Genomic DNA, 114,061 nt, shown 5'->3' with positions numbered 1-114,061 from the left:
ACGTAGGCGAACAGCGAGATCAGCACGATCAACCCGAGGAACGTCATGACCTTCCGGGGCCCGGTGCCGGTGGACTGCTGCGGCGCGGCCTCGCCCGGGCTCGTCCCGGGTTCGACCGGCGGCGGCACGTCGTCGATGGTCCGCGCGGTCTGGGCGTCCACCGCCGGGGCTCGCCGCGCCAGCATGCTGCCCCCCTCCCACGCCAGCAGGATGACGATGACGATGCCGCAGGCCAGCGGAAAGATCTTGGATTCGAACGCCCGATCGGCCGCGATCGTCGCCCCGAGGTAGAGCCCCCCCAGCGCCAGCATCGCCCCAACCAGGACGATCGGGCCATACCTGCTCGATCCCACCATCGCCTTCACCCCTTTCGTTCGTCGTGCTCTCGCGCACGGCGGCCCATCCGTGCCCCGGGTGGCTGTCCACGGCCACCCGGGCCCACCGGCCGACTGGTCCCGCTGGCGGGATCAGCCGGTCAGGACGTCCTCGTTCTCCTGCGCGGCCTCCACTGCCTCGATCACGCTGTCGCGGAACTCGTCGGCCGGCACGTAGCTGATGGCGGCGTCCGTTCGCTCGACGTACTCCTGCACCGCGGAACTGTCGACGGCCTCCTCCAGCAGGCGCTGCAGCTCCTCGACGATCGCCGGGTCCGTCTCCGGGTGCACGGCGAAGCCCGCCGAGATCGGGTCCAGGTAGAGGTCGTGCCCGAGCTCCTCCAGCGTCGGGACGTCCGGCAGGCCTTCGAGACGCTCGGGGGCGGCCACGGCCAGGACGTTCATGTCCTCCCCGAAGCTCAGCGCTGCCGCCTCCCCGCCCATCCAGAAGTCGCCGTCGCCGGCCGCCAGACCCGCGAACGCCTGCGGCACTCCCTCGAAACCCAACGAGTCGAACTCGGCGTCGGCCAGGTCGGTGATCTGCTTGGCGGTGACCAGGTAGTTGCTCGCCGGGCCGCTCACCACGATCAGCTGGCCCTGCTGCCGCCCGTGCTCGAGCAGCTCGTCGAAGGTCTCGATACCGGACGAGGCAGCCACACCGACCACGTTCCACTGCTCGCGGAAGCCACCGACGTACTGCATCTCGGTCAGGTCGTAGGGCGCGTCCTGCGCGACCTGGCCGAAAGCGTGGATCGAGGGGAACACCAGGCCGAGAGTGTGCCCGTCCGGCGCCGCGGACATCGCCTCGATCAGGCCGAGGGTCCCGCCGCCGCCAGCGATGTTCTCCGGGACCACCGAGACGTCGACCAGTTCGTTCATCGGCTCGAGCACCGCACGGGCGTCGCCGTCGGTGCCCCCACCGGCCCCGAAGGGGATGACCGCACGGATGTCTTCCGTCGGGAAGTTCGAGGCGTCCCCGCCCCCACCACCGCTGTCACCACCGCTGCAGGCCGCGGTCAGCATCGCCACGGAGACCAGACAAGTCACGGTGGTAAGACGTCTCGGTCCGCGGGAAAGGGCCCACTTGGAAAGCATGCGTCGATTCCTTTCACAGGCGCTGGAAGTTGCAGGAACGCACGACGAATGCCGCGCTCAAGCTCGGTGGGCCAAATTTCCAGGTCCCACCTCGGAACAGAGGCACGGAGCGCCGAACAGGCCATCCGCGTACGAACTTGTTTGGTCGCGGTGTAACGTAGGTCTCGTACGGATCTGTGTCAAGGCTCACGTCCGCGTCCTCCGCACAAGCCGACCAAGCCGCCGGATGGCACCACTGGAACGGCGCTCGGGCGAGGCCGTGGCGCACCGGCCGACGACCCACGTGCGGACCCACCCGCACACGGAGACGGCGTCACAGCCATTACCGTCTGGCCGTGCGCGCCGGGGATCCCCACCACGAGACACCACCCGAGGACGGGAACACCACGGTGGGCCAGATGCTCAGGCGGCTGCACCAGCGGCAGTCCCGGGTCCTGGACCTGGGGCAAATCTACGGACTGACCCGCCCTCAGTTCTCCGTGCTCGGCGCCGTGGTGGGCGTGCCGGGCATCGACCAGCGCAGCGTCACGGCAGCGACCTTCGTGGATAAGTCGACCGTGGCCGACATCGTCAACCGACTGGCCGAGAAGCAGCTGGTCGTAGTTTCCCGGAAGCCGGAGGACCTGCGCCGCGACGAGCTACGGCCGACGCCAGCAGCGATCGCCCTCGTGTACGAGGCCACGCCGCTAATTCTCGAGGGCAACGAGCGTGTCCTGAGCCCCATCCCGATGGAGCGGCGGGAGGAGTTTCTGCAGCTCCTGCGGGCCACCGCCCACGCAGGACGGAGCGAGGTGCCGAGGAATTACGTCAACCCCAGTCCCGACGGCGTCCGCCCGCCGATGAACGTCCACTGGGGGCTGGGCCGACTTCTGCGCGGCTCCCTCCAGCGCCACGGCAGACTCTGGTCGCAGCACGTCTCCGCTGTAACGCACGTCCAGTGGCTGGCACTGAGCGCACTCCACCGGAGCGGCGACATCCACCAGCGCACGCTGGGCGAGCTGATCAGCCTGGACAAGGCGAGCCTGACCGACATGCTCGACCGACTGTCGCGCCAGCGCCTGATCGGGAGGTTTCGCGACCCGGCGGATGGCCGGCGCCGGGTCCTCCGCCTGACCTACGAGGGTCACGACCTGCTCCGCGAGGTGGCCGACTCGGTGAGAGAGGTCGAGGCCGTGTACCTGGAACCACTCGACGCCGCTCGACGGACGACGTTCACCCAGGGCCTGAGCCGCCTGGTCGCGGCCGACGATGGCAAGCCCGAGCACTGGCCCGATCCACGGGCCGTAGTCGGCGAGCCCGCCTAGCCCACCGGGGCGTCCGAGACACCTCCGCTCGATCGGCCGACGGCTTCGTTCCATCCGAGCTTGACACCGCCCTTCACGAGATCTACGTTACAGCCGCAGGCAGAAAGTTCGTAGGCGGAATAGCTGTCTCTCACCGGAGAGCGCGCGTGCCGGACATGATCGGCCTGCACCAGGAATACTTCCCGCGCGATTTCCCGAGACCACTCCAGAATCGCGCTGAAAGGAATCCGCTGCCCGGCCCACCAAGGGTCGGGTGCCGCAGATCACCATTCTCGCGGCCAGCGGGAGGAGCGTGACCGCTTCTCGCCGATGCCAGCACCTGAGTCCACCGTGTGCCGCTGCCCGCCCCGATGGCAGCCACCAGACGACCTCCCTGCGAGAGGAACCCGGTATGTCGACCGAGAGTCTCGAGAACAAGATCCAGCGCGTCGGGAACCCGGTGCGGATGCTGCGGGAATCCCCCGCCAAGCGATTCAAGTTCCCGTACCCGGCCGAGCACACGAACTGGCAGGACGAGCAGGAGGCCATCCACAAGACGGCCGTGCTCTTCGACCAGTCGCACCACATGACCGATGTGTACTTCCGCGGACCGGACGTCAAGCGCCTCTTGTCGGACACCGGAACGAACAGCTTCGCCACGTACGGACGGAACCGAGCGAAGCACTTCGTCACCTGCAACGAAGACGGCCACATGATCGGCACGGCGGTCCTGTTCGGCCTCGAGGAGGACCAGGCCAACCTGGTGGGCCCCGCTGCCGCGGCGAACTGGGTCCAGTACCAGGCCGAGATCGGCGGCTATGACGTCGAGGTCGTCCGGGACGAGCGAACGGCCGACGACAACCCCCAGCGTCTCACTTTCCGCTACGAGATCGAGGGACCCACCGCCCGGCAGATCCTGGAGAAGGCGCACGGCGGTCCGATCGAGCAGGTCCCGTTCTTCCGCATGACCGAGTTCACCGTCGGTGGGGTGCCAGTCCGGGCGCTGTCGCACACCATGGCGGGCGTGCCCGGCGCCGAGACCATGGGCATGGAGATCTGGGGTCCGGCGGCGGAGGGGAAGCGGTTCTTGGACGCCCTGTTGAGCGCCGGTGAGGAGTTCGGTCTCGTCCGCGGTGGGGCCCTCGCGTACTACACCGGCAGCATCGAGTCGGGATACCAGGCTCAGCCGACCGCAGCGGTCTACACGGGCGAGCGGTTGAAGGCCTACCGCGAGTGGCTCCCGGGCAACGGGTACGAGGGCACGCTCTCCGTCGGGGGCAGCTTCCGGTCCGAGGACATCGAGGACTATTACGTGACCCCGTACGACTTCGGCTACGGACACCTGGTGAGGTTCGACCACGACTTCATCGGCCGAAGCGCACTCGAGCAGGTCGCCGACCAGCCGCACAAGAAGAAGGTGTGGCTCCGCTGGCACGACGAGGACGTCGCCCGCGTGTACGCCAGCAGCCTGTTCGGCGGGGAGAACCGGGCGAAGTACCTCGACACCCCCTTGGCGCGGTACGCCCGGGTCCAGACCGATTCCGTCGTGATCGACGGCCGCCTCGTGGGCATCTCCAACATGTGCGGCTACACCGTCAACGCGGGCGCGTGGCTGTCCGTGGCCATGGTCGACGAGGCGGACGCCCAGGATGGGACCGCGGTGAGCATCATCTGGGGCGAGGAGAACGGCGGGACCGCCAAGCAGGCCGTCGAGCGTCACGTGCAGACCTCGATCCGCGCCACGGTGAGCACTCGCCCGCCCGTCGCCCACTGAGCATCGACAGCGACGCCTCCCCCGGCGACCGCTGGCGCCGCCGTCAGGCGCCCGCGGTCGCCGGGGGCACCTTCACAACTGAGAGCGGGGAGTGGCCGTGACGGAGCAGAGGGAGGTTCCCCTCCCACCCGAGGTGCGGCGGGCCCTCGACCACGAGTGGCGGTTGCTGATCGGCGGGATGTTGCGCCCCGCCGCGTCCGGGGCGACGTTCCGCCGGACCAGTCCCGTCACCGAAACCGTGATCGCTGAGGTCCCCGACGCCACGGTGGGCGACGCCGCCGCCGCTGTCGAGGCCGCCAGCGCCGCCCGCCGGGAGTGGCGCCTCACCCCGGCCTTGGAGCGGGCGGCGCTGGTCCGCCGGCTCGCCGACCTCGTCGAGGCCAACGCCGAGGAACTCGCACTGCTGGATTGCATCGACGCCGGCTCACCCATCACCAACTCCCGGGGCGACGTCGCCGCAGCCGTAGCGGCGCTGCGACTCGTCGCCGGGCAGGCGCTCGAGCTCAAGGGCGAGAGCATCCCGGCGACCAACGCACTGCACGTCACCGTGCGAGAGCCGGTCGGCGTGGTCGTTCGGATCGTGCCGTTCAACCACCCGCTGATGTTCGCGTGCAAAGTGGGAACGTCGCTGGTGGCGGGCAACCCCACCATCCTCAAGCCGCCGGAGGCGGCGCCGCTGTCGGCCTTGCGCCTGGCGGAGCTCGCGGTCGACGTCTTCCCCCCGGGGGTCCTGTCCGTCGTGGCCGGGGACGGGCCGGCGGTGCCCGAAGCTCTCGTGCGGCACCCACTTGTCCGGCGGATCGGTTTCATCGGCTCGGAACCGACCGGCCGGGCCATCCAGCGCGCCGCCGCCGAGACCAGCGTCAAGGACGTGTCGCTCGAGCTGGGCGGCAAGAACCCGATGGTCGTCTTCGCCGACGCCAATCTCGACGCCGCTGCCGCGGGCGCTGTGAACGGCATGAATCTGCTGTGGTCCGGTCAATCCTGCACGTCGAACTCACGGCTGCTCGTACAGCGCGAAGTGCACGACGACCTGGTGGTTCGGGTCGTGCGATTGATCGAGTCACGGCGCATCGGCAACCCCCTGGACGACGGCTGCCAGCAGGGACCGATGATCAACCGTCGCCAGTACGAGCGGGCGCTGAAGTACATCGACATCGCCGTCGCGGACGGCGCCCGGGTCGTGACCGGTGGAGGCCGGCCCGACGTGCCCGGCCTCACGCGGGGCCTCTACGTCGCGCCGACCGTCCTCACCGGGGTGACACCGGAAATGCGGATTGCCCAGGAGGAGGTGTTCGGGCCCGTCCTGGCGGTTGTCCCGTTCGACACCGAGGACGAGGCGATCGAGATCGCCAATGGCGTCCCGCTCGGGCTGACCGCCAGTGTCTGGACCTCGGACGTCAGTCGGGCGCATCGGGTCGTGCGGGAACTCGAAGCCGGCTTCACCTGGATCAACGGCTCCTCCCGCCACTTCGCCAACGTGCCCTACGGCGGCGTAAAGGGGTCCGGGATCGGCCGCGAGGAAGGCCTCGACGAACTGCTCAGCTACACCGAGCAAAAGACGATCAACGTGATGTTTTAGGTCAGAGCGCCACCAGGTCGCCCAGGGTTGCGGTACGCCGCCGGAGCACCGGGGACCGACTCCGGCACTCGGACGGCGAGAACGTTCGTCCGCCGAGCGCGCGAGGAGCTCAGCGCGGGCGCGGGCTCGGCTGCTCCGTCACCGGGGCACCGGCAGCCGCTTCTGGTCGGTGAGGCACCTCACCGTCTCTGCAGCCCAGCTTCTGCGATGTCAGCTGGCCGGGACGCCGAACTCGACTGGTGTGCGTAGAAGGTGAAGTCGTACAGATCCTCCCGCGGCGCCTGATCTCGCTGTACAGCTCGGGCCGGCGATTCCGGAGCATGCCCGGGATCGAGGAGTATGGCTTCGGGAACACCATCTCCTGCGTGTGCTCCCGAAGCCAGTCAACCGGTCGAGGTCGACGTCCGCCAGGAGCGCGCCGACGACCTCAGACTCCGCAACATTGGCTTGCCTGCACTCGTCACGGTGAGCCAGTTGTCGTAGATGGACATCCCCCGGGACTGCCCCGACTTCGGTCGACTCGTTGGTCAGCCCCTTGTTTCGTGGAGCCCGATTGTTGGATCTTCGTGCCACCTGACCCCTGAGGAGGGGCTGTGGAACGACGTGGGTATCCGCCGGAGTTCCGGCGCAAGGTTTTGGATCTGGTGGCTTCTGAGCGCAAGGTCTCCGTGGTGGCCTTCGACCTGGAGATCAGCGAGCAGACGATCTACTCCTGGCTCCGGCAGGACCGGATGGGGCTGCCCAGGGTTCGGTTGACTCCCTACCTGTGAAGCTGCGGGTCGCACGGCTCCTGATCACCGATGGTCAGCTCCCGCTTGGACACAGCGGAGAGCCCCGTAGTCGTAGGAGTCGCCGGGCGAGCCGACGAAGGCGACCGCGGCGGCTTCGGAGGTCGCGTTAGTTCGGGGCGCCCCCACCACGCTGACGCTCAGGGCTCACCAGCTCAGGCACCGGGGATCAGGCGTGTGCGGAAGTACCGTGTCCCCCCTCGGACACAACCTCACCCCGGTGTTCCTGCAGCTCAGGGACCCGGGGTGTTTCGCTGTCAGGGCCTCGGCTTTGCCGCGCGATACTTCATGCCGAAGTCAGCCCTGCAACAGCGCGGCGAAGCGATCCGTGACCTCGCGGCCCGTGCCGGGTGCACTGGACGCGGGCGTGGGTCGTCCCTCGAAAGCTTGATGCCTTCGAGCGGAAGTTACGTCCGTTGTCAGGTGCACCGGCAGCGGGACCCGACCGCGACAGCCCCGGGTTAAGGTCCGTACGTGCACGAGTCGCGGACGACCACTTGCCTTGCGCCGGCCTGAGATGGACGCCCCCGGCACCATGAGGGCCGTCGGAGCCATGCGCTTCGGCGGCCCCGGCGTGCTCGAGGTGCTGCGCGTTCCCACGCCGCACGCCGGCCCCGGGGAGATTCGCGTCAAGGTCGCCTACGCGGCCCTCAACCCTGCCGACACCGCGATCCGCGACGGCGCATCCGGCGGCGCCACACTTCTGGCCGGCAGGAGGCCTCCCTACATCCCCGGCATGGACCTGGCCGGCGTCGTCGACGAGGTCGGGCCAGCGGTCGAAGGTTTCACGGTGGGTGACCGAGTGATGGCGGTCGTCTTGGCGAGTCGTCCGGCCGGAGGCGCCTACGCCGAGTACGTCGTCGTACCGGCCGCCTCGGCCGCGGTGGTACCCGACAATGTCGGCTTGGCCGAGGCCTCGACGGTCACCATGAACGGCCTGACGGCACTGCGTGCTCTCGACCTGCTCGGACCTGCACCAGAGATCGTGGTGACTGGGGCCGCCGGTGTGCTCGGCTCCTACACCCTCCAGCTAGCGGTGCGCCAGGGAGTACGGGTGGTCGCGATCGCCTCACCGCGAGACTTCGACTTCCTCGACGAGCTGGGCGCCCACGTCCTGATCCCGCGCGGTGACGGCATCGCGACGCGCCTGCCCAACGTCCTGGGTGGTACTGCCAAGGCGGTCGTCGACGCCGCCTGTCTGCACGACGAGCTGGTCCCCGCGATCGCCGTCGGCGGCGCGGTGGCTGCGGTCCGCCCCTGGCCGGGCCGGATTCCTGAGGGCATGACCGTGCACGAGGTCCGCGTCTCGGACTACAGCAAGCGGGGTGACCTGGTCGGTCTACTGGCCCGCGAGGTCTCCGCAGGCACGCTGACACCCCGCGTGGTCGACGTCGTGCCCGCAGCCAGGGCCGCCGAGGCCCACGTGTGCCTCGAACGCGGAGGACTTCGTGGTCGCATAGTCCTGGAGTTCTGAGCCGGGTGCCGCCGACTGAAGCGCCCGACTCGGGGTGTCGCTGCCCTGGTCATGCACGTGATCGTCCCGGACCCCGACGGCGACCGAGCAGCGCCGCAGCGAGGTCGATCCCGCGGTGGGTCCGTTGTGCCCCCGACACCCCGCGTAGCGGTGCTGGGATGTCCCGGAGCACGCGAGCGACCGAGGACACCCTCGGCGGGACTGGCTCTGCGCGGTGAACGCAGCCTCCCTGAGACCTGCACTGACGGCCTTCTTCTACCGACTTCTCCAGCAGGCCGTCGACACCGACCCGCACCCGCTCAAGGAGCTCATCGGCGGCTGACCAGCACAACTGCACTCAGCAGAGATGCTGGTCATCCGATCGAGACGCCGGGAGCGTGATGACCTCCGCCTGCCTGCACGGCAGGCCGCCACGGCCGCGCCTGCGGTGACCGCCGCCCTCGCCGGTCTCGGACGTCGGCGGCCCGGTAGCCGGAGGGCGCTGAGCTCCCCGGGTCCGGCGCACGTGAGCCGGGCGCTCCACGACCACTGCGGGCCGCACCGGACGAGCGTCGTACGGGCGGCCACCCCCCGCGCACCCCGTTGCAGGCTCATCCGCTTCTCCTCGGCCTGCCCGAGCGGGCCCCACCAGGTGCCACGGGACATCCGCAGCGGGTCGTGGACCACCTGCTGCAGGGGCGCCCCCATGGCTCCGGCCGTGGGGCCCCCAACAGAGAGGGCCCCACGGTCCCAGTTCAGCCCAGCAGCTCGGCGACTGATCGCTCGACGGTGGGTGTGGGGGCGATCCGGGCCGGGAACGGCCACGGGTTGTCGATCCACTCGCCCCGCGCCTCCGGCTCGACGACCGGGAGGACGATCCGCGACGGCGCGTCCGGGCCGGAGTGGACCGTGTGGTCGGCGGCAGCGAACCCGCTCTCCTCGACGGTGGTCAGATCGACGTACGACTGCGGGTGCCGCTCGTACGCGGGGTACTTGCCCGCCGTCACGACCACCCGGAGCCGCTCGCCCGCGGGCAGCTGGACGCTCATCGGGCGCATCCCGACCACGTACTCCTCCACCCGCCCGGGCTCGACCGGCTGCGGCGCCGAGCGGGACCCGCGGTACCTCGCCCGCGCAACGCCCTCGTTGACCAGCCGGGATGAGCCCTTCTCGTCGACGGCGTGCAGTTCCACGACCCAGTCCGCGTCCGTTGCGGTGGTCGCGATGTGGAGCACCGCCTCCGGCGAACCGGTGAACTCGACCTCCCGGTCGAACGGCTCACTCGTGTAGACCAAGACGTCGTCGCCGGTGTGCAGCTCCGACAGGTCCGCCATGCCCACGTTCTGCAGCAGGCCGCCCGTGTACGGCTCTTCCGGGTCGTAGTGGAACGTGCGGGTCCCGGCCTCGCCGGCCCCCGGCACGAGCCCTCCGTCAGCGCCGAGCGCAAAGACGCCGGGTGACACGCCAGGAGGAGGCCACTCCGCCTCGGCCCGCCAGCGATCGGCCCCGAGGACGTAGATGATGACGCGGTGGTCCGGGCGTGACGGCTCCTCACCCCGCAGCCAGCGCCCCAGCCATTCGATCACGAGGCCGATGTAGTCGATCGCACCATCAGGGAATCGACGCCCGCCGACCTCGTTGCTCGAGAGGCCGCCGTGGCTGAACGGACCGAGGACGAGCCGCTGTCCCTCGCGCACGTGCTGGTCGTGCCCGTGCTCGCTGACCAGGCCGTACTGCCGGGCGCTGTTCCTCGTGAAGACGTCGAACCAGCCGCCGACGTGCAACAGCGGCACGCGCACCCGCGCCGCCTCCTCCACGCCGAACCGGCTCTCGGCGAAGAACCCCGGATCGTCCCGGTGCAGCAGCGCATCCCCCCAGACCTGCGGGAAGAGGCGCAAGAACGGCTGATCGAGGAGCGGGATGCTCGCGCTGATCGCCGGGAGCCCCGACAAGTACTCGTTGCGTTCTGCCTCGGCCCGCTCCCGCTGGTCGGCGGGCAGCTTCGCGATCAGGTCGTCGCTGACCATGGGCAGCACCGCCCAGGTGCCGCTGAACGGACTCAGCACGCCGTCGACGAACGTACGGTCGGTGAACTCGTCGCTCGACGGCTGGGTGGGGACGGCGGCACGCAGGGACGGCGGCGCAGCGGTGGCGGCTCCGAGCACGGTCTGGCCCAGGTAGGAGATCCCGAAGGCCCCCACCTCGCCAGAACACCACGGCTGAGCGGCGACCCACTCCACGGTGTCGTACCCGTCCTGGTGCTCGCCGATGCCGTCGTCGTGCAGCAGGTGGTAATCGCCCTCCGAATCGAATCGGCCCCGCTTGTCCTGGACCACGACGACGAACCCAGCGGCAGCGATCCGCGGGTAATCGGTCATCGCGAACTCCCGGGTGGACCGTCCGTAGGCAGTGCGCACCAGCACCGCGGGCAGCGGCCCGGCATCGGCCGGCCGGAAGACGTCCGCTGCGAGCCGGGCACCGTCGCGCATGGGGACCATCACTCCGCGGTGAACGTGGACTTCGTTGTCGCTCACTGGCTACCTCTCGTGGCTGGTGGATCGGGGCGAGGGTGGGACCGGGTCGTCGGACGCACCGGCAGGCGGAGGTCCTCGCTGCATCTGCCGGGTCGACGGTGACAGCTCTCCCGGGCCTGGCCTGGTACGCAGTCGCCGACGTGCCAGCCAGCCACGGGTGCCGGCCGAGGCACCGAACGGCCTCCTCCCCCACTGGCAGTTTCACCGTCGACCACATCCGCAGCTGGACAGACGCGCTGGGACGGCCGCCGCACGCAGCCTCTGACGGCCCGGGCGCCTCCCCGTTGCGAGGCACGCTACCGACGTCCGGAGTGGAACTCGTCTCAAAAGTGAGACGGCAGGAGCGCGTGCTGTCCGTAGCGTTGCTCCCATCACCGCGGCGTGGCCTGGATCACAGGCCCCGGAGACGACGGAGACGGTCGTTCCATCCCGGCCGGGGATGGGTCGGGACCCACTGCGGTCGAGGAGCAACGGACCATACGGAAGGTGCATCAACCGTGATAAGCATCGGTATCAACCTGGGTTTCGGGGTGCTCGACCCCGAGCTGACCGACCAGCAGATGTACGCAGGAGAGATGGACCTGGCGGTCCAGGCGGAGGCCCTGGGCTACGACGTCGTGTGGATCGTCGAGCACCACTTCGAGGACTACTCGGTCTGCCCGGACAACCTGCTCGTGCTGGCACACCTGGCGGGTCGCACGTCCACCATCAAACTCGGCACGGCCGCGGTCATCGTGCCGTGGAACAACCCGCTGCGGGTGGCGGAGAAGGCCCTCATGGTCGACACCCTCTCCGAGGGACGACTGCTGCTGGGCCTGGGCCGCGGTCTGTCCCGCAAGGAGTACGAGCCCTTCCGGATCACCCTCGACGAGACACGGGACCGTTTCGACGAGGCGGCGCCGATGATCTTCGAGGCTCTGGAGACCGGGGTCATGGAGGGTGACGGCCCTTACTACCCCCAGCCACGCGCGGAGTTGCGGCCCCGGGCCCGCAGCTCCTTCCTCGACCGTCGGTACGTCGTCGCCGGCTCACCGGACTCGGTGGTCATGGCGGCCAAACTGCGAGCCGCCATGATGGCCTTCATCGTGCGGCCGGTGCCCGACCTCATGGAAACCTTCACCAGGTACCGCGAGCTCTACCAGGAGTTCCACGGTGAGACTGCCCCGCCCATCGCCCTCAGCGTGAACATGTACTGCCATGAGGACCCGGAGGTGGCGCGGGAGCGGCACTTCCAGTACGTCAACCGGTTCTTCATGGCGAACGTCGAGCACTACGAGATGGCCGGTAAGCACTTCGACGGGCTGAAGGGTCACGAGCGGTACGCCGCCGGCGCGGCGCGCTTCCGGGAGATCGGTCTGGAGAAGGCAGCCAACGACTACGCCGCGACCGCCCTCTGGGGCACCCCGGAGCAGATCCTCCGGCAGATCGAGGGGATCCACGACATCCTGGGCGACTTCGAGCTCTCGCTGTCCCCGTCGTTCGGCGGGATGCCGTACGACCAGGCGCAGGCCAGCCTGGAACTGTTCGCCCGCGAGGTGCTGCCCAAGGCCCGCAACCTCGACGCCACGCCGGTCGGCGTTCCGGCCTGACCGGTGCGGCGGGGAGGACGCACGGAAGCGCCGTCCCGCCGCATCGCCTCCACGTCACCTGTCCCGAGGCTGCGGTACCTCCCCAGCCACCCTTCCGGGAGGTTCGTGCCATGCCCCGTCGGCCCGGCGATCGACGGGGCATGGCCCGAACAGCGCACTGATCCATCCAGAGGAGAGCCATGGACCCCGTTCCGGTACCGCGGACCGCCGTTGAGTGGGACCGGGTCCGGGAGGCCAAGGAGGACGTGCTGGGCCGGGACCCGTTCAAGGTGTCCCCCGCTGACCACCCGCACGTCCGCCCGGAGGTCGTCTCCTCCTGGCGTCGCTCGATGATCGCCGGAGTCGATCCCGGGTCGACCGGCTTCCCGGTGGACCCGGAGTTCCGGTCCAGCACGCGCCTCGCCGCCGTGGCCCAGCCGATCATGAACCGGCTCAAGGACCAGATCTCGGACCTGAACTCGATCGGGTTCCTCACCGATCGGGCCTGCCGGCTGCTGACGGCCGTCGTCGGCGACTTCCCCGGAGACGGCCGGATCCACCAGTTGATGCCCCACCTGGGGGCATGCGTGGCGGAGGAGATCATCGGAACGACGGGGCTCGGCTGTGCCCACGAGCTGCAGCGGCCCGTCGTCATCTCCGGCAGCGAGCACTTCCGCACCGACGCGGAGATGCTGACGACGACCGGAGTCGTGATCCGGGATCCGTTCACCAAGCGGTACGCCGGCACCCTGGGCGTGCACTGCCGCCGTGAGTACGGCTCCGCGGCCATTCTTCCCCTCGTCGTGGAGATCGGCCGGTCGATCGAGACCCAGCTGCTGGCCAGCCGGACCGACGTCGAGCGCGAGTTCTTCGACGCCTTCTCCAGTGCCCAGCGCCGTTTCGGCGGAGCGATCGTCGGGGTGAGCTCGCGCGTGTACGTGGCCAGCAACGGAGCCCGCGACCTGGTCTGCGACGCCGATGAGGAACTCCTGCGGAGCGTTGCGGCGGACTCGGGCGCGGCCGGACGCACGCTGCGACGGCGGCTGCGCAGCGGTGCGACCGTGCGGATCGAGGTCCTTCCGGTGTCCCGGCCCAGGGGCGAGTACGCAGCTGTCCTCGTTCTCGTGCCGGTGGAGAGATCGGACAGCGGCGCCGACGGCAGGCGCGCTCGCGGGTGGACGGGCGATCGCACTGAGACAGCGGCCGACGTCCGGGCTTCCCTGGACCGCGCGCTCTCGGCAGGTCATCCGGTCCTGCTGACCGGCGAGCGAGGATCCGGCAAGCGGCACGAAGCAAGACGGGCGCTGACCTCCGCCACGGGACACGGGACGATCGTCGAGCTCGACGGCACGCTCGCCCACCGGGCTCCGCGCGATTGGGCCGATCAGCTCTGTGCGAGCGTCCGGTCCGGTGCCACCGCGGTGCTGATCAGTCACGTGACCGAGGTGCCGTCCGAGCTGGCGCCGACCGTGGCCGACCTCATCACCCGCGTCCCCGGGCCGGTCATCGGCACCACAGCCCACGAGAGCTGGAGCGACGACGCCGCGCCGCTGCTCCGGGAGACCTTCCCCGTCACGTTGACCGTCCCGCCACTGCGGGAGCGCCGCGACGAGTTCGCGGAGCTGTGCGAGGACCTGCTCACCGGCCTCGGCCGTCCCGACGAGCCGGTCGCCCTCGCTCCGCGAGCGCTCGCCGCGCTGGCCGCCGGCGACTGGCCAGGCAACGTACGCCAGCTCGTCCAGGTGCTGACCAGCGCGAGGATCCGCACCACGAGCCTGACGATCGATCTGCCCGACCTCCCGGCGCAGTACGGCCCCAGCAGGAACCGCAGCCCGCTGGACGAGGTCCACCGGGCCGAACGCGACGTGCTGATGGCGGCCCTGCGCGCGGCCGGAGGGGACCGCAACGCCGTCGCCGAACGTCTGGGCATCTCGCGCGCCACCGTCTACCGCAAGCTCAAGCGTTACCAGCTGCACTGATCCGTCATTGCCGGCGAGCAGCCGGCTCCCGCACGCGCAAGGAGAACCGATGACACGCTCTGTCGACTTCACCGGCACGACCGCCGTCGTGACGGGAGGCGCCTCCGGCATCGGCAAGGGCCTCGCGAAGGCATTCCTGTCAGCGGGGTGCCACGTGGTCATCGCCGACGTCGACCAGGCCGCCCTGACCGCCACCGCGGAGGAGTTGGGCGTGCTCGGCGTGCGGACCGACGTGACCGACCCGGACAGCGTCGGTGCCCTGGCCGACCGGGCCGTGGCCGAGTACGGGGAGGTCCACGTGGTCTGCAACAACGCCGGCGTCGGACCGTTCGCGGCCACCGCAGCGATGACCCAGGACGACTGGCGCTTCGTCCTCGACGTCAACCTCTACGGCGTCATCCACGGGGTGCAGGCCTTCCTGCCGGTGCTGGAGCGCAACTCCGACTGGGGTCATGTGGTGAACACGTCATCGATGTCGGTGATGATCGCGCCGCCGAACGCGGCTGCCTACGTCGCCAGCAAGGCCGCGGTGCTGGGGTTGACCGAGGTCCTGGCCGCCGAGCTGGTGGCGGCCGGCTCACACGTCGGTGCGACGGCGCTCCTCCCGGGAACCGTCCACAGCAACATCAAGAGCAGTCTGCGGACGAAGCCGGGCACCGGGGCCTCCGCCTTGTACGAGATGGACCTCGGCGCCAGCGGTCGTTCGTTCCGGTGGCTGGAGCCGGAGGACGTCGGCGCGATGGTCCTCGACGCCATCCGGGCCGATCAGCTCTACCTGCTGACGCATGAGGAGTTCCTCCCGCAGATCGCCCAGCGGCACGCCCGGATCGAAGCCGGCCTCCCCATGGCGGTCGAGTGAGCAGGGGCCTGTGCGGATCCAGCTGCTGCCGCCGCACCCCATCGCCCGCGAAGGCACCGGCCCAGCGTGCGCCCGTCCACCTGACCACGTACCCGTACGAACCGCTCACGCCGGGAGGCTCCCGATGACCGAGATCGCCGACAGCAACCTGCAGACCGACTTCCGGGAAGTCATGGCCGGCGTCGCCACGCCGGTGTCTGTGGTGACCAGCATGGCCGACGGCCTGCCGCACGGGACGACGGTGAGCGCCTTTGCGTCTCTGTCCATGAGCCCGCCGATGGTGCTGGTGTCCCTGGACAGGGGCTCGGAGCTGCTGGCGCTGATCCGGGAGTGCCGCCGCTTCGGGGTCAACGTGCTGGGCGCCGACCAGTCCTGGCTGGCGCTGGCGTTCGCCCGCAAGGGCGGCACTGGCAAGTTCGAGGGGATCCGGTGGGAGGCCGACCAGGACCTGCCCCGGTTGCCGGGCGCGCCCGGTTGGCTGGCCTGCGAGGCCGGCCAGATCGTCGACGGTGGCGATCACGTCCTCGTCCTCGGCCGGGTGATCGCCGCGGAGACGCTCACCGGCCAGCCGCTGACGTACCACGGTCGGCTCTTCGGGACCCACGCCGCGTTGGACCCGTCGTGATCACCGACCACACGGCCGCCGAGGCCGTCCAGCACGCCGTCGCCACCCTGGCCCAGGGTGGGATGGTGGTTGTAGTCGACGACGCCGACCGGGAGAACGAGGGAGACCTCGTCCTGGCCGCGGAAACGATCACCGCGGAACAGATGGCCTTCCTCGTCCGGCACACCACGGGCATCGTCTGCGTCCCCATGAGCGCCGAGCGCGCCGACGACCTCCGTCTGCCACCGATGGTGAGCGACAACACCGACGCCCACGAGACCGCATTCACGGTCTCGGTGGACCTGGTCGGCACCGGCACGGGGGTCTCGGCATCCGCGCGCACAGCCACCGCGCAGGCGTTGGCCGACCCGGCTCTCCGCCCGGACCAGCTACGGCGCCCCGGCCATGTCTTCCCGCTGCGGGCTCGTACCGGCGGAGTCCTCGTCCGGGGCGGCCACACCGAAGCCACCGTGGACCTCCTCACGATTGCCGGCCTCTCGGGGGTCGGCGTCATCAGTGAGCTGGTCGCCGACGACGGCAGCATGCGGACAGGGGATGACCTCCTGTCGTTCGCGGCTACGCACGACCTGCCCGTCCTCCGCATCGCCGACCTGGTCCGCCACCGCCGCGCGACCGAGCGTCTCGTCGTGCCGATCGCCAGTTCGACCATGCCGACCGAGTTCGGCTGCTTCCGGGCCGTCGCCTACCGCAACAGGCTCGACGCCACGGAGCACCTGGCGCTGGTGATGGGCGACGTCGCCGAGGTCGGTCGCAGCGACGCCGGGGTGCTCGTCCGCGTGCACAGCGAGTGCCTCACCGGCGACATCCTGGGCTCACTGCGATGCGACTGCGGGACCCAGCTCGAGCAGGCCCTCCAGGCGGTGGCCACCGCCGGCTGCGGGGCGGTCGTCTACCTCCGCGGGCACGAGGGACGTGGGATCGGGCTGGGCCACAAGATCCGCGCCTACGCCCTGCAGGAGGAGGGTCTGGACACCGTGGACGCCAACCTGGCCCAGGGACTGCCCGTGGACTCTCGCAGCTACGGGGTGGGCGCACAGATCCTCACCGACCTCGGGATCAGGCGCATCCGGCTCATGACCAACAATCCGGCCAAGTACGGCGGGCTGGAAGGACACGGCGTCGAACTGGTGGAGCGGGTCCCGTTGCCCACCCAACCCACGCCGCACAACGTGCGCTACCTGCGGACCAAGCAGGAGCGCATGGGGCATCAGCTCTGTCCGCCTGCGGCCCCCCGGATCCCCGGGTCCCTGGGTGTGGCGGCGAGTCGGACCGCGACCGACCCGGCGTGACCCGGGCCTTGGCCGTGTTCTCCGCGGTTGACCAGGCTGCACTCGCCCTGGCAGGAGATCAGCGCACCCCGGCGCGCCGCAGCCGTGGGCTCCGACCCGTGGTCGTGCGGGCCGCGTCCGGTCCGGGCGCCGCCCACCGCGACGGATGCCATCAGAAGCCCCGGAGGAGGACGGCGCGACGGGGGCGGCTGGTGCGCCCGGCGAAGGGCCCCGACGGTGCCCGGCAGGAGGCCGTGCCGGCGAGATCGGCCGGCGTGCCCGGACGTCGGATCACCGATGGCTCGTGACAGTCGCCCCGCGCTCGGGCACAGCCTCGAGGCGCCGCCCTTCCGGGCGCACGCTCATGTCCGCCGAGGCCGACGCGGTCTGTGGCGCCGAGTACGGCGCCCGCTCAGCCGAGCGCACCAACGTGCGCAACGGCTACCGGCACCGGGACTTCGACACCCGCGCCGGCACCCTGGACATCGTCATCCCCAAGCTCCGATCCGGCTCGTACTTCCCGGACTGGCTGCTGGAACGCCGCCGCCGGGCCGAGCGGGCGCTGACGACGGTGGTCGCGACCTGCTACCTGCTCGGGGTCTCGACTCGGCGGAAGGAGAAGCTCGTCGAGAGCCTGGGCGTCGGCATCACGTTCGAGGACCTGACCTCATACCGGTCAGAGGCCGAGGTAGGTGCGCAGCTGTGTCTCGATCCTCGCCATGTCTGCGAGTGCCAGCAGGCCGCGCATCCCCTCCAACCGTCCGCGCGCGACCGGGCGCAACGACGTCACGTCGGCGAACGATTCATCGTACCTCGTGAGGCCGGCGTCGGCATCGAGTGGGATGTGCGTCGCGGCGGCCCTTTCGTACCGGTGATCGGGATGACTGCCACGTGACCCAGCCGGCTGTTCATGGGGTTGACGCTCACGACGACGGCCGGATGGCTGCCGAACTCGAAGTCGACGTCCCAGACCTGCCCTCGAAAAGGCTCAGGCGCTGTCATCGGGCGACATGACTCCGAGCGGGAGGGGTGGCGTCGCATCGCCGTAGAAGTCGTCCACTTGGCGCGCCATTCGCTCCTCCGCCGCACGGCGGTGCAGCAGGGCGAGAGCAGCCTTGACGACATCGGTGCGACCCCCGAGTCCGAGGACCTCTGCATCGGCTCGGAGCTGTTCGGCGAGACCGCGCCCAATGCGCGCCTGCCAGACCTCAGAGGCCGTCTCGCTGCGTCCGCCCACCGCTACAACGCCTTCGCCGTCGGACTGCACAGGTTACCCGTGCTGCTGACCGACTGGTTGTCCGAGTGTGTGCGGGTGCCGCCGATCCAGGGGCAGAGTACGCAGCAGACATGTACATACATGTCTGTCGTACAACCGTCGCTGTCAAGGCGCGGTCACTGAGGCGGATCATCTCTGCGCGGCGCGCCGATGCGAGCGACCTGTGCGCCGAGGCCCCTCGCGGCGCGCCGGGCCCTGCGCTCCCCCTACATCCGTCGCCATGGATGGCCGGGGCGCTGAGCGACTGCTGGTGAGGCGTGTGCGGAAGTACCGAGTCGCCCCTCGGACACCGAGTTGGATCCCCACGGCCGTGAGGCCGGTGGGGGTTCTCCCGCTTGTGACGCCGGCACCTCCGCACGCTGCCTGAAGGGCCGCATCGGCGGCTGGCCGCTGCGGACCTCCTGGATCGTCACCTGTGGGCAGCCGGGGCCGAGGCGGGTCAGCGACGCTGGAAGGGATCGATGGCACCTACAACCCCCGCCAACGCCACGTCCGGCTCGGCTATCGCCTGATCGGGATCGCGTGGCCGCAGGCGGGTCGTATCGGGTGGTCGGGGGTCCTCCGCGGGGGGGGAAGCGTCTCCGAATCCGCATACGCCCACGACGTGCCCGCTGCACCCGTCCCCGGCGTACGCGCCGTCCGTGACCGCCGCGCGTCCTACGGGGTGGCCGCGCGTCCTCCGCTGCGGGCCCGCGGACCGCGCCAGTGGCGCAGCAGGGCGAGCACGCGGACGACGAAGATGGCGGCGGCCACCCCCGCGCCGACCGCGGGGCTGTAGGCGGCGAAGGTCGAGGCGATGCCGACGACGAGCGCCCCGACCACCGCCGGCACCGCGTAGAGCTCGGAGTCAGCCCGGAACAACGCTGGCGTCTCGCGGGCGAGGACGTCGCGCAGGACGCCGCCGCCCACGGCGGTCGTGACCCCGAGCAGGGCGGCGGCCACGGGCGCGAGCCCGTGGTCGAGCGCCTTCTCGGTCCCCGCGACGCAGAAGAGCCCCAGTCCGGCCGCGTCGAAGACGAGCAGGTGTCTGCTCAGCCGCCCGAGCCAGGGGTGGGCGACGGACGTGACCCCGGCCGCCGCCAGGGCCACGACCAGGTACTGCCACCTGGTGAACGCCGGAGGGGGCGTGTCGCCGAGCACCAGGTCGCGGATGATCCCGCCGCCCAGCGCGGTGACCACCGCCAGGATCGCGATCCCCACCACGTCGTGGTCGCGGCCGATCGCCATCAGGGCGCCCGAGACCGCGAAGGCGAAGACGCCGATCAGGTCGAGGACCTGCATGCCGTCACCGACCTCCTGGTGGCTGGGTGGCTGGGTGGCTGGGTGGCTGGGTGGCTGGGTGGCTGGGTGGCTGGGTGGCTGGGTGGCTTGGTGGCTGGGTGGCTGGGTGGCTGGGTGGTACCGCCCGCCCGGGACCGCTCCGTCGGGCTGGGTCCCGGAGCGGGCGGCACGGTCGTGGTGCGGCGGCTCAGCCGGCCGTCGCGCGGGCGGCCTGGAGGATCAGGTCGGCGACCGCGCCGGGCCGGGACACGGCGACGGCGTGGGAGGCGTCGACCTCGACGGCCGTGGACTGCGCACGCTGGGCCATGAAGACCTGCGCCTCGGCCGGGACGGCGAGGTCCTGCCGCGTGACCAGGGTCCAGGACGGGATCGTCCGCCAGGCCGCCGCCGTCGCCTTCTCCTCCAGCGCCTCGCTGGTGATGGGCCGCTGCGTCGCGACCATCAGCTCGGCGACCTCCGGCGGGACATCTGCGGCGAACACCTGCCGGAACTTGTCCGGCTGGATGTACAGGTCGGTCACCGTGCCGCCGTTCCCGTCGGGAACGGGAACCGGGTCCAGCGCAGACCCCAGTTCGTTGCCGGGGAACTTCCCGGCCAGCTCACCGGTGCTCTCCCCTTCCTCCAGCAGGAAGCTGCCCACGTACACGAGCGCCCGGACGCCGGGGTGCCCGGCGGCAGCCACGCTCATCACCGAGCCGCCGTAGGAGTGGCCGGCCACCACGATCGGACCGTCCACCTGGTCCAGGATGCTGCGGAGCTGAGCGGCGTCTTCGCGCAGGCCCCGGAGCGGGTTCGCCGCGGCGATGACCGGGAAGCCGTCGCCCCTGAGCTGCTCGATCACCCCGTTCCAGCTCGCGGACTCGGCGAAGGCGCCGTGCACGAGCACCACGGTGGGCTTCTCCTGGGCCGGCCGGCGCTCGTCGGTGTCGATGGTCATCGTCGTTCCTCTCGATCCCAGCGACCGGGACGACCGGACTGGCCGCGTCAGCGCTGATATATCGACCGTAGGAAGCGGCGCCCCCTCCTCGCGTACGTCAGGTGACGGCCCATTCGACTACCCATCGGCCAGGCGAGGGGCTCGGTGTCCGGTCACCACGCTCGCGTTCTCGGCTGTGGTTGCCGAGAGGCCACGGAGCGGCGCAATGTACTGCGTGGCCACTCCCGGGACTGCCCCGAGCCTCGATCGCAGCCTGCTCCGTGACGACGTGTACCGCCGACTCCGCGACGCCATCGAGAACGGCACGTTCGAGCCCGGTGAGCAGCTCAAGGACAAGGAACTCGCCGCATGGCTCGGCGTCAGCCGGACCCCCGTCCGCGAGGCACTGCTGCGTCTGGCGCAGAGCGGGCTCGTCCTGGCCCAGCCCGGCCGCTCGACCATCGTCTGCCCGCTCGACGTCCGGGAGGTCCGGGACGCCCGGGACGTCGTCGCCGCGATGCACCAGGTGGCCGTCCGCGAGGCCGTCCCCGCCCTCACCGAGGCGGACGTGACCACCATGCGCGACGCCAACCGCCGGTTCGCCGCCGCCGTCGAGAGCGGCGACGTCGAGTCGGCCGTGCGGGCCGACGCCGAACTGCACGGCGTGCCCGTGACCATCTGCGGCAACCGCGCGCTGGCCACGGTCCTCGAGCAGTTCACCCCCACGCTGCGCCGGGCGGAGCGGCTCCGGTTCGGTTCCCCCCAGGGTCACGCATCCGTCGCGCAGCACGACGAACTCATCCGGCTCTGCGCCGCCGGCGACGTGGAGGGCGCGGCCGCCGTCGCCTACGGCACCTGGCACAGCCTGCAGACCGATGCGGGGTCGACCGCCGACCCCCCGGACGCGGACGGTTGACTGCCGGGCGGCGGCCATCGCGGTGCGGTGGCCGGTTGGGTCACGGTCCGACGGTGTGGGCCCGCCCAGCGGGAGACCCCTGCACTGGACTCTCTGCGGCGGCTGTCCCGATCGCTGGACACGCTCGGGACGGGCATGGCGGATCGTCCCGAGCGGCAGCGCACCCTGCGAGCAACGGTGGAGTGGAGTTTCGGCATGCTCGGCCAGGCCGAGCGGTCACTGCTCGAGGTCCTGGCCGTGTTCTCCGACGGCTGGACCGTGCGGGCGGCTGCCCACGTCGTCGGCCTCGACGAGAACCGGACACTGGAACCGACCGAGGCCCGCGGCCCGGCCACGGACCGTCACGTCCCCGGCGCGGGAAAGGACACCCGCACGGACAGGCCGCCCTCCGGCGGCGCGGAGAGCTCCAGCGCCCCACCGTGGGCCTCTGCCACCCTGGCCACGATCGCCAGCCCGAGTCCGCTGCCGGGCGGGACGAGGCCGCCCCCGCCGGCCGACGTCCGGCCTTCTCCCCGCACGAAGGGTTCGGTCAGCTTCGCCAGCAGGTGCGGTGGGACCACCGGACCGGTGTTGACCACGCGCAGCTGGGCGCGGCCGTCGGCGGTCGTGCCGGTCGTGACCTGGACGCACCCGCCGGGGCCGGTGTTGTGGCGGATCCCGTTGAGCACCACGTTGGCCACCAGCTGCCGGACCAGGGGCTGGGCCCCGTCGAGATCGCCCTCGCCCAGGTGCGCCTCGATGACGATCCCGGCCTCATCGGCGACCGCCGTCAGCTCCGCGACGACGTCGGCGGTGAGCTCGGCGAGGTCGACGGGGGTACGTGACGGGGTCTGGCCCTGGTCGAGGGCAGCCAGGGCCAGCAGCGCCTCCACCGTCTCGGTACCTCGCCGGTTCGTCTCGTCCAGCCGGCGCAGCAGCCGTTCGACGTCCACGCCGTCAGGGTCGGCGAGCGCGACGTCGAGCATCGCGCGTTCGACTGCATAGGGGGTGCGCAGTTCGTGCGAGGCGTTGGCGGCGAACCGGCGGTGCTCGTCGAGGGAGGCCTGGAGCCGGTCGAGCATGGTGTCGAAGGTGTCGGCGAGCTCCCGGAACTCGTCGTGACTGCCCTGCAGGCCCACCCGGTTCTCCAGCGAGCCGGCCGCGACCTGCCGCGCGACGGTGTGGATCAGGTGCAGGGGTCGGAGCATCCGCCCGGCCAGGAACCAGCCGCCGATCAGACCGACGACCACCAGCACGCCGAGTCCTGCCGCGGCCCGCGGCCACAGAGCGGTCAGCAGGTCGTTCCGGTCCGGGATGAACCCGCCCGCGCCGGTGAGGTTGCCCTCGGGCACGAACCAGATGACCGAGACCAGCACCGCCACCAGAGCCAGTCCGGCGACGAGCAGGAAACCTGCGTAGCTCAGGGTCAGGCGCAGCCGGGCACTCACCGGCGGTCGGCGCCGTTCGTGTCGATTGCGTTCGTCGGCGCCCCCACCCGGTAGCCGCTGCCGGGAACGGTGTGGATGAGCCACGGGTCGCCCAGGCGCTTGCGGAGGGAGGAGATGGTGATCCGGACGGCGTTGGTGAACGGGTCCGCGTTCTCGTCCCACGCCCGCTCCAGCAGCGACTCCGCGCTGACCACACCGCCGCGGGCGGCCATCAGCACCTCCAGCACCGCGAACTGCTTGCGGGTGAGCCCCACGTACCGGCCGTCGCGGTAGACCTCCCGGCGGAAGGGATCGAGGGTCAGGCCGGCGAACTCCACCACCGGGGGCGCGCCGTCGACCGGACGGCGGCCGAGCGCGCGCAGCCGCACCACCAGCTCCCGCATCGCGAAGGGCTTGGTGAGGTAGTCGTCGGCGCCGAGCTCGAAGCCGGCGACCTTCTCCTCCAGCCGGTCGGCCGCGGTCAGCATGAGGATCCGGCAGGGCAGGCCGTCGGCGACGATCCGGCGGGCGACCTCGTCCCCCGACGTGCCCGGCAGATCCCGGTCGAGCACGACGACGTCGTAGCTGTTGACGGCCAGGTTCTCCAGGGCGCTGTCCCCGTCGTGGACCACGTCGGCGGCGATGGCCTCCAGGCGCAGGCCGTCCCGGATGGCATCGGCCAGGTAGGGCTCGTCCTCGGCGATCAGCACCCGCATGCGACGAGGGTAGGGAGCCCGCTGTATCGGCGGGGTATCGGCGCGGGAGGGGGCGGGCCGGGAGAGCACCCGGCGGCGCTCGTGGGCCTCGGCGGCCAGCTGCCGTGCCGCGACGACGCTGGCCGGTTCCCGGGCAGACGTCATGCGGTCAGCCGGCGCTGGGGTCGTCGGCCGGCGCGGGACACTCGCCACCGCGCTCGACGGCCAGCTCGAAGTGCCACATCTCGTTGCCGTAGGTCTGGCACAAGCCGTAGTCCGACCCGTGCTGGGACAGCCAGCTCATCGCGTCCGTGGGACCGATGTCGACCGCATCGCCCGTCACGTGGGATGACTCATCGGGACCGAGCACCCACTCCCGGGCCGCGTCCGGGCTGCCGTACCGGGCCACCGCGGCGTCGAACAGCGCCTGCTGATAGTCGGCGCTGCGCCACCCGCTGGACACGTGGAAGTCCACCCCGTCGGCCGTCGCGTCCCGGGCCGCGTCCTGCACCGCCATGCGCAGCGCGCTGTCCAGGTTGGTGATGGCCGGGACGTCGGCGAACGCCGACAGCTCCTCGCCGTCGGCGACGTGGCCGTTCTCGACGGTCATCGCTTCCCCGTCCGGCACCCTCGGAACCGGTGCTCCGGCGCCCCCCGCCGGTGCGGTCTGCGAGCACCCGGCCAGGCCCGCGATCAGGGCGGGGGTGGTGAGCAGGGCGACGCGCAGTCCGCGCCGCGGACGGCGCCCGGCCCGGCGAGCGACGGCCAGGTGCACGGTGACGAGCACGACGCCCACGGACGCGCCGGCGGTGTTGGCGGCCACGTCGACCAGGTCGGGCACGCGGCCGGGGAGCACCCCCTGCGCCAGCTCGATCAGCACCGACGTCGCGGCGCCGAGCGCAAGCGGCAGCGCCGGACCCGAGCGCCGGAGGACCAGCGCGGCCAGCGCACCCACCGGGACGAAGAGCAGCGTGTTCGCCACCGCCTCGACCGGATGCCGGGGCACGGTGCCCACCCACGGGGCGAGCAGGACCTCGAGCCCGGCCATCACGGTCCGGCGGGCGTCGGCGACGACCTCGGCCGGGCCGAGCGTGATCGCGGCGACGGCGAGCACGACGGCGACCGCAGAGAGCACCGGCAGGCCCGGTCGCCACGGTGCCGACCGGCCGGCGACGGATGCTCGGGCGGCCCGTCTCGTCGCGATGGCAGGTGGTCGGCGGGTGATCCTCATGGTGGAGCTCCTCCCCGCCGGACGGTGCCGGCGCGGACGTGCGAACTGGTGGACGGATCCAGTGCAGTCCGGCGGCGGTTGCCAGGGCGTCTCCGATTGCGCATACGCGCACGACATGCCCGCGCCCAGCTGTCGTGGACGTATCCGTTTCCGCGAACGCACGCGCAACGGGCCGGCCGGTTGGGTCGATGGGGTCGTTACCGCGGCACCCTGCCGCTGACCCAGGAGGACCACCGTGCTCGCTCTCCGTTCCACCCCGTTCCGTCGTCGGACGTCGGCGGCGTTGCTCGCCGCACCGGCGCTGGCCTTGGCGTTGGCCGCCTGCGGCACCACCGCCTCACCGACCGGCTCCCCCACCGCATCGTCGGCATCGGCGGGGGGAGGCAGCGGATCGTCCACCGGCGACGCGTCCGCCGAGCGGGACGCCTACGACCTGGAGCTGGCCCAGTGCCTGCGCAGCCGCGGACTGGACGTGAAGGACCCGGCCCCGGGTGCCGGGATCCAGGAGAGCGGCCCGGAGGTCCAGGCCGCGGCTGCGGACTGCATGGCCGAGATCGGCGAACCACCGACGCGCGACTTCAGCGACGAGGAGTTGCGCGCGATGCACGAGAGCGGGCTCGCGCTGGCCGAGTGCCTGCGCGAACTCGGCCACGACGTGTCCGATCCCGAGGTGGGGGCTCCGCTGGCCCTGGACGGCGTGCCCGACGCCGACTTCGCCGACTGCACGACGCCGGCCGAATGACGCCCCGGCCAGCGGCCTGCCCGACGGGTGAGGCCGCGCAGTCAGCGCCCGGGGAGGTGCAACGGCCGGAGTCGGTCGAGCCCGCCGCGACGGCGCGCTCCGGAGCGGTGGCCGACCCGCCTGGCCCCGCACGTCGGCGGTGGCGGGCGGTCGCGGCGGTCGGGCTGCTGGCCGCCGCGCTCGCCGGCGCCGGCGTCTGGACCCAGCAGGGAGTGCGGGAGGACGCCGCGGCGACGCCCTCCACCCGACCGGCGACCGTCCCGGTGACCGTCGGGACGATGGTGGCCGCGACCGACGTGCGTGGAACCCTGCGCTTCCCGGTCGGGCTGCCTGTCACCTCCCGATCGCCCGGCGTGGTCACGATGCTCCCGGTCGTCGGCACGACGATCGCCGCCGGCGATCCGCTCTACACCGTCGACACCCGGCCGGTCGTCCTCCTCAGCGGGCAGGTACCGGCCTGGCGGACCTTGCGGGCCGGCGTGACCGACGGCGAGGACGTTCGGCAACTGGAGCAGAACCTGGTGGCGTTCGGCCACTTCACCGGCGCACCCGACGCGCGCTTCACCGATGCCACGGCCTCCGCAGTCCGGGCCTGGCAGAAGGCCCTGGGCGTGGAGCGCACCGGCGTCGTCGAGCGGTCGGCGGTGCTCGTCTCCGACCGGCCCGTCCGCGTGGCGGGGCTCACCAGCCGGCTCGGCGCGGAGGTGGCCCCCGGCACGGAGCTGTTCACCACATCGGGCACCGACAAGGTCGTCGATGCCGACCTCGGGCTGGACGACCAGCGCCTCGCCGTCGTCGGCGCCGCGGTCACGGTCGTGCTGCCTGACGGGGCCGAGCTCCCCGCCACCGTGCGCAGCGTGGGTGAGGCCGTGGAGCGGCCCTCGACCGACGGGACGAGCACGAGGATCGTGGTGCCGGTCGCCCTCGACCTGGACGACCAGACCGGCGCGGCGGCCTTCTCCCGGGCGGACGTGCTCGTCCGGTTCACCAGCACCCTCGGCGAGGACGTCCTGACCGTCCCGGTCGAGGCGCTCGTCGCCGTCGACGAGACCACCTTCGGCGTCGAGGTGCCCGGCCGGCGGGCCGGTGACCCGACGACCGTCGTCCCGGTCACCGTCGGCGCATTCGCCTCCGGACGCGTCGAGATCTCCGGCGACGGCATCCGCGAGGGTCTCCACGTCGTGGTGCCCACCCGATGAGCGCCGTCCTCCGCCTCGACGACGTCACCCGGAGCTACGGAACGCCCCCCGCGCGAGCGCTGGCCGGGATCACCCTCGCCGTGGAGGCGGGCGAGTTCGTCGCCGTGGTCGGCCCCAGCGGGTCGGGCAAGTCCACCCTGCTCAACGTCATGGGCACCCTCGATCACCCCACCTCCGGTCGGGTGTTCGTCGACGGCGTCGACATCGGCGGGCTGTCCGACGCCGGCCTCTCGGCCCTGCGGGCCTTCCGGATCGGGTTCGTGTTCCAGCAGTTCCATCTCGCCGAGGGGGTGAGCGCCGTGGACGCCGTCGCGGATGGGCTGCTCTACACCGGCATGCCTCGCCGCGTTCGCCGGGAGCGGGCCCGTGCCGCGCTGGACGGAGTGGGGCTCGGGCACCGACTGGACCACCTGCCCTCCCAACTGTCCGGGGGCGAGCGGCAGCGCGTCGCGATCGCTCGCGCCGTCGTCGGGAGGCCACCGCTGCTGCTGGCCGACGAGCCGACCGGCAACCTCGACTCCCGCTCCGGGGGCAGCATCGTGGAACTGCTGCACGAGCTGCACCGGACCGGGACGACGGTCGTCGTCATCACCCACGACCAGCGACTCGCGGCCCGCCTGCCCCGGCAGGTGTCCGTCGCCGACGGCCGGGTCGTGGCCGACTCCGGGTCCCCGGTCGCCGCCGGTGGCGACGGACGGGGGACCCGGTGACCCCCGCCGACGGGCGCAGGCGACCTGGCTCCCCTGCGTCCCGGCTGCGCGCGGGGGACCTCGTGCACCTGGGCTCGGCAGGCCTTCGTGCCCGTCCGGTGCGCGCCGTGCTCTCCGCGCTCGGCATCGCCATCGGGATCGGCGCCATGGTCGCCGTGGTGGGCTTGTCCGCCTCCAGCCAGGCACGCCTGGACCGGCAACTGGCGGCGCTGGGCACCGATCTGCTCACCGCCGGCGTGGCGGACTCCCCCGGCGGGGTCGAGTTCCCGTCGCTCCCGGCCGACGCGGCAGCCCGGGTCGAGCGGATCGCCGGAGTCACCGCTGCCACGACCACCGCCGACCTCGGCGACGTCGCCGTCTACCGCAGCAAGGCGGTCGACGCCGGGCTGACCGGCGGCCTGACGGTCACCGCCACCGAGCTGGACCTGCTGGACGTCGTCGGGGGGCACGTGCGGACCGGTCGCTGGCTGGACGAGGCCTCGGCCCGCTTCCCCACGACGGTCCTGGGCGCCACGGCAGCGCGGCGGCTGGGGATCACCGAGGTGGGGCGGCAGGTGTGGCTGGGCGGCCGGAACACGACCGTGCTCGGGATCCTCGATCCGGTGCAGCTGGCTCCTGAGCTCGACGTCGCCGCCCTGGTGGGACTGCCGGTCGCGACGTCCGAACTCGGACACACCGGGCCGCCGACCCGGTTGTACGAGCGTTCCACGGACGCAACGGTCGCCGCAGTCGCCCGTCTCATCCCCCCGTCCCTGCAGCCCGCCCGCCCCGGCGCGGTCGCGGTCTCCCGCCCCTCGGACGCCCTCGCCGCGCGCGCTGCCGCCGACGAGGCGTTCACCGGGCTGCTGCTGGGCCTGGGCGCGATCGCGCTCGTCGTGGGCGGGATCGGGGTGGCCAACACGATGATCATCTCGGTCATCGAACGGCGACGGGAGATCGGTCTGCGCCGTGCGCTCGGCGCCACCCGGCGGCACATCGCCGCCCAGTTCCTCAGCGAGGCGTTCCTGTTGTCGGCGCTGGGCGGCGTCGCCGGAGCGGGGATCGGGAGCGCGGTCACCGCGGTGGTGGCCGTGGCCAACGGATGGCTCCCCGTGGTGCCGCCCGGCGTCCCCCTCGTCGGCGTGGCCGTGACCCTGGGCATCGGCGCCGTCGCCGGGCTCTACCCGGCCCTGCGCGCTGCCCGCACCCCACCGACGATGGCACTGTCCGCGTGACCCGGCCTTCGCGTACGTCAGCTGACCGTCGCGTCGACGGTGGTGGTGGCCGGTTCCGGACCGATCGCGGCACGCAGGGCCACCCGCGAGGTGATCCCCAGCTTCGGGAAGATGCGGTGCAGGTGCGTGCCGACCGTCCGGTGCGAGAGGTACAGCCGCGCGCCGATCTCCCGGTTGGTCAGGCCGTCGGCGGCCAGCTGCGCGATCAGCAGCTCCTGCGGGCTCAGCTGCTCGCGCACCTCCGGGGTGCGCGGCCTGCTTCGCTCCCCCGAGGCCCGCAGCTCCTGCCGCGCCCGGTCGCCCCAGGCAGCGGCACCCAGGGCGTCGAAGGTGTCCCGTGCAGCCCGCAGCGGAGCCCGGGACTCCGCCGCCCGCCGGCACCGCCGCAGCCAGGCCCCGTGGGCCAGTTGCAGGCGTGCGCGGGCGAAGGGCCAGGCACCCAGGTCGGCCACCAGGGCCGCCGCGAAGAGCTCCCCTGCCTCGTCGTCGGGGGCCAGGAGCGCCCGGCCGTACCGCAGCCCGTTGAGCAGCATCGGGGACCGCGTCCGCGAGGCGATCGCCTCGAGGTCGGCCACGATCGGCTCGACCTCGGCCCGGTGCCCGCTGTGGACGGCCGCCTCCACCAGGTCACCGACGGCGAAGCTCCGCACCACGGGGTGGTGGGCGGGGTCGGAGGGGTCGGAGAGGCGGACGAGCTGGTCCCAGGCCGCCTGGTGCCGCCCCGAGTTGAGCGCGACCATGCCGCGGGCGAACTGCACAACCGCCAGGACGGCGTTCGAGTCCACCTGCAACCCCAGCCGGGCCGCCTCGGCGAGGCGCTCCTCCACGTCCTCGGCGCCGCGGACCGCGGAGACAACCGACTGGACCACCAGGGCGACGGCCCCCATCAGCGGCTGCGCGGAGTCGGCCGCGAGCCGAGCGGCCTCGTCGGCCGTCGTGGCGGCCAGGTCGAACCGCCCGGCGTTGAGCGCGCTCCATGCCTGCACCGTCAGGCCCCGGCCCAGGAGTCCGAGCCGGCCGTCGGCCCGGACACCCGCCTGCGCCGACGTCAGGAACTCCACGGCCAGCGGGAAGTCACCCACGACGCTCGCCGCGAAGCCGGCGGCCTGGGCCCGCGCCGGGTCGAGCGGACCGTCGGCCACGGCACGCAACCGCTCGAGGAGCACCGCCCCGCGGTCGAACGGCGCCACGTAGCAGAGCACCTCGACCGTGAGCACGTCGTCCGGGTCCAGGGCCCGGTCGACGACCTCCAGGAGGTGGGCGCGCGCCTCCGCGCCGGGGTCGGCCCACCAGCACCGAAGCGACGCGGCCTGGAGGAACCTGAGCGCCTGGTCCGTCCGGCCGTCGGCGGCGGCCGCGGCGGCGACCTCGGTCAGCATCCGGGTGCCCGCGCGGACATCGTGGATACCCTCCGCGAACCCCTCCCGGATCACCGTCATGCGGGCCCGCTCCCGAGCCGGGACGTCGAGGGCCGCGGTCTCGCGCAGGAGGCGGTCGACGACGTCTGGGCGCCCCCACTCGAAGGCCAGCTCGGCCGCCCGCAGGTAGCGCCGCACCCGCTCCGCCGGGTCAGCGGTCAGCCGGGCGGCGCGCTCGAGCGCCGCCTGTGCCGCTGCCACGCCACCTCGGCGCTGGGCGCGGGCAGCGGCGTCCTCAAGCTCGGCGGCGACCGCGTCGTCCGGCGCATCGGCGGCCGCAGCCCGATGCCAGATCTGCCGGTCGGTGCCGCGCAGCGTCCCGGCCAGCGCGATGTGCGCGCGCTGCCGCTCGGCCAGGGTGGCCCGCTGCCGGATCGCATGGCGGACCAGCGGATGACGGAAGGTCAGCTTCCCGCCGTCGGCGGCGACCAGCCCGATCTCGACGGCCGAGGTCAGTGCCTCCGCGGTGACCTCGGCGCCGCGGAGTGCGGACGCCGCGACCAGGGTTTCCCCCAGGTCGCCCTCGTCCTCCAGGGCTGCCACGAGCAGCAGGTCCTGGGTCACGTCGGGCAGCCCGGGGAGCCGCGCCGCGAACGCGTGCTCCAGTCGCGCGGTCAGCGTCACGGGTGCCCAGTCGTCCCCCGTCCCCGCCAGGGGCAGCTCCGCCAGCGCGAGCGGATTCCCCGCGGCCACGGCCAGCAGGCGCCGGCGGTCGGCCGGATCGAGCTGCGGCGCCCGGCGCGCCAGCACGTCCTCGGCGGAGCGACGGTCCAGGCGCTCCAGGTGGTGCTCGCCCAGCGCCGGACCGGAGAGGACGGACGGGAAGCCGTCGCGCTGGGCCGCCACCATCACCACTGCCTCGGACTCCAGCCGCCGGGCCACGAAGCCGAGGACGTCGGAGCTGGGCCGGTCCAGCCACTGCGCGTCGTCGATCACCAGCACCAGGGGCTGGTCCGCGGCACTGTCGCTGATCAACGTCAGGGCCGCCAGACCGATCACGAAGAGCTCCGGTGCAGCGTCGTCGGTCATGCCGAACGCCGCCTTCAGCGCGCGCCGCTGCGGGGCGGGCAACGCGGGAAGGCGACCGAGCAGCGACCGGACCAACTGGTGGAGGCCGGCGAACGGGAGGGTCATCTCCGACTCCACGCCGGTCGTGCGCAGCACCCGCAGCCCACACTCGGCCGCAGCTTCGGACACGTGGTTCAGGAGGGCGGACTTGCCGATCCCGGCCTCGCCACGGACCAGGACGGCGGCGCCGCGGTGCCGGACGCCGTGGAGCAGCCGATCGAGCGCGTCGATCTCCGCGTCCCGGCCGACCAAACCGGCCGCCCTCACGTCCGCGTCCATCAGCGCCCACCACCGTCCGGCTGCTGCACGGATCCGCGATCCCCTCGACGACGGCAAATTAGTGCGCGCGGGACATTCGGGTAAAGGTCGGATCCGAGATTCTCTTGTTCTGATGTGGCGGGGAGCTCGCGCCGCAGGTCCGGTGGGTCACTGCCTCGGCTCGCCCTGCCCGACCGGGTCTCGCCGTCGGACGGCCCGGACACGGGCGGCCCGAGCAAGGCGCTCGTCGCCGTGGCGGAACTGCCGTCGCTCCGCGGCCAGCTGGCGGACGGCGATGAGCGAGGCCGGCTCCCTGCTCTGCGATGTCGTGGACGGGTCGTCCCGCTCCGAGGTCATGTCGGGAACGCTCGCCGCGGGCGGGCCGGCTCTGCATCCGTCAGATGACCGGTCGCCGACCTGCTCACCCGGGACTCGGGACGAGGGCCGTCCCAGCACACGCCTTCGTCGTGGCTGGTCAGGCCGCATGCTGGTCACCGACGGCCGCGTCGGGAGCCGGCGTCCGGACCTCGACGAGGGGACGACCCCCGCTGGCCGCGGAGCGGGCCGCACCGGCCGACCGGGAACCGCACCGAGCCCGGTCACATGACGGATGCAGAGCCGGCCCGCCCGCGTCGAGCATCGTCATCCTCACCTCGTCCGACGGAGCCATCCTGTCCGCGGATCCCGACGGAGACGAAGAGGCCCCGCCATGGGCACGACCCCACCGACGACGGCATCGAGACCTTCCACAGGACTGCGGACGACCGGCGGGGCCACGGCCGCGACCCGGTCCGGCGACGGGCACGGCGTCGACCACCACGCCGACGACCCGAATCGCTCCTGCGCCGCCGGCGACGTCCGGCACGGCCCGCCGAGCGCCGAGGAATGACTGGCGGAGCCCGGTCGTCACGGCGCGATGACGAGTTCGGCGATGCGGTCGCCGTCCATCACGAAGCGGTAGCGAAGGTCGACGACGCCACCGGGGAAGTCGCCTTCCAGGTGCTTGGTGGCGACCCAGTGCGCGTCGCCGGCGCGCTGAGCAGCGACGAGGGTGCTGGTGTACGTGAACTCGGCTCCGGCCTTGGACAGAAAGCCGCGGATCTCCTCGGTCCCGCGGTAGGTCATGCCGTCGTCGACGACCACGGCGCCGGCCGTGAAGGCGCGCAGTGCGGTGTCCGCGTCGCGAGCCTCGTGCGCGGCGAGGTAGCCGCGGATCGTGGCAGGAAGCTGATCGGGCTGGATGCTGGTCGGTTCGGTCATGCACCGACCGTGCGGCCTCCCGGCGCGGAAGGGTCAAGCACTGGACTCTCCCCCGGGGAGAGGGTGCATCGTGGTGGCGTGCTGGCGATCGGTGAGTTCTCCCGACTGACCCACCTGAGCGTGCGGACGCTCCGCCGCTACCACGACGCGGGCCTGCTCGTGCCGGCGACGGTGGACGGCGCGACCGGCTACCGCTGGTACAGCGCGGACCAGATCCCGACCGCCCAGGTCATCCACCGGCTCCGCGAACTCGACGTCCCGCTGGGCGACGTGCAGCGCATCCTGCGTTCCTCCGATCCCCGCGCCCGCGCCGGCCTGGTCGCCGACCACCTGCACCGGCTCGAGTCGGAGCTGGACCGCACCCGGGCCGCGGTGGTCGCGCTCCGCCGCCTGCTCCGGCCGGAACCAGTTCCGCTGGACGTCGAGCTGCGTGCGGTGCCGGCGACGACGGTGGCAGCGGTCGAGGACGACGTGACGCACGAGGCGGTCCTGGCCTGGTACGCCGGCGCCATGGCCGAGCTGGACGCGGTCGTCGAGGAGCCGACCGGCCCGCCGGGAGGGCTGTATGACAACGCGCTGTTCGAGGACGGGCGCGGGCACGTGCTCGTGTACCGGCCGACGTCCGATCCCCCGCACAGCGGCCGGGTGCACCCGGTGACCCTGCCGGCCGCCGAGCTGGCCGTCACCATCCACGCCGGCGAGCACGACGACATCGACGTCACCTACGGCGAACTCGGCACCTGGGTGGTGGGCAACGCACTCGCGGTGGCCGGACCGGTGCGGGAGACCTACCTGGTCGGGCCGCGCGACACAGCCGACCCGTCCGCTTGGCGGACCGAGATCAGCTGGCCGGTCTTCCACGTGGCCCCGAGCTGATGGTTGCCGCAGATCACTGACCCGTCGTCCGAGAGGTCTGCCCATGCCGGGCATCCGAACACCAGACCAGCGGCTCCGCGTCTTCGTGAGCTCCACCCTGGGCGAACTGGCGGCCGAGCGCCGAGCCGTCTCGCGCGCCGTGTCGGCGCTGCGGCTCACCCCCGTCATGTTCGAGGCGGGAGCGCGCCCGCATCTCCCCGGCGAGCTGTACCGGGCATATCTCGCGCAGAGTGACGTCTTTCTCGGGGTGTACTGGCAGCGTTACGGCGAGCTCGTCCCCGGCCTGGACATCTCCGGGCTGGAGGATGAGTTCGAGCTGTCCCGGGGGATGCCACGACTGCTGTACCTGAAGGCACCCGCTCCCGACCGGGACCCGCGCCTGGCACAGCTGGTCCGCCGAATCGGGCGGGAGGCGGCCTACCGCCCGTTCCGGACCCCCGCCGAGCTGGGTCGGCTGGTCCGCGACGACCTCGCCCAGCTGCTGAGCGAGCGGTTCACCGCCGCGGCGGCGCCACCCGCTGCTCCGGTGGTGCCGGCCACTCCGTCAGAACGTGCCGTCCCCCGGTCCGTCCTGACCCCCGCCCCCCTCCCGGTCAGCACGACGTCGCTCGTCGGCCGGCAGCAGGCCGTCGAGGACGTCGCGGACCTGCTCTCACGTCCCGGCCGACGGTGGGTCACCCTCACCGGCCCGGGCGGGATCGGCAAGACCCGCCTGGCGCTGGCCACCGCCGAGCAGCTGCGCGCACGGTTCGACGCCGGCACCGCCTTCGTCCCCCTCGCGGAGCTGACCGATCCCGCCGCCGTCGTGCGGCGGATCGGCTGGGCACTGGGCGCCGACCTCGCCGGTGCCACCTCGCCGGTGCCCGCCCTGGCCGACCTCCTCGGGGGCGACCGGTGGCTGCTCGTCCTCGACAACCTCGAACGCCTGGTCGCGGCCGGCCCGGAACTGGCCGAGCTGCTGACCCGGTGCCCCGGCCTCGCGGTGCTCGCGACCAGCCGGACCGTCCTGGGGATGCAGGCCGAGCAGGCGTACCCGGTTCCTCCGCTGCCGGTCCCGAAGACGGCGGACCTGCCGCACGTGGCGGAGAACCCGGCGGTGCGGCTGTTCCTCGAGCGCGCGCGGGCGGTACGCCCGGACTTCGTGCTGACGGCGGACTGTGCCCCGGCCGTCGTGGAGATCTGCCGGCGTCTGGAGGGCCTGCCGCTGGCCATCGAACTGGCCGCCGCCCGCATGCAGCTCCTCGACCCGGTCACCGTGCTGAGCCGGCTCTCCCGTTCCCTCGACACGCTCGGCACGGGCACGGCCGATCTGCCCAAGCGGCAGCGCACCCTCCGGTCAGCGGTGGAGTGGAGCATCGGCATGCTCGACGATGCCGAGCGGTCGCTGCTCGAGGTGCTGTCGGTCTTCGCCGACGGCTGGAGCCTGGCGGCTGCCGCCCGTGTCGCCGACATCGACGAGGACCGGGCGCTGGACCTGACCGAGAGCCTGGCCCGCCACAGCCTCATCCACGTCGCCGCGAGGCCCACGGGGCCGCGACCCCGGATGCTGCACCCCGTGCGCGCCTTCGTCGCCGAACGGCTGGCGGCGCGGTCCGACGTCGACGTGGTACGTCGCCGCCACGCCGAGCACTACCGCGCGCTCGCCGAGAGCGCCGATCGGCCGATGCGTGGTTTCCGCCAGCGGGCGTGCGCCGAGATCCTCGTCCGGGAGAGCGACAACATCGTGACCGCGGTGCGCTGGCACCTCGCCCACGATCCGGCACCGCTCCCCCACCTGTTCCGGGTGCTGTCGCCGTTCCGGGTCCTCTGGCCGTTCCTGGGCCTCGGGGACATGATCATCGGCGAGGCGCGCGCCTGGGTGGCCGAGCTGCTGTCGACCGAGGACGCCCTGCCTGCAGCCTCGCGAGCGGAGCTGCTGAGCACGGCCCTGGTCTCCGCCCTGGAGGTCGGCGATGCGACGGCCGTGCAGGCGACCGGCGAGCGGCTGGCCGCGCTGCTCGGCGAGGTCGAGGACCCGTACCTGGACGCCGTGTCGCGGCTGCTCCTCTCCTGGGCCGCCGCGCTCGTCCGCGACCTGGAGGGCGCCCGGCAAGGGTTGCGCACTGCCCTCGACCGGCTGCGCAGTCTCGACGAGCCGATGTGGACGGGGTTGGCGCTCGTGACCGCCGGATCCGTGGAGGCCGCCCTCGGCGATCCCGACGTCGCCCTGCGCCACGCCACCGAGGCGCACCACTTGGCGGGACGCTTCGACACTCCCTGGCTGGCTGCCGTCTCGCGGGTGGTCCTGGCCGGGCTCGCGATGGGCCGCGGCGATCTCGACGAGGCCCGCACTCTCCTCGGCGAGGCACTCGACCTGAGCGAGTCCGGGCACAGCACGCACTGCCTCTGCCTGGCACTGGCGGGTGTTTCCGCGTTGTCCCTCGCCGACGGGGACGCCGAGCGGGCAGGGCTGCTCGCCGGTGCGACCGATGGCCTGCGACGTCGCGCAGGGCTCCGGGTGTACGCGTCGATGCGCGGGGACGGCGACCTGGCGGACGCGGTGCGCGCAGCGGCCGGATCTGCGCGGCTCGACGAGCTGTTCGCCGCGGGCAGCCGACTGGCCCTGGAGGAGGTCCTCGATGTCGCCCGTGCCAGCCTGGTTCCGGGCACATGACGATCAGCCAACGGGTTGCAACCGTGTGCGGAAGTCCCGTGTCCCCCCTCGGACACAAGATCCCTAGCTTATGCCAAGGCCGAACGTCAGGGCGCCCGAGGAGCGGAGCGCCCTGCCTCGCTCGGTGCGGTGGTCACCGCTGGGCAGGACGTAGCCGTGTGACAGAGCTGGGAGAGCCCGGGCGGAGTCCGCGCGCTCCCAGGACCGTGCCGGTGTCCGCCAGCACCCAGCGGCGCCCGAGGACGAGGCGGCCCGCTCGCCAGACCTCCACGTCGAGCGGTCGACCGAGCTGCTGCGCGAGCCAGGCGACGGCCCTCGTCGCTGCCTCCTCATCCGTCATGCTGGCGTCGGACACGACGAGCGCCTCCTCGTCGCGCTCGTCGAAGTCGTCCCAGACATGAGAACACCCCCAATAGCCACCCAGGAGCTGCCCGTCCCACCGCACGTAGAGGTAGTCGTTGATGACCGGGACCTCACCGTTGGGGACGTCGGGGACGTCGGGGACGTCGACGGCGAGCAGGGGGCCGATGGGCTCACCCATCCCCCAGGTGTCGACCGGTCGGACGAGCTGTTCGAGCAGAAGAGGGGCGACGCGCATGGCTCGTTCGAGGAACGGCGTCGTCGACTCACCGGGGAACCACTCCTCGCCGTCCCGAAAGGCGCTCATGGCAGCAGTCTGATGGCCGAGACGCAGCTCCAGCGGGAGCAGGTGCGCCATGCCGGCCGCGACTCAATCACCCTGGGCCCGGCCCTGGGGAGCGGAACCCGCCCGGCCGACTGACGTAGGTGATACCGGAGCCCACGACGCGGGCGCCGATCGGAGGACCAGAAACAGCTGCCCCGCGCACCGGCGGCCAGAGGGACTTCCCTCGGCCGCCGGTCCGCCTCGTTGACCGCGCCCCCTGCCGCAGCCTCGACTCAGTCCCGGGGTGCGTAGAACGTCCCCTCGACCTCCGCGATGTCGTCCTGGTTCAAGCGGTCCACCTCCACGATCGTCCGCGGCGGGTAGGGACCCTCCCCCCACAGTTCGACCTGCACCTCGTTCACCAGAGGACGGAATCGGTACATGTCGGTCACGTACACGACGAGACGGGTGGCGTCCTGCAGCGAAGCCCCCTCGGACTCAGCGATGAACTGCATGTTGCGAAATGCCTGCAGAATCCGTTCTCTGTCGCCGACGACGAGCATGTCGGTCTCGGGATCGATCCCGCGCATTCCCGCTACGAAGACGAAATCCCCGGCGCGGGAGCCCAGACCCCATGTACCCGTTGTGTCGATCGCTCCCTCGGGCGCGAGGATCTCCACCCCGTGCGGCGACGGAGAACTGCTCACGGGCTGATCGGCCTCGTCGGGAGACGTCGCGGATGCGCTGGTGCTCCCGCCCACGAGCAGGGTGGCGACTGCGGCGGACAACAATCCGCGTTTCCAGGTGATCGTGGTGGCTGCCATGACTTCAGACCACCACACCTCGGCGGTGCTCGCATTGTCAGCCAACGGTCCGGGTCAAATGGCGGGGACTGCGTTTCAGGTACGTTTCCAGAACAACGCATCTAAATGTCCGAGACGTTTCTGGCGGTGTTCTCTGCCCTGGGAAATGCAGTCATGCCCACGCACCGTGCGCTTCTCCACGGGAGGTCCGCCCACGGAGCCGGGGGTGCGAAGGGGCACTGCCGTGCGCCTGCGCGTTGCGTGGGACGAAGGAGCGACATGCCCCCCCCCCGCTGCCGACCGCCCTCACCGGCGGCCCGGACGTACCGGTCACCAGCTGTGCGACGGCTGCGTTGACCGCTCCAGGTCCTCCGGTACGGACCGCACGTGCACCGCCGGCCGCAGCATCAACCGTCCTCGCACGAGCAGCCACCATGGCCCCCGGCGGCGGTGGGCGCGCAGTGCCCGCCCTCCGCGGGGAGGTCCAGCATCGGGTTGCCGTCGAAGAAGCCGAACGGCTTGAGGTGGAAGCCAACCTTGGTCACCGGCATGACCGGCCAGTCCTCCGGACGGACGACGTGGTGCGCGCCGACCGTGTACCAGAGCACCAGATCGGCGTCGACGAGCGGGCGGTCACCGGCGGTGTAGGCCACCAGCCCGTCCGGGCCGGGGTTCTGCGCCACGTAGTCCCCCGCCGCGAACCGCTCCGCCGGCTCGTACGGGGTGGCCCACAGCTGCCGGGTGGCGAAGCCGCCCCGGTCGGCCTGCTCCGATCCGGCCTGCCACAGCGGTGCGGTGTAGGGACCCGGCTCGATCTTGTAGCTGGGCCGGGCACCGAGGGCGGTCTCGGTGTCCGCGCTGCTGACCAGCCAGGCGCGGCCGGCCAGCGGATCGGGCAGCCGCTGCGCCTCGGACTCGCTGGTGAGCTGCCGCCGCCGGGTGCGCCAGGCGTTCCCGTGGGGGTTGGTCGGCCCTGCGGGCTCGGACACCGAGTCGACCTCGAGGAGGTTGTTCCGCTGTCCGTCGACCTGCATGTCCAGCCGGACGCTGAAGTAGTGCTCGTGATTGGGCGCCATCAGCCCGGGGGCGACCGTTGTCCCGAAGACCGGATCCTCCCCCACCGGCAGCGCACCGGTGGACAGGATGCCGGTGAGCTTGATCTCGAACTCGATGGACCCGTCGAGGTAGAGGTTCCAGTAGAAGCCGTAGTCGTAGTTGCCGACCGTGGCGATCATCGAGACGACGAGCCGGCGATTACGGCGGACCTCGGCGCGGCCGGTGCGGAAGTCGGTGTGCTTCCAGCCGATCGAGGCGTCCTCCTCGTGCATGCAGATGGTCAGGCAGAGGAACTCGGCCACCGGAGCGGGGGGCGTCTCCAGCGCTGCGGCGATCACCCGGGTGCCGGTGGTGAAGCCCTGCGCCTTCAGCATCTCGGGGACGCTGTTCCTTCTGGGGTTTCGCCCGGCACGGCGTCGTCCCGGATCTGGGGACGCTGGGCAAGCCGATGGGCAACGGAGTGCCGATCGCAGGGATGGTCGGTCGCCGGGAGATCGTCCGCCGCTTCGGCGCCGAGGTGCCGTACTTCAACACCTTCGGCGGTAGCTCGGCCCCGGTCGCGGCGGCCCAGGCCGTGCTGGACGTCATCCAGAGCGAGGGCCTCGCCGCGCGGTCGGAGGCCCTCGGGGCGCGGATCCGCCGGCAGGTCACCGAGCTCGCCCGGCGCCACCCCGCCGTCGGGGACGTACGGGGCGCCGGGCTGTTCCTCGGGATCGAGATCGTCTCCGACCGGGACCGGCGCACCGCGGACAGCGCGCTCGCGCTGGACGTGGTCAACACCCTGCGTGACCTGGGTGTGCTCATCTCCGTGGCTGGTCCGAGGAACAACGTCCTCAAGGTGCGGCCGCTGCTGGTCTGGTCCGATGCAGACGCGGACCTCTTCGCGGACCGGCTCGACGAGGCGCTGACGCGCTGCGCGGCCCTCCGGTGACCCGTCTGGCTGCCGTGCTCTGGGACATGGACGGCACGATCGTGGACACCGAGCCGTTCTTCATCGACGCCGTGGCCGACCTGGTCGCCGCCGACGGCGGCACCCTCAGCGAGGCCGACCACTAGGCCCTGGTCGGCGCGAACATGGCCGACTTGGCCGACGTGGCGATCCGCGCCGGGGCCCGGGCCAGCGCACCGACGATCATCGAGGCAGCCCTCGCAGCCGTACACCGGCGGCTGGGCGCCGGTGTTCCCTGGCGGCCGGGGGCACTGGACCTCCTGCGCAGCGTGCGGGCGGCCGGCCTTCCGACGGCGCTGGTCACGATGTCCTTCCCCAGCGTCGCCGACATCGTCGTGGGCAGCATCCCCTTCGATGCCTTCGACGTCGTGGTCGCCGGGGACGACGTCACCCGGGGCAAGCCTGATCCGGAGGCATACCTGAGGGCAGCCGCGCTCCTGAAGGTGGACACCGCGGTCTGCGTGGTCGTCGAGGACTCACCGCCCGGCGTGGCCGCGGGGGTAGCCGCCGGCGCGGTCGTCGTCGCCGTCCCGTTCTACGTCGAGCTCCCCGACAGCGACGCGTACACGACCTGGCGCACTCTGGTGGGCAAGGACGTCTTGGCTCTCCAGGAGGTCACGGAGGCGCGGCGACTCCTCACCGATCCGGGGACTCTCGACCAACTCGAGGTCTGACTCGATGAGTCGACCTCGGCCGTGCGGGCAGCCTGGTAGCCCACCGTTCCGGCTCAGGGCTCTCGGCGCCGTGGTGTGAGCTCATGCGCTGGCAGGTGCGCCACCGATTGGGTCATCGCCTCTTGCCAACCGCGCGGTGCCCCCGTCCGCCACTTGGCTCACGAGCGTCCCGGCTCCGAGGAGAGCGAGGCTGGTGACAGTGCCTGAGGCGGCGAATGGAGGAACCCCAGGCTGGACCCTGGTGGGCCGCAACCTCGTCATGGCTGCTGTGCTGGCCGCTGGCGGCACCACCGCGGTGCCCTGGCACCGCTGGCGCTTTAAGCGAGGGGCCTGGCGAGAGCGCATTGGCCGACCCAACAGCCACGCAGATTCGACAGGGGCGCACCGGGCTCACCCGCACCCTCGAGCTCTCCCGTGCCAGCGCCTCCGAGGAGGCTCCAGCAGGCGACAGTGCTCCCCGACTGCCAGCGTGCCGAGACCGGTCCGGAGTTCGAGCGCATCGAGCTGAACCGCATCGTGGTCATCGCGCTGCGCCACTACCCGCCGGGAGGCCCCGCCCGCTCCAGGCGGAGGGAGCGGGGCCGACGGACCAGCTCAGACCAGCCCCTGCATCTCCCGCGAGATCCGGTCGTGCGTCCGCAGCTGGTCGGACAGGCCGGGCAGGGTCAGCCGGCCCTCCTCGACGAGGACCCGACCACCCACCGTCGTGACCCAGGCCCGGGCCGGACCGCACCGCAGCCACGCCTCGACGGGGTCGCTGTGCGCCCCGGCCAGCGAGACCGGGTCCATGTCCCAGACGACCACGTCGGCCAGGGCACCGACGGTCAGGTGCCCGATCTCATCCTCCCGGCCCAGACAGGCCGCCGAGCCCCGGGTGCCGACGTCGAGGGCGTCGCGGGCGGTCATCGACGGCGGACCGTGCAGGAGTCGCGCAACGAGGAGCGCCGCCCGCGCCTCCATCCACAGCGACGCCGCGTCCGCCGACGCGGACCCGTCGCAGCCAAGGCCGACCGCACCGCCCCAGCCGCGGTACTGCTGCACCTTCGCCGTGGCGCCGCAGTGCAGCATGTTCGAGCTCGGGCAGTGCGCCACGCCGACCCCCGCCCGGGCCAGCCGTTCGGCCTCCGCCTCGCCTGGGAACGCGAAGTGTGCCACCCAGGCGCGGTCGGTTGCCCAGCCGACGTCCTCGAAGTGCTCGACGGGGGTGCGGCCGTATACCTCCCGGCAGAAGTCGATCTCCGACTCCGCCTCGGCCAGGTGGGTGTGCAGCCGGACGTCCAGCCGCTCGGCCATCTCGGCGGTGGCCCGCATCAGGCCGTCGTCGACGCTGAACGGCGAGCACGGCGCCAGGCCCACCCGGATCAGCGCCCCGGGGTCCGGGTCGTGGTGGGCGGCCACCACGCGCTCGCAGTCCTCGAGAATCGCGTCGTTGTCCTGCACGACCGACCGGGGCGGCAGGTAGCCGTCATCCTCCGATCGGCTCATCGACCCGCGGGTCGGCGAGAACCGGAAACCGATCTCCCGGGCGGCGGCGATCTCGGCGTCGACGAGCTTCGGCCGGGGGTGCACGTAGAGGTGGTCGGTGGAGGTGGTGCACCCACCGAGCAGCAACTCGGCCAGGCCGATGTAGGTGGAGGTGTGCACCGCCTCCTCGTCCAGGCGCGCCCACACCGGGTACAGCGTGGTGAGCCAGGTGAACAGGTCACCGTTGACCGCGGGCGCAAACGAGCGGGTCAGGTTCTGGTAGATGTGGTGGTGGGTGTTGATCAGCCCGGGGGTGACCAGCCGCCCCCCGGCGTCGATCACGCGGAGGGCCTCTGGCTCGGGGTCCCGTGAGGAGCCGTAGCCGCTCACCCGGTCGTCCGTGACGGCGAGCCAGCAGCCCCCTCCGGGCACCTCCACTCCCCGGTCGACGTAGACGTGGGAGGCGTTGCGGATCAGCAGATCGACCGACATGGCACGACCGTTCTCCCGGCAGGACCGGGTGACGCGGCGCCCGAGGGGCGCCGTCGGTGTCCCTGTCCCCGGCCCACGGAGGCCGGGATCGTCATCGCCGCAGCGAACGGGAGTGCCCACGGGTGTGGGCGGTTCAGCGGCCGGCGGCCTCCCGGAGGACGCCGGCGCCGGTGGCGGCACCGATCAGCTCCGCCGCGCGCTCCGCGACGGCGATGACCGGCCACTGGGTGTTGCAGGTCGGGATGACCGGGAAGACCGAGGCGTCGGCCACCCACAGCCCGTCGACGCCGCGGACGGCGAGTTCAGGGTCCACGACCGCCTCCTCCCCCGAGCCCATCGCCGCGGTGCCGCAGGAGTGGAAGAACGTCGCCACGCTCCGGCGGATGAACCGCACCTTCCCGACGCGGTCCAGCCGGCCGTCCGGGGCCGCCGGACCCGCGCTGAGCGCGCGGTAGGGGCCGGTCGCGAGCAGGTCCATCACCGTGTCCACCGACTCCACGAGGGCCTCGAGGTCGGCCGGCTCGGCGAGGAAGTTCGGCTGCACCTCCGGGAGCACCTCCGGATCGGCCGACCGCAGCCGGACGTGCCCGCGGCTACGCGAGCGCATGAGCCCCGGGGACACGGCGAACACGTCGCCGGAAAGCTCGTGCTCGGCGCGGACCTCCGCGCTGGCGTGCGGCCCCTGCACGACGAAGGCATGCAGGTCGGGGTGCTCCCCGGCCAGGGAGCTGCGCCAGTTGAGCATGCTGCCGCCGCCGTTGTCCCGGACCGGGCCCAGCGGCCCCCGGGCCCGGAAGTTCATGCCCATGAGCAGCGGGTGGTCCTGGTAGCCCCGGCCGACGGCGGGTAGGGGCACCTCCGGCCGGATGCCGAGCGCGGTCAGGTCGGCCGGGTCGCCGATGCCGGAAAGCATGAGCAGCCGCGGGGTGTCGATCGCGCCCGCGGTGAGGACGACGCCGCTGCGGGCCGCTGTCGTCGCGGGCAGCCCGTCGACGGTGTGCTCGATCCCGACGGCCCGCCCGTCCCGGAGGATGACGCGGCGCACCACACTGCCGGTGAGCACCGTGAGGTTGGGCCGGTCCAGCACCGGCTCCAGGTAGCCGCGCACGGTGCTCCACCGCTGCAGCCGCCCGTCGGGACCCGTGGTGGCGTTGAAGTTCGCCAGCGTCGCGCCCTCGTTGTCCGGGCCGTTCGCGTCCTCGATCACGGGGAGCCCGAGCGCGGCGGCCGCGCCCAGCAGGGCCTCGGCGACGGGGTGCGGCGCCTTCGAGGTCTCCACGCGCATCGGGCCCCCGGCGCCGCGGAGCGCGGACGCGCCGCCCTCCCAGTCCTCGCTGCGCCGGAAGTAGGGCAGCAGGCCCGCCCAGTCCCAGCCGGGAGCGCCGGCCGCGGCCCAGGCGTCGTAGTCCGAGGGGTGCCCCCGGTACCAGAGCATCGCGTTGATGCTGCTGGAGCCGCCGAGCACCCGGCCCCGCGGGATGGCCACCACCCGCCCATCGACCAGGTCGGTGGGCGCGTAGTCGTAGCCCCAGTCGTGCCGACCGCCGAGCAGAGTGGCCCAGCGACCGGCGTCCAGCAGCTCGGCCAGGCCGGCGTGGCTGGGCCCGGCCTCCACCAGCAGCACCGAGACGCCCGCATCGCCGGAGAGCCGGTTGGCCAGCACGCAGCCGGCCGACCCGCCGCCGACGACCACGACGTCGTAGGAGGGCTGCAGCGGTCGGGTGGCGCCCATCAGTTGTGCTCGCTCGGGCCCATGATCGTGATGCCCTCGGACTCCTCGACGTGCCGGACGAAGACGTACTTGTCCTCCAGCCCGTCGGAGTGCTTCCGCTTGATGCCCGGCTGCAGGATCCCGTCGGTCTTGGCCACGACCAGGTAGGGCTCGCGCGCCGCCAGGCCGGCCGCGCAGTGGGCGTCGAAGTCCTCCAGCGTGTCCGCGGTGTGCGCCTGGTCGACGCCCGCCCCGCGCGCGATCGCCGCGAGGTCGACCCGGCCGGACGCCGTGTGCGTCCTCGGCCCGCCGATCGATTGGTACTGCTCGTTGTCCCAGACGACGACGAACAGGTTCTCCGGCCGCTCGTTGCCCAGCGTCGCGAGGATGCCCAGGTTGAACAGCAGGCCGCCGTCGGTGTCCAGGGAGACGACGCGGCGGTGCGGGAGCCCGACGGCCAAGCCGAATGCCTCGGCGCTCACGCAGCCCAGCTGCTGCTGGAAGAGGCTGGCCGCCCGCATGTGCGGCGCGGCGTTGTACCACTCGTCGACCGCACCACCCAGGGACAGGATCACCAGCTCGTCGCGCAGCCGCCGGCCCAACAGTTCCATGCACGCGTACCGGCTCATGCTCATCGGACGGTCTCCCCGCTGAGCACGACCGCCGAGTGGTAGTAGGCGGTGTAGGACCAGGTAAAGGCGTCGGCGACCGCCCGCTCCACCTCGTCGGCGGACCGCACGATGCGGTAGGGCACCCGCAGCGCCTTGAGGACCGGCTCCATGGTGATGCCGTGCGGGACGGCCCACCAGTTGTTCTCCCCGAGGTCGCCGCGGTGGCTCATGATCATGATCACCGGGATGCCGGCGCCCAGCCCCATGCGGGCGAGGTGCTCGACCGACGCGCGCAGCCCGGAGTTCTCCATAACGAGCACCGCGCGCTTGCCGGAGAGGAACACGCCGCCGCAGATGGCGGCGCCCTCCCCCTCGTTGGTCACCTGGATGGTACGGATGTCCAGGTCGGCGTCCAGTGCCGGATACAGCTCCTTGAGCAGCGAATCCGGCAGGTAGCACGCGATGCTGACCCCTGCCTTCTTCAGTCCCCTCAGGACGGCGTCCACCGCTTCCTGTTGCATGTCTCTCCTGTCCTCGCCGGCTCAGGGCCGGAAGCGTGCGCCGGGGTGGGTGGGGGCGAGCCGGCCGTCGGGGCCGCCGGTCAGCCGGCTGCGCAGGGGGCTGCCGGCCGGGCTGTCGGACCACAACCCGCGCTCGCGCAGCAGCGGCAGCACCAGCTCGATGACGTCGGCGTAGGCGCCGGTGCCGCCGAAGGTCGGCTCTAGCAGGAGGCCGTCGACGTCGGTGCCGACGGCGATCCGCCCGATCTCCTCGGCGACGTCCTCGGGGGAGCCGGTGATCTGGAAGCCGCGGTTGGCCTTGACCCGAAAGCCGTCCAGCACGTCGGCCACGGTGGGCACCGGCGCGCCCGGCCGGACGAACCGGTCGATGAGCGTCTGCCCCTGGTCGGAGCGGATGTCGGTCAGCTCCGTGGCGGGGTCCATCCCGGTGAGGTCCACGCCGGTGAAGCCGGCGAAGATCACCGCGGCGTCCTCGAGCATGTACAGCCGCTCCAGCTCCGCCCGGCGGGCGTGGGCCTCCTCGCGGGTGGGTGCGACCGTGATGGTCGCGCCGGTGAGCACCTTGACGTCATCCTTGTCCCGGCCGTGCGCCACCGCCTGCGCCCGGATGTCGGAGACGTGCTCGCTGGCCTTGCCGATCGACTGCCCCTGGATCAGCACGCACTCGGCGTTGCGGGCGGCGAAGGCGCGACCGCGGTCGGAGGTGCCGGCCTGGAACAGCACGGGGCTGCGCTGCACCGACGGCGGGACGGCGAAGACCCCGGCCCCGGAGAACCAGCGCCCCTGCCGGTCGACCGGGTGCAGCTTGCGCGGGTCGACGTACAGGTTGCGCGCGGGGTCGCGGACCAGTGCGTCGTCCTCCCAGACGCCCTCCCAGAACGCCAGGCACAGGTCGATGAACTCGTCCGCGGCGTCGTAGCGGCCGTCGTGCGTGCCGGTGTCCTGCAGGCCGAAGAGCTCGTCGGTGGTCGACTGCGAGCTGCCGGTGACGATGTTCCAGCCGATCCGGCCCGCGGTGTAGTGGTCCAGGCTCGCGAACCGCCGTGCCGTGGCGTAGGGCCGCTCCACCGTCGTCGGCGAGGTGACCACGAAGCCGAGCGACTTCGTCTCCCGAGCCAGCGCGGCGATGAGCAGCATCGGGTCCAGCGCGGGGAACTGGATACCGTGCTCGGCCACCGCGTCGGGCAGCCGGCCGTCGATCGTCGGGTAGCCGTAGGTGTCGGCGAAGAACAGGAAGTCGACGCTGGCGCCGTCCAGCAGCCGGGAGAGCTGCACCCAGTGCTCCACCGAGTCCCAGCGGTCGCCCCTACCCAGGGGATGGGTCCAGGTCGGCATCCCGACGCTCGGGTTCATCATCTCGAACACGCCCAGCGAGAGGGGCTTGGCCACTCAGATCACCGCCACGACGGTCTTGGTCTCCAGGTAGTTCTCCAGGCCCTGCGGCCCGTTCTCGTAGCCCCAGCCGGACTCCTTGTGGCCGCCCTTGGGTAGCTCCGGGCCCAGGAAGGAGTGGCAGTTCACCCAGACCGTCCCGGCCTGCAGCCGGCGGGCGAGCCGGTGCGCGTCGCCCAGCCGCTCGGTCCAGACGCTGGCGGCCAGGCCATAGCGCGAGTCGTTGGCCCAGCGGACCACCTCGTCGAGGTCGTCGAAGCGCGTGACCGTCGCGACCGGGCCGAACACCTCCTCTCGCATGAGGCGGGCGTCCGGCCGCACGCCGGTGAGCACGGTGGGCTCCACGAAAGTGCCCAGCGCCCCGTGCCGGCCACCCCCGGTGACCACCTCCACACCGTCGGCCGCGCCCTCGGTCACGAAGTCGCTGACCCGGTCGGCCTGGGCGCGGCTGACCAGCGGCCCGAGGTCGGTGCCGGGCTCCAGCCCGTGGCCGAGCCGCAGCCCCCTGCCGTAGGCGGCCATGCCGGCGACGACATCGTCGTAGACGTCTCGGTGGGCGTAGACCCGGGCGCTCGCCACGCAGACCTGCCCGCCGTTGTCGAAGATCCCGCGGGAGATCCCCTCGACCGCCGCCCCGAGGTCGGCGTCGGGCAGGACGATCGACGGCGACTTGCCGCCGAGTTCCAGGGTCAGCCGCTTGAGTGTCTGCGCCGCTGTGGTGACCAGTCGCTTGCCCACCTCGGTGGAGCCGGTGAACGCCACCTTGGCCACCAGGGGGTGCTCGACGAGCGCCTGGCCTACCTCCGCGCCGAACCCGGTGAGCACGTTGATCACGCCCGGCGGTAGGCCCGCTTCCAGCAGCAGCTCGCCCAGCCGCAGCGCTGTGAGCGGGGTGTCCTCGGCCGGCTTGAGCACCACGGTGCACCCGGCCGCCAGCGCGGGGGCCAGCTTCATCGCGGCCATCAGCAGCGGCGAGTTCCAGGGGACGATCGCGGCCACCACGCCCACCGGTTCGCGGCGGGTGTAGGCGAGCAGCTCCCGCCCCGGTGGCGTGCGGGCCAGCGACGTAGGGATGGTGTCGCCGAGCACCTTGGTCGGCCAGCCCGCGTAGTAGCGGAACTGGGCGGCCGCGGCGGGGACCTCGGCGAGCCGGGAGGTGCGCCAGGACTTGCCCTGGTCGAGGGTCTCCAGCGCGGCGAGCTCGTCGGCGTTCGCCTCGATCAGGTCGGCCACCCGCCACAGCAGCGCCGCCCGGGTGGCCGGGGTCATCCCGGCCCACTCGGGTGACGTGAAGGCCCGCAGCGCACTGGTCACCGCCGCGTCGGCGTCGGCCGCGCGGGCTCGCGCGACCTCGGCCAGCACCTCCCCCGTCGCCGGGTCGACCGTCTCGAAGGTCTCTCCCGCGACCGCCGGCACCCATTCCCCGTGCACCAGGAGCCGCTTGGGCGACCCGTCCAGGAATCTCGCCGCCCGCCCGTCGCGCAGCGGTAGTGCGCCGATCTGCACGCTCACGACGCCGCCGGGACCACGCCGGTGAACAGCAGCGAGGAGAGGTGGTCCTGGAGCTCGTGGAAGCGGGCGGAGCGCAGCGTCTCCGGGGTGCGCGGCCGCGGGAGGTCCACCTCCACCACCTCGACGACCCGACCGGGCCGGGCGCTCATCACGGCCACCACGTCCGAGAGCAGCACGGCCTCGCCGATGCCGTGGGTGACCATCAACGTGGTCGGCCGGGTCTCGGTCCAGATCCGCTGCAGCTCGAAGTTCAGCCGCTGCCGGGTCATGTCGTCCAGGGCACCGAACGGCTCGTCGAGCAGCAGCACCGACGGTTCGTTGACCAGCGCCCGGGCGATGGCGGCCCGCTGCCGCATGCCGCCGGAGAGCTGTGCCGGCCGGGCGTCCTCGAACCCCCGCAGGCCGACGAGATCGATCAGCTCGTCGATCCGCTCCGGCGGCGTCCGCTCCCCCGCGACGTCCCGCGGGAAGCGGATGTTGCGGGCGACGCTGCGCCATGGGAGCAGCGCCGCCTCCTGGAACGCGATGCCGATCTGGTGGGCCGCCTGAAGCTGCCGCGGGGTGCGTCCGCCGATCGACACCCCGCCCGACGTCGGCTCCTCCAACCCGGCCAGGATGCGAAGCACGGTCGACTTCCCGCAGCCGGACGGGCCGAGCAGCGAGATGAAGCTGCCGGGACCGGTGGTCAGGTCGACCGAGTCCACCGCCAGGACCGCGCCCTTGCCGGTTCGGAACTCCTTGGACAGCCCGGTGATCTCGATGCCGACCGCCGGCGGCGCGACGGCAGCCGTCACAGCAGGTCCTGGACCGTCGTGTCGAAGAGCTCGTCGACGGAGATGTCGACACCCATCTCGGCGATCGTCTCCACGGTGGCCTGCATCTGCTCCTCGCTCATGACGACCGGCTCGTCGCTGCCCTCGGGCAGGACCAGCTCCTTCATCGCCTCGACCTCGAGCAGCTGCTGCTCGGGGTCCAGGCCCTGGTCACCGCCGTACTCGCCGACGGTCAGGTCGACACCCTTCTGCGGGTCCTCGAACAGCGCCGTCCACCCCTGCTGGGTGGCCCGCAGGAAGGCGGCCAGCAGCTCCGGCTGCTCCTCGATGGTCTGCTCGGTCGCGAAGTAGACGTCGGTGAGGACGTCGAAGCCGTGGTCGGCGAAGAGCATGGTGTGCGTCTCGATGCCCTGGACGTTCAGCTGTCCCGGCTCGTTGATGGAGTAGACGACCTGCCCGTCGACCTCGCCGTTGGCGACCGGCGACGGGTCGAACTGCACCGGCACGACGGTGAGGTCCGCCGCGTCGATGTCGTTCAGGGCGAGAAAGAGCTCGAACTGGGTCTGGTTGGCCGCGGCCACCCCGATCCGCTTGCCGAGCATGTCCTCGGGCGTCTCGATCGGCGTGCCCGCCAGGCTCACGATACTGAACGGACTGCGCTTGAAGCCCGCGCCGATGATCTTCAGCGGCGCCCCCTCGGAGACGGCCGCCGCGACGACCTCCGCGCTGGCGTTGCCGACGGTGGCCGTGCCGGCGGTGACCACGGTGTCGGGCGAGACGTTCGGACCACCGGGCAGCCAGTCGAACGCCACGCCCTCGTCCTCGTAGTAGCCCTCCGCGTCCGCGATCCAGTTCGCGCCCCACTCGACCGTGGGCAGCCAGCCGAGCTGGTAGGTCAGGTCCTGCGGTGCGTCCGCCGACGGCGCCTCGCTCTCGGCGGACGAGTTCCCGGCGCAGCCGGAGGCCGCCAGCGCGAGGGCCACGAGGCCGGCGGCCAGCACAGGCAGGCGGCGCCGGCTCGGGGTGGACGGTCGTGCGGGCATGGCTGGTCCTTTCACGGAGGTGCGGGGGACGGGAGGCCGGCGGGGTGGTTCAGCCACCGAGGCGCCGCAGGGAGGCGGACTCGGCGGCCGTGGCCAGCGCATAGAGGAGGAAGGCGACGAGGGTGATGGCGGCGACGCCGGACCACACAAAGCCGAACTGGGCCCCGGCGGCGGCCCGGAGCATGTCCGAGCCCAGCCCCTCGCCGGTGGCCAGCCACTCGGCCAGGAGCGCGCCCAGCAGCGCGGTCGGGGCGGCGACGCGGGCGGCGGCGAAGACCGCCGGGAGGGCCGAGGGCAGCATCACCCGGACGACGGCCTGCCACCTGCTGCCGCCGTTAACGGTCACCAGGTCGCGCCCGGCCGTCGGCGTCCGGTCCATGGCGGTGACCACGGTGATCAGCGTCGGGATGCAGGTCACCAGGCCACCGATGAAGAGGACCACCCCGACACCGCGGCCGAAGAGCAGCACGAACAGCGGCGTGAGGGCGACCAGCGGCACTGCCCGCAGGGCGATCGTGAAGGGCAGCACGACACGCCGGGCGGTGCGGCTGACCGCGATCGACGTCGCGAGCCCCAGGGCCGCGAGCGTGCCGGCCCCGTAGCCCAGCAGCGTGTCCCGGACCGTCACCAGCAGGGACGAGCCCAGCTGTGAGCGGTTGGCCGCGGCGTCGGCCTCGGTGAACAGGTGCGCGGCAACGTCCACCGGCGTCTTCATGAAGTAGGAGCTCAGCCCGCTGAGCACGACCGTCAGGTGCCACAGGACGAGGACCAGCGCCACGCTCAGCACCGCGGAGCCCAGCGCCGCGGACGTGCGCCGGATCGGTCCGCCGCGGCGCACCGCCGGTGCCGGCAGGGCCTGCAGGGCGGTGCCGTGGGTGGCCCACGGCACGAGGAGGCGCTCGGCGAGCACGGTCAGCAGGTAGAACGCGGCGGCCAGCAGCGTCACCGACAGCGCGAGGCCCCAGGTGCGGGTGACGTCGAGGGACTGCTGGCTGTAGACCATGGCGACCCCCAGCCCGGACCGCGCCCCCAGGTACTCGCCGACGACCGCGCCGAGCACCGCTGCCGGCGCGGCGATCCGCAGGCCGGCGAACAGGGACGGCAGGGCGGCGTGCACCCGGACCAGCAGCAGCTGCCGCCAGCCGCCCCCACCGGAGACGGTGACCAGGTCCAGACTCGTCTGCGAGGCGCTGCGCAGGCCCAGCATCATCGCGATCAGGGTGGTGAAGAAGACGCCCTGCGCGGAGATGACGATCTGCGCCAGCGGCTCGGAGAGGACCGCGCCCAGGATCGGGGCCAGCGCCACGATCGGCAGGCAGTACAGCGCGACGAAGACCCGGAACAGCATCGCCTCGACCGGCCGCACGAGGACGAACACCGCGGCGGCGAGGACGGCGACCAGGTTGCCCCACAGCCAGCCCATGGCGGCCTCGAACGCCGTCTGCTGCACGTTCGGCCACGCGAAGGGCAGGTCCCGCACGAAGCGGGCGAGGATCTCGGTCGGTGCAGGCAGGGCGTAGCTGCCGGCCAGCACCGTGCGGGCGGCGAGCTCCCACCCGAGGAGGACCACGACCGGACCGGCGAGCGGCGTCAGCCGTCCGGCCAGGGACGCCGACCGCCTGCGCCAGGTCCGGTCGTTTGTCCGCTGCCCGGTCCACGGCCGTGCGCGGGCGACCGCGGTCGTGACCTGCACCATGGCGTCCTCCTCCCGTCGCCACGGCGGGGCGGCCTGCTGCAGGCCTCCCGGCGGGTGCCGGGCTCGTGACGGGGAAGAATCTCGCCGGGGCCGATGACGGCCCCGTCAGGCGCGCGTTGCGAACGTGTCAACAGCCGTTCCAGGCCGCGTGACGTGCACGACATCCCGCGGTCGCCCCGGTTCTCCGGCCCTAGGGTCGAGCTCCCCGTCCCGAGGAGTCCGATGCCCAGCCGCCTGATCACCGCCGACCACGTCGTCGTCATGGACGACGCCAGGTCGGTGCTCGCCGACGCCGCCGTCCTGGTCGACGGCCGCGCGATCGCCGAGGTGGGCGACGCCGCGGACCTGTCCGCCCGGCACCCGGCGGCCGAGCGGGTCGACCTGCGCGGCCACGTGCTTCTGCCCGGCCTAGTCAACGCCCACCATCACTCCGGCATGCTCCGCGGGACCGCCGAGCACCTGCCGGTCTGGGAGTGGCTGCGCCTGCACATCGACCCCATGCACCGGGTGTTGCGTCCGGCGGAGGCCGAGGCGGCAGCGTGGCTCTGCTACGCCGAGGGCTTGCTGTCGGGCACCACCACGGTGGTCGACATGTGGCGCTACATGGACGGCGCGGCCCGGGCTGCGGCAGAGCTGGGCAACCGGCTGGTCACCGTCAACTACGTCGGCGCGCACCCCGACCACGACTACTTCGACAGCCTCGACGACAACGAGCGGATGCTGCGGGAGTGGTCGGGCGCCGCCGGCGGGCGCATCGTCCCCTGGGTCGGGCTGGAGCACCCCTTCTACGCCGACCGGGCCGGCCAGCAGCGGGCGGCCGAGCTGGCACGCGATTACGACACCGGCTTCTACACGCACTGCAGCGAGGCCGAGGTGGAGGTGGCCGACTTCGAGGCGAAGGTGGGCGCCCGGCCGATGTTCGCCCTGGAGCGGCTCGGCCTGCTCGACGTGCCCCGCGCGGTCATCGCCCACGCGGTGTGGCTGGACCAGTCGGAGGTCGAGCTGCTGGCGCAGCGGGGGGTGGGCGTCTCGCACAACCCGGTGAGCAACATGAAGCTGGCCAGCGGCATGGCGCCGGTCCGGGAGCTCCTGGCCGCGGGCGTGCACGTCGGCCTCGGCACCGACGGGGAGAAGGAGAACAACAACCTCGACATGTTCGAGGAGATGAAGGTGGCCTCGCTGCTCGGCAAGCTGCGGGACATGGACGCCGCGGCGATGGACTCCTGGGACGTCCTGCACATGGCCACCCGTGGCGGGGCCGCCGCACTCGGGCTGGACGAGCGGATCGGCTCGCTCGAGCGGGGCAAGGACGCCGACCTGATCGCCGTCCGCGCGGACACGCCGCGGATGACCCCGCTGCTCGGCAGCGGGCCGTACGCGAACGTGCACCACAACCTGGTGCACGCGGTGCGGGGCAGCGACGTCGCCCTGACCATGGTCGCGGGCCAGGTGGTGGTGCAGGACGGGGAGCTGGTGACCGCCGACCTGGGCGAGCTGGTCGGTCGCGTCCGTGCCCTGGTGCCCGGCCTGTTCGAGCGCCGGAGCGCCTGGCTGGAGTCGGCCGAGCGGCCGCCCGGCCTCTACGGATGACCGCCCGGCCCGGTCACCCGGGGACGGTCACTCGTCAGGGGTGAAGCGGCCCGTGACCAGATCCGTCCACCGCCGCCGGATGGCCAGCGAGGCGCGGTCGGCCTTGGCATGCGCGTTGAGGTGCGGAGCCAGCGGATAGGACCCGCGGATCCGGTCGAGCAGGACCCGGTCCTCCTCCTCGGCGATGTCGTCGAAGGCGACGATGTCGGCGGCCGTCCGGTCCTCTTCGCGGTCGGTGCGCAAGACGACCTGGATGTTCACGCTGCGCTCGTCGTCGACCGGGGTGATGGCCTTGACCATCATGTGCTGCAGGCCGTCCGGATAGGTGATCGTGATGACGCCGAAGAACGGCATGTGCAGCCGGGACACCGTCCGCCGGACCGTGGCGCCGGTCTCGCCCGGACGGGCGGCCACCGGCGTCTCGGCGCGCACCTCCAGCCCGTAGGCGGTGGGGACGACGGTGCTGTCGGTGAGCTCGGCGAGGTCCGGGTCGCCGAAGCTGCCGCGGTGAACGAAGGCCACGTGGCCCGGGTCGAAGTTGTTCTCCAGCAGGTGCATGGCCGTGCAACCGAAGGCCCACTCCCGCTCGGGCACCACCCGCCAGGCCGGGTCATCGAACTCGGGCACCGTCGGGATGTCGCAGATCGGACCGCCCTCGGCCTCGGTCGCCAGGCAGATAAACACCATCCCGTAGCGCTCCTGGACGGCGACCATCGTCAGCCCACTCTTCGTGGGGAACGGCGCCGTCGGGAACTGCGGGATCCGCTGTGTCCGTCCCTGCGCGTCCCACTCCCACCCGTGGTGAGGGCAGACCAGGTGGCAATCGGCGACCGAGCCCATGGACAGCGGGGCGTCCCGGTGCGCGCAGCGGTCGTGCGCCGCGCTGACCGGCCCCTCGGCCTGCGGACGCCACAGCACGAGCTCGGTCCCCAGGACGGTGCGGGCCACGGGCCCCTCCTGCACCGCGTCCGCGAAGCACACCGCGTACCAGAAGCGCCGGAAGACCCGGCTGCTCCGAGAGCACCAGGTGGGCAGGCCCGGGGTGGCGGTTCTCCCGGACCGCTCCGTCGGTCTGGTGCTCGGCGATCGTGCTCATGCAGGTGTCCTCTCGGAGGGGCGGGCGGACGTCACCCGCTGGTGTCCGGACAGGACACCGGGCGGACGTTGCGCAACGGTTCCCAGCACGTGACGACCAGGCACCGGTGCACCGCTGCACCGGTGGCGACGCCGCCGGGTCGGCGTGGCCCCGTCGGCAGGCGACCTGCTCCCGGCCGTACGGTGGCGGAGGGAGCCAGCTCCCCGACGTACACCGGGGCGGTCTGGGTCGCCCCGCCGACGGCGTAGCCGATGACGATTCGGGACAGCGACAGGGTGACCGGGTCCGGCGACAGCGACGCGGCGAGCCGAGGACGAACACCGTGGCGACGATCAGCAGCGTCCGGCGCCGGCCCAGCGGTTCGTTCAGCGGGCTGCACACCGGGGCGCCGATCACCTGCTCCCAGCCGCTGCCGGTGCCGAACTCGTCGCTGATCTGCAGCAGCGCCCCGGAGATGACCCGGTGTCGTAGCCGTGAAGCAGGCCGGAGATGGCCGACACCAGCGCCACGACCACAACCGCTCCGGTCAGCCCACCGCCGTCGTCCCGCTACGTGTCGGTGCCGGACGTACCGGGGATGGGCGCGGCGGTGCGCTCGGACGCGGTGATCGGACTCTCCCGTTCGCCGGCGCTGCGCGGAGCCCCTTCGCTGGAGCTGCCTGGCGCTATCGCTGCCGCCTGATGCTGTTCTTCCAGATCGCCATCGGCGTCGGCCTCGTCATCGCCACGATCGTCGGTGCCAGCGAGAGCGTCGGCTGGCGGGTGGCGAGCGGCGCGGCGGTGGTGCCCAGCGCCCTGGTGCTCGGGCTGATGCTGCGCCGGCCCGACAGCCCGCGCTGGCTGGTCGAAGCCGGGCAGGACGCGCGCGGGAGGCGCTCGAGCGGGTCCGCCCCGCCGGCGCCGACGCCTCCCCCTGAGCTGCGGGGGATCGACGAGCCGGTCGAGGCAGAGCGGACGGCGAAGGCGAGCGGCTGGCGCGGCTGCGCGAGCTGTGGGTCCGGCCGGCGCTCGTCGTCGGGTGCGGCCTGGCGATCTCTACCCAGCAGTCGGGCATCGAAAATGCATCGTCTACTACTACCCGACGATCCTCACCGACAACGGCTTCTCCGACACCGCCGCGCTGCGGGTGCCGGTCGCCCTGGGTTCGACGTACCCTGGTCACCCAGCTGATCCTGCTGGCGATCATCGACCGCGTGGGCCGGCGGCGGCTGACCCTGCCGGGGCCGCGCTGGCGCTGGCGGTGCTCGGTACCTTCTTCGTCACCGGCAACGACGGCGAGGCACAAGTCCTCTACATCGTCGCGACGCTGATCGTCTTCATGGCCTTCACGGCCGGCGGGATCCAGCTCATGGGCTGACTCACCGGCTCGGAGATCTACCCGCTGGCCACCCGCGAGGCCGGCGCCGCGGCCCAGTCGGCCTCTCTGTGGGGCACGCACCTGCTCATCACCCACACGCTGCTGGCCATCATCGACACGATCGGCACCGGCCAGACGTTCTGGCTGTACGCCGCGTTCAACATCGCCGGTCTCGTCTTCCTGTACCGGAGGATGCCCGAGCTCACCGGCTGCAGCCTCTTGCAGATCGAGGGTCGGCTGTCCGACGGGCACTTCCGGCCGGCGGACTTCGCCGGCCCCGCTAGCCCCCCGGGCCGACGTTCACCCTTCCCACTCCGGCGGGTAGCACCGGGCGATGAGCGGCAAGACGGCGGAGGACTACGCGGACGACTACACGAGCCCGAGCTGTGGGCCCTCCTCAAGGAGGAGACCAAGCCCGGCGACCGGGGCGGCGGGCCGGGTCGGTGGAGGACCCGCAAGAGCCAGCTCCTGACGGCAGAGTACGAGAAGCAGTGCGGAGGCTACCGGCACGAAGGCGAGCGCCCCCGTCGCAGCAGCACCTCGTTGAGTGAACGGAGCAGGACTGGCACACCGCGGACGGCAGCGCCCTGGCCTGCGACGGGGAAGGGACCGCGCGCTGCCTGCGGACGCCGCCTGGAAGCTGCTCAGCGAGGAGGCGAAGCAGGCCACCGACCGGGCGAAGCGGTCGGGGGCGAGCCAGCACCTGCACAACACCGAGGCGGCCCGGCAGGGGCACACGGGCGCCGAGCTGATCGACGTCCCCACTCCCGAGGCACGCAGCGCGTGGCCGCCATGGAGGACGAGGCGCAGCTCGACCGCGCCGAGCGGGCCAAGGACGAGCTCGGCCGGGGCCGGAAGGCGGTGCTCCGCACCATCAACGAGCGGCGCAGTGAGCACTAGGCCGTCAGCCCCAGAAACCCTCGTGGGCGGTCGCTGCCTCGTCCTCCAGCAGCGGGCCGACGACCTCGATGTCCCGTTGGCCGCGGACGAAGACCTCGCGGCAGGGCAGGGAGAAGGTGGGGTTCTCCGGGTGGTCGCCGGTGAGCGCCAGGAGCCGGTGCTCCGACAGCGCGTAGACCACGCGGGAGACGCCGGTCCAATACACCGCCCCGGAGCACATGGCGCAGGGCTCGGCGCTGGTGAAGAGGGTGGCCCGGTTCATCTCCTCAGGCGGGAGGAGGCGGGCGGCGGCCGCTACCGCGCGCAGTTCCGCGTGCTGGGTCGGGTCCCCCTCCGGCGGCAGCGAGTTGTTGCCCGCGGAGGCGATGACGTCGCCGTCCCCGCTCACGACCAGCGCGGCGAAGGGGTGCCTACCCTCGGCCCGGGAAGCGTGGGAGAGCCGGATGCACTCCTCGAGGTACGCCCGGTCGGTGGCGGTCAGCCGGTCGATCGTGCCCGCACTCGGCGGCAGGTGGGGTGTCACCCGCCGAGCATGCGACGGGCATGTCAGCCCCTGTGTGCGGCCGTGTTTCTGTGCCGTGAACCTTCCCCTCGGCGGTCCGGACGGCGTCCTCGAGATCCCGGGAGTTATCGCAAGGGGAACACCGCGGACGCCCGGAACGCATCCGGCGTCCATAACGTCGCTCGCACCGACAGCCGCCCGAGTTGTCGCCGAGGGAGTCGCGGTGCCGCCGAACCTGACCCGCCCTCCGACCACGGCCCAGGACGCCGTCCGCGGCGCGCTCGCCGCCCTCGCGCAGGACCGCGACGGGCCGGAGGACCCCGTCAACTCGGTGGTGCGGCCGGCACCCGCGGCGCTCGCCGAGGCGGCCGCGATCGACGCCGGGCGGTGGTCCGGCGGGTCCCTCCCGCCGCTGGCCGGGCTGCCGCTCACGGTCAAGGACGCGTTCGACGTGGCCGGCCTGATCACCGCCGACGGCGTGCCCGGGCACCGGCACGTCGCGGACCGGGACGCTCCCGCCGTCGCCGCTCTGCGCGCGGCCGGGTGCGTCGTGGTGGGCAAGACCAACGTCCCGGAGCGGCTCGCCGACCACCAGGCCCGGTCCGCCGAATTCGGGCACACCCGCAACCCGTGGGACCGAACGCGCACCGGAGGCGGGTCCTCCGGCGGTGCGGCCGCCGTCGCGGCCGGGCACTCCCGGCTGGACCTCGGCAGCGACATGGTCGGCTCGGTGCGGATGCCGGCGGCCTGGTGCGGTGTCGCGGCGCTGCGGCCCACCCACGGCTTGGTCTCCAATCGGGGCCACCTGCCCTGGCCGTCCCGGCTGCGGCTGGAACCGCCGGCCGCGACGGTAGGGCTGACGGCCCGCACCTGCGCGGAGCTGCTCCCTGCCTGGGACGCCCTGCTCGCCGGCGCGGCCCTGCACCCGGGACCGGCGGACACGGCTTCCCCACCGGAGCGCGCGCCCCGGCTGGGCCTCTGGCTCCCCCCAGTGTGGCCAGCCACCGATCATGAGACCCGCCGGGCCCTCCAGCGGTGGTGTGCCGAGGCCGCGGACGCAGGCTGCGACATCGTTCCGGTCACCCCGCCGAAGGCCGGCCGGCCGGAGGCGGAGCTGTACGGCCGCCTCGTCGCCGCCCAGATCGCCCACGGCGCGGGGGACCTCGGGCTAGCCCGGCCGCTGCTCGCCGACCTGGAGGAGCAGGCCGACGTCGTCGCCGCCTGGGAGGTCAGCGTCTTCAGCGGCCCCGGCGCGGTGGACGCGCTGGTCTGCCCGGCGGTGGCGACCACCGCCCCGCTGCTGTCCGACGTCCCCGCCGCGCAGCGCACGGCGACCGTCGACGGCGTCGAGGTGCCGGCGGAGTCGCTGTGCGACTGGTCGGTGCTCACTTCGGTCGCCCACTGCCCCTCGCTGGTCGTCCCCGTGGGGCCCGGTGACGAGACCGGCCTCCCCGTCGGCGCCCAGCTCCTGGGGGCCCCAGGCTCCGACCGCACCCTCCTGCAGCTGGGCTGCCGGCTCCAGCAGCTCGGGCTCGTCCGCTTCCGCACCCCGTCCCCCTCCGGAGCACTGGCATGACCACCGAACGGACCTGCGACCTCGCCGTCACCGGCGGGACCGTGTTCACCATGACCGGCGGCGACCCGCTGCCGGGGGCGACGGTCCTCGTGGACGGCGGGGTGATCGCCGACGTCGTCCCCGCTTCGGTGCCCGTGCGCGCCACCCGGGCCATCGACGCCTCGGGCTCGGCGGTGCTCCCGGGCTTCGTGGACTCGCACACCCACGTCGCGTCGAACATGCTGCTGCGCGGCCTGCTGGAGGACACCGAGCTGTTCGCGTGGCTGGACACCATGTGGCGGCTCAAGCAGAACTTCGACCACGAGACCCTCTACTGGGCATCGATGTGCGGCCTTGTCGAGATGGCCAAGGCGGGGATCACCAGCTTCAACGAGCACTTCGACGCATACGCGGTGACCCCGCAGGTCCGGGCCCTTACGGACCTCCCGCTACGGGCCACGCTCGGCTTCGGCTTCGCCGACCGGGGCGTCTACGCCGACGTGGCCCCGTGGTCGTGGAAGGCGGTCGAGGACTTCGACGCGGCGTCTGCCGTCGCCGTCGCCGCCGGGGTCGACGGCGACCGGCTGCGCCTCGGGCTGTCCCCGCACGCGCCCTACTCCTGCACCGGTGACCTCTGGAAGGCGCTGCGCGAGCTGGCCACCGACCGCGGGCTGCCGATCCACACCCACGTAGCCGAGGGGCTGCGCGAGCAGGCCTTCATGGAGCAGACCTACGGCCGCACCACGGTGGAGTGGCTCGACGACCTCGGCTTCCTCGGCCCCGACGTGACCGCTGCGCACTGCACGCAGCTCACCGCGACCGACATCGCGCTGCTCGCCGGCGCCGGGGTCAAGGTGGCGCACTGCCCGATCAGCAACGCCAAGCTGGTGTCCGGGACGATGGACCTCCGGGGGCTGCTGCAGGCCGGGGTCACCGTCGGGCTGGCCACCGACGGGCCGGCCAGCCACAACTCGCTGGACATGTTCCAGGAGATGAAGTTCGCCGCCGCCATCCACAAGCAGGCGACGCAGGACCCGACCTTCCTCACCACCGGCGAGGCGCTGAACCTGGCGACGGCCGGTTCCGCGGACGCGATGCACCGCCCCGAAGTGGGTCGGCTGGCGGTCGGCGCACCGGCCGACCTGATCGTCGTCGACCTGGACCGCCCCCACACCGCGCCGGTGTACGACGCGGCCGCCGCGCTGGTCTACAGCAGCCGGGCCGGCGACGTCACGCACACCGTCGTCGGCGGTCGCGTCCTGGTGGACGGCGGTGAGGTCGTGGGCCTCGACGAGGCGCGCATCGTCGCGACTTTCCGGGAGAGGGCCTACGCCCTCCGCGACCGCTCGCTGAGCCGGTAGCAAGACCGATCCGCCCAGCCCGCCGCTCTGGCAGGCTGGACCGGCGGGTAGCCGGACGCGCCCGGCTACCCGGCGGTCAGGTATCGCGGTGACGAGGGCGAACGGAGCGGCCGGCTGCGCCGCGCTGGCACCGCACCGGAGCTGGTCGGCCCGGCCACCGAGATCAGGTTCCTGGCCACCGCCGTGCAGACCGACGGCGAGTTCGGCCTGTACCCGGACACGATGACGGGCCCTCCTACGGGCCCGGGCCCGCACGTCCACCGCACGATCTCCGAGTCGCTCTTCGTCCTGTCCGGCACCGTCCAGCTCTACGACGGCGACTGGTACGACGCCACGGCCGGGGACTTCCTGCACGTGCCCGTCGGCGGGGTGCACGCCTTCCGCAACGCCTCCGGGGAACGCAGGGAGATGCTGCTGCTGTTCGCGCCCCGGGGCACCGCGGGAGTCCTACTTCGGCGCGAACATCGCCCGGGCCGCGGCCGGCCTCGAGCTCTCCGAGGAGGAGCGGCTGGCCTTCCTCCGGGCGCACGACGAGTTCGACGCCTGACCCGCCGCCCAGTGGTACCAGCGCGTCCTCGGCCTGCAGGAGATCCGTCGGTACAGCGCGGAAGGCGCCGGCTCGCCGCGTGTCCTGCTCGAGCCGAACACATTTTCGTGCTCGGGCTTTACCGGCCCGACGACGGATCATCGTCCGAGCCGTTCGACCGCCGCCGCACCGGCCTCGACCACCTCGCCTTCGAGGTGGCCGACGAGGCAGAGCTCGACGCCCGGATCCCCCACCTCGACGAGTTGGGCGTCCCCCACTCGCCGGTCCGGGTCCTGGACCTCGGGCGCTTCTGGCGCAACCGCGTGCAGAAGACATGGCCTGACGAAGGCCCCCTGACCAATGTGAGCCGAACCGAAGTCGACCTGATCGAGGGCGTCCAGCCCTATCGAGGAGTCGACCTCAGCAAGGACCCCGAGGGATCAGCCCGGAGGCCGCCCGCCGCCCTCACACAAGTGAACAACGCCTACAAGCGCACAGCTGTTGCCGTTGCCTGCTTGGCCATGACGGGCAGCCATCATGTGAGCTCCGTCAAGCCGGAGCTGCCCGTCAACTCCTGTGATGCCCGAGCTCCTGACGCCCTTGGAGCCGGGCATGAAGATCACCCGGTACGGACTTCTTGGCCCAACCCCGTCCGAGTTCCGGCACTCTTCAACCGGCCGTCGTCGGTCCGGTTCACAGACCAGCTCGGGCTCAGCGTCGGCTCTAACGAGCTGCCCGACATGTGGGACGCCGTCCTCCATGTGATCAGTCCCTGAAACCGGGAGATCGCAGGCGCTCAGCCGTCGGAACCAGCCAAGCGGCGCTGAGCCATGTCTCTAGGGGGCGCCATCCGGATCAATCAATGCAGGTCAGCGGCTCAGTCCGCCTCGCAGGCCCCGAATGGGCAGGCGTGTGCGGAAGTACCGTGTCCCCCCTCGGACACCGAGTTGAACCCTCACGGCTACCGGCCGCTGGGGGTTCTCCCGTTCCTGGCGTCGGCACGTCTGCGTGATGGCTGAGGGCTTCATCGAACGACCGGCTTGCCGTGGTTCTTGGACGGGTCCTGGTCGTTCACTCACTTGCAAGAGATCGGCTGAACTGGGGGCGGTCCCGCGCCGTCACTGGAGGGAGCACCGCTTGGCAGACTGTGAAGATGATCAGTGCGGAGGCGACCCACAGCACGTCGTTCTTCCTGGGTGTCGATCTCGGCTGGACGACCGGTGCCACAGGAGTGGCGGCGGTTGACGACACAGGTCGCCTGACCGCATCTGGACGGCTCAAGACCGACGACGAGATCACCGGATGGGTAGCGGCACAGCCCGGTCGGGTCGTCGTCGCTGCCGTCGACGCCCCCCTGATCGTGCCCAACGAAACCGGTCAACGCGTTCCGGAGAAGCTGATAGGTCAGGCGTTCGGCGGTTTCGGCGCGTCTGCCCACACCTCCAACCGCACCCGCTTTCCAGGCGGCGACACGCGCGCCATGAGGTTGGCTCAGCGCTTGGGGTGGGCGGTGGATCCCCAGACGCCCACCGGTGGTGACGTTGGCGTCTGCATCGAGGTCTATCCGCATCCTGCGCTCGTGGGTCTCTTCCAGCTTCCGTACCGCCTGGACTACAAGAAGGGCAACCATCAAGGACGGGCGCCGGGATTCCGGTCGTTCGTGCAGCACCTTGAGTCCATCCCGGAGTTGGACCTGGCCAGTAGTCCGCGATGGGGCCACCTAAAGCAAGTACTCGCCTCGCCGCGCCCCGGTGACCTCACCCGCATGGAAGACGAACTGGACGCCGTCGTGTGCGCTCACCTGGCGTGGCTGTGGCACCACCGGCGCCGCTCGCTGGAGGTCTACGGCGACGTAGAAGTCGGCTACATCGTCGCGCCGCCCCCGCCGCTGCACCGACCGCAGCAACCCGAGCGCCGTGGCGGTGATGGTTGTGTGCCGGCAGCCGGCCGCTTCGAACGGGTGATCCGTGGCAGGCCCACCGGCTACTCGGCGGGCACCAACGATCAGCGATGGAAGGCGGACGTCCGGTCGGCGTTCACCGGCTGCACGCTTCCGGCCGGGTGTCGAGCGCAAGTCGACCTCGAATTTCTGCTCGGTCAGGACCAGAGAGGGCGTAGCGAGCCGGACCTCGACAACTTGATTAAGGCGGCGATCGATGCCCTCGTCGGCGTAATCGGCGTGCGACCAGGGACAGGGCTGCGCGTGGAAGCGGACGACGTACGGGTCGACCGCATCACGGCATCCAAGCGCCCCACCGGCGCGGACGAGGATCCGGGCGCCCGCATCACCGTGACCGAGCTCTGACGTGACCGCACATCAACAAGCTGGATCGACTCGCCGCGGACGGCTTGTCAGGGACGTCCTGCGTGTTCTCAGGTGGGGCAGCTGACCGCCAAGTCCCTGCTGGTGCCCGTCATGTATCAGTGAGTGGCAGTCGTGCGTAAGTAGCGTGTCGCCCCTCGGACACCGAGTTGAACCCCCACGGCCCACAGGCCGGCGGGGGTTCTCCTGCTTTTGACGTCGGCACGTCCGCTGGATGCCTGGAGGACTTTGTCGAACGACCGCCTGGCCGTGGGCCTCGGACGCGTCTAAGTCATCCAGGCACTGGCAGGGATGGACTGAACCGGGCGCGGTGCCAGCCTGTCACCACCAGCATCAGGCCAGGGTGCGGCAGCAGTCGTACCGATTAGCGCCCCCTGCGGTAATCTCCACCGGACGGGCATACGGCACGTCCGCCGCACGGCGCAACGCCTGACCTGCATCCTTCCCGTTGAGCGTTCCCCTGTGAGACAGGTGCCGACGGCCTGCAGTCGCTCGCCCAACGACTGATCTTCGCTAGCAGTGGGTCTCCATGTGGGCGGCCCGTCGTCGTGCTCCGGTGACCCTCTCGCTGCGGGGTCCCTGACCACTAGCGTTCCGGGCGTGCCCCGGACCGACAACGCTTCCCAGCCCGGCTGGCGTCTGGACCAGGTGGCCAGCGCCGGGCGCGAGAATCTCGATGCCCAGCACGTGGCCCGGTACGACGCGATCGAGGACGCCTCCCCGGACCGCGAGGTGGCACTACTGCAGCAGTGGGGCCTCAGTCCGGAGTCCGTTGTCGTGGAGTTGGGGACGGGCACCGGCCAGTTCGCGGTCGCGGCGGCACGCGTCTGCGATCGGGTCGTCGCCGTCGACGTGTCTCCGGTCATGATTACCGAGCTGCAGGCCAAGCTCACCCGCGAGCAGGTCAACAACGTTGACGTCGTGCAAGCCGGCTTCTTGGACTATGAGCACGAAGGCGCAGCCGCCGACGTCGTCTACAGCCGGTACGCCTTGCACCACCTGCCCGACTTCTGGAAAGGCGTAGCTCTGGCACGCATCCACCGGACGCTGCGCCCCGGCGGACTCCTGCGGGTCTGGGATGTCATCTACTCATTCGGGCCCCACGAGGCCGAGGACCGCCTCGAGGCATGGTGCGCCACCGGCGGACCCGACGATGGCAAGGGATGGAGCCGCGCTGACTACGAGGAGCACGTTCGGGACGAGCACTCGACCTACACCTGGCTCTTCGAAGCCCTGGCGCAGCGGGCCGGCTTCACCATCGAGGTTGCCGAGTTCTCCGAGGACGGCATCTTCGCGGAGTACGTGTTTCGCCGTCGGTAAGGTCTCCCGGGCATCGATCGATCCTCTACTGGCATCTCTCGGGCGTTCGCATCATTGGCGGCTACGAGCTCAGCCTCACGAAACGTCAATGGTCCACTCCCCCACAGCACGGACGACGACGGCTATCAGGCCCGGCGGGCAAGGCACGGAACCCGCGTAGTCGTCGACTGTTGACCAGCGACCGTCCTCGATCGGCAGTGGTGGGGCGGGCCACGACGGCGAAGTGCCTCCTGGCCTGATTGCCGGTGATGTGGGCGATGCCGCCCGGGTCCTCGTAGAGGAGCACGCTGTCGCCTGACCCGACAACAGGTTCGCCGTGGCGAAGGTTGTCTGCGTCGTCGACCGCATTGGTGCTCACCGTCCACCGGCCGGTCGCCTTGACCTCAAGCCGCACGATCGACCCCTTTCCGGGCAACGGCAGGAAGGTCGTACCACGGTAAGCAACAACGGTGTTGACCAGCGCACGGTCCCGATTGGGCAGGCGTCTGCGGAAGCACCGTGTCCCCCCTCGGACACAGTCGTACCCGGTGTTCCTGCAGGCAGGGGCCCGGGGTGTTCCTGTGCCCAGGTCCACGCGGGCCTCCCTGCACCGCCGTGAGACCTCGTGGTGACGATTTGTACCGTCGAAGGCGCCGAGCACCAGGATGGTGCCCCGGAGCAGGTCCAGCGCCACCGACCCGCGGACCGCTCAGTGGGCGCTTCCCTTCCTCGACTCGCTCCCGCTGCGGCGGACGGCGACGCGTGCCGGTGCCTGGGTCGACGTCCCGCCACCGCAACGCCGGCGCGCCTGTGTGTGCGGTGACGTCACCCTGCGGGGCTGCTCATCCGATGCGTGAACTGGCCCGCGGCGCAGCCTTCCGCGGAGCAACCGCACGCCTGACGGAAGATGTTGCGATGGAGGTGTTGAGCAGCCGCATCCTGCTGCGACCGACCGAGCCGGCGCGGTCACACGCGTTCTACGGCGACGTCCTCGGCCTGGCCGTCTACCGGGAGTTCGGCCCACCGGAGCATCGCGGCGTCGTCTACTTCCTCGGCAACGGCCTGCTCGAGGTCTCTGGTCGTGCCGAGCAGCCACCTGTGGGGCTGGGCCTCTGGTTGCAGGTACGGGACGTCGCCCGGGAACACGAGCGGCTGGCGGACGTCGGTGTCACGGTGACGCGACCGCCTCGAGCAGAACCCTGGGGACTGGTCGAGATGTGGATCGAGGACCCCGACGGCGTCCGGATCGCCGTGGTCGAGGTTCCCGACGACCACCCGCTGCGCCGCGACCAGCGCTGAACCCTGATCGGGGCACACCAACCGGCATGCCGGTCCGCCACTGGCGGGACCGCCGAGGTGTCGCCACCCCGCCCGGACGCGGCGGGCACAGCGGGACCGCACCACGCCGGGGTGGGGCCGGCGTCCGACCGGCTGTCACCACGGGACCGACGGTTCGGCGGAGGCTCGAGTCACAGCCGGGACGTCACCACCGTCCTGGACGCCACCCGAGCCAGCGTCGTCATCGGAGAGTTCGGCTCCACACGTTGACTACTCGCCCAGCGTGCGGACAGCCTCGGTGAGGTCGCTCGCGGTGAGCGTCGACACGTCGGCACGGTCGAGCGCATCCACACTCCGGCCCTTGTCCCGCGTCAGCCGCAGCGCCTGGCGGTTGAGCGACTGCTCGAACAGCGTGCGTGCGAAGCGCGCGTTGCCGGACTCCTCATCAGAACTCAGGCCAGCGAGGGTGCGGCGGAGCGTCACCTCAGCACCAGGCTCCAGCACGTACTCGTGCTGGGCCACGATGTTGGTGAAGATCGCTTCGAGTTCCTCCGTCGAGTAGTCGGGGAACTCGATCTCACGAGCGAACCGCGAGCGGAGGCCGGGGTTCGAGCGCAGGAACGACTCCATGAGCCGGGGATAGCCGGCCACGATCACCACCAGGCGGTGGCGGTGGTCCTCCATGCGCTTGAGCAGCACCTCGACCGCCTCCGGCCCGAAGTCCAGCCGGCCGTCGCCCTCCGGGGCCAGCGAGTAGGCCTCGTCGATGAACAGGACGCCGTCGAGTGCCCGGCGGATCACGCGGTCGGTCTTGATCGCGGTCGCTCCGACGTACTGCCCGACCAGGGCAGCCCGATCGACCTCCACCAGGTGCCCCTTCTGCAGCAAGCCGACCGCCCGGTACATCTCGGCCAGGAGCCGCGCCACCGTGGTCTTGCCCGTACCGGGGTTCCCGAGGAACACCAGGTGCTGGGACGTCGCCGCCTCGGGCAGGCCGTGCACCTTGCGGCGCGCCTGCACCTGCAGGAAGGCGACGAGCGCCCGCACCTGCTCCTTCACCGCTTCGAGCCCGATGAGCCCATCGAGCTCTGCCTGGATCGCCACCAGCGGCCGAGCCGGCCCGGGGCGGCCGCCGAAGAGGTCGCTCACCAGGTCGTCCACGCCCCGCAGCCCGGACCGCGGAAGTTGATCTCCCAGGCGACCGACGGTCTCACGCAGGTCGTCGAGCGGCTTGCGGTTGGAAGCCATGCCGTGAGCTTATGGGCCGTGGAGGTGGCGGACCCATCGTCAGATTCCCAGGACTGGGTCGTCGGCGGGGTCGATCACGCGGGCCTGCGCGAACTCACAGCCTGCCGGCCGTCCTCACTCCGCTGGGTCGTACCTCGGAACGGTCACGCGTGCGTCGTCAGCCCCCGCCGCAGCCCGTCCATGGCCCGCGCGAGGCTCACCCGCGGCACCCAGCTCCACCCGCGTGCTCGGTCGGTGAGCAGCTGTCCGGTCCACACCGGCTCGTCGGACCACTGGGGCGCGACCCCCAGAGCGTCGGTCACTGTGCCGAGGTGGTCCCCCCGCGTCGCCGACTCGCCCGCGACGATGACCGGGGTCGTCCCGCCGGCCACCGGGCCCCGGTCCGGGTCGTCGGCGGTGGCGACGGCGCCCGTGGCAACGTCCGCGATGAAGGCCGCCAGGTCATCGACGTGCACCCACGGCCAGGTCCTCGCCGGGTTGCCCCGGCGCTCACCGCCGAGGACGGCCTTCGGTTGCAGCGTGTTCCAGACCGACGTGTCGCCGGCGCCCAGGATCACCGGTGGGCGGACCAGCACGGTCGTGAGCCCGCCGACCTTCGCCAGGGCGGCATCGGTGGCGTTCTCGGTGTCGACGTAGTCGCCGTCGGCTGGGCATTGGTTTGCGACGTCCGCTAGTGGCCCCCTCGTAGGGAGGGATCAACTGAGCAGGGGCAGTCCCGACGACCAGCTCGTGGCCGTGAGCGGTGGTGCAGGCATCACCGTGGGGCACGAGAACCTCCGGGCGGATGGGCCTTCGACAAGCCACACACCCCACTCGGAGGTTCTTCTCAGTCCAACCCCCGCCCCACCGTCACCAACGTCCTGGTCGGGTACAGCTAGGCGGGGTCCAACACGCCGACATGGGCCAGCAGTCTGACTGCGGCCCCGTCGTCGCCGCCGACGACAAGCTCGACGAGCTTCGCCAACTCCGGGTCTCGATCCGCAGGCACGTCCTTGACCACCGCTGCACCATCCTGCGGTCGAGTGCCGGAGACCCGCACTCGACGCCCATCGTGACGGTCCTCGATCACCAGCTCCCCATCGAATCCAGGCTCGTGAAGTTCCAATCTCGTACGGGCACCGTCATCGTCCATGAGGGGCGGTTACCCGCGTGCGCACCTTCAACGCAGCAATCCTGTCGCCGGGCTGCCGCCGGGAGACCGCAGGTCACCGACCGCTGACCCGGCGATACGGATACGACTGACCCAGGCGCTGGTCGAGCTGCCGGGAACCACCGTCCAGGGACTCCTGCGCCACCTGGCTCCCGACGACAACCGCACCGTCGCCCTCGTCGTCTCAGCCCTCTCCGAAGTTCACGAACAGCACAGTCGTCCCCATCCCACCGCGCCACCGAGTTCTGACTTGGCCTGGTCGTCCACGAACACGCTGGTGATGTTGATCCGGATCACGGGTCGAGGTCCTCTCGGTGGGTGGGCCACCTCTAGACGATCGAGCGCAGCGGGCTCGTGTCGATGTCGTGGAAACTTGTATCGGCCCTGCCGCCGGGTGTGTCAGTACCGAGCCTCCCCTGAACCCGGCACGAGACACCCGCCGGTACTGGCGGGTACCCCGCACCTCCTTGACCCGGACGGGATTCCGACGGTCCTGCGGCTTCTGCAACCTGACCTCGGCATACGGCAGAGCCGCAAGAGGATCGGCATCTGGAAGCCATCGGTCGGCTGGAGGGCTCCCGACGCCAGGCGCCCCGGAGCGCTGCTCAGGGGTCTTGCGCGACTTCCCACCCCAGCCCAGTGGGAGAGGCGAAAGCGGCAGTGCGCTTGCCCCACGGTCGGTCCACGGGCCCGTTGAGCAGGTCCACCCCACGGCGGGTCAGCTCGACGCAGACCGCGTCGACGTCGTGCACCCACATGGTCAGCATCATCTGGGCGTGGAAGTTGATAGCGCTCGTCGCGGCCGGGGCGACCAGCTCCTCGGCCTCATCGACCGACAGCAGGTTCAGCGCCGTGTGCCCGAGCATCAGCACCGCCGAGTCGGCGTCAGCGAAGGCAACGGCCAACCCGAGGACGTCGCGGTGGAAGGCCACCTCGGCCCCGACGTCGGTGACGAACACGGTCAGGGCCCCGAGCGAGTCGGCGCCGGGTAGCAGGTCGTTCACTGAGACGCCTCCGGCGAGAACTGGTTGGCGGAGCCAGCGTCAGGGTCGCTGAACTCGGTCATGACGAGGTGTTGGTGGCCGTCGATCAGCTCGCGCACCACGTCGAGGTGGCCGGCGTGGCCGGCCGTCTCCGTGATGACGTGCAGCACGGTGGTGCGCAAGTCCAGGTCGGGCGTCCCGGGGAAGGCCGTCAGCGGCCAGCGCGCCGAGGGTGCGTCGAGGGCTCGTGCTCGGATCAAGCGGTCGCTGCGGCGCGCCTCGGCCCGGTAGGCCTCGACGACGTCACTGGCCCGCCTGTCCTCGGGAATGCGCCAGACCTGGTCGTCGGAGGGGAAGGTGAGCCGCTCACCGGCGACCACGACCCGAAACCAGAAGCGCTCGACGTCGATGGTCAGATGGCTGAGCAGGCCCAAGGGCGTCCACCCCGAAGGGACGACGGACCGGCGCAGCTCCTTCTCGGTCAACCCTTCGAGAACGTCAAGGACGTGCGCGCGCTGGTGGTTCAAGGACGACAGCAGAGCCTCGCGTTCCGGGGTCTCGTGCATGCCGGTGAGACTGCCGCACGAGGGGGACCTCGTCGCCGGACAGCGGGCCGTCGGAGGAGCGGACTCGTCGTCCTGGTGCACCGCGCGCGGCCGCGGATGAGCCCCTCGTGCCGGTCGACGACCAGGACGTCGACCCCCTGGTGGGCCAGCACCAGGGCGGCGGTGACGCCCCCGGCCACGGCTGCCACCGCCGCGCCGCGAGTGTCCCCGCGGCGGGTCCCCGGCACCCGCGGTCAGTCGATGGTCAGGTCCCCGGCCGACGGCACCTCGACGTGGTGGCCGATGTCGGTGAGGGCGGTCGCCTCCTCCTCCGGCAGGCCCAGGCCCTGGACGAACGCCTCGTCGTGGGACACCAGGATGCCCTGGAAGGTGACCACGTCCCCCGGTGCCACGTCGGCCGGGGACTCCCCCTGCTCGGTCAGCTGCACCCACATGCGGCCGGAGTCGGGGGTGCCGACCCAGAACCCCTCGTCGGTCGGAACGGACAGCACCGGCAGCTCCGTGCCGAACGCCGGAGCGCCGGCCAGCTCGGCCAGCTCTCCGACGGCGTCGGCGTCGGACCGGGCGGCCAGCTCGAAGACCGACGTCCCGCCCACGATCAGCTGCCCCGGCTGGAGGGCCGTCCCGCTCGCCGCGGACGTACCGGAGTCCGGCGTCGGGGAGTCCGTCGTCGGCGAGGCCGCCGTCGGGGACTCCGTCGTCGGCGAGGCCGTCGCGTCGACGGCGCTCGTAGCGTCCTCATCGGCGCCGCAGCCCGACAGCACGAGGGCCAGTGCAGCCGCTCCGGTGACTGGCAGCGCCAGCAGACGGCGGCGGGTGGTCCGCGAACTCCGCACGGGTGCCGGCCGGCGGGGCGCGCGGTGTGCCTCGGTCATGGTGCTCTCCTCACCCGGCTCAGGGCCGGAGACGTGATGTGCACGGCGACTCGGTCCACCCCTGCGGCGGACCGCCCCCGGGGAATCCCCGGGGGACCGGCTCGCCATCCGGCACTGGCGCCAGCGTCACGCAAGTGACACATCACCGGCCGTCGACCGACGCATGTGTGACGGCCGGGGACTCGGTGGCCCGGCCCTTGCCCGGACGGCCACGAAACAGGCACCGCCTACCGGCCCGTGCGGCTGGACCGACAATGGCGCCTCCCGGCCCCGGTGCCCTCGATCTGCTGCTCACGAGGACCGACGTCCAGTCGGCGACGCCCTGAGATCGGCCCACGCCGCGACGCTGGAGAACAGCCCGCGCAGTCCGCACGGTCATGGGTCGGGTAGGCGTGTGCGGATGTACCGAGTCGCCCCTCGGACACACCTTGCACAACCCCCACAGCCTCAGGGCCGTGGGGGTTGTGCCGCTCGTGGCGCCCGCCCGTACGTCCGGTGGGCGGCCGGTCCACCGCACCGGCGGCCCGCTCGTCGTCGTCCGGTCGCCGGCTGGTCTCCCCACCGGTGGCTGGATCACCGGCGCCGGCTGCCGTCCGCAACACCAGCTCCCTGGCTGAGGTGGCTGTCCGGGGAACCGGCGCTGGCAGCGAGGGCAGCTGCCACGAGCGCGAGGACCCCGAGGACGGCGAAGAGGGCGGTCGGTCCCCCCGCAGCGGCGGCGACGGCGGCTCCGAACGCGGGGGCCAGCGCCGCGGCGACGCCCAGCGGCGCGCTGTAGGCCCCGTTCAGTGCGGCGTACCGGTCCGACCCCCAGTGGTCGGCGACGACGGAGGCGCTGACCAGGGTGAACAGTCCCCGTGCGGCTCCGCTGAGGACGGCGACCGCGACGAGCAGCGCCGCGGGTCCGGGGACGACGGCCAGTGCCACCATCGCCAGCGCCATGGCCGTCAGGACCAGCACGGCACGTGGATTCGGGGGCAGGCGGCGGTCCAGCGCCGGGTAGAGGAGCCGCCCGGCGACCTGCCCTGCGCCACCGAGCCCGAGTGCCCACGCCGCCAGTTGCACGTCCATCCCGCGGTCGATCAGCAGCGGGACCAGGTGGACCAGCGAGGCGTAGGAGACCAGCGATGCCAGCGCCCCCGCGGCGGTGAGCATGACGAAGGGGCGGCTGGTCACGACCTGGCGGTCCGGGGGGCCGTGCTGCCGGTGCACCGCCGGGCGCCAGGGCAGACCGAGCGCCAGCAGGTGGACCGGGACGGTGAGCACCAGGTAGGCACCGCCCAGCGCCAGGTAGGCGCCGCGCCAGCCGAGTCCCTCGCCCAGCAGGGCGGTGAGCGGCGCGAAGACCGTCGAGGCGAACCCGGCGACCAGGGTGAGCGTCGTGATCGCCCGGACCCGGCGGCCGCCGTACCACTGCGTCAGAGCGGCGAAGGCGGGCGGATAGGAGGTGCCCGCACCGGCTGCGCCGACCACCAGCCAGGCCACGACGAAGACCGGGTAGCTCGGCGCCAGGGCGACCGCGGCGATCGCCCCGGCACCGAGGAGGCTCCCGGTCGTCATCACCGGACGCGGCCCGCACCGTTGGAGCAGCCGGCCGACGGCGATGCCCCCGACCGCGCCCAGGACGCTGCCCCCGGAAAACGCCGCGGTGACGGCCGTTGCCGACCAGCCGGTGTCGCTGACGATCGCTGGTGCGAGGACGGTGAAGGCGTAGTAGAGCACCCCGTAGCTCATCGTCACGGTCACGCACAGGGCCGCCAGGACGCGGCGGGGTCGCGGACCGGGACCGACGTCGTCGTGCCAGGTCAGGAGCGCTGCTCCATGACCGGGCCCTCGGCGGCGACGGCGCACAGCTCGTCGGCGAGCGCCTCGGTCGCCGCCACCACCCCGCTCCAGCGTCGGGTCAGGTCGGTGTCGAACTCGAGCGGGCGGCCGTGCAGGTCCCGCACCACGCCACCGGAGGCCGGGACGATCACCAGCGCCGCGGCGAGGTCGACCAGCCGGTGGGTGTCGCTCGCGACGTCGATGAACGCGTCGGTGGCCCCGGTGGCGACCAGGACGGCGTCCAGCGTGCTGCAGCCGAGCACCCGCACCCGGGCCGCCCGGCTCGCGACCCGCTGCCAGGCGGTGCGGTTGCGGTCGTGCGGGCGGAGCAGGGAGACCGCGGCGGAGCGCAGGTCCGCGCAGCCGCTCGTCCGGTAGGCCGGCTCGTCGGCGGCCGCCCACCACCGTTCGTCGGTGTGCAGCCACGAGGTCAGCGCGTGCGTGAACGTCCCGTCCACCGCGACCGCGGCGCTGAAGCAGCTCAGCGGCACGCCGGCCGCGGCGTTGGCCGAGCCGTCGACCGGGTCGACCACCAGCGTCAGCGCCGAGCCACGGTCGAGCCAGCCGCGCTCCTCGGACAGCAGGTTCACGCCCAGCCGTGCGGTCGCCGCGATGACGGCGTCCTCGACGAGCACGTCGACGAGCATGGTGGGCGTCCCGTCGGCCCCCTCGAACACCGTGGCCGCGAGCGCGGTGCGGTCGTGGTGGCGGTGGGCCTCGCGGTGGGCCTGGACCGCTGCGTCGGCGACCTCGGTCAGGACCGGGTGGGCCGTGCTCACCCGGCCACCGCTGCCAGTCGGGGGGCGCGGTCCTGCGTCCGGCTGAACACCTGGCGACCGTCGCGCCACAGCGCCTCGCCCATGAACGTGGTGCCAGCGACGGTGCCCAGCGCGGCGGTCAGCGGCCGGCCGACGACGATCTCCGGCGACGGCAGTCCGATGGCCCGGGCGGGAGCGGTGGACACCAGGTCGACGGCGCGCTCCAGCGGCAGCACGCCCTGCTGGGCGAGGGCCTGCGGTGCCGCCTGGAGGGCGAACGGCAGGTAGTCGCAGCACAGCACGTCGACCACGCCCGCGGCCACCGCGTCGGCGACCAGGACGTTCGCCGACGACGTCGACCGGCCGCGGACGGCGTTGGGTGCGCCGAGCACCGTGAGCATGCCCTGCGCCCGGGCATGCCGGGCGGCCTCCAGCGACAGCGGGAACTCCGAGACGGTGGCGCCCAGTGCCCGGCCCTCCTCGACGTCGGCGACGTGGCGGTCGTCGTGGCTGGCGAGCACGGCGCCCGCCTCGTGGGCCAGCCGCGCCGCGTGGGCGCGGCGCTCGGCGACGCGGCCCGGGTCGTCACTGCCGACCGACATCAGCGCGTCCACCTCGGTCACGGACACCCCCCAGTCCGCGGCGTAGAAGGACCGGCGCTCCTCGTGGGTGGCGAACCGGCTCCGCTCGACCGAGTTCTCCATCATCGACACGATCGCGACCCGCGTGGAGGCACCGAGCACGTCCTCCAACGCCTGGAGCGCGGCGTCGTCGGTGACCTCGACGCGGGCGTGGATCCGCCAGTCGCAAGCCAGGGACGGCGCCAGCTGCTCGACGACCCGGGCCAGCGCCACCGCGTCCGCGATGTGCACGCCCTTCCCCGGCGCGTCCTCGCACCGGGCGGCGATGCAGACCGTGGAGATGCCGGCGGCGGCGCACTCGGCGTCCAGCACCGACAGCACCGCGGCCTGCTCGAGCAGGACGGTGGCGCGCGGGCGGCGCCGCTCGGTCAGGTTGTCCAGGTGCAGGTCGACGCCGCCGGGGACGAGCAACCGGCCACCAGCCGGGCCGGTGGCCTCGATCTCGGTCACGATCCCGTCGGCGTCGAGCACCACGGTCGCGCCGCGCAGCTGCGGGGCGCCACCTCCGGGTACGACGGTGACGTCGGTGATCACGGTGCTGCGGCTCATCGTCGTGCCCTTCCATCGGGGTGGGACCGGCGACCGGGGGCGGGCGGCGGCAGGGTGAGGTCGACGGGCGGCCAGCCGGCCGGCAGGTCACCGACGGCGGTGGTCGCCACGACGGTGGCGCCGGTGGCACAGCGGTCCTGGACCCAGTCCAGGACGACGTGCGGGGGCGCCACGGAGCACGGCTCGTCCAGCACCACCACCGGCGCCGGCGAGGCCAGCGCGGTGGCCAGCGACACCGCGGAGCGCTGCTTGCCGCTCAGCCGACCCAGCGGCTGGTCGGCCACGTGCTCCAGACCGACCCGGGCCAGGGCGCCCCTCGCTTCGCCAGGTGTGACGTGGGCGGCGCGGGCGACCGCGGCATGCGCGAGCTGCCGGGGCGGCGCCACCATCGGCCCGGTGAAGTCGGCGAACAGGTGGCGGCGCAGCCACGCCAGCGTCCGGGCCGGGGTGCCGACCAGCTCGACCAGCTCGTCGTCGACCTGCAGGTCGATCTCGCCCCAGCTGGGGCGACAGACCCCGACCAGGCAGCGCACCAGCGTGCTCTTGCCGCTGTCGCGCGGCCCGCTCACCGTGACCAGCTCTCCGGCCCGCACCCCGAAGGAGACCTCCCGCAGCGCGGTGCTGCCGTCGGCGAACGTCTTGCCGAGGCCGCGCACCCGGATCCCCGCGGTCACCGCAGCACGCTCGAGACGAGGAGCTGGGTGTACGGGTGCTGCGGGTCGCTCAGCACCTGGCCGGTGACCCCCTCCTCGACGATCTCGCCGCAGGTGATCACCATGATCCGGTCGGCGAGCACGCGGACCACGTCGAGGTCGTGGGAGACGACGACCGTGGCCGAGCCGAGCTGGTCGGTGACGCGCTGGATGGTCTCCAGCAGCTCGGCCTGCACCGACGGGTCCAGGCCGGTGGTCGGCTCGTCGAGCAGCAGCACCGGTGGGGGTGACACCAGCGCACGGGCCAGCTGCACCCGCTGCTGCATGCCACCGGAGAAGGTGTGCAGCGGGTCGCTGTGCCGGGAGGCGGCGATCCCCAGCTCGGTCAGCTGCGCCCGGGCCCGGGCGCGCACCGCCCCGAACTCGCGATCGCCGGTCGCCAGCAGCCGCTCGGCGACGTTCGACTCGGCCGCGAGGTGCACCGACAGCCCGGCGGCCAGCGCGTTCTGGTGCACCATGACCACCGTCGACCGCTGCAGCTCGGCCCGGGGCGTGGGCGACCGGAAGAGGTCGCCCTGGCCGTCGACGTGCATCTCCCCCGATCTCGGGGCCAGGTCCAGGTGCAGGATGCGGAGCAGGGTCGTCTTGCCCGAACCGGACTCCCCGACGATGCCGAGCACCTCCCCTGAGCCGACCTCGAACGACGCATCGCGGACGCCGATGACGGTCTGGCAGACCGGGCACTGGCTGGTCCCCCGCGCCGCGCCCGTGCGGTCCGCGCACTCCGGGCAGCCGCGGCCGTAGGCGTGCGACAGTCCGCGCACCGAGACCAGCGGCGGCGGGGGCGTCAGACCGATCGCCCCGATCAGGTCCGGTGCGGCGAGTCCCGTCATCGGGTCCCTCTCTCTCGGCAGGCGTCGGTGTCGCTGCAGCGCCAGTCCTGGCCCTGGTCGGAGGGCACGAGCACGCGGTAGGAGTCCACGGACCCGCACCGGCTGCAGCACTCGTCGGCCCGCTCCGCGGCCAGCGGACGGTGGTCGAAGGCGAGTGGCCGGACCGAGGTGTGCGGAGGCACCGCCATGACCCGGCTGCGCCGGCCCGCGCCCAGCAGCACCGCGTGGGGCAGGTCGTCCAGGCGCAGGACGTCGTACCGCGGCACGGGGCTGGGGCTCATCAGGGTGCTGCCATCCACCAGCACCGGGTGGTCGGCACCGCCGACGGGACCGCCGTGCCGGGCCTCGTCGTCGTAGAGGGCGAGCCAGGCCGGGGTGTAGTCGCCCGCCGCGTGGTGCAGCCGGGCCGCCGTCTCGCCGGGGACGGTGCGGCGCAGCGGCTCGGGGTGCGGCACCTGGAGCACCAGCAGCTGATCGGGGCGCAGCTCGACCTCCGGCAGCCGGTGGCGGCTCTGCACGATGGTCGCCTCGCGGGTCACGGTGGTGGGGGTCGAACCCGTCGTCCGGGTGATCAGGTCGCGCATCGAGGCGGCGTTGGCCGAGTGGTCGTCCCCCTGGTCGATCACCTTGACCCGGTCGTCCGGGCCGACCAGCGACAGCGTCACCTGCAGCCCGCCGCTCCCCCAGCCCCGCGCGACCGGCATCTCGCGGGAGGCGAAGGGCACCTGCCAGCCGGGGATGGCCAGCGCCTTGAGCAGCGCCCGGCGGACGTGCCGTTTGGTGCCCTCGTCCAGGTGGCCGTAGGACTCGGTGCGGCCGTGGGCCGCAGCGAGCTCGCGCACCGAGGTCATCGGTCCTCCCGTCGCCCGCTGTGCACCTGGTCCAGGTACGAGGCGAAGCTCGCATGGTGCGGCAGCCGCAGGTGCTCCACGAAGCCGTTGTTGGCCGAGCCGTCGACGGCGGTCACCACCGTCTCGTCGTCCAGTGCGATGACCTCGTCCAGCCCCTCGTCGGCCTGCATGGCGCCGTCGACGAGCGCGATGGCGATCGCCCGACGTTCGGCCGACCCGAGCGAGGCGCCCCAGCCGATGGCGAACCCGGGCCCGCCGTCGACGTCGGCGTCGAGGACCGCCTCGGCCTCCGCGACCGGGACCTCCGCGACCGCGACCGCGACCCCGGTGCGTGGGTGCCGCACCCGCAGATGGACGTCGTTGACGGTCAGCTCGGCCAGGACCGCCTCGCGCCGCCGGCCGAGGACCAGGGACGCGAGGGAGACCAGGCTGGCCGTCTCGCCGCGGGCCAGCAGCGCGGCGCGGGTCGACCGGTCGTACGGCGGCACCGGCATCGTGACCGCCGGGTCGGCGCCGTCCCGGCCGCCGTCCTCCACCCGGAGCGGGAGGTGCTCGAGCAGCCTCCGCACCCGGGTGGTGGTGCTGCGGCGGGGCGTCGCCGGACCCGACGTCCCTCCCCCGGTCGCCTCCGGCGAGGGCCCCGGGCTCCCGGCAGCGTCGTCGGTCGAGTCGGTGGTCGGGTCGTCGTCCCAGGTGAGGACCCGCGGCGCGAAATCGGGCGCGAGCCCGAGCCACTGGCCGTGCGGCACGTCCTGGTAGGCCGAGGAGATCCGCCGGACGATCGTCACGTCCTCCGGCCGCACCGGCTCGGTGGCCAGGTGCGGCAGGGTGGCCGCCCAGACCTTGAGCAGTGCGACCGCCCTCGGCACGTCGCCCTCGGCCTGGCCCAGCGCCCGGCGGGCCGCGTCCAGCGCCCAGATCCCGGCCTCGGCACAGACCTGCTGCTCCAGCAGGGGCAGGCCGGTGGGCGTGCCGATCCGTGCCCGCGCGGCGGCGATCTCCCGGGCGGCGATGACGTGCGGTTCGTCGCGCATGGTGGCGTACATCAGCGCACCACCTCGACGTGGGTGGTCCGCGGCAGCGCCAGCACCCGGTCGCCCCGGACGACGAAGACGTCGACGCCCCGGCGGTCTCCGGTGCGGGCGCCCGAGCGCAGCCGGGCGAGGCCGGCCGGCAGGTCGGCGGACACGCGGTCAGCGATGCCGGGGCCGCTGAGCGTCGCGACCGCCGTGTCGCGGCCACGGTCGACCACGACCACGGTGGCGCTGGTCTCCGGTTGGGCGGCGGTCCCCCGCCGGGCGACGGACACCGCGGCCGGCACGTCGTCGATGACCACCACGAAGTCGGCCGCGGCGGTCTCGGCCGTCGGCGCACCGGTGTGGCTCGCGGCGGCGGCGACCACCGTGGCCGCGTCCCGGTCCGCGGCAGCGACCGTCGTGCCGGCGTCCGTCAAGGCCATGAGCAGCGCGGCGGCGCCGTCCAGCGCCGGTTCGGCCAGCACCCCGGGGCCGTCGAGCGGCCCGACGGCCCGTCCGGGCGAGCACTGCGCGGCGAGCAGGTGGAGGAACACCGCGCGGCTGTCGTGCACGTCGTCCCACCTCATGCGGCACCACCGGCGCGGGTGGCGGACACCACGGCCGCGCGCTCCGCGTGCCGCCGCCCGGCGGCGGACCGCGCGGCCGCGCACAGCCGCAGCACCTCCTCGGTGAGGCCGCCGGAACGCTCGGCCTCGGCGTCGCAGACCGCGGCCGCGACGGCGGCGGGCAGATCGCGGCCGGGCCGGATCCCGTCTCCCCGGACGCCGGCGACGGTCACCGCGCAGGTGGTGAGGGCGAGGTGGCCGAGCACCGCGGTCGACCCGGTGTCGCTCAGCTGGTACCGGAGCGGGGCCGACACCACCTCCGGGCCGGCCAGGACCTCCACGGCAGGGTCGCCGGCCAGGATCCGGTCGGCGAGCCGCTCCACCTCGGCGGCCGGGACGTCGGCGAGTGCGCGGTAGCGCTCCTCCGGCGTCACGACGGGTCCACCGCGAACTCGACCCGGTCGCCGCGGAACCGGTGCTCGACCACGGCCACGACGACGCCGTCCTGGTCGACGTTGCCGCCGCGGACCCGCAGGACCGGCGAGGCCACCGGCACCTGCAGGACGGCGGCCTCGTCCGGTTCGGCGGTCAGCGCCGCGAACGAGCGGGCCGACCGGGACATCCGGACGCCGTACCGCTCGAGGAGGAGCGCGTGCAGCGAGCCGCCCTGCCAGGCCTCGTCCAGGCCGGGGAAGCGCGCGGGGTCCACCCAGGTCACCGTGATCGACCAGGGTGCGCCGTCGACGTACCGCACGCTCTCGAACCGGTGCACCGGCCCGGCCGCCCCCAGTTGCGCCCGGACCACCTCGTCGGGGTCGGTGGTGACGCTGCGGACCTGGTTCTCCACCGTCCGCCCGGCGCCGGCCATGGCCGCGGTGAGGCTGGCGTCCTCGCCCGGTTGCACGGTGAACCGGATGGTCGGCAGGGCCGCGAACGTGCCCTTGCCCTTGACCGTCCGGACCAGCCCGCGGCGGGCCAGCACGCCCAGCGCCTCGCGCACGGTGAGCCGGTTGACCTCGTACTCATCGGCGAGCGCCGCCACCGGGGGCAGCAGGTCACCCGGGGCGTAGACCTCGCGCAGCCGGGACTCCAGGTCGTCGGCGATCTGGCCGTACAGGGGCACGCCGGACACCCGGTCGACGAGGCCACGTCTCATCGCGGAACTCCTTCCATGATGCGCCGCCTCAGTGCGGCAGAGAGCCGTTCGACGCCGAGCACGACCACGAAGATCGCGAGGATGATGGTCAGCGCCTCGTCGTAGCGCAGCAGGGACATCGAGACGGCGAGCTCGATGCCGATGCCCCCGGCGCCAACCAGTCCGATGGTCACCGCCGAGCGCACAGCTCCCTCCAGCGCGAACATCGACGTGCCGACGAAGGAGGGCAGGCAGGTCGGGACGACGGCGCCCAGCACCACCGCCCAGCGCGGTGCGCCGCTGGAGCGCATGCCGTCGAGGACGCCGCGGTCCACCTCCTCGATGGCCTCGGCGAAGAACCTGCCGCAGAGCCCCAGCACGTCGACCGTGATGGCGAGGACACCGGCCTTGGGCCCGAGGCCGACCGCCACCACGAACAGCAGTGCCCAGACCAGGTCCGGGATGGTGCGGCAGATCGAGATGAGCCCGCGGGTCAGCGTGTAGACCACGCGGTGCGGACTGGTGTTGCGCGCCGCCAGCACCCCGAGCGGGAGGCTGAGCAGCACGCCGAGGATGGTGCCGAGCAGGGCGATCTCGACGGTGGTCAGCAGGGAGAGCGCGACCGCCTGGACCCGGTCGAGGTCCGGCGGGAAGGCGTCGCCCACGAAGCCGGAGAGCCGGGTCGCCCCCTCGACCAGGTCTGCGGGCTGGAGGACGACGCCCTCGGCCCAGCCGTGACCGAGGAGACCCAGGACGACGACGAGGCCGAGGAAGGACCTGATGCCCGGCCGGCGCAGCCGGGCCGGCGGAGCGTGCCCCGTCGCCCCCGCCACGGGCGGCTCGGTGGTCGGTGCGGTGGTCACGAGGCCTGTTCCAGGACGGGGAGCCGCTCGTCGTAGACCGCGGCGAGCTCCGTGACCGGGCACGTCGCGGCTTGCTGGTCGAAGCTGATCCGGCCGTCGCGGAGCCCGATGATCCGCTCGGTGAACCGCACGGCGAAGTCCACCTGGTGCAGCGCGGCCACCACGGTGATGCCGTTCTCCGTGGCGATCTCCCGCAGCAGCGTCATCACGGACTCCCCTGAGCGCGGGTCGAGGCTGGCGACCGGCTCGTCGGCCAGCACCACCGTGGGCTGCTGCATGAGCACCCTGGCGATGGCCACCCGCTGGCGCTGGCCGCCGCTGAGGGTGTCCACCCGGCGCCCGGCGAGGTCGGCCAGGCCCACTCGCTCGAGGCAGGCCATCGACTCCCGGCGGACGTCGGCGGGCGCCAGGGCGGGGAGGGCGCACGCCCGGCCGCGCCTGCTGATGGCACCGTGGGTGACGTTGTCGAAGGCGCTCAGCCGGTCGACCAGGTTGAAGTGCTGGAAGACGAACCCGACATCCTGCCGGATCGCCCGCAGCTGGCGTTGGCCTGCGGCGCGGACGTCGGAGTCCCCGATCCGGACGGTGCCGGCCGTGGGCTCGACGAGCCGCACCAGACCGCGCAGCAGGGTGGACTTGCCGGCGCCGTTCGCACCGACCAGGGCGACGATCTGGCCGGGCGGCACGTCGAGGTCGACGCCGCGGAGCACCTGCTTGTCGCGGTACCGCATCTCGAGCCCGCGCACCTGGATGCCGTTGGCCATCGGTCAGTCCCCGATGAATTCGCTGAAGTCGTCGACCCCGATGGCCTGGTACATCGAGCGCGCCACGTCGTAGTCGGCGTCGCTGACCTCCACGACCGTCGCGTTCCCGTACTTGGCGTTGTCCTCGCCCTCGAGCATCGCGGTGAGCAGCTCGGGGAAGTGCTCGGTGTAGACGTCGCGGACCGTGGTCTTGGTCTCCTCGTCAAGGTCGGCCCGTGCCATGACGACGTCCGGCGGGAGGTCCTCCCCCTCGGCGATCAGCGTGTAGGCGCCGGGGTCCTCCTCGGCGGCCATGAACTCCTCGTAGTCGTGGCAGCCGATGCCGACCGCAGCGACGTCGTCCCGCTTCAGCGCCTCGTGCACCGCGTCCCCGGCGATCACCGTCTCGGCGTCCTCGAGGGGGTCGACGCCGGCGTCAACGAGCATCTGCGAGGGGCCGAGGTGGCCGCTGGTCGACCCGATGTCGCTCATCGCGATCTTCTCGCCGGCCAGGTCCGCCAGCGTCGTCACGCCGGTGTCGGTCCTGGTGTAGATGCAGGAGTGGTAGCCGTCGCGCTTGATCGCCACGAGCGGCTCGGCGTCGGTGCGCTCGTGGATCACCACGTACTCGGCCGGGCCGGTGAAGACCACGTCCACCTCGCCGGACTCGAGGGCGGCGGCGGCGGCGGTGCGGCTGGTGACGGCGTAGAACTCCAGGTCCAGCCCGGACTGGGCCTCGAAGGTCTCCTCGAACGCGCCGTACTCGCGCTGGAGCTCCTCCATGCCCTGCAGGTCGGTCACCGCGAACCTCACGACGCCCGAGTCGGTGCTGGCGGCGCTCGTGCCGCACCCGATCAGTGCACCGCCGGCGATGAGGCCGAGGACGGATGCGGAGCGGACGCGCCGTGCGTAGCTGGTCTTCACCATGTCGTTGTCCCTGCAAGCTCGGGTGTGGCTGACACGGCATGTCTAGATACCTAGACGTACGGCAGGGCCAGCTGAGCATGAACACGGGGTGACCGCTGTCGCAACGCCTGCCGCGGCGCGCTCTCCAGGCCGCCGGCCAAGGCCGGCACATGCGAGGACTCGCCCATCGCGTGCACCGGCGGCGGGCGGGCGGCCTCGCCCGCGGTGAGGGTGTGCCGGGTAGCCGGCCGACGTCGGCAGTGTGCCGGCGCGCGTCGGCTGCCGTCTGCTGACCAGGTCGCTGCGCGGGTCCGAGGGCAGGTTCTAAGGTCGCGCGTGGACTTTGCCGACCTCAGCCGGCCGTTCGTCATCGCCCACCGCGGCGGATCCCTGCAGGTGCCCGAGCACACGATGGAGGGCTACCGGGTCACGGTGGCCCAGGGCTCAGCGGTCATCGAGCAGGACGTGTCCAGACTCGCCGACGGCGGTCTCGGCGTCATGCACGACGGCACCGTGGACCGCATGACCACCTCCACCGGCAACGTCGCCGATCACACGTCGGAGTCCTGGAAACAGCTCGACATCGACGCCTCGGTCACCCTCGGCGGAGGCTGGCCCGACGGGCTGCGCCCTCCGCTGTTCGAGGAGGTGCTCACCGAGTTCGGCAACCGCGTCCTCCTCTGCGCCGAGGCCAAGAGCAGCGATGCGATGGGCCCGATGATCGACGCGCTCGAGCGACACGGTGTCCACCCGGCGTCCGTGCTGCTCCAGTCCTTCGCCCTGGCCGACTGCCGGCTGGCGCGCTCGCGGGGGTGGGGCGTCATCTGGCTCGGCAGCACCGACGTCGCCCGGGCCGCTGCCGAGGGCATCGGCTGGATCGGCCCGCCGGCGGGCCGGGTGACACCGGGGGTCTGCGCGGCGGCACATGCGGCGGGGATCGAGGTGGCCTGCTACACGGTGAACCGCCGACACCAGCGGGATGCCGTCGTCGCTGCCGGCGTGGACGCGATCTTCTCCGACGACCCCCTCTACCTCGCGGGGGACGTGGGCCGCCGCACCTCGGACCTGTTCGCCCGTCAGGTCTGGCTGCCCGGGATGCTGCCGGACACCGGCCGCGGTCGGTTCTACCCGGACGACTCCTCGTGGGGGCTCGACGTCTCCGACACCGTCACCTCCACGCTCATGGGCTTCCTCGCCCCGCCGGACCCGGAGGAGTTCACGCTGCACCTGGACGTGCGGATCCACCAGACGTGCCCGGACAGCCGCAGGAGCGGTGGGTTCGTCTTCCTGAGCACCGACGATCACCCGTACCGACCGTGGTCCGGGTCATCGCCCGGCGCCGACGGCTACCTCTTCCTCCTGCGGGCAGACGGCAACCTGGACGTCCATCGGGTCCTCGACGGTGTCCCCACCACGCTGGCGTCCTCGACGGGGGGAACGGCGCCGATGACGGGCACCTACGTCCAGTTGCGGATCAACGTCACCGGATCGGGACTCTCATTCACCCGCACCGACACCCACACCGGGACCCTGACCATGGCGGACACCACCCACCGATGCGTGCCCGTCGTCCACCTCGGCAGCGCGTACGCCGGGGTCCGTTTCAGGAACGTGGTGATCACATGACCGACCCGTACGAACGCCCGGGCCACGGCCCCGCCGACCCGGACGGCTACCTCATCGAGCGGGCTCCGGACGGCTACCGGTGGACGTGCCGCGCTGACGGCCGCACCGCAGGGCCGTTCAGCAGTCGCGAGGAAGCCGTCGAATCCGCCGAGGCGGACGGAACCGTCTGACGAACCGGGTAGGTCCGGTGCGCGCAATCCTGGCGGGCCCCACGGGGCCTGTCCGACTGGTGCAGGTGAGGCTGACCTAAGTCGGCCGAGCGTGACCCTGCCGACGACGGTCCCGGATGCGGTCCGTCCCGGCGTGGTTCCCCACCCTCACCGACCGGAAGGCCCCCATGCCCGCGAGCACGACGCCTCAGGCCCCGACCCCCGCCGATGGTTCCCGGTGAACGGCACCACGGCACCCGCCCTACCGGTCGTCGACGTCGACCTCCCGCCGGAGGAGGCAGCCGAACTGGCCGAGGGTCTCGACCACGTCGGCGACGAGCACGCCGACACGGTGCTCCTGGTCGCCCGGGTGCTCGGCCACCAGCCGGACGCGCGATCGGCCGAGATCCTGGACGTGGGCCCCGACGGCCTCCGCCTGAGCGTCGCGGGGGCCGACGGCTCCGATCGGCCGGTGCCGGTGCCCTTCGCCACGCCCGCCCGCACGTCGCTGGAGATCTACGGAGCACTGATGGGACTGGTGGCGACCGCGCGCGGGGTGGTCGGCACCAGCGAACCGCTCACCTCCATCGAGGTCGAGCACCTCGAGGAACAGGGGATGACGACCGTGCTGGCGACGGTCTCCGCCAGCCGCCTGCTCGCACCGAACCTGCTGGAGATCACCCTGGCGGGGCTCGCTCCGCTGCCGCTGCAGGGCGGTGACGAGTACGCCTTCCTGATGCCCCATCCGCCGGCCGAGGTGCTCCGGCCCGGGTTCACCGTCCACGACCTGGCCGAGGTCCCCCTCGAGGCCGCCCCCCGCGCCGCGTACACGATGCGCGCGCGGCGCACCGCCACCGGCGAGGCCGATGTGTGGCTCGTGCTGCACGGCGACGAGGGCGCGGTGAGCAGCCGCCTCGCCGCCGCCGAGCCGGGAACGCCGGTGGCCGTGTGGGGCACCCGCCGCAGCTATGCCCCGCCGGTCGACGTCCGGACCCACCTGCTGGTGTGCGACGAGACGGCGCTGGGTGCCGTGGCCGCCGTCCTCGACGGGCTGGCCGCCGACGCCCGGGCGGTGGTCGTGGCCGAGACGGCCGACGCCGGCACCCAGCTCGACCTCCCCGTGCGACCCGGCGTCGAGCTGCGCTGGGTCCACCGGTCCGGGGCGGCGGCGGGGACGACCCCCGCTCTCCTCGACGGCGTGCAGACGGCCCTGGCCGAGAGCCCGCTCCTCGCCGATCTCGACGGGCTGTTCGTCTTCGGCGCCGGGGAGGCCGCGCGCATGCGGGAGCTCCGCACCGCCCTGCGCCACGGGACCGGCCTCCCCCGTGACCGCGTCCGGCTGACCGGCTACTGGAGCGCCTCCCGCTGACGTCAGGGGGCTCTGGATCAGCGGTCGCCGAGCGCCGCGGCAGCCGGTCCAGGTGAAGGCGCGACGAAACCGCAGCTCCCGGCGTGGTCCTGCGGCTCCTGGCAGACGCGGCCGTCGTGCAGGTCCGTCATGCCGCAGTGGCCGGCGGCCGCGGCCGACTCGTCGATGCTCGCGTTGTGCAGGTCCAGGCGCTCGGTGCCGGTCGGGCGCGGTGCTGAGCTGGTCATCGGTGCCTCGGATCAGGTCGGGAGGAGCTGGTCCGGGTCGACGGAGCCGTGACCCGGGGCCGAGCGGAGTCCTGGACTCCGACCGCCCCAGTGTGCTGCCTGGCAGGGCGCCGTGACAGTGCCGTCGGTCCCTGTTCGGGAACCGGGCGCTCCCGCCCGATGCCGGACCGGCCGGCCGGCCGGCGCAGGCGACGGCGTACGCGTCAGCTGTCGATGTCGCCGGCGGGCAGCCCGCCGATGATGCCGCGGGCCAGCTCGTCGTCCCGCGGCGGACCGCGCCACTCCACCAGCAGCAGCGATGCGTCGTCACTGGTCCGACCGCCCCGGGCCGCCATCAGGGAGTGCGAGAGCAGCCGGACCGTCTCGGCCACGCTCAGCCGGTCGCCGCTGGTCTGCCCGACGAGCTCCAGCAACCGGCCCTCCCCGAACTGCCGCCCGTCCGCCAGCCGCTCCTCGACGACGCCGTCGGTGAAGAACAGCACCCGGTCACCCGCCAGGAGCTGGGTCGTCTGCACCGACGGCGCGGCGCCCCCGAACCCCACGGGGCGGGTGATGGGACCGGTCAGCTCCTCGACCGCGCCGCCCGCCCGGATCCGCAGCGGCGCGGGGTGGCCGGCGTTCACCCAGCTGAGGATCCCGGTCTCGGTGTCCAGCCGGCCCACCTGGGCGGTGGCGAAGCGCCCCGGGTGCGTCGAGCCGAGGACGTCGTCCATGTGCACGTACAGGTCCGGCAGCGACGCGGCGGACCGCCGGCCGTGCCGGTAGGCGGCGACCACGACGGTGGCCATGATCGCCGCCTCCAGCCCGTGCCCCATGGCGTCGAACACCGCCAGGTGCAGCACGTGGTCGTCCAGGGCGTAGTCGAAGCTGTCCCCGCCCACGTCGTACGCCGGTTCCAGGATGCCGGCGAGAGCCACGTCCGGCGTGGTCATGATCAGCGGCGGCAGGGTCTGCCACTGCAGGTGGGCCGACAAGCTCAACGGTGCCGCGGCGCGCACCCGGGCGAACGTGCCGGTGTACAGCGACTTGGTGACGATGAGGTCGGCCGTCAGTCCGGCCAGCCGCTGGGCGAGCCGGCGGTCGTTGTCGTCCACCCCGGGGAGGGTGAACGCCAGGACGCCGACCCGGTCCGAGCCGTCGAGCATCGGCATGTACAGCCGCACCGAGCCGTCGGGCAGCTCCTGCTCGATGCGGGCGTCCTGGGTGAAGGCGCGGCCCGGCCAGCTCCCGTCGATCGGCGTCGTCTCGCCGACGAGACCTGCACCGTCCAGTGGCTGCAGCGTCCGCTGGTCGTAGTCCTGCAGCCAGATGCTCACGTCGGTACCGCCGACGGCGACGATCTCCTGGGCCACCAGCGGCCCCACCAGCCGGGCCGGCATGAGATGTGCCCGGTCCAGCAGCGACCCCAGGACCCGCTCGCCGAGGCTCTCGGTGCGGGACCTGCCCGCCGCGTCCGCGAAGCCGGACCCGGAACCGGCGCCCGGGTCGTGCACCGCGACGTCGTGGTGGTCCTGCCCGTCGTCCGGCATGTGTTCTCCAACCAGGTCCCGCCCCATGGGGGTGACCCGTCGGCGACCCAGGCGCACCGGCTGCACGCCGGGTGGCACAGCCTGCTGCCGACAACCGGTACCAGGCGACGATCACCCTATCGGCAGACGTCAAGGACGTCGGCCGCCCGCCCCCGCTCATCGTCGTGGTCGTCGACACGCAGGGCATCGCCCGGGAGCCTGGCGGTCGCATGATCAGCCCCCCGGGGACCGCGCCTCCTCCTCGGCCGGCGTCCGTCGCCCGAACCAGAGGATGCCGATCCCCAGCGACACGACGAGCAGGACGGCCATGAAGACCAGCAGCGGGACGGCGCCGAACTGCGCGATCAGCGGCAGCGACGCCGCGGTGACCAGCCCGCCGCCGAAGAAGGGCTCGAAGGCCAGCTGCTTGTAGCCGAAGGCCTCCATGGCCGGGGTGGCGGCGTTGGGGTCGGCGACCCGGATCAGGATCAGCCCGGTGGCGGTGACGCCGAGGGACTGCCCGAGGTCGCCGATGCCGCGCTCGAACCAGAACCGCGGGATCATCCGGCGGGCCAGGAAGACGAAGACGCCCACGTTCCAGGACAGGCCGGCGACGGCCAGGACCAGGAACGTCACCCAGTTGTCCGCGATCGCCTGGATGGACAGCGTGGCCAGGGCGCTGATGATCAGCAGGTCCAGCGCTATGCCCTGGATCCGCAGCATCATCTGCCGGTCGACGATGCCGGTGTGGTCGAACCGGTCGACCAGCTTCTGCACCGCGACGCCGCCGATCATCGCCAGCGGGAACAGCGGCACGTACTCGAAGAGCTCGACGGTGTCGGCCCACAGCGCTCGCTCCAGCGCCTGCAGCCCCTCCAGCAGGGCGAGCCCGACCAGGATGGCCACGGCGACGATCGCGAAGTGGATGGCCAGCGGCTCGACCGAGGCGGTGCGCACCGTCAGCATCGCGGCCGGCTTCTGCTCCTCCTTCTCGTAGAGCCCGCGCTGCTCGGCCAGCGAGGTCTTCGCATCGCTCTCCAGCACCTGGGCGCGGCCGGTCCGCACCCCCCAGTTGATCAGCGCGATGCCGACGACGACGCCGGAGACGACGCCCACGGTGGCCAGCCCGAGCGCCAGGTCCTGGCCCTCGGGCAAGCCGAGCTCGGCGAAGGTGTCGCCCAGCCCCGCCGCGGTGCCGTGACCGCCCTCGAACCCCACCTCGATCAGCGCGCCGACCATCGGGTCCTGGCCGAGGAAGGGCACCAGGAGCAGCACGGCCAGCAGCAGCCCGATCACGTACTGGCCCGACGCCATGGTCACGCCCAGGGCCAGCTGCGGGCCGGCCAGCTCGGCGGCCTCCCGCACCTTCGGGATCCGCTCCCCCAGGAACAGGGTCGCGAAGACGACGGAGATGAGCAGACCCGGCAGCGACGCCCAGACGTCGAGGAACTCCGCCGGCCACAGGCCCCCGGTCAGCGGGGCGTCCTCCCCGCCGATCGCCTCGGCGATCGAGCCGACCACCTCCGGGCCGATGAGCAGGGCCAGGAAGCCGCCGATGATCGAGCTGGGGAGGAAGAGCTTCTGGGCGATCCGCGACCGGATCCGGATGAGCTTGGCGACCAGGAGCAGGACGCCGAGCACCAGCAGGCTGAGTCCGATGACGTCGGGGGACACGCCGCCTCCTCGGGTGGGCCCGTTCCGGGGACCGGTCAGCGGATGGGTCCTCGACGGGTGCGTACACCCTGGCGGCTCCAGGACCCGGGGACAACCCAGCGCCCGCTCCACCGTCCCGACCCCGTCGTCCCTGGGCGGTGAGCGGTCCGCGACGGGATCACCACAGGGACATGGTCACCACAGGGACATGGACCGGGAGAAGATGCCGGCGATGTCGTCCTCGGTCACCTCACGCGGGGAGGTGGCCAGCAGCCGCTGCTGCTTCATCGTCCCGGCCACCAGGTCGGGGATGTCCCCCTCGCCGAAGCCCACCGCCGCGACGCCGTTGGGGATGTCGATGTCCCGCATCAGCGCCGCGAGCACCGTCGGCAGGAGCTCGGCGGGGTCCGCGGGGGCATCGGCGTCGGGGGCGAGCAGCCGGGCCGCCCGCAGGTGCCGCTCCGGCGAGGCTGCGAAGGTGAACCGGAAGGCCTCCGGCGCCGTCAGCGACACCGACATCCCGTGGGGCACCATCGGTTCCCCACTCGGGTAGTCCTTCGGGTGAAAGTCCGTCACCTGCCCCGCGATCGGGTAGGCGTTGGCGTGCGGGATGTGCACCCCGGCGTTGCCGAAGCCCATGCCGGCGAAGGTGGCCGCCATCGCCATCTCCGACCGCGCCCGGGTGTTCCCGCCGTCGCGGACCGCGGCGCGGAAGGAGTCGGCCAGCAGGGAGAGCGCCTTCTCCGACCACATGTCCGAGATCGGGTTGGCGCCGCAGTAGGGCACCCGCTCGGCCGGCGCCTTGCGCGCGTAGCTGGTGTAGCTGCGCGCGGTGTAGCTCTCCAGCGCGTGGCACAGGATGTCCATGCCCGACGCGGCGGTGACCCCGGGCGGCTGGGTCACCGTGAGGTCGGGGTCGATGACGGCCATCGTCGGCCGCAACCGCGCCGAGCTGATGCCGGTCTTGACCCGCTGGCCGAGCACGTCCATCACGCAGATGGTGGTGCTCTCCGAACCGGTGCCGGTGGTCGTCGGGACGGCGACGAGGGGCTTGAGCGGCTGGGTCGGGTCCTGTCCCCCACCGACCGGGACGTTGACGTAGTCCAGCAGCTCGCCCGGGTTCGTGGTGAGCAGGTTGATCGTCGGGCAAGGTCTTCACGCTGCAGCGGCTGATCGGCGACCCCAAGGGCGACCCGGTGTGGCCCGGCCGCACCCCGGCCGTGCGGACGCAGATCCTCGACGAGAGCGACTGGGACGAGGGCGGCAAGGGCGTGGCCTACCCCGGCGGGGTGCACTACGCCGACGACAAGATCAACGCCTTCCTGCAGGGGTCGACCCAGTACGACGCGCTGGGCCACCTCTGGTACGGCGGGCAGCTGTGGAACGGCTACGACGCGCGGACGACGATCGGCGGGCTCGACAAGGCCAGCGTCGAGCCGATCGCCCAGCGCGGGGTGGTGGGCCGCGCCGTCCTCCTCGACATGGCGCGCTTCCGCGGCAAGACCAGCCTGGACAACGGCGAGACGTTCACCCACGAGGACCTGGTGGCCTGTGCGGAGGCGCAGGGCTCACCCATCCAGCCACGGGACATCCTGGTCGTCCGGACGAACTTCCTCCAGCGCTTCCACGACCTCGGGGACGCCTTCTACGAGGGCTTCAACGAGCCCGGCCTGGTCTACAGCCCGGAGCTGGTGCAGTGGTTCCAGGAGATGGAGATCCCGAACCTGGTCACCGACACCATCGCCAACGAGGTGACCACCGACCCCAACAACGGGATCGCGTTGGTGCTGCACAACGCGCTGATGCGCAACCTCGGGGTGACGCTGACCGAGATCGCCGACCTCGAGCAGCTGGCCGCGGACTGCGCCGAGGACGGCCGCTACGCCTTCCTCTACGTCGCCGCGCCGCTGAAGGTCGCCAAGGGCAGCGGCGCGCCGGTCAACCCGGTCGCGATCAAGTAGCCGGCGACCGCCCGCGACCGCCGCCCTGCCCGGAACCGGCCGGTGGCCGGCCGCCCCGGGCACCGGCGCGCGGGGGCGCCGTCGACGCGCGCCCCCGCCGCGGCCCTAGGATCGCGCCTCGTGGACCAGCAGGCACTGACCTCGATCGTCCAGCGCTACTGGGACGGGCTGTGGAACCGTCGCGACCTGACGGTGATCGACGAGCTCATCGCCGAGCCCTACGTGCGGCACTCCTCCGCCGGGACCCGGTCGCTGACCCGGGCGCAGTTCAAACGGGAGGTCCGCGAGTCCTGGCAGCTGCTGCACGATCCGGCGACCACGGTCGACGACCAGGCGACCGCCGAGGACCGGATCTGGACCAGGGCCACCACGACCGGCCTGAACCTCGACACCGGGCAGCCCTCGGTGGTCACCTGGCTGGTGGTGCACCGGGTCGCCGACGGCCAGATCGCCGAGTCCTGGAGCTCCACCCTGCCCGGCGTCGACTGGCGCTGACGCCCTCGCCCGTCCGGACCGCCGGGCACGGCAACCGGCGGCCCAGCGACCGGCGGCCCAGCGACCGGCGGCCCGGCGAGCGGCGGCGCGGCCGGGGCTGCTCAGCCCAGGTCGCGCAACCGGTTCGCCACGGCCATGCTGCGCCGGCTGACGACCGCGTAGAGGGCCACGAAGGCGAGCACGCCGGCACCCATCCCGATGAGCGTCCAGCGCAGCCCGATGAGGTCGGCGAGCAGGCCCAGCGGGAGTGCGGCGATGCCGAAGGCACTGAAGCTGAGCATGATCAGCCCCTGCACCCGCCCGTGGAACTCCATGTCCGACAGGGCGATGAGCTGCGACTGGTTGGTGGTCTGGAAGGCGAGCATCGACGCACCGACGGCGAGGAGCACGACGACCGCGACGTAGGCGTTGGGCGCGATCGCCAGTGCGCAGAGGGCGAGGCCGAAGACGGCGCCGGAGCCGACGAGGACCCGGGTCTGCCGCACCCACGAGGAGCGCCGGCCCAGCAGCAGCCCCGCCGCGACCCCGCCGACCGCGGACGTCGCCGACAACACGCCGTAGCCGACCGAGCCCAGGCCGAACAGGTCGCTGGAGATGGTCGGCATGAACGCCAGGTACGGCAGGCCCATCATGGCCACGCCGATGCCGCACCACACCAGGGCGCTCAGCTCGGGGTGCCGGCGGACGTAGCGCACCCCGTCGGCGAGCTCCCCGAGCGGGGACCGGCCGGACGCCTCCCCCTGCCGACGCCCGGCGGGGAGGGCGATGGTGAGGACCACTCCGACGGTCGCCAGGACCGCGCTGAACAGGAAGATCGCCTCGATGCCCCAGGCGACCGCACCGATGACCACGCCGGCCAGGGCCGGCCCGACCACCCGGTTCACCTCGGCGTTGACCAGGAGCAGCGAGACCGCCTGCGGCACCGACCCGCGGGGCACCAGCTCGCTCAGGAACGCCATCCGGGCGGGGTTGAACAGTGCGAAGCCCACCGCCTGGAGCACGCCCGCGCCCAGCAGCATCCAGTAGGCGATGACGTCGAAGACGACGGCCAGCCCGATCCAGGCGCTCGACGTGGCCAGCAGCAGCACCGAGACCTGCAGCACCAGCCGTTTGGGCAGCCGGTCGGCGGCCACCCCACCCCACGGGGTGGCCACCAGCAGCGCCACCCCGAAGGCCAGCAGCACCCCGCCCAGGGCCGCGTTGGACCCGGTCAGCTCGAAGGCCAGCCAGCTGCGGGCGATCGCCTGCGCCATCACGCCCAGGAAGACCGCGGCCGCGTTGAGGTAGAGGATCAGGAAGCCGCCGATCCGCAGGATCGCCATCGCGCCGAGCGCAGACGGTGCCTCCGGCGTCACCGGGGTGACGGTCCCGGGGACCGGGACCGCGGGTACCGGCACCTCGCTCCCCGGGGCGGGTTCCGCTGCGGGTGGTGGCGATGCGGTCCCGTCGCGTTCGGCGTCGACGTCCCGGATGACTTCCCCGCTCATGGCTCCCCTCGCCCGGCGCCCGCGCGGGCACCCGACCGTCCAGCACCACCTCCCGAACGGACAGCGGCACCCTCGACCCTGCCACATCGGGCGCACGATGCAACGATGGCCGGGGCGCGGCTCGGCGAAGAGCTCGGCGCACAGGGTGCCGTCGGTCACCTGGCGGGCCGTCCGCAGGCCTGCGTGACCAGGACCTGCACTCAGCGGGTCATGAAGCCGCTCTCGTAGGCGGCGATGACGGCCTGGGTGCGGTCCCGCGCACCGATCTTGAGCAGGACGCTGCTGACGTGGGTCTTCACCGTCTCGCGGCTGAGGAACAGCTCGGCGGCGATCTCGCCGTTGGACAGCCCGCCGGCCACCAGCCGCAGCACGTCGGCCTCGCGGCCGGTCAGCTCCGGCAGGGCGGCCGGACCCCGGGGGTGGGACGGCGCGTGCGAGGCGATGAGCCGCCGGGTCAGGTCCGGCAGCACCAGCGAGGTCCCGCCTGCGACGACCCGGATGGCGTGGACGAGCTCCTCCGGGTCCGATCTCTTCAGCGCGAAGCCGCTCGCCCCGGCCTGCAGCGAGCGGAACAGGTAGTCGTCGTCCTCGAAGGTGGTCAGGACCAGCACGCGGGGACGCCGCGCGTTCCGGGCGACCAGTTCCGCGGTCGCCGCGATGCCGTCCATGTCGGGCATCCGCACGTCCATGAGGACGACGTCGGGATCGGTGTCGGCCGCGAGGGCCAGCGCCTCCCGTCCGGTGCCGGCGTCACCCACCACGGTCAGGTCCGGCTCGCTCTCCAGGATGACCCGCAGCCCGGAGCGGACGAGCACGTCGTCGTCCACGAGCAGCAGCCGCACGGCGGTCACGCGGCGCCCGACAGCGGCAGGGTGACGCACAGGTCGAACCCGCCCGAGGGCGTGTGCTCGCTGCGGAGCGTCCCGCCCGCGGCGACCGCCCGCTCCCGGAGGCCCGCCAGCCCACGGCCACCGCCGGGGCCCGGGCGGCCGTCGAGCTGGGCGGCCCCCTCGTTGCAGACCCGGACGACGAGGGTGCCCTCGTCGCGGAGCACCTGGGCGACCGTCAACGGCGTGCCCGCGTGCCGCAGCACGTTCGTCGTGCCCTCCTGGACCACCCGGTAGGCCAGCTCCTGGAGTTCGGCGGGCACGTCGTCGACGTCGCCGTCCACCACCAGGGCGACGGGCAGGCCGCCGTCGCGGAGACCAGCGAGCAGGTCCTCGAGGTCGTCGAGCGACGGGGCGGCGTACGGGACGGGGTCCCGGCCACCGTCTTCCGCCCGGAGCACGGTGAGCACCCGGTCGAGCTCCGCCAGCGCGGTGCGGGTGTTGGTCTCGATGTGCCCGAGCGCCTGCCGGGCGAAGTCCGGCTGCAGCGGCCGCCCGTCCGCGGGGGTGAGCGTCCGGCGGGCGGCGGTGGCCTGCAGCAGGCTGGCGGTCAGGGCATGGCCGATGGTGTCGTGCAGGTCGCGGGCCAGCTTGTTCCGGTCGGCCAGCCGGCGGGTGCGCTGCTGCAGCGCGGCGATCCGCTGCTCGGGCGCGGTGCCGAGCAGCCGGGGTGCCACGGACGCGGACAGCCGCACCAGCAGGTCGACCCCGACCAGGGTGAGGACGACGTCGAGGAGCATGAGCGCCAGCAGCGGGAGCGCGTTGAACGGGTTCCACCCGATGTCCCAGCCGAGCCCGACGAAGAGGGCGGCGCCGAGCAGCAGGGTGGCGGTCGTGGCGACGCAGAAGAGCAGGCGTGCCCCCAGCCAGCCCAGGGCACGCCAGGTGTCGGCAGCGAGGACCAGCCGGCGGAGCTTGCCGACGACGCCCTGCTGGTCGCGGACACGCTCACCATCGGGGATGTCGACACCGAGCAGGGCGCGGGCCAGCCGGCGCTCCATGCCGGCCAGTCCCCGGGTCACCGCCAGCACCAGCAGGATCAGCAGCACGCCGACGCCGTAGACCAGGGCCACCACCGAACCGATCAGCCCGAGGTACAGCGCCAGGAACAGCGCACCCAGGGGCAGGCTCGCCAGCGCGTAGAGGGCCCGGCCCGGCCATCCCGGGCGGGCGGCGGCCAGCAGGTCCAGCAGCCGGGCGGCGACCCCGTCCGCGGAGCGCGGGAACGTCGTCGGAGGCACGGCTCGATCCTGGCCCACCGCCGGGCCCGGCGACTCCCCCTCGGGCGCCCCGCTCCCCTCCCCCACGCGGGGGACCCCGGTCGGCACCGCGGGGTGATCCGCCCAGGCCGGCTGGCCCGACAGGCTCCGTGTCATGACTGCACCCCTCCCGTGGCGGCGACGCCGTCACGCCACCGACGGGCCGAGCGCATGATCCAGGTGCGCGGACTGACCAAGCAGTACGGCGCGGTGCGGGCCGTCGACGACCTGACCTTCGACGTCCAGCCGGGCAAGGTCACCGGCTTCCTCGGCCCGAACGGGGCGGGCAAGTCGACGACGATGCGCATGATCCTCGGCCTCGACCGGCCCACCGCCGGCTCCTCGCTGGTGGCCGGGCGGCCGTTCGCGGCGCTGGCCGAGCCACTCCGGGCGGCCGGTGCGCTCCTCGACGCGGGCGCGGTGCACCCCGGGCGGAGCGGTCGCGACCACCTGCGGGTCGCCGCCCGCACGCACGGCATACCGCTGCGCCGGGTGGACGAGGTCGTCGACCAGGTGGGGCTCGGCCCCGCGGCCCGGCGGCGGGTCCGCGGCTACTCCCTGGGCATGCGCCAGCGGCTCGGCATCGCCACCGCACTGATCGGCGACCCCGCCGTCCTGCTGTTCGACGAGCCGATGAACGGCCTCGACCTCGACGGCGTCCGGTGGGTCCGCCGGCTGGTGCGCGGACTGGCCGACGAGGGACGGACCGTCCTGCTGTCCAGCCACCTGATGAGCGAGATGGAGCAGACCGCCGACCACCTGGTGATCATCGGCCGCGGCCGGCTGATCGCCGACGCCTCGATGCAGGAGGTGATGCGCCGGGAGGACGCGCAACGGCAGGTCCGGGTGCGGACCCCCTCCCCCGACGTCCTGGCCGGCGCCCTGCGGCGCCGCCGGCTGCAGGTGCACCCCACCGACGACGGCGACCTGCTGGTCGAGGGCGCGACGGCCGAGACCGTGGGCGACGTCGCGCTCGAACAGGGGGTCGCGGTGCACCGGCTGGCCGAGGAGCACTCCTCGCTCGAGCAGGTCTACCTCGACCTCACCGGCGACAGCGTCCAGTACCGGGTCGCCGGTACGCCCGAGCCGGCCGGGCTGGTGCAGCCATGAGCGCGGCAGCGGCCACCGCCCGCAGCGACGCGGCGACGACCGACCCGGGGACGGCGACCGTCTTCGCGCGCGCCGCCGCCGCCGAGTGGCTGCGCCTGCGGACGGTGCGGACGACCTGGTGGTGCCTGCTCGCCGCCACGCTGACCGTCGTGGGCATCGGCGCCACCGCGGCCTTCGAGGAGGCGACCGGACCGGCCGACCAGTTGGCCGGCCTGCCGGCGACGTTCGCCGGTGAGTTCGGGGTGCTGCTCGGCCAGTTCGCGTTGCTGGTGCTCGCGCTGCTCGCCGTCACGCAGGAGTACGCCAGCGGTTCGATCGGCCCGACCCTGCAGTGGACGCCGCGCCGCGGGGTGCTGCTGGCCGCACGGGTCTCCGTGCCGGTCGTCCTCGCCACGGTGGCCGGGGTGCTCCTCGCCCTGCTCGCCGACGTGGCCGCCTGGCTCATCGCGCCCGAGCTCACCCTGTCGGCCGCCGAGTTGGCCGGCAGCCTCGGCCGGGTCGCAGCGGTGCTGGCGGCCGGCAGCGCGCTGGCCGTCGGCGTCGGGCTGCTGCTGCGCAGCACCGCGGGCGCGCTGGCCACGGTCTTCCTGCTCCAGCTGGTGCTGCCGGCCCTGCTGCCCGGCTTCGGCGTCGAGTGGATGGCCGACCTCGGTGAGCTGCTGCCGGGTTCGGGCGCCGTCTGGACCCTGCTCGGCGAGCCGGACATGACCGCAGCCCAGGCCACGGCGCTGCTGGTCGGCTGGTCCGGCGCGGCGTTGCTGGCCGGCGGTTGGTCACTGCTGCGGCGGGACGCCTCCTGAACGCCCGCCCGCCCGGCCGGTTCAGGTGCGGCTGAGCTCCGGCTCCGGCCCGCGCTCCGGCTCCTGCTCCGGCGCGGTCGACCCCTGCGCCAGCCTGCTCGGCCACCAGACCCGGTCGCCGAGCAGGTGGACCGCGGCCGGGACGAGCAGCGAGCGGACGACGAACGTGTCGATCAGCACGCCGACCCCCACCAGGAACCCGAGCTGGATCAGGATGACCAGCGGCAGCACGGTGAGCGCCCCGAAGGTGGCGGCCAGCACGAGACCGGCACTGGTGATCACCCCGCCGGTGACGGTCAGGGCCCGGGTCATGCCCGCCCGCGTCCCGGGCCGCAGCGACTCCTCCCGGGCCCGGGTCATCAGGAAGATGCTGTAGTCGATCCCCAGCGCCACCAGGAAGACGAACCCGATCAGCAGCACCTGCGGATCGCTGCCCGGGAAGTCGAACAGGTGCTCGAACACCAGCGCGGCCAGGCCGACGGTCGCGGCGGTGCTCAGCGCGACGGACGCGACCAGCAGCAGCGGTGCGACGACCGCCCGCAGCAGCAGCGCCAGGACGACGGTGATCACCAGGAGCACCAGCGGCACGATCACCACGAGGTCGCGGGCGGCGGTCTCCTGGGTGTCCAGGTCCTGCGCGGTCGAGCCGCCGACGAGGGTGTCGGGTTCGACGTCCCGCAGCGTCGTCCGCAGCTCCGCGACGGTGGCCTGCGCGGCGGCGCTGTCGGGCGCGTCGCCGAGGGTGGCATCGAGTCGAACGAGCCCGTCGACCTGCACGGGCTCGCCACCCCCTGCTCCGGGCGGCCCGGACTCGCCGGTGAAGGGGGCGACGTCGACCACACCGTCCACCGCGGCGGCGGCGTCCGCGACGTCCTCCCAGCCCTCGGCCGGGGTGATGATGATCGCGGGGCTGGGCGCGCCGGCGTCGTAGTGCCGGGCCAGGGCCTCCTGCCCGGCCGCGGACGGTGAGCCACCGCGCACCGCCTCGGACAACGGGATGCCCTCGTCGTCGAAGGTGGGCAGGAAGGCCGCGAGGGCGAACAGCCCCACCATGGTCCAGACCAGCGCGCGGGCCGGGCGGCGCCCGACCGCGGTGGCCACCCGCTCCCAGCCGCGACCCTCGCGCTGCTCGTCGCCGAACCGCGGCCGGAACGGCCAGAACGCCGCCCGTCCGAACAGGACGAGGACGGCCGGCAGGAAGGTGAGGGCCGCGAGCATGGCGAAGGCGATGCTCACCGCGGAGATCGGCCCGAGGCCGCGGTTGGAGCCCAGGTCGGAGAACAGCAGGCAGAGGACGCCGAGGATCACCGTGCCGCCGCTGGCCACGATCGGCTCCCACGACTGCTTCAGCGCCACCTGCATCGCGGTGGAGCGGGACTGCTCCAGCCGCAGCTCCTCGCGGTAGCGGGCCACCAGCAGCAGCCCGTAGTCGGTGGCCGCACCGACCACGAGGATGGAGGCGATGCCCTGGCTCTGCCCGTTGACGTCGATCCAGCCCTGGTCGGCGAGGAAGTAGGCGACCGCGAGCGAGACCACCAGCGCCATGCCCGCGGTGCCGATGACCAGCAGCGGGAGCAGCGGGCTCCGGTAGACCACCAGCAGGATGAGCAGGACGACGCCGAACGCCGCGACGAGCAGCAGCCCGTCGATGCCGGAGAACCCCTCGGCGAAGTCGGAGAAGATGGCTCCCGGGCCGGTGACGTAGGCGGTGGTGCCCTCCACCCCGGGCAGGTCGCGCAGCTCGGTGACGACCTCGCCGAGCGTGTCGCCCAGGTCGGGGTCGAACGGGAGGACCGCCTGGACCGCAGCGCCGTCCTCGGCGGGGATCGGCGGGGAGGGCTCGCCGGCCAGGGCGTCCGCCTCCTCGGCGACCGCCACCGCGTCCTCGACCCGCTCGGCCACCTCGGCGAGGGTCCCGTCGTCGAGGGCGCCGTCCTCGCTCTCCCACAGCAGGATCACCGGGAGGGTGCGCTCGGTCCGGAACCCCTCCTGCAGCTCGGTGACGCGGGTGGACTCCGCGCTGTCGGGCAGGAAGGCGGCGGAGTCGTTCTCCGACACCTCACCGAGCTTGCCGCTGAACGAGCCGAGCGGACCGGCGAGGCCCAGCCAGAGCAGGGTGATCACCGCGGGGAGCAGCCAGCGGAGGACGGTGGTGCGGCGCCGGGGCATCATGTTCCTCGAGGGTTGATGTCTCTCGATCTTCGAGAGATCACACGGTACGACGATCGTCGTCCCCAGGCGAACGGAGGTGACCCGTGTCCGAGGAGACGGCCCGTCTGCAGGTGGACATCTCGCTCCTCCTCCGCCGGCTGAACGTCGAACTGGATGCAGTCGGCGGGCGCTTCTCCCGGGCGCACGGGCTGAACCGGACCGACGTCCGTGCGCTCGTCGCGGTCATGGACGCGGCGCGCAGCGGGCAGCCGATCACCGCGGGGCGGCTGGGCGAGGCGGTGGAGCTCGCCTCGGCCTCGACCACCGCGCTTCTGGACCGGCTCGAGCGGGCGGGCCACCTCCGCCGGGTCCGCGACCCGGACGACGGTCGCCGGGTCGTCCTGGAGATGTCGGAGTCGGCCATGGCCGCGGGCGCCGAGCACTTCGGCGGGCTGCAGCGCGACCTGGCCGCGGCGATGGCCGGCTACACCGACGAGGAGCTGGCGCTCGTGGGCCGCTTCCTGCGGGACATGACCGACGTCGCCGGCCGGCACGCGCGCACCGCCGACAGCCCCGACGCCCAGCCGTAGCGGCGAGTCGCCCGCGCCCGCGGTCAGCCCGGAGGCGTGATGCCGGCCGCCACGCGCTGGAGCACGCCCAGCAGCCAGTGGTGCCCAGGGTCCAGCTGCCGGCTGGGGTGCGACCACGCCGTCTCGATCACCGGTGGCAGCGCGACGGGGAGCTCGACGCGCCGCAGGCCCTGTGACCCGAGGTCACCGGCGATCAGCTCGTGGGCCAGGACCAGCAGGTCGGTGCCCGCCACCAGCCGGTGCAGCAGCGTCAGGTTCTGCACCTTGACCGCGCTCCGCCGGTCGATGCCCAGCGCGGCCAGGGCGGCGTCCACCGGCGAGTTCATCGGAGGATCGCGGAAGGAGACGACCCAGCGCGCGGCGCCGATCTCCTCCGGGCTGAGGCTGTCCCCCACCGTGGTGTTGCCCGCCGAGGTGACGCAGGTCCAGTGGTCCCGGTACAGCTCGACGGAGCTCAGCGTCGGCGCGGTGAACAGCCCCCGGGGCGCGATCATCACGTCGATGTCGCGGGCCGACGTCAGCGGGTCGACGGCGAACCGGGGGTCGAGCGGCTGGAAGTCCAGGCGCACGTGCGGCGCCTCGGACATGACCTCCCGGACGATGCCCGGTCCCAGCAGCGTCTGCACCGAGTCGGAGCACTGCAGGACCCACTGCCGCTCGGACGTCGCCGGGTCGAAGTCCGGCCGCGCGTTGAGCAGCAGCTCCAGCCGCTGGATGGTGTCGGTGACCTGGCTCCGCAGGGCGTGGGCCAGCGGCGTGAGCTCGTAGGTCGACCCGGTCCGCTCCAGCAGCGGGTCGTCGAAGTGCCGGCGGAGTCGGGCGAGCGCGGCGCTGGTACCCGGCTGGCTCAGGCCCACCCGCTCGCCGGCCCGGGTCACGTTCCGCTCCTCGAGCAGCGCGTGCAGGACGATCACCAGGTTCACGTCCAGGCTGGGCAGCTCCATGCGCTCTCCTCTGGCGATCGTCGGTGACCGGTGGTCCGGGAGCGTAGAGCGGCCAGCGGATGCCGGTGATCGAGGCCGCCGCCCGAGTCCCCCGTCCGGGCGGGTCGGACCGACGGGATCGGGCGCGTCATCCGCGGCGCGGATGACCGCCCATATCCAAGCGGCGTTTCCGCTGTGTGACCCCCGTCCCAGATGCTGGGCCGGCCCTCCGGACGCTCTCGTCCGGCCGGGCGTCCACCGTCGGACACACGTGAGGGGCCCAGTCAGATGCACAGCGAAGCCGGCGTCTCGGAGATCGACCACGCGGGGCCGTGGGCAGTCGCCCGGCTGCGGGACGGGGCCGGCCGGGAGTTCCCCGCGCTGGTCGCCCGGGACCGCGTCCTGGACCTGTCCGACCGTGCGGAGCTCGGCCGTCCCGCCGGCACGACGCAGCTGCTGGACCGGTGGGACGGCGTGCTGCCGGTGCTGCGCGAGCTCGCCGGCAGCACCGGGGGCTGGGCCCCGCTGGACGGCCACACGGTGCTCAGCCCGGTGGTCCCGCGCCAGGTCTTCCAGGCCGGGGCGAACTACCGCACCCACGTCCTGGACCTGGTCGTCGCCCACCACGACGGCGCGGACGGCCGCACCCCGGAGCAGGTGCGCGCGGATGCCGCGGCGCACATGGACGAGCGGCTGGCGCTCCCGCCGTTCGTCTTCCAGGGGCTGCCCAGCGCGGTCTGCGGCGCCTACGACGACGTGGTGCTCCCGCGGGGCGGCGAGCAGCCCGACTGGGAGCTGGAGCTGGCCGTGGTCATCGGCCGCCGGGCCCGCCGGGTGCCCGTCGCGGAGGCGCTCGACGTCGTCGCCGGCTGGACGGTCGTCAACGACCTCACCCTGCGCGAGCGGGTCTTCCGCGCGGACTCCACCGCCCTCGGCGCCGACTGGCTGGCCGCCAAGAACGCCCCGACGTTCCTGCCGACCGGGCCGGTGCTGGTGCCCCGCGAGGCGCTGCCCGACCCCGGCGACCTGCGCCTGACGCTGCGCCTGAACGGCGACGTCATGCAGGACGAGTCGACGAAGGACATGGTCGTCGACGTCGCCCGGCTCGTCTCCTACTGCTCCGAGGTGGCGACCCTGCTGCCCGGCGACCTCGTGCTGACCGGCAGCCCCGCGGGCAACGGCCTGGCCCACGGCCGGCTGCTGCGGGCCGGCGACGTCATGGACTCCACCATCACCGGCCTCGGCGCGCAGTCCAACCGCTGCGTCGACGAGGCCTGATCACCCACCGACCGCACCGAGAGAGGGCAGCCATGTCCGACCGGCTCATCACCCACCTGCGGCACGTCGACATCGCCGTGCCCGACTACGCGAAGCAGCGGCAGTTCTACACCGAGCTGTGGGGCCTCACCCCGGTCGCCGAGGACGGCGACCTGGTGTACCTGGCCGCCGAGGGCTCACCCGAGCAGTACGTCGTCCGGCTCCGCAAGGACGCCGGCAAGCGGCTGGACCTGATGGCCTACGGCGCGGCCTCCCGTGAGGACGTCGACACGATGGCCGCGCAGCTGGGATCGGCCGGCGTGCAGCTGGTCAGCGAGCCCGACACCCTGCAGACCCTCGGCGGCGGCTACGGCTTCCGGTTCTTCGACTGCGACGGCCGCACCGTGGAGATCTCGGCCGAGGTGGAGAACCGCCGGCACCGCCGGATCGAGGAGCGCGAGGCGATCCCGGTCCGCCTCTCGCACGTCGTGGTCAACTCCCCCGACACCGCGCGCACCGAGGCGTTCTACGCCCAGCACCTCGGCTTCGCCACCTCCGACAAGCTCACCCACCCGTTCGTCGGCGACCTGATGACCTTCATGCGGTGCAACCCGCAGCACCACAGCTTCGCCGTGGCGAAGGCGCCGCACGCCTCGCTGCACCACATCTCCTTCGAGATGCGCGGCCTGGACGAGTACATGCGCGGCACCGGCCGGCTGCTGCGCGCCGGCACGCGGATGATCTGGGGCCCCGGGCGGCACCTGGCCGGCGACAACACGTTCAGCTACTTCATCGACCCGCACGGCAACACGATGGAGTACACGACCGAGCTCGAGCAGCTCGATGAGGACAGCTGGCACCCCAGCCTCTACGACGTCACCGACCTCGAGGTGCAGGACCAGTGGGGCACCGCCAACCCGTTCGACGAACTGGTCGGCAAGGAGAGCTTCAACGACCCCGACCGCGGCGTCTTCGTCGCGCCGCCGGTCTGAGCGCGGAGCGACGGACATGAGTGCAGTGCAGAAGGTCCTGGTCATCGGCGGCGGCGCGGCCGGCCTCGCGGCAGCCACCCTGCTGGCCGACGCCGGCGTCACGGTCGAGCTGGTCGAGGTGAAGCCGGAGGTGTCCGCGCTGGGCTCGGGCATCACCCTGCAGTCGAACGCCCTGCGGGTGCTGCGCGAGATCGGCATCCTCGACCAGTGCCTGGTCGAGGGCGCCGACTCGACGCAGCTGCGGCTGCGGGCCCCCGACCCGCAGGCGACCGTGCTGGCGACGATGGGCGGGGACGCACCGGGAGGTTCGGACGCCGACCGCCTGCCGAACGCGATCGGCATGTACCGGCCGACGCTGGCAGCGCTGCTCGCCGACCGGGCGGTGGAGGCGGGCGTCGCCTTCCGCTTCGCCACCACGGTGGCGGGGCTCGAGCAGGACGAGCACGGCGTGGACGTCGTCCTCAGCGACGGCAGCGCCTCCCGGTACGACCTGGTGGTCGCCGCGGACGGCGTGCGCTCCCCCACCCGCGCGCTGCTCGGCGTCGAGCTCGAGACGCGCCCGCTGGGCATGGGCATCTGGCGGGTGTTCGCCCCGCGGCCCGCCGACGTGCCGACCGGCGAGCTGTACTACGGCGGCCACTGCTACATCGCCGGCTACACCCCCACGTCGAAGGACATGCTCTACGCCTTCCTGGTCGAGGACGCCCAGGACCGCTCCTCGGTCACCCCGGAGGAGAAGGTGGCGATCGTCCGCGAGTTGGCCTCGCACTACGCCGGCCCGTGGCAGGAGATCCGCGAGTCGGTCGAGGACCCCGACGCCATCCACTACACGCTGTTCGAGGAGCACCTGCTGCCCGCGCCGTGGAACCGCGGCCGGGTGGTGTTCATCGGGGACGCCGCGCACACCTGCCCGCCGACGTTCGCGCAGGGCGCGGCGATGGCCCTGGAGGACGCCCTGGTGCTCACCGAGCTGCTGCTGGCGGCGCCGGTGGTCGACGCGGACCTGTGGGCCCGGTTCCACGAGCGCCGGCTGGCCCGCGTGCAGACCGTGGTCGAGGGGTCTGTGACGTTGGCGCGGTGGCAGCGCGAGGGCGTCCGGGGCGACGTGCCCGGGCTCATGGGGCGGGTGCAGGCCGTGACCGCCCAGCCCGCCTGACCCACCAGCCACCAGCCCCGCCGGGCACCGTCGCCCGGCACGTCCGAGGAGAGTCAGTGACGACATCCCCACCCACGATCGACGTGCACGCGCACGTCGCCCTCCCCCAGGTCGACGCCCTGCTCGACGGGCAGCCCGGCCTGGCCGACCAGCGGCGCACCGACGCCGCCACGCTGGGACCGGCGTCGCTGCAGTACAACATCGGCCAGCTCGCCCAGCTGATGCCGCGGCTGACCGGTCTGGACCTGCGGCTGGCCGCGATGGACGCCGCCCGGGTCGACCTGCAGGTCGTCAGCCCCATGCCGGCACCGGCGCACTGGGCCGACCGCGAGCTGGCCGACCGGTTCGTCGCGACGACGAACCAGGGGGTCCGGGCGTACTGCGACCAGGCCCCCGACCGGCTGCTGCCGATCGGCACGGTGTCGCTGCACGAACCGGACCTGGCGGTCGAGCAGCTGCGCACCGGCGCGCAGGACCTGGGGCTGCGCGGGGTGCAGATCTCCACCTCCGCCGGCCCCGGCCGCGAGCTGGACCACCCCTCGCTGGCGGAGTTCTGGGCCGCCGCCGAGGAGCTGGGCACGGCGGTGCTCGTCCACCCCTGGGGGTGCACGCTCGGCGAGCGGCTGGACGCCTACTACCTGTTCAACACGGTGGGCAACCCCACGGAGACCGCGCTGGCGCTCTCCCGGATCGTCTTCTCCGGGCTGCTGGAGCGCCACCCGCGGCTACGGATCTGGTCCGCGCACGGCGGCGGCTACCTGGGCAGCTACGCCGTCCGGGCCGACCACGCCTGGCGGGTCCGCGGCGATGCCCGGACCACCTCGGTGCCGCCGAGCGAGCTGCTGCGCCGCACCTGGGTCGACTCCCTGGTCTACGACGCCGAGCAGCTGCGCCACCTCGTAGCGGTGATGGGCCCGACCCAGGTCACGCTGGGCAGCGACCACCCCTTCGACATGGGGGTCGAGGACCCCGTCGACCGGCTCGAGGCGGCCGGGCTGGACGCCGCCACCACCGAGGCCGTGCGCGGTGGCAACGCCGCCCGGCTGCTCGGGCTCGACGCCCCGGTGGCCCTTCCCGAGACCGCGGAGGCAGCACGATGAGGATCGCGAAGCACGCGAGCGGCGGCCGGCCCCGGCTGGCCGTCGTCGACGGCGAGGAGCTCGTCGGCCTGATCCCGGGGGTGGAGCTGCCGGAGCTGATCGGCACCGCGGGCCGCCTGGCCGAGGCCGCCGACACCGCCCTGCGGTCCCGGGCGGACGTCGTCGGGCTGGCGGGGGCGGAGCTGCTCGCGCCGCTCGCACCGCCGACCTTCCGCGACTTCTCCACGTTCTACGAGCACGCCAACGGCATCTCCCGCAACGGCAACGCCGAGGGCGGGGTGGCCCCGGAGTTCTTCGAGATCCCCACCTTCTACTTCTCCAACCCCTACGCGATCGCCGGCCCCCATGCCGACGTGCCGGTGCCGCCGGGCTGCGAGCTGTTCGACTTCGAGCTCGAGGTGGGCGCGGTGATCGGCGCGGCTGGCCGGGACATCGCCGTCGAGGACGCGGCCGCGCACATCGCCGGGTTCGTCGTCGTCAACGACTTTTCCGCCCGTGACCTGCAGTTCCACGAGATGCGCATGCGGCTGGGCCCGGCCAAGGGCAAGGACGGCAGCACCACCCTCGGGCAGTTCTTCGTCACCCCGGACGAGCTGGCGCCGCACCGGTCGGGGCCGTCCTACGACCTGCGGATGGAGGTCCGGGTCAACGACGAGCTCATCGGCGGGGACACCCTGGCCAACATGGCGTGGACGTTCGAGTCCCTGGTCGCCTACGCCTCCCGGGGCGCCGTCGTCCGCCCGGGCGATCTGCTGGGGTCCGGCACCTGCCAGAACGGCTGCCTCGCCGAGCTGTGGGGACGGCACGGCCGCGACCACCTGCCACCGCTGCGCCCCGGCGACGTCGTCACGACGTCCGTCGAGGGCCTGGGCGGCACCCGCAACCGCATCGTGCCCGGGGCCGCCCGCCACCCGATCGCGCCCTGGCGGACGGCATGAGCGCCCACCACGCGATCGACCGGCTGGCCCTCGGGCCCGGCCGCGCCGAGGAGGTCGCCGACGGCGTCTTCGCCTTCGTCCAGCCGGACGGCAGCTGGATGATCAACAACGCCGGCTTCCTCGTCGGCCGCGACGGGGTGAGCGTGATCGACGCCGCCTCCACCGAGCGGCGCACCCGCGACCTGCTCGGGGCGATCGCGCAGCGCAGCCCGGCGCCGGTGCGGACGCTGGTCAACACGCACAGCCATCCCGACCACACCGCGGGCAACTCGCTGTTCACCGGGGCCACGATCGTCGCCCACGAGGACGCCCGCCGGGAGGTGCTGGCGCTCGGCCAGGTGGGCAACGGCCCGATCTGGTCGCCCGTCGACTACGGCGACCTCTCGCTGGCGCCGCCGTTCCTGACCTTCCGCGACCGGGTCACCCTGTGGTCGGACGACCTGGAGTGCCAGGTCGTGCACAGCGGCGGGCCGGCGCACACCACCAACGACGTCGTGGTGTGGATCCCGGACCGCTCGGTGCTCTTCGCCGGCGACCTGCTGTTCAACGGCGGCACGCCGTTCCTGCTCTCCGGCTCGGTCCTGGGGGCGATCGACGTCCTGGAGCGCTTCGTCCGGCCACTGGGGGCGCGCACGATCGTGCCCGGCCACGGCCCGGTCACCGGGCCGGAGGTGATCGACGACGTGCTGGCCTACCTGCACTTCGTGGCGAGCCTGGCCCGGGAGGGGCTGGCGGCGGGCGTCACGCCGCTGGAGCTGGCCCGGGCCACCGACCTCGGCCGGTTCGCCGAGCTCAGCGACCCCGAGCGCATCGTGGGCAACCTGCACCGCGCCTATGCCGACCTCTCCGGCGCTCCCGGGGAACGCGGCCGGCCGCTGGACGTGATGGCCGCGCTGCAGGACATGGTCGCCTTCAACGGCGGCCGGCCCCTCACCTGCCTCGCCTGAACCCGCCGGCCTGAGCCGACCTGCCTGAACCCTGGGCTGCGCCGACCCGGCGCAGCCCAGCAGCACCGCGCGAGCCGGCAGCCGCCCCACCGAGGCGGCTGCCGGCTCCCTGCGGGCTGCCCGCGGCCCGGCCGGTCATCCGCCGCGCTGATGGCCGGCCATATCCGAACGGCGTTTCCGGACGCCGCCCCCCGGTCCCCATGCTGAGCCCCGGTGTAGCCCGGGTCACATCGCCGGGACCACCGCCCCTACCGAATGGAGGTCGCAGGTGCACACGATGCCGTCCGCACCCGTCCACCGCAGCACCGCTCCCGCCGCGCCGGCGGCCGAGCCGACGCTGGCCATGGCCTCGGTGTCCAAGAGCTTCGGCCCGGCCCGCGTGCTCGACGACGTCAGCCTCGCGCTGCACCCCGGTGAGGTGCACGGCCTGGTCGGCCAGAACGGCTCGGGCAAGTCCACGCTGATCAAGGTGCTGTCCGGGCTGCACCGGGCCGACACCGGCTCCGTCGTCAGCCGCGGGGAGCGGCACCCCCTGCCGCTCAGCGTGGCGCAGCTGGACGCCCTGGGCGTCGCCTTCGTGCACCAGGACCTGGGTCTGGTCGACAGCCAGACCGTGCTGGACAACGTCCGGGTCGGCCGCTACCGGCGCGGTCGGTTCAGCCGGCGGGTGCGCCGCGACCTGGAGGCGCGGGCCGTCGCCGCATCGCTGTCCCGGCTGCGCTCCGACATCGACCCGCACACGCTGGTCTCCGCGCTGCCGCCCGCGGACCGGGCACTGGTCGCCATCGCCCGTGCCCTGCAGAACAGCGGCGACGGCGGCGTGCTGGTCTTCGACGAGGCCACCCAGTCCCTCCCCCGCGAGGTGCTGACCGGCTTCTACGCGACGGTGCGCGAGCTCGCGGCGGCCGGGTCCGCGATCCTCCTGGTCAGCCACCAGCTCGACGAGGTCATCGCCCTCACCGACCGGGTCACCGTGCTCAAGGACGGGCGGGTGGCGGCGGCCGGCATCCCGACCGCGCAGACCAGCCGCCGGGAGATCACCCGGCTGATGCTCGGCGCCGATGCCGACACCCGGGCGCTGCACGACGCCGTGCCCACCCGGCCCGGTGCCGCGGTGCTGGAGCTGCGGGGCGTGACGTCGCCGACCCTGCACGGGCTGGACCTGACCGTCCGCGCGGGCGAGGTGGTCGGCGTGACCGGGACGACCGGGGCCGGGCACGACGAGCTGCCCTACGTGCTGGCCGGGGTCAGCTCCGGCCGGGGCGGCGTCCGGGTGGGTGACGAGCAGATCGACCTGGCCGACGCCGGCCCCCGGGCGCTGCTCGACGCCGGGCTCGCGCTGGTCCCCCAGGACCGGGCGCGGCAGGGCCTCGCGGTGACGATGAGCGCGCAGGACAACCTGTCCCTGCCCCGGGTGCGGGCCCGCAGCGGTCCGTGGCGGGTGACCTCCGACTGGCAGCGCGACGAGTTCGCCTGGGTGGTCGGGCAGCTCGGCATCACGCCCCCGCGGGGCGACCTCCCTGTGGCCGCACTGAGCGGGGGCAACCAGCAGAAGCTGCTGCTCGGCAAGTGGCTGGTCGCCGGCCCCCGGGTGCTGGTGCTCCACGAGCCGACCCAGGCCGTCGACGTCGGCGCCCGGCGGGACATCCTCCGCAGCATCCGCGAGGCCGCCGCCGCGGGTGCGGCCGTCCTCGTCTCCTCCATCGACAACGAGGACCTCACCACCGTCTGCGACCGCGTCCTCGTCCTGGACGGCGGGACGGTGCGCGGCGAGCTGCGGGCACCGCTGACCGCCGACCAGGTCCTCGACGCCGTCTTCCAGACCGAGACCATCACCGAAGGGCAGTCCGCATGAGCACGTCCGTCTCCGCAGCCGACCGTTCCGGCACCGACCGCCCCGACGCCGTGGACACCGCCGGCCCCGGCTCGAGCGCTGGTGCGCCGGCCCCCGCCGGCTCTCCGGCGCGTACCGGTCGCCGGATGTCCGGCGGTGATCTCCTCCGCCGCTGGGCGGTGGTGCTGCTGTGGGCCGCCATGGCCGCGGTCTTCGCGCTGGTCAACCCGGACCTGTTCCTGCGCGAGGGCACGTTCAACATCATCTTCGGCGCGAACGGCCAGCTGGTGTTCCTCTGCATGGCCGTGCTGGCCCCGTTCTGCGTGGGCGAGTTCGACTTCTCCGTGGCCGGCGTGATGGGCATGACCGGCGTGACGGTCACCGTCATGTACGCCCAGCAGGGCTGGAGCCTGCCCGCCGCGGTGGCCTTCGCCCTGCTCCTGGGAGCCCTGGCCGGCGCGCTCAACGGCGTCATCGTCGTCGTCCTGGGCGTGGATCCGATCATCACCACGCTCGGCGTGGCGACCGCCCTGCAGGGCGTCGCGCTGTGGATCTCCGGGATGAGCACGGTGACCGGGCTGCCGGTGTCCTTCGGTGAGATCGTCACCGACCGGTTCCTGGGGATGCCGCTGTTCTTCTGGTACGGCGTGGCCCTCACGCTGGCCTTCGCCTACGTCCTGCACGTCACCCCGCTGGGCCGGCACATGGCGTTCGTCGGCGCCAACCGCGAGGTCGCCCGGCTGGCCGGGATCCGGGTCAACCGCATGCGGTTCGGGGCATTCACCTTCTCCGGCACGATCGCCGGGCTCGCCGGGGTGCTGCTGGCCGCCAACATCGGCGGCTTCGACCCGACCAGCTCCGGCATCCAGCTGCTCCCGGCGCTGGCCGCCACCTTCCTCGGCACGGCGATCCTCTTCCCCGGCCGGTTCAACCCGCTCGGCACCTGGATCGCGGTGTTCTTCCTGGCCACCGGGATCGTCGGGCTCCAGCTGCTCGGCCTCACCGGCTGGATCAGCGACGTGTTCTTCGGCGGCTCGCTCGTCGTCGCCGTGACGGTGTCGACGCTGCTGCGGCGGCGCAAGGCCCGGTTCTGACGCCCCTCCCCCTCCCCTCCCGCACCACCTCTGAAAGGGATCCCCATGTCGACACCTCCTCGCCACACCGCCGTGGTCCGAGGCCTCACCGCTCTCGCCTGCGCCGGGACGCTGCTTCTGACGGCCGCCTGCTCGTCGTCGGACGAGCCGGACTCCGCGGCGGCCGCGGACGGCTCGGGCACCAGCGCCCCCACCGCGGAGGTCAACAGCGAGGCCCTCGCGACGGTCGAGGCCAACCTCGCCGTCCCGGAGCCGTTCACCGCCCCCGGGCCGGCGCTCGAAGGGGTCGACCAGGTCGCGGGGAAGAAGCTGCTCTACATCCCCATCTCGCTGCAGATCCCGGCGTTCCAGTCGGTCTTCGCGGCGGTGCAGGAGGCCACCGGCGAGGTGGGCATGGAGGCCAGCTCCTGCGACGGCAAGTTCAACCCGGCCGGCGTGGCGGCCTGCATCAACCAGGCCCTCGCCCAGGAGGTCGACGTCGTCGTGCTCGAGCAGATCCCGCTCGGTCTCGCCGCGCAGGGCGTCGCGCAGCTCCAGGAGGCCGGCATCTCGATCCTCGTCAGCGGGCAGGAGGCCGCTCCCGGGACCGCGGAGCTGGCCTACCTCGCCACCGGTGGCGACCAGATCATCACCGACATGGCCGACTGGGTGACCGTCGACTCCGGTGGCGAGGCCGACGTGCTCGTCGTCGCGCAGGTGGACAGCCCGCAGCAGCGGGCCTACATCGACGAGGGGCTCATCCCCCGGTTCGAGGAGGTCTGCCCGGACTGCACCACGACGGTGACGACCACCACCGCCTCCCAGCTGTCGCAGCTGGGCAGCCAGGTCAGCACCGCGCTGCTGCAGAACCCGGACATCGACTACATCGTCTCGGAGTTCGACGCCAACGTCAGCTACATCCTGCAGGGGCTGCAGAACGCGCCCACCGGCACCGACGTGAAGGTGGTCAGCGCCATCGGCGACATCGCCTCGCTGGAGCGCGTCGCCTCGGGTCAGCAGGCCTACGACGCCCTCGGCAGCGATCGCTGGGCGGGCTGGGCGGTCACCGACCAGGTGCTGCGGATGCTGACCGGCGCCGAGCCGCTGGAGAGCTCCACCGGCCCCAGCCGGGCCTTCGACTCCTCCAACATCGACTCGGTCGAGGTGGACCAGTCCAGCTTCGACGACGAGTCGCTGTGGGGTGGGGACACCTACACCGAGGTGTACCGGGAGCTGTGGGGTCTGTCCTGATCTTCCACCCCCTGCCGGTCGCCCGGGTGGAGCGACTGGGCCCGGATGCGGCAGCCGTCACCTTCGAGGTGGCGGCTGCCCTCCGGCACCGCTTCGCCTTCCGGGCCGGCCAGTGGGTCGCGGTACGGATGCGGGTGGACGGCACGGAACTGCGCCGGTCGTACTCCATCTGCGCGCCGGTGGGGGGTCCGCTCCGCATCGGGGTGCGCGAGCGCCCCGGGGGCGGGCAGGTGTCCTCCTGGCTCGTGCGCGGGCTGGCGGCCGGGGACGTGGTCGAGGTCGGCGAACCCGCCGGTTCCTTCGGCGCGGGCGCCCCGGGGGGCGACGCGCTCTTCGTGGCCGCCGGGGCGGGGATCACCCCGGTGCTGTCGGTCATCGCCAGCCGGCTCCGGGACCCGCGGGCCCGGATCCGGTTGGTCCGGGTCGACCGGGAACCGTCGAGCCAGCTGTTCGGCGCCGAGGTCGACCAGCTCCTGGCCGAGCACGCCGGGCGGTTCTCCGTGGCCCGCGTGTGGACCCGGACGCCGGGCGCCGGCCGCCCGTCGGCGGACGACTGGCGGCGGCTGCTCGCGGCGGACGGGTCGCTGTCGAGGATGACGGGGGTGTGGCTGTGCGGGCCCGAAGGGCTGGTCGGCACGCTGCGTCCGGTCCTTGCCTCGCTCGGGGTGCCGCACCGGCGGGTGCACACCGAGCTGTTCGACGTCGCGCCGACCGCGGTGGCGCCGGTGGCGGGGACGAGCACGGTGCGGGTGCTGTCCGGCGGTGCGGCGGTCACCACGACCGTCCCCCGGTCCACCTGGCTGCTCGACGCCGCGCGCGCCGTGGGGGCCGACGTGCCGTTCTCCTGCCTGGGCGGCATGTGCGGGATCTGCCGCGCCCGGGTCGTGGACGGCGAGGTGGAGATGGTGACCAACCACCAGCTCAGCGCTGCCGACGTGGCGGCCGGCGCCGTGCTCACCTGCCGGGCCCGCCCGGTGAGCCGGTCGGTGACCCTGGACTTCGGCTCGTGAGCGGGCGGGTCCGGGCACCGGTGGCCCGGCACACCGTGGCACGGCGGCGGGTCCGGGAGGAGGATCGGCGCCGATGACCGAGCGCGCGCTGCCCACCGTCCGGACGGAGCTGAGCTTCCTCGACCCGCGGTCCACGGTCCGCCGGCAGTTCATCGCGCCCGCGGACCGGGTCGCCACCGCGCGCAGCGAGCAGCACCCGGTGACCATCCGCGACGGCCGCCCGGTCCAGCACTCCTTCGCCCTCGACGTCCAGGGCTTCCAGGTCCTCGGCCACCGCAGCGCGGTCACCGACTTCACCGACCCGGCCCAGCTGGAGTCGGTCTACGTCCCCGAGGTCTGCCGGTTCGTGCAGGAGCAGCTGGGCGCCGACCAGGTCCTCTCCCGGGGGTGGGAGCTGCGCCGCTCGGTCGCCCCGGCCGAGCACGGCGCGCAGCCGCCGGCCGGCGGGGTGCACGTCGACTACGCCCCGGACCACGTCCCCGGCATGGTGGCCCGGGCCCACGCACGGCACTTCCCGGACGGCCCCGGGTTCCGGCGGGCGGTGGTGACGAGCACCTGGCGGGTGTTCAGCCCGCCGCCGCAGGACTGGCCCCTGGCGCTGTGCGACTCCCGCACCATCGCCCCGGACGACGGCGCGGCGATCACCACCTACTTCGTCGACGAGCTGCCGGCCGACCCGTTCGGTCCGGTCGACCACCTCAGGCCGGTGGGCAGCAGCTGGAAGATCCACCACGACCCGGCGCAGCAGTGGTGGTACTTCCCCGGGATGACCCGGGACGAGGTGCTGCTGATCAAGCTCGGCGACACCGACCGCGGTGCGGCGGGACCCGCGCCGCACACCGCGTTCCCGGACCCCGCCGTCCCCGGCGCGGTGCCACGGCACAGCATCGAGTTCCGCACCTTCGCCTACTTCGGCTGAGCCGGGGCCGGCCGACGACCGGCCCCGGCCCGGCGTCACCCCGCGGGGACCCGCTCCGGCGCCGGCCGCAGGTGCGCCCCCTGACGGAGCAGCTCGCGTTGCACCAGGCCGACGTCGACCGCCGCGGTCGTCGTCCCCGTCGCCACCGCCAGCGCGGCGGCGACCCCGGCGGCCTGCCCGGTCATCCAGCACTGCGGGATCTCCCGCATGAACGCCTGCGTGGCGGGGTCGCTCGCGACGTGGCGCCCCGCGGCGAGGACGTTGTCCAGGTCCCGCGCGACGAGCGCGCCGTAGGGCACGGAGATGTTGGCGTACTTTTGGGACGGCGACGGGGAGACGCCGATCTCGTCCGGGTGGACGACGGCGTCCATCCACTCCGGCCGGCTCATCTTGTGCCGGCCGATCAGCCGGCGGGTGTGCCGGATGCCGAGCTGCGGGGCCGAGAGCATGAGCCACGCCCGCTCGAAGCCCGGCGCGTGCGCGCGGAAGAACTCCAGGTGCGCCAGCATCCGCCGCCGCGACTCGAGCTCGACCGCGGTGAGGTCGGCGACCTTGAGGCCGCTGTAGCCGGACAGCCGGGGCCCGAGGAACACCGCCACGTCGTCCCGCCAGCCCACGAAGGGCCGCTCGACGTAGCCCAGCGCCTCGCGGGCGGCGGCCATCAGGGCCGTGTGCCCGCGCGGGTCGGTGCGGCGGAACTCCAGCCAGCGGCCGAAGTCCACCCCCGCCCACATCCAGCTGGTGTTCAGGCAGTGCGCGACGGGGCTGTCCTCGCTGTCGACGTCGGACTCGAACGGCACGCCCGCGCCGGCGCAGACGTCCAGGTCGCCGGTGGCGTCGATGACGACCTTCGCCGTGATCGCGCGGCGGCCCTCCTTGCTCTCGAACAGCACGCCGGTGACGGTGCGGCCCTCCCGGAGGGTGCCGACCACCCAGGAGTGCAGCACCAGGGTGACGCCCTCGGAGTGCACCAGCTCGGCGGAGACCGTCTTCAGCCACTCGGGGTCGATCATCGGGGACCAGGTCACGGTCTCGCGGGCCGCGCCGAGCCGCTCCTGCCAGTGCGCGACGTGGTCCGGGTCCGTCGAGCCCCACAGCTCGGGCGGCGCGCCGGCGACCGCATCGGCCGGGAGCCGGTCGAGGATCTCGGAGGCGAACCCGGAGATCACCGGGAACCCCGTCCAGTCGGTCATCCGGTCGATCCAGATCACCAGCCCGCCGGTGGACAGCCCACCGAGGTGGTTGTAGCGCTCGACCAGGGTGACCCGGGCGCCGGCCCGGCGGGCAGCGATCGCCGCGGCACAGCCCGCCGGCCCACCGCCGACGACCAGGACGTCGGTCTCGGCGTACACCGGGGTGTCCCGGGCCGGCTCGTGCACCGTGCCCAGCCCCTCCTCCGCCGCTGGTTCCTCGAGGCGCAGGGCGCCGTCGGTGGAGTAGCCCTCGGGCCGGCCCGGGTGGTACTCCCCCGCGTCGCCGTTCCCGACCTGCCCGGTGTCGACCGTCATGCGTCCTCGCCTCTTCGCTGAGCTGGGCCACGGACTGCCCACACTCGCCGACCCGCGCGCCGCGCGCCAGCGCGCTTCCGCCCGTCGGGCCCGTCCGCAGCGGCGGGGACGAGCACCGGGCTAGATGTACTGACCCGCAGCGTTGTTGACGCGGTCGATGGGTGAGCGTCCGCCGATGCCGAGGTGGGGCCGGTTCAGGTTGTAGTGGTTCAACCAGGTCGGCAAGAGGGCGGTGCGGTCGTCGTTGCTGGC

General features: G+C 72.8%; 102 protein-coding genes and 5 pseudogenes (1 of these 107 cut by a window edge). 53 read left to right on the top strand and 54 right to left on the bottom strand.

Going from position 1 to position 114,061, the window contains the following annotated elements:
- A protein-coding gene (locus ACI79U_RS00535) for a tripartite tricarboxylate transporter TctB family protein (RefSeq protein WP_457065442.1) crosses the window boundary here: on the bottom strand, positions 1-356 show its 5' portion. 187 nt of this gene lie to the left of the window's left edge; 356 of the gene's 543 nt are visible here — the first part of the coding sequence; the start codon lies at positions 354-356; the stop codon falls past the left edge of the window.
- A 111-nt stretch (positions 357-467) separates the two neighbouring features.
- On the bottom strand, positions 468-1,397 hold the full coding sequence (locus tag ACI79U_RS00530) for a tripartite tricarboxylate transporter substrate-binding protein (protein WP_457065444.1): 930 nt from the start codon (positions 1,395-1,397) through the stop codon (positions 468-470).
- Between the two features lie 407 nt (positions 1,398-1,804).
- Here ACI79U_RS00530 and ACI79U_RS00525 point away from each other — a divergent pair, with 407 nt between their 5' ends.
- The 5 genes from ACI79U_RS00525 (at position 1,805) to ACI79U_RS00505 (ending at position 8,370) form a co-directional block, all read left to right on the top strand.
- On the top strand, positions 1,805-2,773 hold the full coding sequence (locus ACI79U_RS00525) for a MarR family winged helix-turn-helix transcriptional regulator (protein ID WP_457065235.1): 969 nt from the start codon (positions 1,805-1,807) through the stop codon (positions 2,771-2,773).
- 391 nt (positions 2,774-3,164) lie between these two features.
- On the top strand, positions 3,165-4,526 hold the full coding sequence (locus ACI79U_RS00520; RefSeq protein WP_457065237.1) for an aminomethyl transferase family protein: 1,362 nt from the start codon (positions 3,165-3,167) through the stop codon (positions 4,524-4,526).
- Between the two features lie 97 nt (positions 4,527-4,623).
- Positions 4,624-6,108 carry an aldehyde dehydrogenase family protein gene (locus ACI79U_RS00515; protein ID WP_457065239.1) on the top strand — a complete coding sequence of 495 codons (1,485 nt, stop codon included), beginning with the start codon at positions 4,624-4,626 and terminating at the stop codon, positions 6,106-6,108.
- 593 nt (positions 6,109-6,701) lie between these two features.
- Positions 6,702-6,878, top strand: coding sequence for a transposase (locus ACI79U_RS00510; protein ID WP_457065241.1), 177 nt, complete (start codon positions 6,702-6,704; stop codon positions 6,876-6,878).
- A gap of 571 nt (positions 6,879-7,449) precedes the next feature.
- Entirely contained in the window at positions 7,450-8,370 is a 921-nt protein-coding gene (locus tag ACI79U_RS00505) for an NADP-dependent oxidoreductase (protein ID WP_457065243.1), read from the top strand.
- A gap of 734 nt (positions 8,371-9,104) precedes the next feature.
- Here the strand turns inward: ACI79U_RS00505 and ACI79U_RS00500 are convergent.
- The gene (locus ACI79U_RS00500; RefSeq protein ID WP_457065246.1) at positions 9,105-10,838 is read right to left on the bottom strand and encodes a CocE/NonD family hydrolase; all 1,734 of its coding nucleotides are present in this window, start codon (positions 10,836-10,838) and stop codon (positions 9,105-9,107) included.
- A 542-nt stretch (positions 10,839-11,380) separates the two neighbouring features.
- Between ACI79U_RS00500 and ACI79U_RS00495 the strand changes: the two genes are divergently transcribed.
- From ACI79U_RS00495 to ACI79U_RS00470, 6 genes and pseudogenes are all read left to right on the top strand, one after another.
- A complete protein-coding gene (locus ACI79U_RS00495; protein ID WP_457065248.1) occupies positions 11,381-12,472 on the top strand; it encodes an LLM class flavin-dependent oxidoreductase in 1,092 nt (363 codons plus the stop codon).
- 179 nt (positions 12,473-12,651) lie between these two features.
- Positions 12,652-14,430: a helix-turn-helix domain-containing protein gene (locus tag ACI79U_RS00490; protein WP_457065251.1), complete on the top strand. Its 1,779-nt coding sequence runs from the start codon at positions 12,652-12,654 to the stop codon at positions 14,428-14,430.
- A gap of 49 nt (positions 14,431-14,479) precedes the next feature.
- A complete protein-coding gene (locus ACI79U_RS00485) occupies positions 14,480-15,289 on the top strand; it encodes an SDR family NAD(P)-dependent oxidoreductase (protein WP_457065253.1) in 810 nt (269 codons plus the stop codon).
- Between the two features lie 124 nt (positions 15,290-15,413).
- Positions 15,414-15,914 carry a flavin reductase family protein gene (locus tag ACI79U_RS00480; RefSeq protein ID WP_457065255.1) on the top strand — a complete coding sequence of 167 codons (501 nt, stop codon included), beginning with the start codon at positions 15,414-15,416 and terminating at the stop codon, positions 15,912-15,914.
- Complete coding sequence (locus tag ACI79U_RS00475) at positions 15,911-17,203, top strand: bifunctional 3,4-dihydroxy-2-butanone-4-phosphate synthase/GTP cyclohydrolase II (protein WP_457065257.1); 1,293 nt, start codon at positions 15,911-15,913, stop codon at positions 17,201-17,203. Before ACI79U_RS00480 ends, ACI79U_RS00475 begins: the two co-directional genes overlap by 4 nt.
- Positions 17,204-17,540: 337 nt before the next feature.
- Positions 17,541-17,825: pseudogene (locus ACI79U_RS00470) on the top strand (transposase); the annotation flags it as partial.
- Positions 17,826-17,968: 143 nt separating this feature from the next.
- Here ACI79U_RS00470 and ACI79U_RS00465 read toward each other — a convergent pair.
- Complete coding sequence (locus ACI79U_RS00465) at positions 17,969-18,184, bottom strand: type II toxin-antitoxin system PemK/MazF family toxin (protein WP_457065446.1); 216 nt, start codon at positions 18,182-18,184, stop codon at positions 17,969-17,971.
- Between ACI79U_RS00465 and ACI79U_RS00460 the strand changes: the two genes are divergently transcribed.
- Positions 18,093-18,581: a hypothetical protein gene (locus ACI79U_RS00460; protein WP_457065452.1), complete on the top strand. Its 489-nt coding sequence runs from the start codon at positions 18,093-18,095 to the stop codon at positions 18,579-18,581. The genes ACI79U_RS00465 and ACI79U_RS00460 overlap by 92 nt on opposite strands.
- 534 nt (positions 18,582-19,115) lie before the next feature.
- Here the strand turns inward: ACI79U_RS00460 and ACI79U_RS00455 are convergent.
- Together ACI79U_RS00455 and ACI79U_RS00450 are read right to left on the bottom strand one after the other, a co-directional pair.
- On the bottom strand, positions 19,116-19,739 hold the full coding sequence (locus ACI79U_RS00455; RefSeq protein WP_457065260.1) for a trimeric intracellular cation channel family protein: 624 nt from the start codon (positions 19,737-19,739) through the stop codon (positions 19,116-19,118).
- 187 nt (positions 19,740-19,926) lie between these two features.
- Complete coding sequence (locus ACI79U_RS00450) at positions 19,927-20,676, bottom strand: alpha/beta fold hydrolase (protein ID WP_457065262.1); 750 nt, start codon at positions 20,674-20,676, stop codon at positions 19,927-19,929.
- 268 nt (positions 20,677-20,944) lie between these two features.
- Here ACI79U_RS00450 and ACI79U_RS00445 point away from each other — a divergent pair, with 268 nt between their 5' ends.
- Positions 20,945-21,571, top strand: a complete 627-nt coding sequence (locus tag ACI79U_RS00445) for a GntR family transcriptional regulator (protein WP_457065264.1) — start codon at positions 20,945-20,947, stop codon at positions 21,569-21,571.
- A gap of 341 nt (positions 21,572-21,912) precedes the next feature.
- Here the strand turns inward: ACI79U_RS00445 and ACI79U_RS00440 are convergent, their stop codons facing one another.
- From ACI79U_RS00440 to ACI79U_RS00430, 3 genes are all read right to left on the bottom strand, one after another.
- Positions 21,913-22,998, bottom strand: coding sequence for a sensor histidine kinase (locus tag ACI79U_RS00440; RefSeq protein WP_457065266.1), 1,086 nt, complete (start codon positions 22,996-22,998; stop codon positions 21,913-21,915).
- Positions 22,995-23,693 carry a response regulator transcription factor gene (locus ACI79U_RS00435; protein ID WP_457065268.1) on the bottom strand — a complete coding sequence of 233 codons (699 nt, stop codon included), beginning with the start codon at positions 23,691-23,693 and terminating at the stop codon, positions 22,995-22,997. Before ACI79U_RS00435 ends, ACI79U_RS00440 begins: the two co-directional genes overlap by 4 nt.
- A gap of 148 nt (positions 23,694-23,841) precedes the next feature.
- Positions 23,842-24,807, bottom strand: a complete 966-nt coding sequence (locus tag ACI79U_RS00430) for a VanZ family protein (protein ID WP_457065270.1) — start codon at positions 24,805-24,807, stop codon at positions 23,842-23,844.
- 331 nt (positions 24,808-25,138) lie between these two features.
- Here ACI79U_RS00430 and ACI79U_RS00425 point away from each other — a divergent pair, with 331 nt between their 5' ends.
- From ACI79U_RS00425 to ACI79U_RS00410, 4 genes are all read left to right on the top strand, one after another.
- The gene (locus tag ACI79U_RS00425) at positions 25,139-25,645 is read left to right on the top strand and encodes a hypothetical protein (RefSeq protein WP_457065272.1); all 507 of its coding nucleotides are present in this window, start codon (positions 25,139-25,141) and stop codon (positions 25,643-25,645) included.
- A gap of 107 nt (positions 25,646-25,752) precedes the next feature.
- On the top strand, positions 25,753-26,844 hold the full coding sequence (locus tag ACI79U_RS00420; protein WP_457065274.1) for a peptidoglycan-binding domain-containing protein: 1,092 nt from the start codon (positions 25,753-25,755) through the stop codon (positions 26,842-26,844).
- A complete protein-coding gene (locus ACI79U_RS00415; RefSeq protein WP_457065276.1) occupies positions 26,841-27,554 on the top strand; it encodes an ABC transporter ATP-binding protein in 714 nt (237 codons plus the stop codon). The genes ACI79U_RS00420 and ACI79U_RS00415 overlap by 4 nt, the downstream gene beginning before the upstream one ends.
- 107 nt (positions 27,555-27,661) lie before the next feature.
- Positions 27,662-28,768 (top strand): ABC transporter permease, encoded by a 1,107-nt coding sequence (locus ACI79U_RS00410; protein WP_457065278.1) that lies wholly within the window; start codon positions 27,662-27,664, stop codon positions 28,766-28,768.
- A gap of 17 nt (positions 28,769-28,785) precedes the next feature.
- Here ACI79U_RS00410 and ACI79U_RS00405 read toward each other — a convergent pair whose 3' ends face one another.
- Together ACI79U_RS00405 and ACI79U_RS00400 are read right to left on the bottom strand one after the other, a co-directional pair.
- Positions 28,786-31,533 (bottom strand): ATP-binding protein, encoded by a 2,748-nt coding sequence (locus ACI79U_RS00405; RefSeq protein WP_457072585.1) that lies wholly within the window; start codon positions 31,531-31,533, stop codon positions 28,786-28,788.
- An 885-nt stretch (positions 31,534-32,418) separates the two neighbouring features.
- Positions 32,419-32,772 (bottom strand): nuclear transport factor 2 family protein, encoded by a 354-nt coding sequence (locus ACI79U_RS00400; RefSeq protein WP_457065282.1) that lies wholly within the window; start codon positions 32,770-32,772, stop codon positions 32,419-32,421.
- Between the two features lie 78 nt (positions 32,773-32,850).
- On the opposite strand from ACI79U_RS00400, the gene ACI79U_RS00395 reads away from it, so the two are divergent.
- The gene (locus ACI79U_RS00395; RefSeq protein ID WP_457065284.1) at positions 32,851-33,648 is read left to right on the top strand and encodes a MerR family transcriptional regulator; all 798 of its coding nucleotides are present in this window, start codon (positions 32,851-32,853) and stop codon (positions 33,646-33,648) included.
- 43 nt (positions 33,649-33,691) lie between these two features.
- Positions 33,692-36,301: an ATP-binding protein gene (locus ACI79U_RS00390; RefSeq protein WP_457065286.1), complete on the top strand. Its 2,610-nt coding sequence runs from the start codon at positions 33,692-33,694 to the stop codon at positions 36,299-36,301.
- A gap of 133 nt (positions 36,302-36,434) precedes the next feature.
- Here ACI79U_RS00390 and ACI79U_RS00385 read toward each other — a convergent pair whose 3' ends face one another.
- The 3 genes from ACI79U_RS00385 to ACI79U_RS00375 all read right to left on the bottom strand — a co-directional run bounded on the left by ACI79U_RS00385 (position 36,435) and on the right by ACI79U_RS00375 (position 39,159).
- Positions 36,435-36,968 carry a hypothetical protein gene (locus tag ACI79U_RS00385; protein ID WP_457065288.1) on the bottom strand — a complete coding sequence of 178 codons (534 nt, stop codon included), beginning with the start codon at positions 36,966-36,968 and terminating at the stop codon, positions 36,435-36,437.
- Positions 36,969-37,219: 251 nt separating this feature from the next.
- Positions 37,220-37,750, bottom strand: coding sequence for a RidA family protein (locus ACI79U_RS00380; RefSeq protein ID WP_457065290.1), 531 nt, complete (start codon positions 37,748-37,750; stop codon positions 37,220-37,222).
- Positions 37,751-38,136: 386 nt separating this feature from the next.
- Positions 38,137-39,159 (bottom strand): copper amine oxidase, encoded by a 1,023-nt coding sequence (locus tag ACI79U_RS00375; RefSeq protein ID WP_457065292.1) that lies wholly within the window; start codon positions 39,157-39,159, stop codon positions 38,137-38,139.
- 29 nt (positions 39,160-39,188) lie between these two features.
- Here ACI79U_RS00375 and ACI79U_RS00370 point away from each other — a divergent pair.
- The 3 genes and pseudogenes from ACI79U_RS00370 to ACI79U_RS00360 all read left to right on the top strand — a co-directional run.
- Positions 39,189-39,716, top strand: a pseudogene (locus ACI79U_RS00370) (aminotransferase class III-fold pyridoxal phosphate-dependent enzyme); the annotation flags it as partial.
- Positions 39,713-39,841, top strand: a complete 129-nt coding sequence (locus ACI79U_RS00365; RefSeq protein WP_457065294.1) for a hypothetical protein — start codon at positions 39,713-39,715, stop codon at positions 39,839-39,841. The pseudogene ACI79U_RS00370 and the gene ACI79U_RS00365, both read left to right, overlap by 4 nt.
- An 18-nt stretch (positions 39,842-39,859) precedes the next feature.
- A complete protein-coding gene (locus ACI79U_RS00360) occupies positions 39,860-40,408 on the top strand; it encodes an HAD family hydrolase (protein WP_457065296.1) in 549 nt (182 codons plus the stop codon).
- A gap of 594 nt (positions 40,409-41,002) precedes the next feature.
- Here ACI79U_RS00360 and ACI79U_RS00355 read toward each other — a convergent pair.
- The 9 genes from ACI79U_RS00355 to ACI79U_RS00315 form a co-directional block, all read right to left on the bottom strand.
- A complete protein-coding gene (locus ACI79U_RS00355; RefSeq protein WP_457065298.1) occupies positions 41,003-42,364 on the bottom strand; it encodes an 8-oxoguanine deaminase in 1,362 nt (453 codons plus the stop codon).
- Positions 42,365-42,497: 133 nt separating this feature from the next.
- The gene (locus ACI79U_RS00350) at positions 42,498-44,096 is read right to left on the bottom strand and encodes a GMC family oxidoreductase (RefSeq protein WP_457065300.1); all 1,599 of its coding nucleotides are present in this window, start codon (positions 44,094-44,096) and stop codon (positions 42,498-42,500) included.
- A complete protein-coding gene (locus tag ACI79U_RS00345) occupies positions 44,096-44,710 on the bottom strand; it encodes a thiamine pyrophosphate-dependent enzyme (protein ID WP_457065302.1) in 615 nt (204 codons plus the stop codon). The genes ACI79U_RS00350 and ACI79U_RS00345 overlap by 1 nt, the downstream gene beginning before the upstream one ends.
- Complete coding sequence (locus ACI79U_RS00340; protein WP_457065304.1) at positions 44,707-45,207, bottom strand: thiamine pyrophosphate-binding protein; 501 nt, start codon at positions 45,205-45,207, stop codon at positions 44,707-44,709. Before ACI79U_RS00340 ends, ACI79U_RS00345 begins: the two co-directional genes overlap by 4 nt.
- 21 nt (positions 45,208-45,228) lie before the next feature.
- Positions 45,229-46,596 (bottom strand): NtaA/DmoA family FMN-dependent monooxygenase, encoded by a 1,368-nt coding sequence (locus ACI79U_RS00335; RefSeq protein WP_457065306.1) that lies wholly within the window; start codon positions 46,594-46,596, stop codon positions 45,229-45,231.
- Positions 46,597-48,111 carry an aldehyde dehydrogenase family protein gene (locus tag ACI79U_RS00330; RefSeq protein WP_457065308.1) on the bottom strand — a complete coding sequence of 505 codons (1,515 nt, stop codon included), beginning with the start codon at positions 48,109-48,111 and terminating at the stop codon, positions 46,597-46,599.
- Complete coding sequence (locus ACI79U_RS00325; RefSeq protein ID WP_457065310.1) at positions 48,108-48,905, bottom strand: ABC transporter ATP-binding protein; 798 nt, start codon at positions 48,903-48,905, stop codon at positions 48,108-48,110. Before ACI79U_RS00325 ends, ACI79U_RS00330 begins: the two co-directional genes overlap by 4 nt.
- On the bottom strand, positions 48,902-49,927 hold the full coding sequence (locus tag ACI79U_RS00320; protein WP_457065312.1) for an ABC transporter substrate-binding protein: 1,026 nt from the start codon (positions 49,925-49,927) through the stop codon (positions 48,902-48,904). Before ACI79U_RS00320 ends, ACI79U_RS00325 begins: the two co-directional genes overlap by 4 nt.
- A gap of 49 nt (positions 49,928-49,976) precedes the next feature.
- Positions 49,977-51,623 carry an ABC transporter permease gene (locus tag ACI79U_RS00315; protein WP_457065314.1) on the bottom strand — a complete coding sequence of 549 codons (1,647 nt, stop codon included), beginning with the start codon at positions 51,621-51,623 and terminating at the stop codon, positions 49,977-49,979.
- Between the two features lie 222 nt (positions 51,624-51,845).
- On the opposite strand from ACI79U_RS00315, the gene ACI79U_RS00310 reads away from it, so the two are divergent.
- Positions 51,846-53,213: an amidohydrolase family protein gene (locus tag ACI79U_RS00310; RefSeq protein ID WP_457065316.1), complete on the top strand. Its 1,368-nt coding sequence runs from the start codon at positions 51,846-51,848 to the stop codon at positions 53,211-53,213.
- Positions 53,214-53,240: 27 nt separating this feature from the next.
- Here the strand turns inward: ACI79U_RS00310 and ACI79U_RS00305 are convergent, their stop codons facing one another.
- On the bottom strand, positions 53,241-54,161 hold the full coding sequence (locus ACI79U_RS00305; protein WP_457065318.1) for a Rieske 2Fe-2S domain-containing protein: 921 nt from the start codon (positions 54,159-54,161) through the stop codon (positions 53,241-53,243).
- Between the two features lie 637 nt (positions 54,162-54,798).
- Between ACI79U_RS00305 and ACI79U_RS00300 the strand changes: the two genes are divergently transcribed.
- The 4 genes and pseudogenes from ACI79U_RS00300 to ACI79U_RS00285 form a co-directional block, all read left to right on the top strand.
- Complete coding sequence (locus ACI79U_RS00300) at positions 54,799-54,990, top strand: hypothetical protein (RefSeq protein WP_457065320.1); 192 nt, start codon at positions 54,799-54,801, stop codon at positions 54,988-54,990.
- Positions 54,990-55,223: pseudogene (locus ACI79U_RS00295) on the top strand (MFS transporter); the annotation flags it as partial. The gene ACI79U_RS00300 and the pseudogene ACI79U_RS00295, both read left to right, overlap by 1 nt.
- Before the next feature lie 103 nt (positions 55,224-55,326).
- Positions 55,327-55,665, top strand: coding sequence for a hypothetical protein (locus tag ACI79U_RS00290; RefSeq protein ID WP_457065454.1), 339 nt, complete (start codon positions 55,327-55,329; stop codon positions 55,663-55,665).
- 15 nt (positions 55,666-55,680) lie between these two features.
- Positions 55,681-55,836, top strand: a pseudogene (locus ACI79U_RS00285) (hypothetical protein); the annotation flags it as partial.
- A 733-nt stretch (positions 55,837-56,569) separates the two neighbouring features.
- Here ACI79U_RS00285 and ACI79U_RS00280 read toward each other — a convergent pair.
- A complete protein-coding gene (locus tag ACI79U_RS00280) occupies positions 56,570-57,088 on the bottom strand; it encodes a nucleoside deaminase (RefSeq protein WP_457065322.1) in 519 nt (172 codons plus the stop codon).
- A gap of 202 nt (positions 57,089-57,290) precedes the next feature.
- Between ACI79U_RS00280 and ACI79U_RS00275 the strand changes: the two genes are divergently transcribed.
- The 7 genes and pseudogenes from ACI79U_RS00275 to ACI79U_RS00245 all read left to right on the top strand — a co-directional run bounded on the left by ACI79U_RS00275 (position 57,291) and on the right by ACI79U_RS00245 (position 65,430).
- On the top strand, positions 57,291-58,643 hold the full coding sequence (locus tag ACI79U_RS00275; protein WP_457065324.1) for an amidase family protein: 1,353 nt from the start codon (positions 57,291-57,293) through the stop codon (positions 58,641-58,643).
- The gene (locus ACI79U_RS00270; protein WP_457065326.1) at positions 58,640-59,983 is read left to right on the top strand and encodes an amidohydrolase family protein; all 1,344 of its coding nucleotides are present in this window, start codon (positions 58,640-58,642) and stop codon (positions 59,981-59,983) included. Before ACI79U_RS00275 ends, ACI79U_RS00270 begins: the two co-directional genes overlap by 4 nt.
- Positions 59,984-60,205: 222 nt before the next feature.
- Positions 60,206-60,388, top strand: a pseudogene (locus ACI79U_RS00265) (cupin domain-containing protein); the annotation flags it as partial.
- Positions 60,389-60,637: 249 nt separating this feature from the next.
- Complete coding sequence (locus ACI79U_RS00260; RefSeq protein ID WP_457065456.1) at positions 60,638-61,285, top strand: hypothetical protein; 648 nt, start codon at positions 60,638-60,640, stop codon at positions 61,283-61,285.
- A gap of 377 nt (positions 61,286-61,662) precedes the next feature.
- On the top strand, positions 61,663-62,814 hold the full coding sequence (locus ACI79U_RS00255) for a DUF429 domain-containing protein (protein ID WP_457065328.1): 1,152 nt from the start codon (positions 61,663-61,665) through the stop codon (positions 62,812-62,814).
- 618 nt (positions 62,815-63,432) lie between these two features.
- Positions 63,433-64,152, top strand: a complete 720-nt coding sequence (locus tag ACI79U_RS00250) for a class I SAM-dependent methyltransferase (RefSeq protein ID WP_457065330.1) — start codon at positions 63,433-63,435, stop codon at positions 64,150-64,152.
- Positions 64,153-64,980: 828 nt separating this feature from the next.
- The gene (locus tag ACI79U_RS00245; RefSeq protein ID WP_457065332.1) at positions 64,981-65,430 is read left to right on the top strand and encodes a VOC family protein; all 450 of its coding nucleotides are present in this window, start codon (positions 64,981-64,983) and stop codon (positions 65,428-65,430) included.
- Positions 65,431-65,679: 249 nt separating this feature from the next.
- On the opposite strand, the gene ACI79U_RS00240 is transcribed toward ACI79U_RS00245, so the two are convergent.
- The 19 genes from ACI79U_RS00240 to ACI79U_RS00150 all read right to left on the bottom strand — a co-directional run bounded on the left by ACI79U_RS00240 (position 65,680) and on the right by ACI79U_RS00150 (position 81,650).
- A complete protein-coding gene (locus ACI79U_RS00240; RefSeq protein WP_457065334.1) occupies positions 65,680-66,657 on the bottom strand; it encodes an AAA family ATPase in 978 nt (325 codons plus the stop codon).
- Positions 66,658-66,800: 143 nt separating this feature from the next.
- Complete coding sequence (locus tag ACI79U_RS00235; RefSeq protein WP_457065336.1) at positions 66,801-67,232, bottom strand: hypothetical protein; 432 nt, start codon at positions 67,230-67,232, stop codon at positions 66,801-66,803.
- Between the two features lie 299 nt (positions 67,233-67,531).
- Positions 67,532-67,657, bottom strand: coding sequence for a hypothetical protein (locus ACI79U_RS00230; RefSeq protein ID WP_457065338.1), 126 nt, complete (start codon positions 67,655-67,657; stop codon positions 67,532-67,534).
- Between the two features lie 755 nt (positions 67,658-68,412).
- A complete protein-coding gene (locus tag ACI79U_RS00225; protein ID WP_457065340.1) occupies positions 68,413-68,811 on the bottom strand; it encodes a VOC family protein in 399 nt (132 codons plus the stop codon).
- Positions 68,808-69,356: a DinB family protein gene (locus ACI79U_RS00220; RefSeq protein WP_457065342.1), complete on the bottom strand. Its 549-nt coding sequence runs from the start codon at positions 69,354-69,356 to the stop codon at positions 68,808-68,810. Before ACI79U_RS00220 ends, ACI79U_RS00225 begins: the two co-directional genes overlap by 4 nt.
- 233 nt (positions 69,357-69,589) lie before the next feature.
- Entirely contained in the window at positions 69,590-70,231 is a 642-nt protein-coding gene (locus ACI79U_RS00215; protein ID WP_457065344.1) for a hypothetical protein, read from the bottom strand.
- A gap of 573 nt (positions 70,232-70,804) precedes the next feature.
- Positions 70,805-71,977 carry an MFS transporter gene (locus ACI79U_RS00210; protein WP_457065346.1) on the bottom strand — a complete coding sequence of 391 codons (1,173 nt, stop codon included), beginning with the start codon at positions 71,975-71,977 and terminating at the stop codon, positions 70,805-70,807.
- Between the two features lie 59 nt (positions 71,978-72,036).
- Complete coding sequence (locus ACI79U_RS00205) at positions 72,037-72,834, bottom strand: inositol monophosphatase family protein (protein WP_457065348.1); 798 nt, start codon at positions 72,832-72,834, stop codon at positions 72,037-72,039.
- On the bottom strand, positions 72,831-74,003 hold the full coding sequence (locus ACI79U_RS00200; RefSeq protein WP_457065350.1) for an alpha-D-ribose 1-methylphosphonate 5-triphosphate diphosphatase: 1,173 nt from the start codon (positions 74,001-74,003) through the stop codon (positions 72,831-72,833). Before ACI79U_RS00200 ends, ACI79U_RS00205 begins: the two co-directional genes overlap by 4 nt.
- Complete coding sequence (locus tag ACI79U_RS00195; protein ID WP_457065352.1) at positions 74,000-74,677, bottom strand: ABC transporter ATP-binding protein; 678 nt, start codon at positions 74,675-74,677, stop codon at positions 74,000-74,002. Before ACI79U_RS00195 ends, ACI79U_RS00200 begins: the two co-directional genes overlap by 4 nt.
- Positions 74,674-75,549 carry an ATP-binding cassette domain-containing protein gene (locus ACI79U_RS00190; protein WP_457065354.1) on the bottom strand — a complete coding sequence of 292 codons (876 nt, stop codon included), beginning with the start codon at positions 75,547-75,549 and terminating at the stop codon, positions 74,674-74,676. Before ACI79U_RS00190 ends, ACI79U_RS00195 begins: the two co-directional genes overlap by 4 nt.
- A complete protein-coding gene (locus ACI79U_RS00185; protein WP_457065356.1) occupies positions 75,546-76,400 on the bottom strand; it encodes an alpha-D-ribose 1-methylphosphonate 5-phosphate C-P-lyase PhnJ in 855 nt (284 codons plus the stop codon). The genes ACI79U_RS00190 and ACI79U_RS00185 overlap by 4 nt, the downstream gene beginning before the upstream one ends.
- Positions 76,397-77,446, bottom strand: a complete 1,050-nt coding sequence (locus ACI79U_RS00180) for a carbon-phosphorus lyase complex subunit PhnI (RefSeq protein ID WP_457065358.1) — start codon at positions 77,444-77,446, stop codon at positions 76,397-76,399. Before ACI79U_RS00180 ends, ACI79U_RS00185 begins: the two co-directional genes overlap by 4 nt.
- Positions 77,446-78,003, bottom strand: a complete 558-nt coding sequence (phnH, locus tag ACI79U_RS00175; RefSeq protein WP_457065360.1) for a phosphonate C-P lyase system protein PhnH — start codon at positions 78,001-78,003, stop codon at positions 77,446-77,448. The genes ACI79U_RS00180 and phnH overlap by 1 nt, the downstream gene beginning before the upstream one ends.
- The gene (locus ACI79U_RS00170; RefSeq protein ID WP_457065362.1) at positions 78,000-78,416 is read right to left on the bottom strand and encodes a phosphonate C-P lyase system protein PhnG; all 417 of its coding nucleotides are present in this window, start codon (positions 78,414-78,416) and stop codon (positions 78,000-78,002) included. The genes phnH and ACI79U_RS00170 overlap by 4 nt, the downstream gene beginning before the upstream one ends.
- Positions 78,413-79,138, bottom strand: coding sequence for a GntR family transcriptional regulator (locus ACI79U_RS00165; RefSeq protein WP_457065364.1), 726 nt, complete (start codon positions 79,136-79,138; stop codon positions 78,413-78,415). Before ACI79U_RS00165 ends, ACI79U_RS00170 begins: the two co-directional genes overlap by 4 nt.
- Positions 79,135-79,980, bottom strand: coding sequence for a phosphonate ABC transporter, permease protein PhnE (phnE, locus tag ACI79U_RS00160; RefSeq protein WP_457065366.1), 846 nt, complete (start codon positions 79,978-79,980; stop codon positions 79,135-79,137). The genes ACI79U_RS00165 and phnE overlap by 4 nt, the downstream gene beginning before the upstream one ends.
- Positions 79,977-80,744, bottom strand: coding sequence for a phosphonate ABC transporter ATP-binding protein (gene phnC, locus ACI79U_RS00155; RefSeq protein WP_457065368.1), 768 nt, complete (start codon positions 80,742-80,744; stop codon positions 79,977-79,979). The genes phnE and phnC overlap by 4 nt, the downstream gene beginning before the upstream one ends.
- A 3-nt stretch (positions 80,745-80,747) precedes the next feature.
- Complete coding sequence (locus ACI79U_RS00150; protein ID WP_457065370.1) at positions 80,748-81,650, bottom strand: phosphate/phosphite/phosphonate ABC transporter substrate-binding protein; 903 nt, start codon at positions 81,648-81,650, stop codon at positions 80,748-80,750.
- A gap of 315 nt (positions 81,651-81,965) precedes the next feature.
- On the opposite strand from ACI79U_RS00150, the gene ACI79U_RS00145 reads away from it, so the two are divergent.
- From ACI79U_RS00145 to ACI79U_RS00135, 3 genes are all read left to right on the top strand, one after another.
- Complete coding sequence (locus ACI79U_RS00145; protein ID WP_457065372.1) at positions 81,966-83,255, top strand: glycerophosphodiester phosphodiesterase; 1,290 nt, start codon at positions 81,966-81,968, stop codon at positions 83,253-83,255.
- The gene (locus tag ACI79U_RS00140; RefSeq protein WP_457065374.1) at positions 83,252-83,425 is read left to right on the top strand and encodes a hypothetical protein; all 174 of its coding nucleotides are present in this window, start codon (positions 83,252-83,254) and stop codon (positions 83,423-83,425) included. The genes ACI79U_RS00145 and ACI79U_RS00140 overlap by 4 nt, the downstream gene beginning before the upstream one ends.
- Positions 83,426-83,642: 217 nt before the next feature.
- Positions 83,643-84,773, top strand: coding sequence for an SIP domain-containing protein (locus ACI79U_RS00135; protein WP_457065376.1), 1,131 nt, complete (start codon positions 83,643-83,645; stop codon positions 84,771-84,773).
- A gap of 17 nt (positions 84,774-84,790) precedes the next feature.
- Here the strand turns inward: ACI79U_RS00135 and ACI79U_RS00130 are convergent, their stop codons facing one another.
- From ACI79U_RS00130 to ACI79U_RS00115, 4 genes are all read right to left on the bottom strand, one after another.
- Entirely contained in the window at positions 84,791-85,000 is a 210-nt protein-coding gene (locus tag ACI79U_RS00130; protein WP_457065378.1) for a hypothetical protein, read from the bottom strand.
- 203 nt (positions 85,001-85,203) lie between these two features.
- On the bottom strand, positions 85,204-86,529 hold the full coding sequence (locus tag ACI79U_RS00125; protein ID WP_457065380.1) for a PP2C family protein-serine/threonine phosphatase: 1,326 nt from the start codon (positions 86,527-86,529) through the stop codon (positions 85,204-85,206).
- A gap of 213 nt (positions 86,530-86,742) precedes the next feature.
- Positions 86,743-88,182 (bottom strand): sodium/glutamate symporter, encoded by a 1,440-nt coding sequence (locus ACI79U_RS00120; protein WP_457065382.1) that lies wholly within the window; start codon positions 88,180-88,182, stop codon positions 86,743-86,745.
- 174 nt (positions 88,183-88,356) lie between these two features.
- Entirely contained in the window at positions 88,357-89,268 is a 912-nt protein-coding gene (locus ACI79U_RS00115) for a hydroxyacid-oxoacid transhydrogenase (protein WP_457072778.1), read from the bottom strand.
- 89 nt (positions 89,269-89,357) lie between these two features.
- Here ACI79U_RS00115 and ACI79U_RS00110 point away from each other — a divergent pair, with 89 nt between their 5' ends.
- Positions 89,358-90,122 (top strand): cyclase family protein, encoded by a 765-nt coding sequence (locus ACI79U_RS00110; RefSeq protein ID WP_457065384.1) that lies wholly within the window; start codon positions 89,358-89,360, stop codon positions 90,120-90,122.
- Between the two features lie 120 nt (positions 90,123-90,242).
- The gene (locus ACI79U_RS00105; protein ID WP_457065386.1) at positions 90,243-90,617 is read left to right on the top strand and encodes an ester cyclase; all 375 of its coding nucleotides are present in this window, start codon (positions 90,243-90,245) and stop codon (positions 90,615-90,617) included.
- Positions 90,618-90,718: 101 nt separating this feature from the next.
- On the opposite strand, the gene ACI79U_RS00100 is transcribed toward ACI79U_RS00105, so the two are convergent.
- The 3 genes from ACI79U_RS00100 to ACI79U_RS00090 all read right to left on the bottom strand — a co-directional run bounded on the left by ACI79U_RS00100 (position 90,719) and on the right by ACI79U_RS00090 (position 94,232).
- Positions 90,719-91,972 carry an MFS transporter gene (locus ACI79U_RS00100; protein WP_457065388.1) on the bottom strand — a complete coding sequence of 418 codons (1,254 nt, stop codon included), beginning with the start codon at positions 91,970-91,972 and terminating at the stop codon, positions 90,719-90,721.
- 332 nt (positions 91,973-92,304) lie between these two features.
- Entirely contained in the window at positions 92,305-92,955 is a 651-nt protein-coding gene (locus tag ACI79U_RS00095; RefSeq protein ID WP_457065391.1) for a response regulator, read from the bottom strand.
- Positions 92,952-94,232, bottom strand: a complete 1,281-nt coding sequence (locus ACI79U_RS00090; protein ID WP_457065393.1) for a sensor domain-containing protein — start codon at positions 94,230-94,232, stop codon at positions 92,952-92,954. The genes ACI79U_RS00095 and ACI79U_RS00090 overlap by 4 nt, the downstream gene beginning before the upstream one ends.
- 189 nt (positions 94,233-94,421) lie before the next feature.
- On the opposite strand from ACI79U_RS00090, the gene ACI79U_RS00085 reads away from it, so the two are divergent.
- Together ACI79U_RS00085 and ACI79U_RS00080 are read left to right on the top strand one after the other, a co-directional pair.
- Positions 94,422-95,360, top strand: coding sequence for an ABC transporter ATP-binding protein (locus ACI79U_RS00085; RefSeq protein WP_457065395.1), 939 nt, complete (start codon positions 94,422-94,424; stop codon positions 95,358-95,360).
- On the top strand, positions 95,357-96,160 hold the full coding sequence (locus ACI79U_RS00080) for a hypothetical protein (RefSeq protein WP_457065397.1): 804 nt from the start codon (positions 95,357-95,359) through the stop codon (positions 96,158-96,160). Before ACI79U_RS00085 ends, ACI79U_RS00080 begins: the two co-directional genes overlap by 4 nt.
- Before the next feature lie 21 nt (positions 96,161-96,181).
- On the opposite strand, the gene ACI79U_RS00075 is transcribed toward ACI79U_RS00080, so the two are convergent.
- Positions 96,182-98,332, bottom strand: coding sequence for an MMPL family transporter (locus ACI79U_RS00075; protein WP_457065399.1), 2,151 nt, complete (start codon positions 98,330-98,332; stop codon positions 96,182-96,184).
- Between the two features lie 83 nt (positions 98,333-98,415).
- Between ACI79U_RS00075 and ACI79U_RS00070 the strand changes: the two genes are divergently transcribed.
- A complete protein-coding gene (locus ACI79U_RS00070; protein ID WP_457065401.1) occupies positions 98,416-98,901 on the top strand; it encodes a MarR family winged helix-turn-helix transcriptional regulator in 486 nt (161 codons plus the stop codon).
- A gap of 23 nt (positions 98,902-98,924) precedes the next feature.
- On the opposite strand, the gene ACI79U_RS00065 is transcribed toward ACI79U_RS00070, so the two are convergent.
- The gene (locus tag ACI79U_RS00065) at positions 98,925-99,845 is read right to left on the bottom strand and encodes a LysR family transcriptional regulator (RefSeq protein ID WP_457065403.1); all 921 of its coding nucleotides are present in this window, start codon (positions 99,843-99,845) and stop codon (positions 98,925-98,927) included.
- Between the two features lie 267 nt (positions 99,846-100,112).
- Between ACI79U_RS00065 and ACI79U_RS00060 the strand changes: the two genes are divergently transcribed.
- The 11 genes from ACI79U_RS00060 to ACI79U_RS00010 all read left to right on the top strand — a co-directional run bounded on the left by ACI79U_RS00060 (position 100,113) and on the right by ACI79U_RS00010 (position 112,301).
- Positions 100,113-101,102 (top strand): fumarylacetoacetate hydrolase family protein, encoded by a 990-nt coding sequence (locus tag ACI79U_RS00060; RefSeq protein ID WP_457065405.1) that lies wholly within the window; start codon positions 100,113-100,115, stop codon positions 101,100-101,102.
- Between the two features lie 32 nt (positions 101,103-101,134).
- Positions 101,135-102,073, top strand: coding sequence for a VOC family protein (locus ACI79U_RS00055; RefSeq protein WP_457065407.1), 939 nt, complete (start codon positions 101,135-101,137; stop codon positions 102,071-102,073).
- Between the two features lie 16 nt (positions 102,074-102,089).
- Positions 102,090-103,229, top strand: coding sequence for an FAD-dependent monooxygenase (locus ACI79U_RS00050; protein ID WP_457065409.1), 1,140 nt, complete (start codon positions 102,090-102,092; stop codon positions 103,227-103,229).
- Positions 103,230-103,285: 56 nt separating this feature from the next.
- Positions 103,286-104,329: an amidohydrolase family protein gene (locus ACI79U_RS00045; RefSeq protein WP_457065411.1), complete on the top strand. Its 1,044-nt coding sequence runs from the start codon at positions 103,286-103,288 to the stop codon at positions 104,327-104,329.
- Positions 104,326-105,267, top strand: coding sequence for a fumarylacetoacetate hydrolase family protein (locus ACI79U_RS00040; RefSeq protein ID WP_457065413.1), 942 nt, complete (start codon positions 104,326-104,328; stop codon positions 105,265-105,267). The genes ACI79U_RS00045 and ACI79U_RS00040 overlap by 4 nt, the downstream gene beginning before the upstream one ends.
- A complete protein-coding gene (locus ACI79U_RS00035) occupies positions 105,264-106,214 on the top strand; it encodes an MBL fold metallo-hydrolase (RefSeq protein ID WP_457065415.1) in 951 nt (316 codons plus the stop codon). Before ACI79U_RS00040 ends, ACI79U_RS00035 begins: the two co-directional genes overlap by 4 nt.
- Positions 106,215-106,491: 277 nt before the next feature.
- Positions 106,492-108,069, top strand: coding sequence for a sugar ABC transporter ATP-binding protein (locus ACI79U_RS00030; RefSeq protein ID WP_457065417.1), 1,578 nt, complete (start codon positions 106,492-106,494; stop codon positions 108,067-108,069).
- Positions 108,066-109,142 carry an ABC transporter permease gene (locus ACI79U_RS00025; protein ID WP_457065419.1) on the top strand — a complete coding sequence of 359 codons (1,077 nt, stop codon included), beginning with the start codon at positions 108,066-108,068 and terminating at the stop codon, positions 109,140-109,142. Before ACI79U_RS00030 ends, ACI79U_RS00025 begins: the two co-directional genes overlap by 4 nt.
- A gap of 45 nt (positions 109,143-109,187) precedes the next feature.
- Positions 109,188-110,372, top strand: a complete 1,185-nt coding sequence (locus ACI79U_RS00020) for a sugar ABC transporter substrate-binding protein (RefSeq protein WP_457065421.1) — start codon at positions 109,188-109,190, stop codon at positions 110,370-110,372.
- Complete coding sequence (locus tag ACI79U_RS00015) at positions 110,357-111,382, top strand: 2Fe-2S iron-sulfur cluster-binding protein (protein ID WP_457065423.1); 1,026 nt, start codon at positions 110,357-110,359, stop codon at positions 111,380-111,382. Before ACI79U_RS00020 ends, ACI79U_RS00015 begins: the two co-directional genes overlap by 16 nt.
- Positions 111,383-111,455: 73 nt before the next feature.
- Complete coding sequence (locus ACI79U_RS00010; protein ID WP_457065425.1) at positions 111,456-112,301, top strand: CmcJ/NvfI family oxidoreductase; 846 nt, start codon at positions 111,456-111,458, stop codon at positions 112,299-112,301.
- A 35-nt stretch (positions 112,302-112,336) separates the two neighbouring features.
- Here ACI79U_RS00010 and ACI79U_RS00005 read toward each other — a convergent pair whose 3' ends face one another.
- Positions 112,337-113,809 (bottom strand): FAD-dependent oxidoreductase, encoded by a 1,473-nt coding sequence (locus ACI79U_RS00005; protein ID WP_457065427.1) that lies wholly within the window; start codon positions 113,807-113,809, stop codon positions 112,337-112,339.
- Positions 113,810-114,061 lie beyond the last annotated feature (252 nt).

Source organism: Modestobacter sp. SYSU DS0904, from assembly GCF_054051115.1.
The sequence above is the reverse complement of the archived record's forward strand: the minus strand, read 5'-3'. Positions and strand labels throughout refer to the sequence as shown.

What these genes read in the sequence shown, in the direction of transcription:
- ACI79U_RS00530 (WP_457065444.1), bottom strand. Translation starts at nt 1,397, where the DNA reads ATGCTGACCGCGGCCTGCAGCGGTGGTGACAGCGGTGGTGGGGGCGGG.
- ACI79U_RS00520 (WP_457065237.1), top strand. Translation starts at nt 3,165, where the DNA reads ATGTCGACCGAGAGTCTCGAGAACAAGATCCAGCGCGTCGGGAACCCG.
- ACI79U_RS00505 (WP_457065243.1), top strand. Translation starts at nt 7,450, where the DNA reads ATGCGCTTCGGCGGCCCCGGCGTGCTCGAGGTGCTGCGCGTTCCCACG.
- ACI79U_RS00500 (WP_457065246.1), bottom strand. Translation starts at nt 10,838, where the DNA reads ATGCGCGACGGTGCCCGGCTCGCAGCGGACGTCTTCCGGCCGGCCGAT.
- ACI79U_RS00490 (WP_457065251.1), top strand. Translation starts at nt 12,652, where the DNA reads ATGGACCCCGTTCCGGTACCGCGGACCGCCGTTGAGTGGGACCGGGTC.
- ACI79U_RS00485 (WP_457065253.1), top strand. Translation starts at nt 14,480, where the DNA reads ATGACACGCTCTGTCGACTTCACCGGCACGACCGCCGTCGTGACGGGA.
- ACI79U_RS00480 (WP_457065255.1), top strand. Translation starts at nt 15,414, where the DNA reads ATGACCGAGATCGCCGACAGCAACCTGCAGACCGACTTCCGGGAAGTC.
- ACI79U_RS00460 (WP_457065452.1), top strand. Translation starts at nt 18,093, where the DNA reads ATGGGGTTGACGCTCACGACGACGGCCGGATGGCTGCCGAACTCGAAG.
- ACI79U_RS00465 (WP_457065446.1), bottom strand. Translation starts at nt 18,184, where the DNA reads ATGACAGCGCCTGAGCCTTTTCGAGGGCAGGTCTGGGACGTCGACTTC.
- ACI79U_RS00455 (WP_457065260.1), bottom strand. Translation starts at nt 19,739, where the DNA reads ATGCAGGTCCTCGACCTGATCGGCGTCTTCGCCTTCGCGGTCTCGGGC.
- ACI79U_RS00450 (WP_457065262.1), bottom strand. Translation starts at nt 20,676, where the DNA reads ATGACCATCGACACCGACGAGCGCCGGCCGGCCCAGGAGAAGCCCACC.
- ACI79U_RS00435 (WP_457065268.1), bottom strand. Translation starts at nt 23,693, where the DNA reads ATGCGGGTGCTGATCGCCGAGGACGAGCCCTACCTGGCCGATGCCATC.
- ACI79U_RS00415 (WP_457065276.1), top strand. Translation starts at nt 26,841, where the DNA reads ATGAGCGCCGTCCTCCGCCTCGACGACGTCACCCGGAGCTACGGAACG.
- ACI79U_RS00405 (WP_457072585.1), bottom strand. Translation starts at nt 31,533, where the DNA reads ATGGACGCGGACGTGAGGGCGGCCGGTTTGGTCGGCCGGGACGCGGAG.
- ACI79U_RS00400 (WP_457065282.1), bottom strand. Translation starts at nt 32,772, where the DNA reads ATGACCGAACCGACCAGCATCCAGCCCGATCAGCTTCCTGCCACGATC.
- ACI79U_RS00390 (WP_457065286.1), top strand. Translation starts at nt 33,692, where the DNA reads ATGCCGGGCATCCGAACACCAGACCAGCGGCTCCGCGTCTTCGTGAGC.
- ACI79U_RS00385 (WP_457065288.1), bottom strand. Translation starts at nt 36,968, where the DNA reads ATGAGCGCCTTTCGGGACGGCGAGGAGTGGTTCCCCGGTGAGTCGACG.
- ACI79U_RS00380 (WP_457065290.1), bottom strand. Translation starts at nt 37,750, where the DNA reads ATGGCAGCCACCACGATCACCTGGAAACGCGGATTGTTGTCCGCCGCA.
- ACI79U_RS00375 (WP_457065292.1), bottom strand. Translation starts at nt 39,159, where the DNA reads ATGCTGAAGGCGCAGGGCTTCACCACCGGCACCCGGGTGATCGCCGCA.
- ACI79U_RS00360 (WP_457065296.1), top strand. Translation starts at nt 39,860, where the DNA reads ATGGCCGACTTGGCCGACGTGGCGATCCGCGCCGGGGCCCGGGCCAGC.
- ACI79U_RS00355 (WP_457065298.1), bottom strand. Translation starts at nt 42,364, where the DNA reads ATGTCGGTCGATCTGCTGATCCGCAACGCCTCCCACGTCTACGTCGAC.
- ACI79U_RS00350 (WP_457065300.1), bottom strand. Translation starts at nt 44,096, where the DNA reads ATGGGCGCCACCCGACCGCTGCAGCCCTCCTACGACGTCGTGGTCGTC.
- ACI79U_RS00345 (WP_457065302.1), bottom strand. Translation starts at nt 44,710, where the DNA reads ATGAGCATGAGCCGGTACGCGTGCATGGAACTGTTGGGCCGGCGGCTG.
- ACI79U_RS00340 (WP_457065304.1), bottom strand. Translation starts at nt 45,207, where the DNA reads ATGCAACAGGAAGCGGTGGACGCCGTCCTGAGGGGACTGAAGAAGGCA.
- ACI79U_RS00320 (WP_457065312.1), bottom strand. Translation starts at nt 49,927, where the DNA reads ATGCCCGCACGACCGTCCACCCCGAGCCGGCGCCGCCTGCCTGTGCTG.
- ACI79U_RS00315 (WP_457065314.1), bottom strand. Translation starts at nt 51,623, where the DNA reads ATGGTGCAGGTCACGACCGCGGTCGCCCGCGCACGGCCGTGGACCGGG.
- ACI79U_RS00310 (WP_457065316.1), top strand. Translation starts at nt 51,846, where the DNA reads ATGCCCAGCCGCCTGATCACCGCCGACCACGTCGTCGTCATGGACGAC.
- ACI79U_RS00300 (WP_457065320.1), top strand. Translation starts at nt 54,799, where the DNA reads ATGGCCGACACCAGCGCCACGACCACAACCGCTCCGGTCAGCCCACCG.
- ACI79U_RS00270 (WP_457065326.1), top strand. Translation starts at nt 58,640, where the DNA reads ATGACCACCGAACGGACCTGCGACCTCGCCGTCACCGGCGGGACCGTG.
- ACI79U_RS00255 (WP_457065328.1), top strand. Translation starts at nt 61,663, where the DNA reads ATGATCAGTGCGGAGGCGACCCACAGCACGTCGTTCTTCCTGGGTGTC.
- ACI79U_RS00245 (WP_457065332.1), top strand. Translation starts at nt 64,981, where the DNA reads ATGCGTGAACTGGCCCGCGGCGCAGCCTTCCGCGGAGCAACCGCACGC.
- ACI79U_RS00240 (WP_457065334.1), bottom strand. Translation starts at nt 66,657, where the DNA reads ATGGCTTCCAACCGCAAGCCGCTCGACGACCTGCGTGAGACCGTCGGT.
- ACI79U_RS00220 (WP_457065342.1), bottom strand. Translation starts at nt 69,356, where the DNA reads ATGCACGAGACCCCGGAACGCGAGGCTCTGCTGTCGTCCTTGAACCAC.
- ACI79U_RS00215 (WP_457065344.1), bottom strand. Translation starts at nt 70,231, where the DNA reads ATGACCGAGGCACACCGCGCGCCCCGCCGGCCGGCACCCGTGCGGAGT.
- ACI79U_RS00200 (WP_457065350.1), bottom strand. Translation starts at nt 74,003, where the DNA reads ATGAGCCGCAGCACCGTGATCACCGACGTCACCGTCGTACCCGGAGGT.
- ACI79U_RS00190 (WP_457065354.1), bottom strand. Translation starts at nt 75,549, where the DNA reads ATGACGGGACTCGCCGCACCGGACCTGATCGGGGCGATCGGTCTGACG.
- ACI79U_RS00185 (WP_457065356.1), bottom strand. Translation starts at nt 76,400, where the DNA reads ATGACCTCGGTGCGCGAGCTCGCTGCGGCCCACGGCCGCACCGAGTCC.
- ACI79U_RS00180 (WP_457065358.1), bottom strand. Translation starts at nt 77,446, where the DNA reads ATGTACGCCACCATGCGCGACGAACCGCACGTCATCGCCGCCCGGGAG.
- phnH (WP_457065360.1), bottom strand. Translation starts at nt 78,003, where the DNA reads ATGAGGTGGGACGACGTGCACGACAGCCGCGCGGTGTTCCTCCACCTG.
- ACI79U_RS00165 (WP_457065364.1), bottom strand. Translation starts at nt 79,138, where the DNA reads ATGAGACGTGGCCTCGTCGACCGGGTGTCCGGCGTGCCCCTGTACGGC.
- phnC (WP_457065368.1), bottom strand. Translation starts at nt 80,744, where the DNA reads ATGGCCAACGGCATCCAGGTGCGCGGGCTCGAGATGCGGTACCGCGAC.
- ACI79U_RS00150 (WP_457065370.1), bottom strand. Translation starts at nt 81,650, where the DNA reads ATGGTGAAGACCAGCTACGCACGGCGCGTCCGCTCCGCATCCGTCCTC.
- ACI79U_RS00140 (WP_457065374.1), top strand. Translation starts at nt 83,252, where the DNA reads ATGACCGACCCGTACGAACGCCCGGGCCACGGCCCCGCCGACCCGGAC.
- ACI79U_RS00130 (WP_457065378.1), bottom strand. Translation starts at nt 85,000, where the DNA reads ATGACCAGCTCAGCACCGCGCCCGACCGGCACCGAGCGCCTGGACCTG.
- ACI79U_RS00125 (WP_457065380.1), bottom strand. Translation starts at nt 86,529, where the DNA reads ATGCCGGACGACGGGCAGGACCACCACGACGTCGCGGTGCACGACCCG.
- ACI79U_RS00085 (WP_457065395.1), top strand. Translation starts at nt 94,422, where the DNA reads ATGATCCAGGTGCGCGGACTGACCAAGCAGTACGGCGCGGTGCGGGCC.
- ACI79U_RS00080 (WP_457065397.1), top strand. Translation starts at nt 95,357, where the DNA reads ATGAGCGCGGCAGCGGCCACCGCCCGCAGCGACGCGGCGACGACCGAC.
- ACI79U_RS00075 (WP_457065399.1), bottom strand. Translation starts at nt 98,332, where the DNA reads ATGATGCCCCGGCGCCGCACCACCGTCCTCCGCTGGCTGCTCCCCGCG.
- ACI79U_RS00065 (WP_457065403.1), bottom strand. Translation starts at nt 99,845, where the DNA reads ATGGAGCTGCCCAGCCTGGACGTGAACCTGGTGATCGTCCTGCACGCG.
- ACI79U_RS00060 (WP_457065405.1), top strand. Translation starts at nt 100,113, where the DNA reads ATGCACAGCGAAGCCGGCGTCTCGGAGATCGACCACGCGGGGCCGTGG.
- ACI79U_RS00055 (WP_457065407.1), top strand. Translation starts at nt 101,135, where the DNA reads ATGTCCGACCGGCTCATCACCCACCTGCGGCACGTCGACATCGCCGTG.
- ACI79U_RS00050 (WP_457065409.1), top strand. Translation starts at nt 102,090, where the DNA reads ATGAGTGCAGTGCAGAAGGTCCTGGTCATCGGCGGCGGCGCGGCCGGC.
- ACI79U_RS00040 (WP_457065413.1), top strand. Translation starts at nt 104,326, where the DNA reads ATGAGGATCGCGAAGCACGCGAGCGGCGGCCGGCCCCGGCTGGCCGTC.
- ACI79U_RS00035 (WP_457065415.1), top strand. Translation starts at nt 105,264, where the DNA reads ATGAGCGCCCACCACGCGATCGACCGGCTGGCCCTCGGGCCCGGCCGC.
- ACI79U_RS00030 (WP_457065417.1), top strand. Translation starts at nt 106,492, where the DNA reads ATGCCGTCCGCACCCGTCCACCGCAGCACCGCTCCCGCCGCGCCGGCG.
- ACI79U_RS00025 (WP_457065419.1), top strand. Translation starts at nt 108,066, where the DNA reads ATGAGCACGTCCGTCTCCGCAGCCGACCGTTCCGGCACCGACCGCCCC.
- ACI79U_RS00020 (WP_457065421.1), top strand. Translation starts at nt 109,188, where the DNA reads ATGTCGACACCTCCTCGCCACACCGCCGTGGTCCGAGGCCTCACCGCT.
- ACI79U_RS00010 (WP_457065425.1), top strand. Translation starts at nt 111,456, where the DNA reads ATGACCGAGCGCGCGCTGCCCACCGTCCGGACGGAGCTGAGCTTCCTC.
- ACI79U_RS00005 (WP_457065427.1), bottom strand. Translation starts at nt 113,809, where the DNA reads ATGACGGTCGACACCGGGCAGGTCGGGAACGGCGACGCGGGGGAGTAC.